General features: G+C 37.2%; 106 protein-coding genes and 8 pseudogenes (2 of these 114 only partly in view). 22 read left to right on the top strand and 92 right to left on the bottom strand.

The annotated features are described in order from the left end of the window. The 9 genes from QFZ28_RS29595 to QFZ28_RS29555 all read right to left on the bottom strand — a co-directional run. Positions 1–112: the 5' portion of a zinc-binding dehydrogenase gene (locus QFZ28_RS29595; protein ID WP_307198156.1), read on the bottom strand. The gene continues 992 nt to the left of window position 1, outside the view; the window shows 112 of its 1,104 coding nt (coding positions 1–112); it begins with the start codon at positions 110–112; the stop codon falls past the left edge of the window. Between the two features lie 36 nt (positions 113–148). After that, positions 149–1,510 (bottom strand): amidase, encoded by a 1,362-nt coding sequence (locus tag QFZ28_RS29590; protein ID WP_307198155.1) that lies wholly within the window; start codon positions 1,508–1,510, stop codon positions 149–151. 15 nt (positions 1,511–1,525) lie between these two features. Next, positions 1,526–2,977, bottom strand: a complete 1,452-nt coding sequence (locus QFZ28_RS29585; protein WP_307198154.1) for a sodium:solute symporter family protein — start codon at positions 2,975–2,977, stop codon at positions 1,526–1,528. Positions 2,978–3,156: 179 nt separating this feature from the next. Continuing rightward, entirely contained in the window at positions 3,157–4,401 is a 1,245-nt protein-coding gene (locus tag QFZ28_RS29580) for a M20 family metallopeptidase (RefSeq protein ID WP_307198153.1), read from the bottom strand. Positions 4,402–4,613: 212 nt separating this feature from the next. Further along, positions 4,614–6,041: a sodium:solute symporter family protein gene (locus tag QFZ28_RS29575; RefSeq protein ID WP_307198152.1), complete on the bottom strand. Its 1,428-nt coding sequence runs from the start codon at positions 6,039–6,041 to the stop codon at positions 4,614–4,616. A gap of 108 nt (positions 6,042–6,149) precedes the next feature. Next, on the bottom strand, positions 6,150–6,833 hold the full coding sequence (locus QFZ28_RS29570) for a hypothetical protein (RefSeq protein ID WP_307198151.1): 684 nt from the start codon (positions 6,831–6,833) through the stop codon (positions 6,150–6,152). A gap of 113 nt (positions 6,834–6,946) precedes the next feature. Further along, positions 6,947–8,146, bottom strand: a complete 1,200-nt coding sequence (locus tag QFZ28_RS29565) for an MFS transporter (protein WP_307198150.1) — start codon at positions 8,144–8,146, stop codon at positions 6,947–6,949. A 1-nt stretch (position 8,147) separates the two neighbouring features. Continuing rightward, positions 8,148–9,236, bottom strand: coding sequence for a mandelate racemase/muconate lactonizing enzyme family protein (locus QFZ28_RS29560; protein ID WP_307198149.1), 1,089 nt, complete (start codon positions 9,234–9,236; stop codon positions 8,148–8,150). A 128-nt stretch (positions 9,237–9,364) separates the two neighbouring features. After that, positions 9,365–10,147: an aspartate/glutamate racemase family protein gene (locus tag QFZ28_RS29555; protein WP_307198148.1), complete on the bottom strand. Its 783-nt coding sequence runs from the start codon at positions 10,145–10,147 to the stop codon at positions 9,365–9,367. A 132-nt stretch (positions 10,148–10,279) separates the two neighbouring features. On the opposite strand from QFZ28_RS29555, the gene QFZ28_RS29550 reads away from it, so the two are divergent. Continuing rightward, positions 10,280–10,894, top strand: coding sequence for an MFS transporter (locus QFZ28_RS29550; protein ID WP_307198147.1), 615 nt, complete (start codon positions 10,280–10,282; stop codon positions 10,892–10,894). A 226-nt stretch (positions 10,895–11,120) separates the two neighbouring features. Beyond that, the gene (locus QFZ28_RS29545) at positions 11,121–11,495 is read left to right on the top strand and encodes a hypothetical protein (RefSeq protein WP_307198146.1); all 375 of its coding nucleotides are present in this window, start codon (positions 11,121–11,123) and stop codon (positions 11,493–11,495) included. 45 nt (positions 11,496–11,540) lie between these two features. Here the strand turns inward: QFZ28_RS29545 and QFZ28_RS29540 are convergent, their stop codons facing one another. From QFZ28_RS29540 to QFZ28_RS29530, 3 genes are read right to left on the bottom strand one after another with little or no spacing between them, the layout of a single operon-like run. Then, the gene (locus tag QFZ28_RS29540; RefSeq protein WP_307198145.1) at positions 11,541–13,286 is read right to left on the bottom strand and encodes a M28 family metallopeptidase; all 1,746 of its coding nucleotides are present in this window, start codon (positions 13,284–13,286) and stop codon (positions 11,541–11,543) included. A gap of 18 nt (positions 13,287–13,304) precedes the next feature. Next, a complete protein-coding gene (locus QFZ28_RS29535; RefSeq protein ID WP_307198144.1) occupies positions 13,305–14,447 on the bottom strand; it encodes a M20 family metallopeptidase in 1,143 nt (380 codons plus the stop codon). 21 nt (positions 14,448–14,468) lie between these two features. Continuing rightward, the gene (locus tag QFZ28_RS29530; RefSeq protein ID WP_307198143.1) at positions 14,469–14,930 is read right to left on the bottom strand and encodes an Lrp/AsnC family transcriptional regulator; all 462 of its coding nucleotides are present in this window, start codon (positions 14,928–14,930) and stop codon (positions 14,469–14,471) included. 720 nt (positions 14,931–15,650) lie between these two features. Between QFZ28_RS29530 and QFZ28_RS29525 the strand changes: the two genes are divergently transcribed. Next, positions 15,651–15,890, top strand: coding sequence for a hypothetical protein (locus tag QFZ28_RS29525; protein ID WP_307198142.1), 240 nt, complete (start codon positions 15,651–15,653; stop codon positions 15,888–15,890). A gap of 4 nt (positions 15,891–15,894) precedes the next feature. Here QFZ28_RS29525 and QFZ28_RS29520 read toward each other — a convergent pair whose 3' ends face one another. From QFZ28_RS29520 to QFZ28_RS29350, 36 genes and pseudogenes are all read right to left on the bottom strand, one after another. After that, on the bottom strand, positions 15,895–17,016 hold the full coding sequence (locus QFZ28_RS29520; protein ID WP_307198141.1) for a GerAB/ArcD/ProY family transporter: 1,122 nt from the start codon (positions 17,014–17,016) through the stop codon (positions 15,895–15,897). 36 nt (positions 17,017–17,052) lie between these two features. Then, positions 17,053–18,258: a Ger(x)C family spore germination protein gene (locus QFZ28_RS29515; protein WP_307198140.1), complete on the bottom strand. Its 1,206-nt coding sequence runs from the start codon at positions 18,256–18,258 to the stop codon at positions 17,053–17,055. Continuing rightward, on the bottom strand, positions 18,248–19,861 hold the full coding sequence (locus QFZ28_RS29510; protein ID WP_307198139.1) for a spore germination protein: 1,614 nt from the start codon (positions 19,859–19,861) through the stop codon (positions 18,248–18,250). The genes QFZ28_RS29515 and QFZ28_RS29510 overlap by 11 nt, the downstream gene beginning before the upstream one ends. Before the next feature lie 350 nt (positions 19,862–20,211). Next, positions 20,212–20,403, bottom strand: coding sequence for a hypothetical protein (locus QFZ28_RS29505; protein WP_307198138.1), 192 nt, complete (start codon positions 20,401–20,403; stop codon positions 20,212–20,214). Positions 20,404–20,442: 39 nt separating this feature from the next. Further along, entirely contained in the window at positions 20,443–21,429 is a 987-nt protein-coding gene (locus QFZ28_RS29500; RefSeq protein ID WP_307198180.1) for an ROK family glucokinase, read from the bottom strand. Positions 21,430–21,568: 139 nt separating this feature from the next. Further along, complete coding sequence (locus QFZ28_RS29495; RefSeq protein ID WP_307198137.1) at positions 21,569–22,756, bottom strand: Gfo/Idh/MocA family protein; 1,188 nt, start codon at positions 22,754–22,756, stop codon at positions 21,569–21,571. Positions 22,757–22,889: 133 nt separating this feature from the next. Next, positions 22,890–23,711 (bottom strand): sugar phosphate isomerase/epimerase family protein, encoded by an 822-nt coding sequence (locus tag QFZ28_RS29490; protein ID WP_307198136.1) that lies wholly within the window; start codon positions 23,709–23,711, stop codon positions 22,890–22,892. 457 nt (positions 23,712–24,168) lie between these two features. Beyond that, positions 24,169–24,399, bottom strand: coding sequence for an SDR family oxidoreductase (locus QFZ28_RS29485; protein WP_307198135.1), 231 nt, complete (start codon positions 24,397–24,399; stop codon positions 24,169–24,171). Beyond that, positions 24,396–24,494 (bottom strand): annotated as a pseudogene (locus QFZ28_RS29955) (short-chain dehydrogenase); the annotation flags it as partial. The gene QFZ28_RS29485 and the pseudogene QFZ28_RS29955, both read right to left, overlap by 4 nt. A 64-nt stretch (positions 24,495–24,558) precedes the next feature. Continuing rightward, positions 24,559–24,852, bottom strand: a complete 294-nt coding sequence (locus tag QFZ28_RS29480) for a putative quinol monooxygenase (protein WP_307198134.1) — start codon at positions 24,850–24,852, stop codon at positions 24,559–24,561. Between the two features lie 39 nt (positions 24,853–24,891). After that, a complete protein-coding gene (locus QFZ28_RS29475) occupies positions 24,892–26,172 on the bottom strand; it encodes an MFS transporter (RefSeq protein ID WP_307198133.1) in 1,281 nt (426 codons plus the stop codon). A gap of 82 nt (positions 26,173–26,254) precedes the next feature. Beyond that, complete coding sequence (locus tag QFZ28_RS29470) at positions 26,255–27,226, bottom strand: sugar phosphate isomerase/epimerase family protein (RefSeq protein ID WP_307198132.1); 972 nt, start codon at positions 27,224–27,226, stop codon at positions 26,255–26,257. Further along, positions 27,223–28,401 (bottom strand): Gfo/Idh/MocA family protein, encoded by a 1,179-nt coding sequence (locus QFZ28_RS29465; protein ID WP_307198131.1) that lies wholly within the window; start codon positions 28,399–28,401, stop codon positions 27,223–27,225. Before QFZ28_RS29465 ends, QFZ28_RS29470 begins: the two co-directional genes overlap by 4 nt. A 428-nt stretch (positions 28,402–28,829) precedes the next feature. After that, a pseudogene (locus tag QFZ28_RS29460) lies at positions 28,830–29,838 on the bottom strand (LacI family DNA-binding transcriptional regulator). 255 nt (positions 29,839–30,093) lie between these two features. Beyond that, on the bottom strand, positions 30,094–32,505 hold the full coding sequence (locus QFZ28_RS29455; protein WP_307198130.1) for a hypothetical protein: 2,412 nt from the start codon (positions 32,503–32,505) through the stop codon (positions 30,094–30,096). A 43-nt stretch (positions 32,506–32,548) separates the two neighbouring features. Next, positions 32,549–33,466, bottom strand: a complete 918-nt coding sequence (locus tag QFZ28_RS29450; protein ID WP_307198129.1) for a hypothetical protein — start codon at positions 33,464–33,466, stop codon at positions 32,549–32,551. A 96-nt stretch (positions 33,467–33,562) separates the two neighbouring features. Beyond that, positions 33,563–34,753 (bottom strand): substrate-binding domain-containing protein, encoded by a 1,191-nt coding sequence (locus QFZ28_RS29445; RefSeq protein ID WP_307198128.1) that lies wholly within the window; start codon positions 34,751–34,753, stop codon positions 33,563–33,565. A 116-nt stretch (positions 34,754–34,869) separates the two neighbouring features. Then, positions 34,870–35,688 (bottom strand): sugar phosphate isomerase/epimerase family protein, encoded by an 819-nt coding sequence (locus tag QFZ28_RS29440; protein ID WP_307198127.1) that lies wholly within the window; start codon positions 35,686–35,688, stop codon positions 34,870–34,872. Positions 35,689–35,738: 50 nt separating this feature from the next. Next, entirely contained in the window at positions 35,739–36,059 is a 321-nt protein-coding gene (locus QFZ28_RS29435) for a MocE family 2Fe-2S type ferredoxin (protein WP_307198126.1), read from the bottom strand. A gap of 93 nt (positions 36,060–36,152) precedes the next feature. Further along, positions 36,153–37,307 (bottom strand): fatty acid desaturase family protein, encoded by a 1,155-nt coding sequence (locus QFZ28_RS29430; protein ID WP_307198125.1) that lies wholly within the window; start codon positions 37,305–37,307, stop codon positions 36,153–36,155. A 290-nt stretch (positions 37,308–37,597) separates the two neighbouring features. Next, positions 37,598–38,407, bottom strand: a complete 810-nt coding sequence (locus tag QFZ28_RS29425) for a helix-turn-helix domain-containing protein (RefSeq protein ID WP_307198124.1) — start codon at positions 38,405–38,407, stop codon at positions 37,598–37,600. Between the two features lie 135 nt (positions 38,408–38,542). Further along, on the bottom strand, positions 38,543–39,343 hold the full coding sequence (locus QFZ28_RS29420) for an SDR family NAD(P)-dependent oxidoreductase (protein ID WP_307198123.1): 801 nt from the start codon (positions 39,341–39,343) through the stop codon (positions 38,543–38,545). Between the two features lie 279 nt (positions 39,344–39,622). Continuing rightward, entirely contained in the window at positions 39,623–39,922 is a 300-nt protein-coding gene (locus tag QFZ28_RS29415; protein ID WP_307198122.1) for a putative quinol monooxygenase, read from the bottom strand. A gap of 31 nt (positions 39,923–39,953) precedes the next feature. After that, positions 39,954–40,787: a sugar phosphate isomerase/epimerase family protein gene (locus QFZ28_RS29410; protein WP_307198121.1), complete on the bottom strand. Its 834-nt coding sequence runs from the start codon at positions 40,785–40,787 to the stop codon at positions 39,954–39,956. A 108-nt stretch (positions 40,788–40,895) separates the two neighbouring features. Continuing rightward, positions 40,896–41,978, bottom strand: coding sequence for a zinc-dependent alcohol dehydrogenase (locus tag QFZ28_RS29405; protein WP_307198120.1), 1,083 nt, complete (start codon positions 41,976–41,978; stop codon positions 40,896–40,898). A 1-nt stretch (position 41,979) separates the two neighbouring features. Beyond that, positions 41,980–42,804 (bottom strand): sugar phosphate isomerase/epimerase family protein, encoded by an 825-nt coding sequence (locus tag QFZ28_RS29400; RefSeq protein WP_307198119.1) that lies wholly within the window; start codon positions 42,802–42,804, stop codon positions 41,980–41,982. Between the two features lie 156 nt (positions 42,805–42,960). Further along, positions 42,961–44,130 (bottom strand): substrate-binding domain-containing protein, encoded by a 1,170-nt coding sequence (locus QFZ28_RS29395; protein ID WP_307198118.1) that lies wholly within the window; start codon positions 44,128–44,130, stop codon positions 42,961–42,963. A 185-nt stretch (positions 44,131–44,315) separates the two neighbouring features. Continuing rightward, positions 44,316–45,158, bottom strand: coding sequence for a sugar phosphate isomerase/epimerase family protein (locus tag QFZ28_RS29390; RefSeq protein ID WP_307198117.1), 843 nt, complete (start codon positions 45,156–45,158; stop codon positions 44,316–44,318). 57 nt (positions 45,159–45,215) lie between these two features. Beyond that, positions 45,216–46,250, bottom strand: coding sequence for a zinc-dependent alcohol dehydrogenase family protein (locus QFZ28_RS29385; RefSeq protein WP_307198116.1), 1,035 nt, complete (start codon positions 46,248–46,250; stop codon positions 45,216–45,218). Between the two features lie 37 nt (positions 46,251–46,287). Further along, a complete protein-coding gene (locus tag QFZ28_RS29380) occupies positions 46,288–47,259 on the bottom strand; it encodes a sugar phosphate isomerase/epimerase family protein (RefSeq protein ID WP_307198115.1) in 972 nt (323 codons plus the stop codon). Then, a complete protein-coding gene (locus QFZ28_RS29375; RefSeq protein WP_307198114.1) occupies positions 47,256–48,434 on the bottom strand; it encodes a Gfo/Idh/MocA family protein in 1,179 nt (392 codons plus the stop codon). The genes QFZ28_RS29380 and QFZ28_RS29375 overlap by 4 nt, the downstream gene beginning before the upstream one ends. A gap of 125 nt (positions 48,435–48,559) precedes the next feature. Next, positions 48,560–49,540, bottom strand: a complete 981-nt coding sequence (locus QFZ28_RS29370; protein WP_307198113.1) for an ABC transporter permease — start codon at positions 49,538–49,540, stop codon at positions 48,560–48,562. Then, positions 49,521–51,017 carry a sugar ABC transporter ATP-binding protein gene (locus QFZ28_RS29365; protein WP_307198112.1) on the bottom strand — a complete coding sequence of 499 codons (1,497 nt, stop codon included), beginning with the start codon at positions 51,015–51,017 and terminating at the stop codon, positions 49,521–49,523. Before QFZ28_RS29365 ends, QFZ28_RS29370 begins: the two co-directional genes overlap by 20 nt. A 58-nt stretch (positions 51,018–51,075) precedes the next feature. Beyond that, positions 51,076–52,248 carry a substrate-binding domain-containing protein gene (locus tag QFZ28_RS29360; protein WP_307198111.1) on the bottom strand — a complete coding sequence of 391 codons (1,173 nt, stop codon included), beginning with the start codon at positions 52,246–52,248 and terminating at the stop codon, positions 51,076–51,078. A gap of 208 nt (positions 52,249–52,456) precedes the next feature. After that, positions 52,457–53,453 (bottom strand): annotated as a pseudogene (locus QFZ28_RS29355) (LacI family DNA-binding transcriptional regulator). 200 nt (positions 53,454–53,653) lie between these two features. Next, positions 53,654–54,370, bottom strand: a complete 717-nt coding sequence (locus QFZ28_RS29350; RefSeq protein WP_307198110.1) for a LytR/AlgR family response regulator transcription factor — start codon at positions 54,368–54,370, stop codon at positions 53,654–53,656. A 190-nt stretch (positions 54,371–54,560) separates the two neighbouring features. Between QFZ28_RS29350 and QFZ28_RS29345 the strand changes: the two genes are divergently transcribed. Further along, entirely contained in the window at positions 54,561–57,125 is a 2,565-nt protein-coding gene (locus tag QFZ28_RS29345; protein ID WP_307198109.1) for a substrate-binding domain-containing protein, read from the top strand. Positions 57,126–57,434: 309 nt separating this feature from the next. Here the strand turns inward: QFZ28_RS29345 and tnpC are convergent. Further along, positions 57,435–58,588: pseudogene (tnpC, locus tag QFZ28_RS29335) on the bottom strand (IS66 family transposase); the annotation flags it as partial. Between the two features lie 312 nt (positions 58,589–58,900). Between tnpC and QFZ28_RS29330 the strand changes: the two are divergent. Continuing rightward, positions 58,901–59,131, top strand: a complete 231-nt coding sequence (locus QFZ28_RS29330; protein ID WP_307198178.1) for a recombinase family protein — start codon at positions 58,901–58,903, stop codon at positions 59,129–59,131. Between the two features lie 137 nt (positions 59,132–59,268). On the opposite strand, the gene QFZ28_RS29325 is transcribed toward QFZ28_RS29330, so the two are convergent. The 4 genes from QFZ28_RS29325 to QFZ28_RS29310 all read right to left on the bottom strand — a co-directional run bounded on the left by QFZ28_RS29325 (position 59,269) and on the right by QFZ28_RS29310 (position 62,944). After that, the gene (locus tag QFZ28_RS29325; RefSeq protein WP_307198108.1) at positions 59,269–61,896 is read right to left on the bottom strand and encodes a hypothetical protein; all 2,628 of its coding nucleotides are present in this window, start codon (positions 61,894–61,896) and stop codon (positions 59,269–59,271) included. Continuing rightward, complete coding sequence (locus QFZ28_RS29320; protein WP_307198107.1) at positions 61,896–62,135, bottom strand: hypothetical protein; 240 nt, start codon at positions 62,133–62,135, stop codon at positions 61,896–61,898. The genes QFZ28_RS29325 and QFZ28_RS29320 overlap by 1 nt, the downstream gene beginning before the upstream one ends. Positions 62,136–62,138: 3 nt before the next feature. Continuing rightward, positions 62,139–62,489, bottom strand: a complete 351-nt coding sequence (locus QFZ28_RS29315) for a hypothetical protein (RefSeq protein WP_307198106.1) — start codon at positions 62,487–62,489, stop codon at positions 62,139–62,141. 230 nt (positions 62,490–62,719) lie between these two features. Next, positions 62,720–62,944 (bottom strand): hypothetical protein, encoded by a 225-nt coding sequence (locus QFZ28_RS29310; RefSeq protein ID WP_307198105.1) that lies wholly within the window; start codon positions 62,942–62,944, stop codon positions 62,720–62,722. A 183-nt stretch (positions 62,945–63,127) separates the two neighbouring features. Between QFZ28_RS29310 and QFZ28_RS29305 the strand changes: the two genes are divergently transcribed. Together QFZ28_RS29305 and QFZ28_RS29300 are read left to right on the top strand one after the other, a co-directional pair. Beyond that, entirely contained in the window at positions 63,128–63,352 is a 225-nt protein-coding gene (locus QFZ28_RS29305) for a helix-turn-helix domain-containing protein (protein ID WP_307198104.1), read from the top strand. Between the two features lie 11 nt (positions 63,353–63,363). Continuing rightward, positions 63,364–63,516, top strand: a complete 153-nt coding sequence (locus tag QFZ28_RS29300) for a hypothetical protein (protein ID WP_307198103.1) — start codon at positions 63,364–63,366, stop codon at positions 63,514–63,516. A gap of 823 nt (positions 63,517–64,339) precedes the next feature. Here the strand turns inward: QFZ28_RS29300 and QFZ28_RS29295 are convergent. The 7 genes and pseudogenes from QFZ28_RS29295 to QFZ28_RS29265 form a co-directional block, all read right to left on the bottom strand. Next, on the bottom strand, positions 64,340–64,483 hold the full coding sequence (locus tag QFZ28_RS29295) for a hypothetical protein (protein ID WP_307198102.1): 144 nt from the start codon (positions 64,481–64,483) through the stop codon (positions 64,340–64,342). Further along, a complete protein-coding gene (locus QFZ28_RS29290) occupies positions 64,476–64,676 on the bottom strand; it encodes a hypothetical protein (protein WP_307198101.1) in 201 nt (66 codons plus the stop codon). Before QFZ28_RS29290 ends, QFZ28_RS29295 begins: the two co-directional genes overlap by 8 nt. Positions 64,677–64,911: 235 nt before the next feature. After that, positions 64,912–66,136, bottom strand: a pseudogene (locus QFZ28_RS29285) (IS110 family transposase). A 296-nt stretch (positions 66,137–66,432) separates the two neighbouring features. Further along, positions 66,433–66,570: a hypothetical protein gene (locus tag QFZ28_RS29280; RefSeq protein ID WP_307198100.1), complete on the bottom strand. Its 138-nt coding sequence runs from the start codon at positions 66,568–66,570 to the stop codon at positions 66,433–66,435. Between the two features lie 105 nt (positions 66,571–66,675). After that, positions 66,676–67,023, bottom strand: coding sequence for a hypothetical protein (locus QFZ28_RS29275; protein WP_307198099.1), 348 nt, complete (start codon positions 67,021–67,023; stop codon positions 66,676–66,678). A gap of 70 nt (positions 67,024–67,093) precedes the next feature. After that, positions 67,094–68,176: a hypothetical protein gene (locus QFZ28_RS29270; RefSeq protein WP_307198098.1), complete on the bottom strand. Its 1,083-nt coding sequence runs from the start codon at positions 68,174–68,176 to the stop codon at positions 67,094–67,096. Between the two features lie 60 nt (positions 68,177–68,236). Then, positions 68,237–68,776 carry a DUF1643 domain-containing protein gene (locus tag QFZ28_RS29265; protein WP_307198097.1) on the bottom strand — a complete coding sequence of 180 codons (540 nt, stop codon included), beginning with the start codon at positions 68,774–68,776 and terminating at the stop codon, positions 68,237–68,239. A gap of 164 nt (positions 68,777–68,940) precedes the next feature. On the opposite strand from QFZ28_RS29265, the gene QFZ28_RS29260 reads away from it, so the two are divergent. The 4 genes from QFZ28_RS29260 (at position 68,941) to QFZ28_RS29245 (ending at position 73,006) form a co-directional block, all read left to right on the top strand. Next, on the top strand, positions 68,941–71,151 hold the full coding sequence (locus tag QFZ28_RS29260; RefSeq protein WP_307198096.1) for an AAA family ATPase: 2,211 nt from the start codon (positions 68,941–68,943) through the stop codon (positions 71,149–71,151). 94 nt (positions 71,152–71,245) lie between these two features. Beyond that, the gene (locus tag QFZ28_RS29255; protein WP_307198095.1) at positions 71,246–71,776 is read left to right on the top strand and encodes a hypothetical protein; all 531 of its coding nucleotides are present in this window, start codon (positions 71,246–71,248) and stop codon (positions 71,774–71,776) included. A 16-nt stretch (positions 71,777–71,792) separates the two neighbouring features. Beyond that, the gene (locus QFZ28_RS29250) at positions 71,793–72,071 is read left to right on the top strand and encodes a hypothetical protein (protein WP_307198094.1); all 279 of its coding nucleotides are present in this window, start codon (positions 71,793–71,795) and stop codon (positions 72,069–72,071) included. 374 nt (positions 72,072–72,445) lie between these two features. Beyond that, a complete protein-coding gene (locus QFZ28_RS29245; RefSeq protein ID WP_307198093.1) occupies positions 72,446–73,006 on the top strand; it encodes an ATP-dependent DNA ligase in 561 nt (186 codons plus the stop codon). On the opposite strand, the gene istB (QFZ28_RS29240) is transcribed toward QFZ28_RS29245, so the two are convergent. Together istB (QFZ28_RS29240) and istA (QFZ28_RS29235) are read right to left on the bottom strand one after the other, a co-directional pair. After that, positions 73,007–73,777, bottom strand: coding sequence for an IS21-like element helper ATPase IstB (istB, locus tag QFZ28_RS29240; RefSeq protein WP_307198092.1), 771 nt, complete (start codon positions 73,775–73,777; stop codon positions 73,007–73,009). Continuing rightward, positions 73,777–75,315, bottom strand: a complete 1,539-nt coding sequence (istA, locus tag QFZ28_RS29235; RefSeq protein WP_307198177.1) for an IS21 family transposase — start codon at positions 75,313–75,315, stop codon at positions 73,777–73,779. The genes istB (QFZ28_RS29240) and istA (QFZ28_RS29235) overlap by 1 nt, the downstream gene beginning before the upstream one ends. A gap of 148 nt (positions 75,316–75,463) precedes the next feature. Between istA (QFZ28_RS29235) and QFZ28_RS29230 the strand changes: the two genes are divergently transcribed. Then, positions 75,464–75,742, top strand: coding sequence for a hypothetical protein (locus tag QFZ28_RS29230; RefSeq protein ID WP_307198091.1), 279 nt, complete (start codon positions 75,464–75,466; stop codon positions 75,740–75,742). 74 nt (positions 75,743–75,816) lie between these two features. Here the strand turns inward: QFZ28_RS29230 and QFZ28_RS29225 are convergent, their stop codons facing one another. The 3 genes from QFZ28_RS29225 to QFZ28_RS29215 are packed head-to-tail and all read right to left on the bottom strand — an operon-like array spanning position 75,817 to position 81,395. Beyond that, positions 75,817–77,028: a restriction endonuclease subunit S gene (locus tag QFZ28_RS29225; RefSeq protein ID WP_307198090.1), complete on the bottom strand. Its 1,212-nt coding sequence runs from the start codon at positions 77,026–77,028 to the stop codon at positions 75,817–75,819. Between the two features lie 3 nt (positions 77,029–77,031). Further along, on the bottom strand, positions 77,032–78,585 hold the full coding sequence (locus QFZ28_RS29220) for a type I restriction-modification system subunit M (RefSeq protein WP_307198089.1): 1,554 nt from the start codon (positions 78,583–78,585) through the stop codon (positions 77,032–77,034). Between the two features lie 59 nt (positions 78,586–78,644). Next, the gene (locus QFZ28_RS29215) at positions 78,645–81,395 is read right to left on the bottom strand and encodes a type I restriction endonuclease subunit R (RefSeq protein ID WP_307198088.1); all 2,751 of its coding nucleotides are present in this window, start codon (positions 81,393–81,395) and stop codon (positions 78,645–78,647) included. A gap of 165 nt (positions 81,396–81,560) precedes the next feature. On the opposite strand from QFZ28_RS29215, the gene QFZ28_RS29210 reads away from it, so the two are divergent. The 5 genes from QFZ28_RS29210 to QFZ28_RS29190 all read left to right on the top strand — a co-directional run bounded on the left by QFZ28_RS29210 (position 81,561) and on the right by QFZ28_RS29190 (position 84,333). Beyond that, positions 81,561–81,842, top strand: a complete 282-nt coding sequence (locus QFZ28_RS29210) for a hypothetical protein (RefSeq protein ID WP_307198087.1) — start codon at positions 81,561–81,563, stop codon at positions 81,840–81,842. Continuing rightward, the gene (locus QFZ28_RS29205) at positions 81,826–82,074 is read left to right on the top strand and encodes a hypothetical protein (RefSeq protein ID WP_307198086.1); all 249 of its coding nucleotides are present in this window, start codon (positions 81,826–81,828) and stop codon (positions 82,072–82,074) included. The genes QFZ28_RS29210 and QFZ28_RS29205 overlap by 17 nt, the downstream gene beginning before the upstream one ends. 16 nt (positions 82,075–82,090) lie before the next feature. Beyond that, positions 82,091–82,504: a DUF6236 family protein gene (locus QFZ28_RS29200; RefSeq protein WP_307198176.1), complete on the top strand. Its 414-nt coding sequence runs from the start codon at positions 82,091–82,093 to the stop codon at positions 82,502–82,504. Between the two features lie 23 nt (positions 82,505–82,527). Continuing rightward, positions 82,528–83,322 (top strand): DUF5677 domain-containing protein, encoded by a 795-nt coding sequence (locus QFZ28_RS29195; RefSeq protein ID WP_307198085.1) that lies wholly within the window; start codon positions 82,528–82,530, stop codon positions 83,320–83,322. 198 nt (positions 83,323–83,520) lie between these two features. Next, positions 83,521–84,333 carry a hypothetical protein gene (locus QFZ28_RS29190; RefSeq protein WP_307198084.1) on the top strand — a complete coding sequence of 271 codons (813 nt, stop codon included), beginning with the start codon at positions 83,521–83,523 and terminating at the stop codon, positions 84,331–84,333. Between the two features lie 684 nt (positions 84,334–85,017). Here QFZ28_RS29190 and istB (QFZ28_RS29185) read toward each other — a convergent pair. The 20 genes and pseudogenes from istB (QFZ28_RS29185) to QFZ28_RS29090 form a co-directional block, all read right to left on the bottom strand. Continuing rightward, positions 85,018–85,792 (bottom strand): annotated as a pseudogene (gene istB, locus QFZ28_RS29185) (IS21-like element helper ATPase IstB). Continuing rightward, the gene (gene istA, locus QFZ28_RS29175) at positions 85,789–87,393 is read right to left on the bottom strand and encodes an IS21 family transposase (protein ID WP_307198081.1); all 1,605 of its coding nucleotides are present in this window, start codon (positions 87,391–87,393) and stop codon (positions 85,789–85,791) included. Before istA (QFZ28_RS29175) ends, istB (QFZ28_RS29185) begins: the two are co-directional and overlap by 4 nt. A 75-nt stretch (positions 87,394–87,468) precedes the next feature. Continuing rightward, on the bottom strand, positions 87,469–87,693 hold the full coding sequence (locus QFZ28_RS29170; RefSeq protein ID WP_307198080.1) for a sigma 54-interacting transcriptional regulator: 225 nt from the start codon (positions 87,691–87,693) through the stop codon (positions 87,469–87,471). 685 nt (positions 87,694–88,378) lie between these two features. Then, a complete protein-coding gene (locus tag QFZ28_RS29165) occupies positions 88,379–88,717 on the bottom strand; it encodes an HPr family phosphocarrier protein (RefSeq protein ID WP_307198079.1) in 339 nt (112 codons plus the stop codon). A gap of 86 nt (positions 88,718–88,803) precedes the next feature. Beyond that, a pseudogene (locus tag QFZ28_RS29950) lies at positions 88,804–88,869 on the bottom strand (zinc-ribbon domain-containing protein); the annotation flags it as partial. A 406-nt stretch (positions 88,870–89,275) separates the two neighbouring features. Then, entirely contained in the window at positions 89,276–90,118 is an 843-nt protein-coding gene (locus tag QFZ28_RS29160; protein ID WP_307198078.1) for a conjugal transfer protein TrbL family protein, read from the bottom strand. A 14-nt stretch (positions 90,119–90,132) separates the two neighbouring features. Then, positions 90,133–90,621 (bottom strand): hypothetical protein, encoded by a 489-nt coding sequence (locus QFZ28_RS29155; RefSeq protein WP_307198077.1) that lies wholly within the window; start codon positions 90,619–90,621, stop codon positions 90,133–90,135. Positions 90,622–90,638: 17 nt separating this feature from the next. Further along, complete coding sequence (locus QFZ28_RS29150; RefSeq protein ID WP_307198076.1) at positions 90,639–92,213, bottom strand: VirD4-like conjugal transfer protein, CD1115 family; 1,575 nt, start codon at positions 92,211–92,213, stop codon at positions 90,639–90,641. A gap of 1 nt (position 92,214) precedes the next feature. After that, on the bottom strand, positions 92,215–92,649 hold the full coding sequence (locus QFZ28_RS29145; protein ID WP_307198075.1) for a hypothetical protein: 435 nt from the start codon (positions 92,647–92,649) through the stop codon (positions 92,215–92,217). Between the two features lie 41 nt (positions 92,650–92,690). After that, positions 92,691–93,287, bottom strand: coding sequence for a hypothetical protein (locus tag QFZ28_RS29140; protein ID WP_307198074.1), 597 nt, complete (start codon positions 93,285–93,287; stop codon positions 92,691–92,693). 12 nt (positions 93,288–93,299) lie between these two features. Continuing rightward, positions 93,300–94,355, bottom strand: a complete 1,056-nt coding sequence (locus QFZ28_RS29135) for a bifunctional lytic transglycosylase/C40 family peptidase (protein WP_307198073.1) — start codon at positions 94,353–94,355, stop codon at positions 93,300–93,302. 6 nt (positions 94,356–94,361) lie between these two features. After that, a complete protein-coding gene (locus QFZ28_RS29130) occupies positions 94,362–95,708 on the bottom strand; it encodes a type VII secretion protein EssB/YukC (protein ID WP_307198072.1) in 1,347 nt (448 codons plus the stop codon). A 15-nt stretch (positions 95,709–95,723) separates the two neighbouring features. After that, positions 95,724–97,697, bottom strand: coding sequence for a VirB4 family type IV secretion system protein (locus QFZ28_RS29125; RefSeq protein WP_307198071.1), 1,974 nt, complete (start codon positions 97,695–97,697; stop codon positions 95,724–95,726). A gap of 23 nt (positions 97,698–97,720) precedes the next feature. After that, positions 97,721–98,380: a TrsD/TraD family conjugative transfer protein gene (trsD, locus tag QFZ28_RS29120; protein WP_307198070.1), complete on the bottom strand. Its 660-nt coding sequence runs from the start codon at positions 98,378–98,380 to the stop codon at positions 97,721–97,723. Then, a complete protein-coding gene (locus tag QFZ28_RS29115) occupies positions 98,370–98,771 on the bottom strand; it encodes a hypothetical protein (RefSeq protein WP_307198069.1) in 402 nt (133 codons plus the stop codon). Before QFZ28_RS29115 ends, trsD begins: the two co-directional genes overlap by 11 nt. Before the next feature lie 14 nt (positions 98,772–98,785). Beyond that, positions 98,786–99,115, bottom strand: a complete 330-nt coding sequence (locus QFZ28_RS29110; RefSeq protein ID WP_307198068.1) for a CagC family type IV secretion system protein — start codon at positions 99,113–99,115, stop codon at positions 98,786–98,788. Positions 99,116–99,131: 16 nt separating this feature from the next. Continuing rightward, positions 99,132–100,235 carry a hypothetical protein gene (locus QFZ28_RS29105; RefSeq protein WP_307198067.1) on the bottom strand — a complete coding sequence of 368 codons (1,104 nt, stop codon included), beginning with the start codon at positions 100,233–100,235 and terminating at the stop codon, positions 99,132–99,134. Between the two features lie 43 nt (positions 100,236–100,278). Next, complete coding sequence (tnpA, locus tag QFZ28_RS29100; protein ID WP_307198066.1) at positions 100,279–100,662, bottom strand: IS200/IS605 family transposase; 384 nt, start codon at positions 100,660–100,662, stop codon at positions 100,279–100,281. A gap of 541 nt (positions 100,663–101,203) precedes the next feature. Next, the gene (locus QFZ28_RS29095; RefSeq protein ID WP_307198065.1) at positions 101,204–102,112 is read right to left on the bottom strand and encodes a hypothetical protein; all 909 of its coding nucleotides are present in this window, start codon (positions 102,110–102,112) and stop codon (positions 101,204–101,206) included. Positions 102,113–102,503: 391 nt separating this feature from the next. Beyond that, a complete protein-coding gene (locus QFZ28_RS29090; RefSeq protein WP_307198064.1) occupies positions 102,504–102,629 on the bottom strand; it encodes a hypothetical protein in 126 nt (41 codons plus the stop codon). Positions 102,630–104,406: 1,777 nt separating this feature from the next. On the opposite strand from QFZ28_RS29090, the pseudogene QFZ28_RS29085 reads away from it, so the two are divergent. Further along, positions 104,407–104,546 (top strand): annotated as a pseudogene (locus tag QFZ28_RS29085) (IS1595 family transposase); the annotation flags it as partial. 281 nt (positions 104,547–104,827) lie between these two features. Here QFZ28_RS29085 and QFZ28_RS29080 read toward each other — a convergent pair. Both QFZ28_RS29080 and QFZ28_RS29075 read right to left on the bottom strand, forming a co-directional pair. Then, positions 104,828–106,180 (bottom strand): cell division protein FtsZ, encoded by a 1,353-nt coding sequence (locus QFZ28_RS29080; protein WP_307198063.1) that lies wholly within the window; start codon positions 106,178–106,180, stop codon positions 104,828–104,830. Beyond that, the gene (locus tag QFZ28_RS29075; protein ID WP_307198062.1) at positions 106,180–106,524 is read right to left on the bottom strand and encodes a hypothetical protein; all 345 of its coding nucleotides are present in this window, start codon (positions 106,522–106,524) and stop codon (positions 106,180–106,182) included. The genes QFZ28_RS29080 and QFZ28_RS29075 overlap by 1 nt, the downstream gene beginning before the upstream one ends. 559 nt (positions 106,525–107,083) lie before the next feature. Here QFZ28_RS29075 and QFZ28_RS29070 point away from each other — a divergent pair. From QFZ28_RS29070 to QFZ28_RS29055, 4 genes are all read left to right on the top strand, one after another. After that, positions 107,084–107,236, top strand: coding sequence for a hypothetical protein (locus QFZ28_RS29070; RefSeq protein ID WP_307198061.1), 153 nt, complete (start codon positions 107,084–107,086; stop codon positions 107,234–107,236). A gap of 418 nt (positions 107,237–107,654) precedes the next feature. Continuing rightward, positions 107,655–107,846 (top strand): hypothetical protein, encoded by a 192-nt coding sequence (locus tag QFZ28_RS29065; RefSeq protein WP_307198060.1) that lies wholly within the window; start codon positions 107,655–107,657, stop codon positions 107,844–107,846. A gap of 899 nt (positions 107,847–108,745) precedes the next feature. After that, positions 108,746–109,219: a hypothetical protein gene (locus QFZ28_RS29060; protein ID WP_307198059.1), complete on the top strand. Its 474-nt coding sequence runs from the start codon at positions 108,746–108,748 to the stop codon at positions 109,217–109,219. After that, on the top strand, positions 109,200–109,829 hold the full coding sequence (locus QFZ28_RS29055; protein WP_307198058.1) for a hypothetical protein: 630 nt from the start codon (positions 109,200–109,202) through the stop codon (positions 109,827–109,829). Before QFZ28_RS29060 ends, QFZ28_RS29055 begins: the two co-directional genes overlap by 20 nt. A gap of 413 nt (positions 109,830–110,242) precedes the next feature. Here the strand turns inward: QFZ28_RS29055 and istB (QFZ28_RS29050) are convergent, their stop codons facing one another. The 5 genes from istB (QFZ28_RS29050) to QFZ28_RS29030 form a co-directional block, all read right to left on the bottom strand. Beyond that, on the bottom strand, positions 110,243–111,001 hold the full coding sequence (istB, locus tag QFZ28_RS29050; RefSeq protein WP_307198057.1) for an IS21-like element helper ATPase IstB: 759 nt from the start codon (positions 110,999–111,001) through the stop codon (positions 110,243–110,245). Beyond that, positions 110,998–112,518: an IS21 family transposase gene (gene istA / locus QFZ28_RS29045; RefSeq protein ID WP_307198056.1), complete on the bottom strand. Its 1,521-nt coding sequence runs from the start codon at positions 112,516–112,518 to the stop codon at positions 110,998–111,000. Before istA (QFZ28_RS29045) ends, istB (QFZ28_RS29050) begins: the two co-directional genes overlap by 4 nt. Before the next feature lie 288 nt (positions 112,519–112,806). Continuing rightward, entirely contained in the window at positions 112,807–114,462 is a 1,656-nt protein-coding gene (locus tag QFZ28_RS29040; RefSeq protein ID WP_307198055.1) for a helix-turn-helix domain-containing protein, read from the bottom strand. After that, positions 114,456–114,947, bottom strand: a complete 492-nt coding sequence (locus QFZ28_RS29035; RefSeq protein WP_307198054.1) for a hypothetical protein — start codon at positions 114,945–114,947, stop codon at positions 114,456–114,458. The genes QFZ28_RS29040 and QFZ28_RS29035 overlap by 7 nt, the downstream gene beginning before the upstream one ends. A 322-nt stretch (positions 114,948–115,269) precedes the next feature. Further along, positions 115,270–115,343, bottom strand: partial view of a hypothetical protein gene (locus QFZ28_RS29030; protein ID WP_307198053.1) — the end only. The gene runs 208 nt beyond the window's last position; the window shows 74 of its 282 coding nt (coding positions 209–282); the start codon falls outside the window, past its right edge; the stop codon is at positions 115,270–115,272.

Raw genomic sequence — 115,343 nt, 5'->3', positions numbered from 1 at the left:
TCGATTCAAAATTTAGTACTTCTGGTCCGCCATGTTCCCTGATGACAACAGCTTTCATGGTATCAGTGACCTGGTTCGGCTTTATGATATTAATTGAATCGTTTTTTAACATGCAAATCCCTCCTTCCGTCTTATCCATTTCTTTCATTTATAACGATGGCTGCTTGTAGCCGCCTGTAGATTGTTGGAAGGCATCCGCTACACGATAAATGGTTTCTTCATCATAGTACCGTCCAATGAGTTGCAGCCCTACTGGCAGATTTTCTGAACTTGTATTGCCTGCTGACAGTGTTATGGCCGGATGTCCACTCATATTAAAAGGGATCGTACGCTGAGAAATATCAATATTTCCATCCTCAAAGGAAGGGTCCTTTTCTGTAGCTGGATATGGGACAGTTGGACAAATCAGCACGTCCACCTGTTTTAATACTTGATCTACAGCTTCTGTGAACCGTTTTTTCTGCTCCAACGCTTCCAAATAGCTTACTGCTGTGACCCTATATCCTTCTCTTAGGTTGGCATAGGTGTTTGGAGCATAATCTTTTTCCCTCGGTTCAAACCATTTTTGATGATACGTTGAAGCTTCTGCTAGGACAATAGGCATTGCCGCTCTTTCGATTGATTCAATTCCTGAAATCTCGACATCGTAAAGCTGAGCCCCTAATTCCTTAAGCTGCTGAATAGCAGATACCATTAACGCAGTAACTTCCTGATTCTTAATGGAATCGGTTAGTGATCGAATAACGCCCACTTTAACCCCGCGAATTTCTCCCGTGAACAAGGAATCGAAATTAAAGCGGCGGGAAGAAATGTGCTCCAGAACAATAGCATTGTCTCGGACTGTCCTAGTTAGCGGTCCAATATGGTCCAGGGAATGAGATAAAGGGAACAAACCTTGTCGTGAAACCGTTTCGTAGGTTGGCTTAAGCCCAATAATACCGCAAAAGGAAGCTGGAACGCGGATGGAGCCTCCTGTATCGGTTCCGATTGAGGCATATCCAATCCCAGCAGCCACTGATGCTCCTGATCCAGTACTGGATCCACCAGCTGTACGGCTTACATTCCACGGATTATTGCATTGACCATAATCTTGGTGTACAGACCCGTAAGCAAATTCAAGCATATTATTTTTCCCAACAATGATTGCACCCGTATCCTGTAATGCCCTATAGACAAAAGCATCTTCATCTGGAACAAAGTCCTTCATAATTCGTGATCCAAGTGAGGTACGAATCCCTTTTGTCATAAAAATATCCTTTAGTGATACAGGTATCCCAAATAACTTACTAACATTTGCCCCATCTAGGAAAGCAGCTTCAGCTTTTCTTGCCTTCGCCAACGCTTGCTCACTTAAGACCGTAATAAATGCATTTAGCTTTGGCTCAAGTTCCTGTAAACGGTCTAATGTTGCTTCCGTAATTTCGAGAGGAGATACCTCTTTTTTTCTATATAACGTACCGATTTCTTCAATTGAATGGTAAAGCAATTGCTTCGTATCTGTTGAGGGCAATGGAATTTCCTCCTTTTATCCTGCTATTGTGTTTCCAGACTCTGTTGCTTGGACATCTTTAAAAAATGGCATTAATGCTTGTTTTGACACCGGCTTCGTTAGTAAGCTGACAAACACCATTCCTAATAGACTCACCGGTACACTGATATAAACAGGATCCAATCCAAATGGGTTGCCAAGTGATAGCCAAAGTATAGCGCTGCCTATCCCGCCAACCATGGAAGTAATAGCACCCGCTTTTGTTGCCCGTTTCCAGTACAACCCTAGCAAAATAGAGACCGCGAAGGATGAACCTATCAGGGCAGCCGCATTAATCCAAATTTGCTGTATTAATGGCAGCGGGTTTAACGCGAATGGTATTGGTAAAATCCCCATAATCAAAACTACGATTCTGGTAATCTTTAATTGTTGTTTGTCGCTTAACTTTTTCTTCATTACGACTTTCATAATATCATGAGAGATGGAGCTTCCCAGCATTAATAAAATGGCACTGACAGTCGACTGAATCGCAGCTAGAATGGCAGCTAAAAGCAGTCCACCCAATACTGGCGGCAATAAATCCATCGCAATTGTAGAGCTGGCTAAATCAGGAGAAGATAAATCAGGATATAGAACTTTTGCACTGACGCCAAGAATGGCGATAGAAACGGCTACTATTGCCTGAAAAATAAATGAAACACCTACAGCACGACGGATTGTTTTATTATCTTTTATTGAATAAAAACGAATAGCAATAATCGGATACCCGATCATCATGATAAAGAATGATAGAGCAACTCCCATTAAAACTGATGAAGGCATACCATTGGCAACAAGATTCGGATCAATCGAAGATAATGTTTCATTTAATTTACTAAAACCTCCTGCCTTTGATACTGCAAAAGGCACTGCAATGGCAAACCCTATAGCAAAGACAAGCATTTGAAGTACGTCTGTATAGGCAATGGCAAATAACCCACCCATTACCGTGTAAGCAATAAATATACATGCAATAATTAATACTCCCCATGTAATAGGAACATCGAAAACCACATTTAGTAGATATGATCCACCAACTAATTCAGCTACAACTGTCATCCCGTAACAAATTAATAGAATAATAACTGAAATCACTCGGATGGCATTACTTTCATAGCGGGTACCTAATAGGTCAGGAATCGTTAAAGCCTTATTTGAATTAAAGAATGCTTTCATTTTAGGGGCAATAAAGATGGCCATGATGACCCATGAAGCCCAAATCGCAAGCCAAATCCAAGCAAAATTATAGCCTACTTGATAGTGGAAGCCTACCGTTCCAATCGCTGTACCTGCACTCATCTGAGTGGCCGCAAGCGTCATACCTCCAACCCAGACCCCTAATTTCCCTCCAGCCGCTAAAAAATCCATTTCATTTTTAATACGGGATTTCATGTAATATCCAATCCCAATGACAGCAAGCATATAAATGATAAGAACAGCGATAGCCATTATTTTTTCTCCTCCTTTTTATTTATTGCTTCAGTGATCACAAAATAGGCGATAATGAAGACACCCATTGAAATCCAAATCATCCAATTTGAAGCAGATAATCCCAAAAATGTACCCATCCTTCTTCAGCCCCTTTTTATAATTATTTTTATATTTTGAATATTCGAGATAAAATTCTGCTAATCCGTGACCAATTGTTTCGTTCCACAGAAATTTTTACCAAGAACCGTTAAGATTTTTGTCGTCTGGATTAAATCCTCGATTTCCATGAACTCATCATATCCATGGAGATTATTGTTATTTGTGCCAGGACCAAAATTAATACCTGGGATTCCATTTTGGATAAACCAGCGTGTATCTGATTGACCTAACATTCCTACTACAGGAATTGTGGTTTCTCTTACCTCTCGAATGGCCGATTGTAATTCCTCAATTAGAGGTGAATTCGCTTCCGTTACGGTTGGATTGGTTTGAAAATCCGGGACTCGCTCTACTTGAATGTTCACCTCTGGATCTTCCATCTGAAGCCTTTCGATCATAGTAGATACCAGATTATAGATATCATCAAGGGATTGCTCAGGAATTACTCGAAAATCAACCTCAATCTCACATGTTCCAGGGACAACATTCACCTTGGTTCCCCCATTGATGACTCCAACATTGACGGTCGTATATTTCATTCCCTCAATCTCTGAAGGTTGATGTTTTAATTGTTCTTGTAGGTTAGTTAATTCTAGTATGACTTTTGCCATTTTTTCAACGGCATTTATTCCCTTCCATTTAAAGGCCGCATGTGCAGGACGGCCGGTTGATTTAATTCTTAACTGAAGAACTCCAGCCATAGCCCGAACGATATGATTGCTGTAGCCTTCCACAACCACCATATCACCAGAAACTAATCGTTGACCGGTGACATAGCCAGCTCCTAGCACACCGCCCGTCTCTTCATCACAGGTAGCTGCGATCACAATATCACCGTTAAAGGGAATTCCGGACTTCTTTAAAGCCACAGCAGCCATAATATAAGAAGTTAATCGCCCTTTGGAGTCTGTTGCTCCTCTTCCATATACCTTACCATTTGCAATCGTTCCTGAAAATGGCGGATAGGTCCATTGTTGCAAATCTCCTACGGGAACCGTATCGAGATGAGAGTTAAAAATTAAATTTTTTCCTCCCCCATTCCCCTTCATGACAGCAATAACATTTTTCCGTGGTGTTGGCAGATTTAATTTCCTCGTCTCTTCCTCCGGTACATCGACTACCTGTACCTCAAATCCTAATGAATTTAGCTCCTTCTCCAGAAAGTTACAAATTTGCTCATAGTTTCCGGGTGGATTTTCACTAGGAATTTGAATCATTTTTTGCAATAGAGATACGATTTCATTACTCATCGAATCTACTACTTTTTCAATTGCTACATTCATGGTGGCACCCCTTTCTATTTACATAAATATTAATGCAATTTTTATGCCAACCTATTTACAGGGGTTTTAATTACTATATTAATAGTTTCGATGTGAATTAGGTTCATTTAGGTGAGGATATGTGACCTAATTTTTATTTTTCAACCTAAACGAACATTCAATTGACCAATTCACAATGAAAAAAGGGAGGATTAACCCCTCCCTTTCTTCATTTACTTCACATCCTCAAAGAATGGTTGAAGCGCTTCTTTTGGCACCGGTTTTGTTACTAGACTGACAACAATAAATGAGACGAAGCTGACCATTACTCCAGGTATAACCTCATTAATCCCGAACGGATTACCGGCTAAATACCAGAACAATGCTGTGAAAAAGCCGCCGATCATCGAAACAATGGCACCCGCTGCCGTACCTCTTTTCCAGTTAAGGCCTAGAATCACAGTTGCAAAGAAAAAGCTCGCTGTTAAGGAGGCCTGGAGAACGACTATGAACTGAACAATGTCCAACTGCCTTAAGGCCAAGAAAATAGGGATAATTCCTAGTACCAGTACCGCAATTCGGTTAACCCTCATTTTTTCACTGTCACTGGCGTTTGGCTTGATCATTGTGGCATAAAAATCATGTGAAAACGCGGAAGCAGATACCATCATAATGCCGGAAACTGTACTCATTATCGCTGAGAGAATGGCTAAAATAATCAAAGCCCCCACAACTGGCGGAAGTATATTAATGGCCATGATTGTGGAAGCAATATCAGGTGTAGGCATATATGGGAAGAGTGCTCGAATGGCCATACCTGCTGCTGCAACAGAAATACCAATTACTCCTTGGAAAATAAATGAAAATCCGATTGCTAATTTAACGGTTTTCCGATCTCTTAATGTATACATTCTTGCTAATTCATATGGGGCTGCGGCCATCGCAAACCCAAAGGCTGCACCAAAACCAAGCAATTCCCTAAAACCGAAATGCCAACTTAACATATTTGGACTAAATTCTGATAAGAATTTCCCGACAAATTCTGTTCCCCCCGCTTGATTAAAGAGCAATGGCAGGGCAGCAAAAAAACAGCCGGCCATTATAATCGCCTGAACGAAATCACTATAGGCTGTAGCTCTCATTCCGCCAATCATCGTATAAAGTAAAGTGATCCCAACGGTTATGATCGCTCCCCATATGAACGGAATTCCGAATAGTGTCTGGAAAATATTTCCTCCCGCTTGGTATTGTGCAGTTAGGTAAACGGTATAGGCTACTAATATTAAAAGGGCTGATATTGCACGAGCCGCTTTACTATTAAATCTAGTACCTACATAGTCAGGTACTGTTAACCCTTTAAAAGCTTGGAACTTAGGTCCGACTAGGGTAGCAGCAATTAACCAACCGAACCAAAGACCCGCCCAAATCCAAAGGAAGCTCCCGCCAGTTAAGTAATGAACACCAAGTGTTCCAACGAATGTACCTGCACTCATTTGTGTTGCTGCAAATGCAGCACCACCTACTAAAGGTCCAATGGATCTTCCTGCTACCAAGAAATCCTCTGTTCCTTTGTTCTTGGTTCCCGACCATATTCCGATACCAAGAATGACGGCAAAATATAAAACCAACACCACATAAAACGTCGTACTTACTTCAAACATTCACGATCGCCTCCTTCTATTTATTTTTCACTTTTAATAGCCCATAGGAAATATCCAGCAATCCAAACAATGGTATAGAGGACGAAAAAGGTAAAGGGAGCACCAAGATTAAACATTTACTACTTCACCACCCTTACTTTTTCTTTCACTAATGATCCAAGCCAAAATAATTCCCAAGATGACAGCCAATCCAAAAAAAGTATATAGATTCGAAGTTGTAAATAACCCTGCAGGCGAAGAACCTGTTTCAAGATTTACGTAACTTGGAATGTTCATCATATCCTCTTTGACCATCCCCGAATCTCCAGAATCAATGATTGGGAATGATTCATGAAGATATTTCCCTTTTGGGAGATTGACATTTAATGAGACTACATTACCATTTCCAGCTGCATTAACAGCCGGGACGACAAATGGAATTTTCTCGTTACCCAAATCTGAATATTGATATGTTACCGTATAGGTAAATTCTCCTTTACTGCCGGCAGGAATAGATAATAGTACTCTATCAACAGAATTTCCTTCGTTTAATTCATAGGTAAGCTCCTGACCCTCTCCATTAATAACTAAATCTTCAAACTGTTCACCCCCGATTTTGGTTACTATATGTTCTAATGTTCCCTCAGGGATTGCTTCAGAGTTGGCAATCGTTATTTTTTCCGTTACTTTAATAACATCTTCATACGTTACTTCAAGGTTGGCGCTTTTTAAAAACGGCGTTGCTTCTTCTGCCGAAACGATATTAGCTGAAAGCAGCATCACGCCAAATAGCAACATGAATATTCTTTTCATTTTCACTCTTCCCCCTTTATTACGTTTTTTGATTGTTTCAAGAAATCCTTGTCTATTTTCTCAACACCAAATTCTGTCAGTTTAAAATAATCTGAAAACTAAGTCCAAAAAAATTAAATACTAATTTCTTTCTCTGAATCTATGACTTGATGATGTTCAAGCTCTCCGAAAGTGAATATAATTCGAATCAGACAAGCAATAAAACAGACGATCCAGATTATTTGGAAACTCCCGAACGTTTCATATAGCATACCAAATACATATCCAGATATGGCTGATCCTAATTGGCCAACCGTGTTCATGATACTAATAAGCGATCCCGCGCTACTAACATGAACCAATTCCGTGGCGAGAGTCAACATCGGGGCCAAAGACCATGAAATAGCCATGCCAATCACAAAAACTGTAAAGTATATCCCCGTGTCGTTTAGGAATATCAGCCATAAACAACATCCTGCTGCTAAGATAGAACCGATCATGAGAGTTGATTTTCTTTGCCCTACTAAATCAGAAAGCTTACCTGAAAGCGGGGCTCCAATAATTTGAGCGATCATCATAATGGCCATAATCAGACCGGTCTCTTGTTTTGTATATCCCATAGCCGCTTCCAAATAGGTAGGCATCCAGGCAAGAAAACCATAAAGTCCAAATAATCCAAAAAAGGAAATTCCCAAAAGACGGTGGATTTTTTTGTCTTTGAACAAATTCAAGAATACCCTTGGCTGGACTTCTTTCTTTCCCTCTTTTTCTGAAGTGTTTTCACCCTTTGGCACCTTTAGGAATAGCAGTAATGTTGGCAAAAGGAGAATGGATAAAAACAGAAATAATGTGTTCCATTCTACGTAGATTGAGAGAAGCGGAAAAACAGTTAACGTTAATAACGATCCAGCAGCTGCGGCACCTTCTAATATACCAATGCTTAATCCCCTTTTTTCTCTAGGGCTATGGATTGATATCAGCTTTATAGCTGGAGAAAATATCATTGCTGCTGAAGCCCCCATAATAAACCTTAAAAAAAGTGCCAGGTAAAGTGAGTGCGTCAGTGAAAAGATTATGGACGAAATCATCATCAGAGACAATCCAATCACAATTAAGGATATAGGTGAGTATCGGTCTGCAAGGGTTCCTGCAGGAATTTGGAAAACGGCATATCCAAGCAAAAAGGCGGATAAAAGCCCTCCTACTTCAGTAAAGCCTACATGATACATATCTTTTAGATCCACCAGGAAAGGAACTACTTCCATTCGATGAGAGAGAGCTAGAAAGTGAATAAAGCTGACGAAACACACCATGAACCATTGAAATCTATTCACATTACTGCTCCTCCACTATCTCATCGAAGATATCTTCCATCCCGAGTCCTATACCATTCGGTATTTCCATTACTCCTTTTATGTCCACCACTCCAAATGGGTCGTCCTTTAAATAATAAGGACCAACCATCTCATGCGAATAGTTTCCCGGTAAAATGGTGGAAAGATGGAGACTTGCAAAGGTTCCAAGCAGGGTGTCCCATGGACTGATTAACACACATTGAAGACCTATCGCTTCAGAAAATTGCGCGATTTGAATGGCTGGAGTGATACCACCACATTTGATTAGCTTAATACCAACAAGGTCGATGGCCTCCTTTTTGGCAAGCTCGTAAATATCCTTTAACGTGTGAGCACTTTCATCGGCCATGATAGGAATGGATGAAGCACTTCTAATTTGTCTTAATCCGTCGTAATTCCATCCAGGGACTGGTTGTTCAATGTAGTCAATTTTATATGGCTCGATTTCTTTAATCACCTGGATAGCCGTTTTCACATGATACCCCTGATTTGCATCAATTCTTAAATGAACGGCTGGACCAATCGCCTGTCGTATTTGAGAAATGGCCTCAATATCTTTTCGAAAATCGCTGCCAATTTTAATCTTAAGCGTATCGAAACCAGCATCCGCCCTTTCTTTTGCGGCTCGGGCCATTTCCTCCGGTGATTCATCCCCTAAGACGTAGGCAACTCTGACAGGCGGTTTCCTTTCACCCCCTAAAAGCTCGTATACTGGGGTTTTCAACCTTTTTCCTTGAACATCCCATAAAGCCATATCAATTGCTGACTTGGCACCCGTTGCATTCCCGAGAATTATTCCCATTGCATGATGTATATCTCTTAACGAATACACCAGTTTTCCAATAATGGCAGGGCCGAGTTTTTTTTCCACCAACACCTTCATTGTTTCAACTGTCTCTCCAGTGAAAAAAGGCAATTCTGATGCTTCTCCAAGACCTGTTAATCCTGTGTTGGTGGTGATTCGAACAATAAGATGGGATTGATACGGAGGCATTTCCCCATATGTCATTTTAAAAGGGACATTTAAGGGTGTTCGTACGATCTTTGCCTCTACCTTTGTAATGTACAAAAATCCCCCTCCTTCTTAAGTAATCGATCATGTAATTAATGTTCGTTATTTTGGTACATTAGGTTGTTTTAGGGTTGATTAGAATATAAAACACAACCTTGTATCATAGAGGCATTAAAGGTATACCGTTATTGAACGATTTTGTTTTTCTTTACAAGCAAGCCTTTAGAAGAGCTAACCTGTCCTGATGAAATCTTTGGCGGTGTAAGATAGGCAAGCTTGGAGTGTGAAATCCCTGCTCCCACCAATGCTTCTGCCATCTTTAATGAGGTTTTTCCAGGATTGATAACAGGAACACCAAGTTCCTTAGACATTTCTTCCGCAACATTAAGGAAGCCCATTGACATACAGCCTAATACCAGCGTATCTGCCCGATCTTCCAGAATGGCTTTTTTCCCTTCTTCGACTAGCTTTTGGATTGTTCTTTCACGATCATTGGCAAGTTCGAGAACAGGTGTATTAATGGCACGCACGGAAGCTAGCTTCTTGCCAACCCCTGCTTTTTCCACTAGATGATGTAGTGGATTGATAATGCTATTTGTAACGGTTATGATTGAAAATCGGTAACCACACATTGCTGCGGCCATTACACCAGCTTCACCAGGTCCTACTACCACCATTTTTTCCGTCACTTCTCTAACTGCATCCAAACCTGGGTCTCCATAACAACCTAAAATGGCAGCATCATACCCTTTTTTCTCCATCTCCAACATCAAATCTACAGTATTTGGTATACTTAGATATTCCTCATATAGGGATTCAATGGATGCAGGGCCTTCATCGACATCTACAATATCAACATGTGTACCAGGCGCTGCATAGGAGCGCAAGATTTCTAATCTTCTCTCCATTTCTTGACGTCCTTGTTCCGTCCGGCTTATCGGTCCCGGCAGTACATAAACTATTTTCATAGACATTCCTCCTTTAACGTTCTCGTTAATATTACTTGCAAGTTCTATGCCAGTTTTGGACATCCAGTCGGATTGGCATAAAAATTGCATTTTCATTTAGGAAACAGTAGAAATACGAAGGTTGTGGAATTCATGAAACAAGATCTCAATTTTTTTATAAAGGAAAAAACAAGCCAATTCTGGAAGGCCACTATTGCACTCAGTTTCGGGTCTTTCCTCGTATTTTCAAATTTACATTTCACACAGCCGTTACTTCCATTACTATCTAAAGAATTTGAGGTTTCTCCTGCAATGGCAAGTTTAACCATATCCCTTGTGACATTGTCATTGAGTTTGTTTTTATTATTAGCTGGTCCTATTTCTGACCACATCGGCCGAAAAAGCTTAATGTCTTTCGGACTCTTGTCCTCATCTTTATTTTCACTTGCGATATTTTTTGTTTCCGATTTCTGGTTCCTTCTTTTTTTACGAACGCTCCAAGGGATTACCCTAGCTTGTTTACCGGCTATTGCTTATGCCTATATTGCTGAGGAATTTGAAAAAAGAGCTATAGGGGTTGCAATCGGACTCTATATTAGCGGAAACACGATTGGGGGAATGGGCGGGAGAATCATCGGTGGATTCACCTCGGATTTATGGGGATGGAGATACGCCTATTTAACAATGGGTTTGATTGGTCTTTTCTGTTTTCTGTTCTTTGTTTTTTATTTACGCAAGACATTTTTCCCCCAACTCTTTGAAGCTTAAGGAGGTTTTAAGGCATTTTATTATCCATCTAAAAAATCGCGAACTAAGATCGGCGTATTTTATTGCTGGAATCATCTTTTTTATTTTCATGGGATTGTTTAATTATTTATCTTACCATCTGGACGGAGCACCGTATCATTTATCTCCTAGCATTATCGGTCTTTTATTTCTTTCCTACCTTGCTTAAACATTTAGCTCGACATTATCTGGGAAACTGGATGCCTTTATGAGTATTCCCAATCGGATGTGTGCAGGTCTCCTACTTATGTTAGTAGGTGTTTTGCTAACGCTTTTCACCCCGCTTTTAATGATTTTAATCGGCCTTACCATTGTCTGTTTTGGTTTTTTCTTTGTACACGCTGCTGCAACCAACTGGGTTAGTATCCTAGCGAAAGAGGCAAAAGGAAGTGCCTCCTCTCTCTACTTATTTTTCTATTATGCAGGAGGAAGCCTGGGGAGTTATGTCTTAGGGTTTGTTTGGGAGTATTTTGGGTGGTATGCGATTGTAACGGTAACCATCTTGTTACTATTGGTGGGTTTAAAAATAACCCTTGGAATGGTCGCCGTACAAAAGAATGAAAAGTTAAAAATGACTTTGTAAAAAGGGAGAAATGGATCGACCATTCTCCCTTTTTTATATCATTATTTACTTATTTATTTGCTCAACGGCGAGGTTAACGGTCCGGATTGCTTTTAATAGGGCATAGTTTACTTTATTGAGATTGCGTTTTAATTCGGTTAGAACTAAATGATATTGATGACTTCCTACCTCTAAGTCTGCTAATTTCTCACAATTCGCTAGTAACGGGATTGGAGGTTGCTTTAATGCTGTATCATGGTTGAATATGTCCCCTTTTACATAATTAAGGGGAACTAAAATATTGGAAAGTTGTTTTAATGTTTTGTTAGCATGAGTAACTTGTGGGTCTGTAAGTGTCGCTAGCAAACTGCCAAACTGTGTTAAGTTATTTTTCAATTCCTCGATGCGGTTATTTGTAATGCTAAAATTCAGGTGGCCATTTGTTTTGCTTTGATAGTCCTTTATGCATGTTTCCAATTCTTCGACCGCTGCCAATTGGTTAACAGGCAAAATCTCCGTAGTACATGCTTCATACACGATAGATAAATAAATTTTGCAATCACGGGCAAGATTTTCTGGAGAAATCTTGTCAAGTGTATCTTCTGTTGTATGCCACCACCAGCCAAATCCGCCGGCTTTTCCTGCTCCAAATAATTGAGAAAACGCTTCTGATGCTGGATTATTGGACTGAGGCTGTTCAGATAACCCCATAAAAAGTGACGGAACACCAGGGCCCCAGAAGGATTGATCCCCTGCTCTGCCAAATCGTGATCCTTCAAACTCATCTCCGGTTAGTTCCTTAATAGACCGTTTAGCAAGATCCCTAGTCTCAGCCATACAATTAGCCTCTGTTATTATCGTTGCTCCTTTGCCGCCAACTGAATCAATATTAATATGAAGAACACAATTTTCGTGAAGGTCTTCCCAATGTTCATCACAATACAAAGCAGAACCTGCATAACGGCCATGCGAGTGGCCTGACCAGAAGGCAAGCTTTAAGCTGCGACGAAGATTGTCTTTATTTAGGGCAAGTATTCGTGCAACTTCCAACATCGTTGCATTTGCTGTTCCATTATCCATTACCCCATAATGCCATGAATCAATATGGCCGCTAAATAATACAAAATGATCATTCTCGTCATTACCTGGAATCTCAGTAGTTAAAGTTGGAATTTTTCTCCATCCAGTATCAACCTTAGTTTTTAGCCATCCTTGACAATTGGTGTGATTTTTTACAGTGCTTTTCATCTTTTGTCCATCATGAAAATTGACCGATACAACCGGAATCTTTGGCAAATTGTCATAAGTATGAGATGTTGGGTTTCCCCATACTGGTGAAACGATCATTTCATGCGTATATTCAGCATTTATAAAGATAATTGCTTTTGCTCCTGCTTGCTGAGCCTGAAGTACCGCTCCTGGAATAGCGAGACCATCTAGCAGGACTATTTTTCCGCTAACTGGATTTTTTTGATAGTCTACACTTACTGACTTACCTGAATACACAATTTCCCCTTCTAACCATGTTTCATCCGTAGAAACGGCCATTGAATGAGTAATGGCAGGAAAGCTTTGACCGTTAACCTTTAGCTCCGTTTTTCCTGGAAGACTAATGTAAGCATCATTAAATGTTAACTCTGTTGTTAAGCCAAATTCTTCAAGCTTTGATTTTGCATAATAAAAGGCACGGAGCTCTTCCTCCGTTCCTGATAGACGAATTTCTGAAGCAACGTTTTGAGTATATTCCATTAATAGATCCTGATTTACTTCCTCAAGCATTTGGCTTTTAATAGATTCTAAATTGACCTTCATCAAAAATCCCCCTATTGGTTAATTTGCTAACTCCTTAATCATCAAAGCTAATAATGCACTTCTTTTCGGCATTTGAGAAATAATGATATGTTCATTAAGAGCATGTGCCCCGTCACCAACTGCACCTAAACCATCCAGGGTTGGAGCAAACGGTGCAGTAAAGTTCCCGTCACTTCCTCCACCTGTTTCTTTCTCTTCCAATTTAAAACCCAGATTTTCCTGGGCCACTTTCTTTGCCATGTTAAAAAGTGAAATAACTTGATCTGTTCGTTCAAATGGAGGTCGATTAATACCGCCGGCTACTCTAACTTTAACACCAGCCATACTTGGCTTCAGATTTTTGATGATTGGTATGATCCGATCAAATTCTGCTTTCGTTTTTACACGTAAATCGATATCTGCTTCCGCTTCTGCTGCAATCACATTTACGGTTGTTCCACCTGTGATTTTTCCTACATTTACGGTTGTTCCTTTGCTATAATCCGTTAATTCATGTAAATAAGTTACTTGTTTACTTAATTCAAGAATGGCGCTTATTCCTTTTTCAGGCTCTACTCCGGCATGTGCCGCTCTTCCTTTAATATTTAGTTTGAATATTCCTACACCTTTTCTGGCAGTCTTTAAGGCGCCCTGCTTCGATATAGCTGGTTCTAACACCAGCACATATTTACTTTTTTTTGCTTCTTCCTCTATTAGTTTTTGAGAGGATGGGCTTCCCAGCTCTTCATCCGATGTACATAAAAAAACGACCTTTTTGTTTAATGGTGCATTTGTTTCTTTTAGTGCTTGCAGTGCATACAACCCCTGGACAATACCGCCTTTCATATCAAAGACTCCTGGTCCATAGGCGATATCTCCTTGAATTTTAAAAGGAATTTTTTCATTTATGTCCCCTTTTTGCCAAACGGTATCATAGTGTGCCAGGAGGAGAATTTGTTCTTCACCATCTCCAAATTCCCCTCTGACATGATTACCAAAGATCTCATTTTGAATGATGGAAGCTTCCCCGGAAGTTAATTTTTCAAATAATCCTGCAATGTAAGTAGCTAGTTCATCTGCTAATTCTTTATCACGGGTAGGCGATTCTTTTTCTACTATTTGTTTTAATGTCTCAAGCATCACCGCTTGATTTTCCTTTAGATTTTCGACGAGATTGTGCATGGTTGCCCTCTTTTCTGATTCTTATTGTTGAGAAGTTTGGGAACCAACTTCCCAATCATAGCTCTGCTTAAAGATTTCCAAAAGCAATGATGATTCCATCGATTCAATTCCATCGATTTGGCTAATGTCATTTTTCATAACCCGATAAAGTTCCTCATTCGATGACGTAATCACTTCAACATATAAGTCATATACACCCGTTGACGCCGCTACAAAACGGACCTCTGGGATTGCAACTAGTTTTTTTATGACATTGTCTAATTTTTGAAGACGAACCTTCAATCCAAAGATGGTCACACTAGGACTTCCCGTCTTAAACGGATTGACAACACCTACAATTTTAAGAATTTGGTTTTCTATCAATCTTTGAACTCTGTTTCTCACAGTACCCACAGTAATACCTAGATCTTCCGAAATGTCAGTATACGAGGTTCTACCATCTGTTTGTAACCGTTTAATAATTTCGAAATCTAGATCATCCAAATTCAGTGGGGCTTCCTCAACCTTTTTAATGGAACTCAGCCTCCTTTAAAAATTCAAAATTTTCATTTAATTACATAATAAATTATAAATTTTTCAATATCAATTATTATTTTTTTATTATTTTCAGAAAAAAATCAGCTCCAAAAACTAGAGCTGATTTATTATTTTCATATGTTTAGTCGATTCTTACCCGAAGCTTCCTTTCAGTTCCATTATATCAATTTCTAATTTAATAATTTCTATGTGCTATATCAAATTCCACTCCTAATTGTATGCATTCATTCAAATGTTTTATTTTTGCATCAACGTTATTAAAAACGATGATAATTTTACCAGATGCTCTCAAAACAGGATAATGCCTCTGTTTAATATTAAGTCCTAATCCGACCATTTAAAGTTTCTTGTATTGCTTAAAGCATAACTTTTCCAAATTGGAAGGGTTATGCTTTAATTTTGTTTGGAGGATTTATACTTTAGTGATGTTTATTAGTGCGAGAGATTCAGTGTATTGAAGTAAATTCCAGTTCAGTTAGTGAGTAGAAAAAGGAAAACGCAGTATCCTATAGACTAAGGTCTGATTTAGATCACCAGAACAGCCTTGTTATCCGACCGCGTATTGCCGATATTTTTATACAAATAATAAAATAACAAGTTTTAACGCCGTTTATCGTGAAAAGTGATTAATTGAAATGGCGACGATAGATGGGAGGTGAAAATGACATGAAAATATCGATGATCTTTTTTTTGTCCTTTTTATTAGCTGTAGCTATTGCTATCATGATGGATTTGATGATAGGAATGAGTCTTTTTATGTCTATAACAAATTTGAAAAACCCATTTTGGGTTATGACACTTCCTGAATACGTTATCTTGTTTATGATGCTAGCCATAATGTTCACGCCAACAATGAGTTCTTTCTTTAAACAAAGGAAACAAACACAAACAAGTAAAAAACCTTAGCTGATTATTTATGGTCCCCAGATATATTGGAACCGTAGAGGCCCAATCGTTTGCGAATCAGATGGACCACTAAAAGAAGCAAGGGAATGACAACAGAAAAAAGAGGCAAGAGAAACGTGAGCACAAGTTTCGCCTCTTCAAATTGTTCCAACAAATTACTAGCTATCATCATCGAGAGGAATAGAACAATCATTCCAAAAGGTACGACCAACTTTTTTTTTGTCTGTACCTTGAATAAATCCGATGCCACGATTACGGCGGCATAACAATAGATGGATATCTTAAAAAAATCACCAATAATCAAAGTGAGAATGGCAATCACGTCTACTCGCTGCAGGAAATCTGCGATGTTTACAAAGCTAATCGTTGCAAACAAAGGAAATGTAGTCCGGCTGTAGATATCCACCCCCAGTACAGAGATTTCTACTGCATGCGTTATACTCAATATGATGGCGCTAAACAGTAAGGCCTTTACACCTGTCTTCCTTCCCGCTTGGAGTTTATTTAGATAGGGAAAAATTACAGTAAAACAAATCATTTCACCAAATGGAAACATGAATATATATGGGTATGCATCCCTTAAAACGGGCTTCCACCCTTTGCCTAACACAGGAAGCAGATTATTAACATCAATTATGCCAGAAAATAGCACCAAGACATGTCCTAAAACACCTAAAACAATTAGAATTATCAGGTAGATTTCCGCCATTCTAGCCAACACTTCTATACCCTTATTCAGGACATATACAATCGAAATGGTCATTAAAGCAACGACCGCAAACAATGGGGTACGGTCATACGCAGCGGTTACCAGTAGATCACCGGCTTCCCGTAAATCTCTGGCTGCGATATAAAGGAAAAAAGGAACGTATAAAAAACTCAATGGCCATCCGATATATTTGCCAAGAATTTTCCGGGCATACCCACTTAACGGCAAATCCGGATATTGACGAAAAAAATAATCGTAAACGAGAAATAACAAAATGCCTCCAATCGAAGCAAGCAATATCGACAGCCAGACACTTTTCTCTCCTGTGAATCCTACTGGAACAACAAGTGCAGTACCCATTTCAAACAACACGATCAAGGCAAACAATTGACCTGGACTAATTCTTTCTTTTTCCATGTTTACCCGATCCACCCCTCTCTGTGACCCTTAGTACTACTTTTCTTCTACCGGATTCGTCCGCTTGCCTGGAAGCCGGATGAATGCATCCACCTTGACATCTACCTTGCTTTCGGCAAAAGTATTGTTCCATTCTTTCTTCATCTTTTTCCACGCTTTCGGGTTAGCCCGATTCACAACTTCACCGAAGCCAAAGATATCGCTTTTCTCACTCTGAGCGGCTTTCACAGCCTCCATGACTTGTTTCTCTGTCTCTCTTTCCCATTCTTTTTCCAATTTCGTGATTTCCTCTTTCTTAGTCAAATCAATGGGGCATGTCACCTCACCTACATACCCTTCTTGCCGTATATTGATATGGATAATGGGTTTTTCGGCTAGTACTTCCGCGGTAACACCCGTTTTAGCTCGAACAATTTCAATGCTAATGGCCTCTTTTTCATCTTTACAATCAGTAGTAATAATGCTGCTCTCTATTTTATTCTGAATCCACAAGACCCCTCGTACCTTATCTCCATCCAGCCAGCGCCTTAACTTTCCCTCCTTGAAAAGGGCGACCCCTTTGATCTCTGCCAAGGCCACCGGGTCTGTCTGTTCCAAATTCGATTTCTTGTTTCCTTCTTCTAGTTTTCCGACAATTTTTACCCCGCTGATCACCGGCTCTTTTCCCTCGCCTTCCAACCCTTTTATCACATCAACCATTACGATATTAACGTTCTCTGCCCATACTTTTTCTGTTAACTCCATTTGTTGTGCGATACCATTTGCCGAAATTTTTTCTACTGGAGTAAGGATTTTCAACATGGACTCTGCTTCCACGTCTCTCGTTACTAGTACCTTTGTAGTCAGACGGGTTTCTGGATTCCTTTCGAAGAAATCAAATAACTCCTGGATTCCTTCCTTTGCGATTGTTTCTCCAATGATTAACAGCTGCATATGTGAAAAAAAAAGCTGCCGCGGCACTTTTTGCGATGTTTTTCGAACCGCATTGAATAGGGTTTTTTCTGTACCGGTAAAGACAGTTATTTGTGTACCATTACCTCCTCCCCCTGTTGTTCCTGTCGCGACGGCTCCCGGATTAACAACTTGGAAAGTTACCCGATATTCACCTGTCTCTTCGACTTTATCTACCCCCATTGCCATGACGATGGCCATCTCGTTTAGTTCTCTTCTGTTCCAGCAGCCTGTCAACAGTAACACCATCCACAAAAGTAAGAAGGTTTGAATAATCCATTTAGCTTTCATCTGTATTCCCTTTCTTTTGCTTAGGAGGAGAAGGCTGTTGATCATGCTCCATTCGAGTTATTTTCTTTTGGCTAACCAATCGTGGGCGAGTCATAAGTGACCAAAAGGGAAAACGAATTAAGGTATCCTTCTGATCTCCGGGAATAAACGGGGCAAGAGGAGCCATATAAGGAATTCCAAAAGAACGCAAGCTGCACAAGTGAGCGATAATCATCATGTTGATGATTGCAATCCCATAAAAGCCGTACGTCGCCGCGGTAATCATGAGTAAAAATCGGAGCAAACGTACTGAGATTGCCATATTGAAAGTGGGAGTGGCAAAACTGGAAATCCCCGTAATAGCAACCACGATCACCATTGCTGAAGATACGATACCTGCTTGCACCGCTGCCTGCCCCAAAACAAGTGCCCCAACGATGGAAACAGCTTGACCGATCGCCCGTGGCATACGAACACCGGCCTCGCGCAAAATCTCAAAACTGACCTCCATTAATAAAGCTTCGACAAATGCAGGGAAAGGCACACCCTCCCGTTGCGCAGACAAACTGATTAATAGAGGAGTAGGAATCATTTCGTGGTGGAACGTAATGGCCGCGACATAAACGGAAGGTCCAAATAATGCAATAAAAAAAGCAAAAAACCTTAGTAAGCGAACCACTGTTCCAATATCATATCTTTGATAATAGTCTTCTGAAGACTGGAAGAACATAAAAAAAGTAGTCGGTGCAATGAGGACAAATGGTGTTCCGTCTACCAAAATGGCGATTCGGCCTTCCAATAAATTTGCAGCAACACTATCTGGCCGCTCCGTATTGTAAACAGTTGGAAATGGGCTAAATGTTTGGTCCTGAATGAACTCTTCAAGATAACCCGATTCCAATACGCCATCAATTTCAATATCATTTAGCCTTTGTTTTACCTCTTGCACAAGTTTATCGTTTGCAATCCCTTTGATATACATGATTGCTACGTCTGTTTGTGTAACATTGCCGATTTTCATCGGCTCCAGCCATAGGTTGGGACTTTTAATACGACGGCGAACGAGGGATACGTTAGTCCCTATAGACTCACTAAAACCGTCTTTCGGACCACGAATAACCACTTGTGAAGACGGTTCCTCAATCCCTCGCGATTCCCCCCCTCTCGTGCTGCCACTGATCGCTTTCACCCAGCCGTTAATCAAGATGACCGTATCTCCGGACAAAATGGACAAAATTAATCCGTTCCAATCATTGATGACTTTTACTTCTCCGACAGCCAAAGCATTATTCTTAATAAAATCAAAAATATTTTTATCCGATTCCATATTTTTATATATCTTTTCAGCGCTATCGATCATCAATGAACGCATCACAAAATCACCGACCATCATCTTGTCGGCTAAACCGCTGTTATAAACTACGGCAATTTCAACTTCCGAACTTCCAAGCTCAAATTCACGGATAATCACATCAGGACTGTTTCCAAGCTCCTGTCTAATTTGGTGAAGGTTGTCTTTTAATATAGGATGAAGGGAAAATTCTCCTGTATTCCCTGACGTTTCTTGTTTATCACTTCGTTTTTCCCTGCTCGTTATTTTACGGTATTGGTTCCGATACCTCATGTTTATACCTCCTACACATAATTCCTTTATTTACGGATTAATTTGTTTTTATACATTTGGGTAGCGATTATGTAAAAATTCACCAAGATGCTTTTGACTTAGCGTTTATGACTGGAAATATTAACCCTATTTAGGAACTAAAGAAAGGTTCAGGGGAAAGCGATTCTATTATTAGGAGTGTTTAGTCGGTGGGCAAAATATAGGGAACTTGCTTATTTGCTTCAAGGACTTTTTCTTTTCGATACAGCAGCAAAAACTCATTTATATAAAGAGGCTATATAGATGGAGCATAGCTTAGACATTAACATATAAGAAAAACGATACCTCGTAATTGAAGTATCGTTTTACAGTCAGCATAATAATATTGCAATTCCATCCAGTTTTTCCACAACCTCAGGCCAACTTAATTTTAACCTACGGCATATGGTTGTACTATAAACTTGCCCTTTCTTCTTCAACAAATCATAATCTCTCTGGTTAGTTGAATCGATCCGAAGCAATTCTCTTTTTAAATCATTAAGGGTTTCTTCATTTGATTTCAATAAAACTACCCCCTATTTATTCCGACTAATCCTTGCACATTATTGGAGTATAGACTTATTAATTAGTTTTTCTTTCGCCAACCATGCTCCTCCAATCACCCCTGCATTATTGCCTAGTGTGGCAATAACAATCTCTACACCTTGTGCCACTCTCGGAAAAGCAAATAAAACAAATTCCTCTTTTAAAGGTCCCAACAATGTGTCACCCGCTTTCGAAACACCGCCTCCAATGACAATTTTTTCAGGATTTAAGCCATTAGCTAAATTCGCCAGAGCCAATCCTAAATGGTGGGCAACCTGATGAATGACTCGCTGGGCGAGTTCATTCGCTTCGTTTGCAGCATCAAAAACTTGTTTGGCAGTTATTGTTTGATGCTTCTCATAATAGTCTCCTAATTGACTTATATAATCGCCAGAAGCTAATTCCTCTATTGCTAAGCGGACAATACCTGTTGCGGATGCTACAGTTTCCAAACATCCCGATTTCCCGCAATTACACGGTGAACCGTTTTTAGGAACAGATGTCATATGACCAATTTCACCACCGGCTCCATTTACACCATGCACAACCTCTCCATTAACGATAATTCCGCCTCCAACACCCGTTCCTAATGTTACACAGATTAAGTTTTTAGCCCCTTTGCCAGCACCTTTCCACATTTCACCTATTGCTGCAATATTAGCATCATTGTCAACAACTACCGGCAACGATGTTTCCCGCTCGAGAATAGCTTGTAAAGGGAAGTGCTCCCAGCCCAAGTTAACAGCCACTTCAATCGAACCGTCCTCCGCATTAACAGGACCCGGGGCTCCAATTCCGATACCGATTAGTCGGTTTTTGGTTTGATTTAATTCTGTTAACTTTTGATCTATCGATCTTGTAATAGAAGTGGGGATATGTCGGCCGCTATCTCTTTTGTCCGTATCGATTTCCCAGCTATAAAGGATATCGCCATTAAGACTGATAAATGCCATTTTAATTGTCGTACCACCTATATCAACACCAACTAACCATTTTTCTTCCATAACCATTCACTCTCTTCCCCATTATATTTGTGATTTTCTTACCCTAAAAAGCACCTAAAATCTACTTAGGATTTATTAAGATTCTTTATTTATTTCTACAAAAGAGGCTCCTCAATTGAGAAGCCTCTTTTCATATATTTTATTTTGCAGCTACTGCTGTTTTTTCAATATTTACCCATTGACCTTTTTCAGCTGATTCAAGGATTGCATCTGCAATTAATTCAATTTGGTAGCCATCATTGAAGTTTGGTGAAAACTCTGTATCTTCAGCAATTGCTTTAAACAAATCATATGTTTCAATGATTTTTGTTTCGCCGTAACCAATACCTAGAGCAGGGATTGGCCATAATCCTTCACCATAAGGAGTGGCAGGTCCTGTATAAACCGTTCTGAAGCCTTTTGCATCGCTTGGATCATCGGCGAAGCAAACTTGAAGCTCGTCACGGCGCTCATAGTTAAAGTATAGAGAACCTTTTTCACCGTGAATTTCAAAGGTTAGGAAGTTGTTACGTCCCCATGCATTACGTGTTGCTTCAATCGTTCCAATAGCACCATTATCAAACTTAACCATGGTAATCACTTCATCGTCTACATCTACTGCCGCTTTTGGAACATCATTGCTGCCGCTTTTCACTGTACCTAGCTTGTCAATACCGCCAGTTTGGATAGGTCTTTCTGGAATCCATGTTCTTGTCATCGCATTTACATCTGTAATTTCACCAACTAAATAACGTGCAAAATCCACCACGTGTGTTCCGATATCACCTAGAGCACCAGAACCAGCGATTTTCTTTTGGAAGCGCCAAGATAACGGTGAATTTGGATCAGCTGACCAGTCTTGTAAATACGTTCCGCGGAAGCTTAGAACTTTTCCAATTCTTCCATCCTCAATATATTTTTTCGCAAGAGCAACGGCCGGTGTTCTTCTGTAGTTGAAGGCAACCGCATGTTTTACCCCTGCTGCTTTTACTGCTTCTAGCATTTCCTTTGCTTGTTCAGCACCTAATGCCAATGGTTTTTCGCAGATAATATGTTTACCAGCTTTTGCTGCGGCAATCGCAATTTCAGCATGCGTATTATTTGGAGTAACAATATCTATAACATCAATTTCCGGATCGTTAACTACCGCTCTCCAATCTGTCGAATAATTGTCAAATCCTAATCTTGCTGCTGCATCTTTAGCCAATTGTTCGTTCACATCTACTACTGTATGACGATGAGGGATTGCTGGTGCAGGCCAGAAAAACATTGGCATTCCTGCATAAGCAAGTGAATGCGCTTTACCCATAAAACCTCCGCCAATCATACCTACGTTTAATTTTTTCATTTTAAATTCCTCCCTAGATTAATAAAATTTTTATAATAGTGCTGCAGAAATCGTATGTTCCTGCGACCAATTTTCTTTAAGTTTTAGTTTGCTGTTTTATCATTCTGGAACTACGACATATTAATCATTAATGTTAAGCTTGATTTACTTTTTCAAATTGAGTTAAATAGCTGCGGCTGATTTTAGCCCCTTGTTTTGGATCTGGATAGCTGTCCAACTCTACTGTAATCCAGCCATCATAGTTTGCTTCTTCTAATACATTAATCATCTCAGCAAATTTCTGATGACCTTCCCCTAACGGTAAAAACTCTCCATTTTTATAATCTTTAAAATGAACATATTTAATACGATCTATATATTTTTTGATAACCGCAACAGGATCTCCACCACCTGCTTCAATATGCGCTGTATCTGGGCAAAGATTAATCTTTGTTAAAGGCATTAATTTATCTAATTGCTCAGGCGCCTGAACGTTGGTTCCCAAATGAGGATGATAACTTGCAATAAGATTATATTTTTCAGCAATTTCTACTACTTTATTAAGAGCATTACCAAGAGCTGTATAATCGCTTTCAAGGATTCCGTTTGTACGCACAGCTCCGCCGCCGACAACAAGATGCTCAGCACCGACTTCTGATGCGAATGCCGCTACACTTTCAATTTTCAATAATTCTTCTTCTAAAATATCCGGGAAAATAAAATTACCGCCTGTATATACGCCTACCAAAGTTAATGAATGATCACTCATTAATTTTAAAAACTCTTCCTTTTTATCTTTGTATTGCACTAAGTTTCCATCAAAGATTTCAAAGCCAGTATAGCCAGCTTCCGCAATATCCTTTAATGCTTCTTCTGTTGATCCATTGGCAAGGTAGTAAAGATCTTTAACAGAAGTAACACCTGCTGGGTGACCAACTACGCCGCCCCATGTATTTGTTTGATATCCTAATTTCATGCGATTACCTCCATATATGTTGGAATTTAGTATGCCATATTTCATAGTTGATAAATCGAAGCAAGTACACCTCTGAGAATAGTAATCGATTACATTGTTTGATAAAAAATGTATTTTCTTTTTTTCTAACAATTATAACACCAGGCTATTTTTTTGCATTTAATACAAAACTATTAAACACCTAATAATGTAATCCATTACACTTTTCTTTACAGATAGCAACTGCCTTCTAAAGGGAACAATGAATTATTCTCGCTTTATTTAAAGCAAACAATCACCTAACAAGAACAAAGATTTTTGTATCCCTTACATGAATTAGTGTAATCGATTACAGTTAAAAATGCAACCCATATTTCGATTGTCACACAATATTCACCAAACATTTTTTGGGCTACTTTATCCACCACAATTGTCGTTCCTCTTCCTTCTTCGGCAGGGTCTAAAGAAACTTTTTATCTTAGAGGCTTGCAACTGATCCACCATCAACTCGAAGGTTTACCCCATTAATAAAAGAAGCCTTGTTTGATGCAAGGTAAACAACAGCAGATGCAACTTCCTCAACTGTTCCTGGGCGTTTCACTTCAACATGCGGACGATTTTTCTTTAGAAATTGTTGAATAGCTTCATCGTAGCTTATATTCAGCTTTTCCGCGTTACCTTTTAACAAGTTCTCCAGCATAGGTGTCATAATAAAGCCGGCGATACCGTATTAACGAGAATTACATCTGCAGCATACGCCTTTGATAAACTTTTCGTAAAATTATTAAGTGCCGCTTTGGAAGCATTATAATGTGGTGATTAACTCGAACCGATACTCGGCTGAGTTAATCCTTTACTTGTCTACTATTTATTTTTTTACTGATGCCTCAAAAAATTCTACATGGATTGGTTCAGAAATTAATGTTTCAATTTCCTTTACAAATTTCTTAAAGTGAGACGTTTCCTCATGCTGTTGAATCGCTTGTTCATCCTTCCATTTTTCAACAAAAATAAAGCTATTTGCCTCTTCCGAATCCTCATAGTAATGATAACTAATATTCCCAGACTCAGCTTTAGAAGATTTTGTTACAAGTCTAGCCTCTTCAAGAAATGCTTCGCGATACTGCGATTTTACTTTAATGTTTGCATGAATGATAATCATGGTTCATCCCCCTTAACTTGTTCCTTTATTCAAAATGATTTAACCTGCCTGTTTCTCTAATAGAATTCCTTTTTCATTTTGTTTCTCTTCAGAAGGAAGCTTCATAAATTTCATTAAATAGGCACCAAGAAAATACGTGCCTGCGAAAATCCAGATAACCCCTTCTGCACCGATAAGTCCGATAAATGCTCCAACGATTGCCGGTGCAATAAAGTAGGACATTCCAGCACCAAAGCTTACAATCGCCATCGCAGACCCTTTTTTCTCAGGTGCCAGCGATGCTACCAAAGCTGAAAGTGGGACGAAACCACAGAGAACAATTCCCATGATAATACCAACAATATTCAAGGCCAAGAAACTGCTGCCAAAAACTTGCGGCGTGTAAAGCATAACCAGTAACATGACACCCATACCAAAGCTGCCAAGCCATTGAATCGTTTTGCGCCATCCTAACCATTTATCACTAATGTAAGGAATGATTAGGTTAAATATGATATTTGCAAACCACATGGTTCCCCACATTTGCAGAAACTGTTCAGTGGTGAATCCATATTTATCAGACAAATACATCGGGAAAAAGATAGGCAGTGCACCGATACCTGTCGAATTGATAATCCGAACCACTCCACCTATGGCAACTTTCGGTTTTTCTTTACAAATCGTAAATCCACTCATTAAGCTTTTTAATTTTTCTTTTGGATCTCTTGCTTGTTTTTTTATTCCTTCGTCTTTTACCACGATAATGCCAATAATACCACCAACTAATACCCAAGCTATTGCACTCCACATCAACCCGATATATCCGATCTTTGGAAGCATGTAGGCTGGGAAATAACTGCCCACTACATAGAGACCGCCGCTCCAAGCTGCCCAAAACAGACCAACAGCTGTAGCCAAAATGCGATCCGGACTGCGATAAGTAACCCACACTAAGAAAGAGTAGCAAAATAAAGGATAACCCAAGCCGCGAATACCATAAGTTGGTAACATAATAGCGTAACTGTTTAGCTTTAAACCGTATTCAATAAATAGAACTTGACCAATTAACCAAGTGACCAATCCGATAATCATAACTTTCCTTGGTCCCCACATTTCGGTGAGTACACCAGAAAAGTAAGATGCAATCGCCAACACGGCTCCATACACTGCAAAAATAGTGGCAATTTGTTGAACAGTCAAACCCTTTTCGATAAGATATGGTGACAACCACGCGTGTTCAAGACCGTCACCAGCCATAAAAATTAATATTGCAACAAATCCCCAAACCACTCCCATAGGAAGGCCGCCGAGAGTACGTTCCCCACCTACAACCGCTTTCATTTTTAACACCTCTATTTTTATTTTTTTATTTTTTTATTATTGGGCGATTAGGAGAAGCCCCCTCCTAATCATGTTTTCTAAATTAAGCCCACCAAATTTCCGTTAATTGCTCTTTAAACAAGGTTCCCTTCAACAGCGTGATCGCTTTCATTAAGCCTTCATCGATAGATGCAAGCATATCTTCGTGTTCAATGGAGAGAACATAATCGTATCCCACAGCACGCAGAGCGCTTACAATATCCTTCCAAACTTTTTCATTATGACCATACCCAACCGAGCGGAATGACCAAGATCGATCCAAAACTTTACTGTAATGTTTTGTATCTAATACTCCGTTCACCTTGATATTCGATGAATCTAAGTAGGTATCTTTGGCATGGAAATGGAAGATGGCATTTTCCCGGCCAAGTTTTTTAATGGCTTCAACCGGATCAATTCCTTGCCATACAAGGTGACTTGGATCGAAATTGGCGCCGATGCTTGATCCTACATTCTCTCTTAGTTTTAGTAATGTTTCCGGGTTATAAACAACAAAGCCCGGATGCATTTCAAATGCAATTTGATTGATTCCATGAAGCTCTGCGAATTTAGCCTCTTCTTTCCAATACGGAATCACAACTTCATTCCACTGCCAATCAAGGACTTCCGCATATTCAGGCGGCCAGGAACAGGTCACCCAGTTTGGATGCTTAGCACTTAGATGATCTCCTGGACAGCCGGAAAATCCATTAATTACTGGTACCTCCAACTGCTCGGCCAGCATCACCGTTTTTCTCCAAACGGTATGGGCCTCTCTGGCAATCTTTACATCAGGATGAAGGGGGTTCCCATGACAGCTTAGAGCACTAATGGTTAATCCCCTGCTTTCAATGGCCCGTTGGAACGATTTGATTTTTTCAGGGTTATCTAGTAGATCGTCCGGATTACAATGGCTGTTCCCAGGAAAATTACCTGTCCCTAACTCGACGGCTTCAACTCCCATTTCTGACAATTTATCGAGCATAGCCTCGAAAGGAAGGTTTTGATAGAGAACAGTAAATACACCTAGCTTCATACTAATACCTCCTGATTCGCCTGAACTTTCACCCATTTTTGCTGCTCATGACTTTCTAGAATAGCGTCCGTAATGGCCATTGAAATATGTCCGTCTTCAAATGTTGCAAAATTGGCTTTATCCTTCAAAGGATCTTTGCCTTCACGAATGAACGTATAATAATTGAACATCATATTTTTCAACGCATCCGGCCAACCTTCATTATGTCCACCTGGATGATGAATCGCATGTTTTGCTTCCGGTGAAAACAGGGCTGGATCAGCAAGAAGCATTTCATTTGGCTTATCCCTGTGTCCCATCCATAATTTTTCAGGCTCTTCTTGATTCCAGAAAGCAGAGCTTTTGCTTCCATTAATTTCAAAACTTAGTCGATTTTTTCGTCCGGCACTTACTTGTGAAACGGTAAATACTCCTCGTGAGCCGTCCTCAAATCGAACAAGAACGGATGCATAGTCTTCTGTATTGATCGGCACATCCTCATACTCTGTTACTTCAGTGCTTTGAGCACCAAAGGTAGCCACATTTGCTTTTGGTTTCTTTCTTACCGGAATAACAGTTGCTAAATCGGCAAATACTTCAACAATCTTTTTGCCAGTAACAAATTGAACGGTGTCACACCAATGGGAACCGATATCAGCTACAGCACGTGATTTTCCGCCCACTTCCGGTGCTAAACGCCAGTTATAATCGGTCTCATACAATAACCAATCCTGCAAGTAGCTTCCGTGTACCAAGTTCACTTTCCCAAAATCACCGTTAGCGATTTTCGCTCTTAGATTTTGTACACTTGCATGCTGTCTGTAATTAAAGTTCACACCATGTACGACACCCTGTTTTTGAGCTAAAGCCAATAATTCATCTGATTCCATGCTGTTCATCGCCAGTGGTTTTTCAGATACAACATGCTTACCTGCTAAAATGATCTCTTTATTAATCGTAAAATGAAGATGGTTTGGTGTGCAATTGTGAATAACCTGTATTTCAGGATTCTGAAGCATTTCGCGGTAGTTGCCGTAGGCTTTGGGAATTCCAAGTTCAGCAGCCTTTCTATCGGCTTGTTCTTGGCTAGTCTCTGCTAAGCCAACGACTTCCACGAATCCAAGTCTTCTGATTGCTTCAATATGTGTCGGGCCAATAAAACCTGTCCCTATGATTCCTACATTTATTTTTTTCATTTTATTTCATCCTCCAAAATCGAATATATTTAAAAGCCGCGCGAACACTGTAATCGATTACACTCTTGAGTAAAAAAATTAGGATTTTTATTATTAAAACTATTAAATAACTGAAACGTTTATTAGTTTATATATAAATTAAATGTAATCCATTACATTTAAGTCGAAAAAAATTCCTCTTGTTTATTGTTTAGATATGGATGTTTAACTCTTTTTTCGACATCCTTATTGTAATCGATTACAGAATAGATATCAATATTTTTTTTAAAACTTCCTTGATTCTTTTTTGAAAGAATCTATTTTGGAATGATTTAAATTTGTTTCCCACACTATAATAACGATGAAAAAGGAGTGATTCCTGTTCAAGAATTACTCCTCTTTTGCTTTTCATTAAATTTTATTTATGGCTTCTAACAAAAATCAAAGAACTACCCATCTATGGTAAGTTCTTTGCATGAGTCACGAACAATTAGTTTATCAGGAAGAATAAATTGATCTTTTTCTAATTCTTCATTATTAATTAATCTTAGCAGTAGATGCATCGCTTTTTGGCCCATATCGAATGTTGGCTGTGCAATCGTTGTAAGGGCAGGTTCAAAAATCGATGCAAATTTAATATCATCAAAGCCAACAACAGATAAATCTTCTGGAACTCTAAAACCTTTAGTTTTAGCAGCTTTTACTGCCCCCATTGCCATTTCATCATTTCCAGCAAAAATGGCTGTTGGGGGTTCTTCTAGTGACAAAAATTTCATCATTAAATTAAATCCACTTTCAAAAGAGAATTCGCCTTCCTGTACCAAACTTGGATCAACGGATAGGCCGTGTTTTGCCATCGCTTGATGAAATCCTTTACATCGGTCCCGGCCAACGACAACATTTAAGGGTCCAGAAATATGTCCTATTCTCTTGTGTTTTAAGCTAATTAAATATTCTGTTGCCTTTCTTGAACTGCTAACATTATCAATTGAAACTGTAGGAAGCTGGGTGCCCTCATAGTATTCACATGCCAATACCACAGGGTACTCCTGGGCTAATTCTTCTAATATCTTTTGCTCTGTCCTTGCTGTTAATAAAATTAAACCATCTGCTTTTTTCTGCCCTAAAATAGTCAAATAACTGGCTTCACTTTCTCACAATGTTTTGTGTATCTCCAAGAAGCACCTGATATCCGTTTTCTATGGCAACCGATTCAATTCCCCGCAGCACCGCAGAAAAAAAAGTATTGGTTATGTCAGGAACAACAACAAGAATAGTTTTTGTTTCGGATCTTCTCAATTGTCTTGCCAGCATATTGGGTTGGTAATTTAGTTTCTTAATTGCTTCTAAGACCTTTTCAGCTGTTTCTTTTTTTACAGTCCCTGCATTACTTATCACCCGGGATACTGTGGCTGTTGAAACATTTGCCATTCTTGCAACATCCGCAATTCTTACCATGCATTTCTTTCCCTTTCAGTGTTTCTTTTACATTCATTGTAATCGATTACATGAAGAAATACAATAATTTTGTGTAAATCCACAAAAAATGGTTCTACGGAGGCTGTATGATCCTAAAATAAGGATTTATGGGAATAATTTAAGGAATGATAATTACCAATAGAAAAGCTTGGCAATAAGCAATAAGCCTTAATATACAAGTTTGTACTTGTATATTAAGGCTTATTTTTAGTATTAAATTGTTGAACCCTACAATTATAAGACCGAAACATCTAGTTCATAAAATCTTTCTCCATTAAAAGCTATAACCGGAATCAAATCACCATCCGGAGCTTTGAATGAGATGTTGTGTTCTTTAAAGTGATATTCTTTTGGGTAGGCCGCAAAGCTTTTAATCAAGTAATAGTCATCCACTTTTTCTATTTCTCCATTCATGCACTTCAATTGACCATCTTCTACATAAAGGAAAGTCTTTGTTCCAAAACCATGAAGATATGCAACTAATTCCTGCCCCATATCCCAATCATCACCTGATGCATTTTGGAATAATCCACTAAACAACTCATTATTACTGTTATCATTGATGAAAACAGATTGTCCGAAGCGGTTTCTCGATAACTCCACATAGTTATAGTTAGGATTAGCAACACAATAGGTAGAGGCTGCTTCTCCTTTTTGTAAGATTTTGTTTGTGGATTGAATATTCCAGTCATAGCATAAGAAGACCGGCATCATCGAACGATAAGCTGCATTTAAATACTCCGGATTCCCCAGTTGCTCATATGCAACCAAAGTGGAACTTGCAACCAGTCCACCCCATAAGGAATGCACCATATAGGCCAGTGCTTCCCACCAGCGGTCAGGATTTTGAGCGCGGTAATCGTTGCTAAATCCAATATTCGCTAAAAGCAATTCACCATATTTTGCTGCTTCCTCTTTATAGCCAAATAGAGCAAGGGTTTCACAAGATGGCCCAAAACCTGCATTGTCATAGTAATGTTCGGTGATCGCACCGGCTAAATTGCTGCTCTTTGCCTTTAACTGTTCCCCAAAAGAGTCCCATAGTTCGTACAGCTTTTCAGCATTTTCAACGTCTCGCACTTTCGTTTCCAGTAGAAGGTCTTTGATATACGGACTAAAAACTCCGCAAAGTTTCGTTTCATTTTTTTCACGCTCATCTACATGCATGGACTCATCGAATCTCATAATCATAATCTCTGTGGCCCATTTTAGATACGTTTCCGAAGAATGATACTTTAAATCCTCATCGTTAAATTTTGATAAAAGGAAATAGACGTGGGCAATGTAATCAAAATCAAAAATCCTATAAAAACCGCCGTATAGTTTACGAGGCAAGGTGAAATCTCCATCAATAAACCATTTATTTTTTACATAAAAGACTGCACTTTCCTCTACCTTTTCGATTTCAGCTAGAGATTTTTCTCCTATTAAATTCTTCATCAAGATTAGACTCAACTTACCTATTGATTCACCTTGATTCGAAATCGGTTTGAATGCAGCATAGTTCTCATCTTGTTGATCACTAATAAAGGAGTTTTCACATAGATAGCGGATTCGTTCTTCTATGATGTCTTTTATCAGCTCTAACATATTAAATACTACGAAGTCAATTGTTCCATCTTCAAATTGTACAAGGAGCTTCTTCTCTCCTGGTGTTTTGAATAGATAGTTGATTGTAATAAGGTCAGCCAGATCTGCTTGGGAGGTAATATCGGTTTGCTTAATTTCATGTCCGACATATTCTTCAAAGCAAATCTTTTGAATTTTATGATTAGCAGGAATTCGAACATCACAGTTAAATCTGTGATTCTTTGTGATGACTGGAGTGTAATGGATAACTGGATGTTTTAACTCTAAACTATTTTCATAAAAATCTTGTTTCGTCTTGAAGGGCTTGAAAGTAAATTCCCATACTCTCGTCTCATTCGGTGCTAAAACCTTGTCTTGATCACTCGCATAGTTATAGATCCAATCATTCTTGGTTACTTTGTCCCTTTCGCTGCTGGTGATTAACTCAAGCGAATGGAAGATACAGCCATCGAGTGATGGAGATACTTGTTCAAAAAATAAATTTTGGTAACGGCAGAATGATCCAACGGAAACAAGAGCACCTTTGGAATGATAAATTCCAAGATGCAGTCCTTTGTTATTCCGCCTTACACAAGCAATTTTGCTATAATCATTGGATAAATGCGGGAAAACCGCACATGATTCATTGATATTTTTCATTACGTTTTTATCCCGAAACATAATATAGGCTATCGATGCCCAAACATGAAAGGAATCAATGACAGTCGAATCACTACTGTGATTTGATAGTTTTATGTACCAAGCCATTTCATCCGCTTTCGTTAAATCATACGTATACGAAACCGAAAGGGAATCGAGTGTATACACTATTTCTGTTTTCTTAGAGTCGATTACGTTCATTACTGGTTTAACATCCACACTGTTGTAGGATGAATTTTTGGTAGTTAGGATACACTGCCCAAACAGTTTATCCTTATCCTCATATCCATATTGGTTTAAGTACTCTTCCGTTATTACCCAATTCATACCAAATGGATCTTTTCGGAGCAGAAGTTTATCCATGACTCCATGATTGTTAAATCCTAATGAAAATGTTTCATTCTCTATCTGATTCATAGGGCTCCTCTCCAGCTTTTTCATATTGTATAGAATTATAAAGCTAGTTCTGTATTAAACTCTTATTTTTGATTTCATTAAAATCAGCTGATCCGAAATGATCAATTAATTTCCAGTAGCAAGAAACGGCAACAGCAGGAATCCACGGGAAGCATGTTTTGTTTCCTTCACCTTTCCAGCGTTTTCCAAAACCAGTGTTCCCAAACATTGGATCATCATTTGCCCACCAGCTGATGAGGTAACCTTCCTCTTGAAGACCTGTATATGCATAACCCCAATCTTTTTCAGGAGTCGCAACTGTTTGGTTGCATCCATGCCATAAAAGTTCTGCGACGGTCATTAATTCTCGATCATTTGTTAATTCTGCGATTTCGGCTGTTTCCGCCACTCCAGAAAGTTCAAATGGATGAACATATCCTGCCCCAGGGGTATCACATGCACCTATACCAGTACTTCTAAAATTAAACTTAGCAAGCGTACTTTCTTCTGGCATTGGAACATCCCACAAAACTGTCCAGGAAGCGTTAATTCTCGCCGCATCATGAGCGCCTTTTAGGAAATACTCTTCTTTTGTTGCTTTATATAAAGCCAATAGAGCAATCATTTGAAAATAAATACTTTCATTATCAATTAACTGACCTTTTGCATAGATACTATCGTGGATACCGCCATTGAAGCGGACACGGTTCACAATGATTTCACGGACAAATCTGCCCGCATTTTCTGCAGCTTTTAAGTATTTCTTATCACCAGTGATTTCATAGAGTTTCACTAGGAAAGGAATAGATGTCGCTGTAGACGATTTTTGCTCGTAAATGGTTGTCCCAAACCAAAATGCTGGTTCTGTTATCGGATTTCCTTCTAAATCGTATGCTCGGTACCAAGATCCATCTGCTTCCTGTGTTCTTAATAGAAACTCACCGTAATCAGCCTCAAACTGTATTAAGGACAGGTTAAACACAGCAAAAGAGGCTTCCCAATGAGAAGCCTCTTTTCATTTTTTTACTGCCTCAGTAATTTTTTTAAGATTTTACGCTTAACGTATCGTTACACTAAACTACTTAGCAGAATCTTGAATAATTTGAGGTGCATCAGTTTGATAAACAGTTTTCCAAGAATCCAAAATATTGTCTTTCGTAACTTTTAGAGCAGGTACTGCAACATAAGCAGGAGTTCCTTTTCCAAGAAGTGAATAGCCAGCAAGTATGGCTTCGGCAACACCTTGGTCGTATGGTAATTGCGCACCTAGTCCCTTGATCAAGCCATCCTTCGCTATTTCAAGGCCGACATTTGTTCCCAAATCGATGGTGGTAATAACGAGATCCTCTCTACCTGCCGTACGTGCAGCTGCCATCGCACCTTCTGCAGGAGCATCCCATACTACAAAGAGTGCTTTCAATTTAGGATTTTTGGTCAGCATGGCCGAAGCAACTTTCTCACCATCGTTCGGTCCCATGATACCTCCTCGTGCAGGAATATTAATGTCCGGATACTCTTCTTTTATCGTTTTTTCAAATGCCTCTGTTCTTTGTTTGGTCACAAAGAAGTCCGCATCATGGTATATTACGCCAATTTCACCTTTTTTACCAACCTCTTCAGCCAAAATATGAGCAGCTTCAACACCATTTCCATAATTGTCAGCAGAAACAACACTTACATAGGCTTTTCCATGCTCAAAACCATCCGGTTTATTGTCCATAAAGACCAGTTTCGCACCATTTTCGGCTGCCTTTTTGAAAGCTGGTGCGGTTGAAACTGGATCTACAGGGATACTAACAATAATATCTGGTTTTTTAGCCATAATCGTTTCAATATCGGCAACCTGTTTTTCCGATTTGAAATTTGCATCAGTTTTAGCTACAATTTCAATACCCATCTTAGCAAAGGTATCCTGAAGGCCTTTGACTTGTGCTGTTGACCAATCGTTCCCTCCATAATGCAAGGAAACAGCAGCTTTGTAGTTTCCTTTTTTGATTTTTTCCAATTCTTCCGCAGTAAGCTGCAGGGTTTTAGCGGATACTGCACTTTCTCCATTAGGACCTTTACTCAAAATCTCTTTATCTGGTAGATTCAGATTAATGGTTAATGGTCCGTTGACAGAAGTGTTCTCCGATTTATTGTTATCCGACGAAGTATTATCTTCTGTAGCAGCAGGCGTACTTCCGTTTGTTTTATCGCTATTTCCACATCCAGCCAATATAATTCCAAAAATTAAGAACATTAAAAATAATCCAGATAATTTTTTCATTTTTGATAACCCCCCTCTGTTAATTGGAACTGTAGTTACTATTAAAATTTAAATGCTCATATTCTAAAAATCTTCATTCTATAGTACGTACTTTAAAACCTGGATGACAAAACGTGTTAATTCACAATTTGTCCAAACCGTTCCTTCATCCATAGGCAAACTTGCCACAAATCGGCAACCGGCTCGTTCGTGAAAGGCATCCTTGGCATATAAGGCGGCGGACCAAACTCTGGTGTGAAAGTAAGATGGGTACCTGCAAGCACGTGTGCCCTGGCGATTTGTTTCCACCAATGTTCATGTGAACTCAGCTCAAGCGAGTATTCCTGAGCACCTGGATGTGGAACTTGCGGGCCTTGCGCATATCCGACCCGTGCATGGATATGAATCGTGCGTTTGAACGCCAATTCCAAATGATCAATCTGATCCTCCAAAAGCGACTCACATACGCATATCCAGTGGCTGAAATCCGCAGTAAGCTTGAGCTCGGGAAATTCCCTGAGTAGCGCCCCTGTGGTCCAGGGCGTAAACATGGCTCGTCCCCTATGGGTTTCGTGGCCAACTGGAATTCGCACCTTCTGCTCGATGGGTAGCGCACTTTCGAAAAATTCAGCCTGTTCAACAAAAGTCATGTTATCCCTGGCACTATGCGAATTAATCATGATGGGGTCCAATTCAGCTGCACGTTCAACTTGCTCTCGAAATGATTCGGCATGGTTGTCACCGCCTGTAAATACCATTGCTATATAACCGAGTTTATATTGGTCCAGCAGGTTTCTGAATTGCTTCTCCTCTACAGGAATCCCTCCAATGATGGCCAGATCAGTTGGCAGCGGGCTTTCAATACCATCGTAACCCGCATTGGCAATCCTTTCGAACTGGCTCTCTAACGGGCCGTCCATCCCCCAGAGCGACTTAATGCTTTTTAATTTAACCAACTTTCAACCCCCTAAAAAGTTATAACTTACAATCGTTCCGATTCTCCCCCTCAGTCAATCTTAATAAAGATATTACCCGCTTCAATCTTAACAGGATAGGTCTTTATTTTTTTACAAATCGGTGCGCGCTTTGGTTCACCAGTTTTGAAATCGAGCCGGCCATTATGTTTCGGACATTCAATTTGAGTACCCGTCACGAGTCCATCCGCCAAATGAATCCTTCCGTGTGTACAATATCCATCGGTCGCGTAATACTCGTTTTTGTCTGTACGATAAATGGCAAATGTCCGATCTTCATAATCAAACCGGATTACATCCTCCTCATCGATATCATCGACAGAACACGTTTCAATCCAATCTTTAACTTTCATAAGATATGTCCCTCCATATACAAAGGTAAAATATAAGTCAAATTGTTAAATGATAATGCCTACCTGAAAAGTCTGAAGGTAAAAAAGAATGCTTTATTGGACAGGTATATCACGCCCTGGAGATTCCTGTCGTACTGATTTTGCTTCTTGTATAGGTGTCGAATCTTCAGCCACTGTTCCAAAAGGACTAGGGCCATATAGATAGGGAAGTGCGGTTTCGGGCAACTTTCGGACTATCGTATAGGTTGGATCATTGCGCTGTTTTGCAAGGGCTGAAAAGACCTCTTTTAGGGCCGCCCCAATACTAGGGCTTGCCGGCGGACAATCATGCTTCATCTCTTCATGAAGTGCCGGTAAAGCATGATACGGCACCATCGGAAACATGTGATGCTCGATGTGATAATTCATGTTGCAGTATAGGAATCGAATAAACGGATTCATATAGACAGTGCGAGTATTCAAACGGTGATCGAGAACATCTTCATTCAGACCTAAATGCTGTGTCCACGCAATAAGCATAACGGCGTAGAAACCGAAAAAGGTCGGGAGAACAATAAACATTGCTGGCAATATACTTCCGGTGTACACACAAGCTACTGCTACTGCCACAAAGATGAGTAACCACACACGCGCTTCCCAATAACATTTTTTGAACTCTGAAGGTGGAATATATTCCATCTCCTCTTTATCCATCTTACCGAAGGCATGCATGACAACTCTTTTCAAGTCTGTTAGTCCACCCATCACGTGGAACAACTCCACCATAAGTACTCGCCAGACCGGCGGCCTCGGGGCATGAATCTCGGGATCCCGACCAACTATATAGGTATCCGTGTGGTGACGAACATGACTCCATCTCCAAGGCGTTGCCGGAAATAAGTTCATAAAAGAGGCAATCTGATAAACCACTTCATTCTTCCAACTCGTTTTGAACATGGTTCCATGGCCAGCCTCATGCCACCTGGAATTACCAGTCAGCGCATAAACTCCGCCGTATGCTGCAAATGCAGGAACAGCCCACCATGTCCCCCAGCTATGATAGGCAATAATCCCTAGGATAATCAGCAAACCAAACCAAAGGATCGTATCACGAATCGCCGGACCGTCCTTTCGCTTCATCAGCTCCTTCATCCTTTTGCGAGGAATCGGGGAAGCGTACCATTCAGCTGAGGCAATTCCTTTTTCTTGCGCCAGTCTACTCTCTTTGCCTGATAGACTATAGTCCCTTCTATTAATCTTTGTAGACATGATTTTTTCCTCCTTCTGTCATTGCTTCGTGGTAAATGTAACCGATTACATTTTTTCTGTAAAAGTATCTTCTACCCTAGCATCAATCGGTATAACACTAGTAAATACTATTTACATATTAATAATACATTTAATAGAATTTATAAAAAATTAACAAAATTGCGAATTAAAATACACAATTTTGTTAATGCTTACATGCAAGCTGACTTAAAGTTTTTCAATAAAGGTATTGTTAAAATTTGCAATAAAAATACTCTAATCTTTCCTTATGTTTTAGAAAGATTAGAGTATTAGGTTTTCATTCTTCTAAATTTGCCTGGCGGGCTTCCTGTCATTTTTTTAAAGAGTAAATTAAAATAATTTGGATTTTCGTATCCGATAATGGATGCAATTTCTCTTACAGAAAGATTGGAATGTTTAAGTAATCGTTTTGCTTCTTCTATACGGCAATGAATCAAATATTGTATGGGAGGCAGTCCCACTTCATCTTTAAAAACATGAGATAAATGGTAGGGGCTAACATATACAATATTAGCTAAATCGTTTAATGTTAGCTCTTGTCTAAAATTTTCTTCTATATATTTTTTTACTTCAAGGCAGACTGGAGAAACGGAATGATGATTCGTATTTTTCAAAAGACGAGTAATTTTAATAATAACGGCTTGTAATATCGAGGAGATCACATATTGATATCCAGAATGCTTCAAGTCATATTCACGTAGTATAGCATGAAAGTAGTTATGAATCTCATTTTTTTCTTCAAGCAAATGAATAATCGGAAAATCAGTAGGATCTGTTAACCAGCCTTTATCGTTACCATTGATATGCAGATTTGAAAAACAGATAGAAATCCCTTTAAGAGGATCATCGATACAAGATTTTCCTTCGATAGGACTAAAAGGATGAAAAATAATAAGATCTCCTTCTTGTCCCATAAAAGGTTTTTCTTCAAAAATAAATTCTCCACACCCCTGTTGAATATATATTATCTCTGTATAATCATTATCGGAATGTTGTTTAAACCAATTAGGACTATTTTCATTTATTTCTCTTATAGTAAAAAACCGAGGAGTATTTAATAGAATAGAGGATTTCTCCACACTGCATGTCCCCTTATAGTAACTAGTTATAAAAATTAAAAGCTCAGCGGGCAAAATCATTTTTTGCTATACCAACAAATAGAAAAGCTAGTATCTTAGAATGAGCATATGCCCGCAAAGGTTATACGTTGTTAGTTATACACTTGCTACAGAGCCGCCATCCACTCGAAGATTTACCCCATTAATGAAAGAGGACTGACTTGATGCTAAATAAACGACAGCTGAGGCCACTTCTTCTACTCTTCCAGGTCTTTTTACTTCCACATGAGGGCGATTCTCCTTTAGAAATGCCTGCACGGCTTCATCAAAGCTGATATTCTGCTCCGCTGCGGAATCATTTAACAAGTTCTCTAATAATGGTGTCATGATAAATGCAGGGGAAACGGTATTGACTAAAATTCCATTCGCTGCATACGCTTTTGATAAGCTCTTTGAAAAATTGTTAAGTGCCGCTTTGGAAGCATTATAATGCGGTATAAACGCATCAGGCTGCTCTGCGCATTCAGAAGAAATATTGATGATTCTCCCATATTCCGCCTTTTTCATATAAGGGATAACAGCCTTTGTTACTCGTACGGCGCCAAAAATATTGACTTCAAAAAGCTTCTGCCAGTCCTCTATTTCCAAAGATTCAAAATCATCGAATCTATTAACAACACCGGCATTATTAACTAAAATATCAATGGTTTTAAAGCAGTAAACCGTTTCAGACACAAGGCGCTCTACATCTTCTTGGTTTGATAAATCTGCTTGTACGGCAATCACCTTTCCTCCAACTTGTTCGATCTCATTTCTTGCTTCAGATAATGCCTCTAATCCTCGGCCACAAATGACAACGTTAGCTCCTTCTGCTGCTAAAGCCTTTGCTATTGCTTTCCCTATTCCCTTACTGCCTCCTGTTACGATGGCCGTTTTATTTTTTAATTGTAAATTCATTTCTGATCATTCCCTTATTTAGTGAATTCTCCAAAAGATTCTATCGTTCGTAATGTACTAACTTAACCTGACGTAATGTTAAATTATTAATACTATAAGAAAAGGATTAACTCTTGCTCACACATAAGTAGAGAGTTAACCCTTGTCCTTTATTACCAAACTTTCAAATTAAGAAGTGACTCTTGAGTCTTAAACTCTGTTGGGGGGCAGATGCCCACTGAGGTTACGTTTCACCGTACTAGGGGTCAGACCCTCACTCAATTAACGCTTTACTTTGAGTTAGGCACCTTTTATTTCGGTCGCTTCAAATAGTTGTACTTGGATTGGTTCGCTTATTAGTCCTGGGACAGCATGGATAAAGTTTTGGAAATAAGCGGTTGCTTCATGAACGTCAATTGCCGCTTGATCCTTCCACACTTCTACAAACACAAAGGTATTGGCCTGTTCTGGATGTTCGTAATATTGATAGCTAATATTGCCTTCTTCCGCTTGAGATGGTTCCGTTACTAGTTTAGCTTCGTCCAGGAATGATTGGCGATGCCCTGGATCCACTTTAAAATACGCATGAATGATAATCATCTATAATTTCCACCTTTATACTTAATCTCTTTTATGATATTGCTCCAACAATTTCTTTCATATGTTCGATAGATTGCTTCGTGAAGTCATCAAAAATAGTAGATTCACCTTGAAGGCCTGATGCTACGTAAGGATTTGACACGGCAGGCAGGAACTCCATCGTAATATAGCCCTTATAACCCAGTTCTTTAAGTAGCGAAATGACTGGTCCAAAATCCGTTTGACCTAGCCCCGCTGCTTCCCTTGTGTTATCAGCGATGTGTACATGGGCAAGATAACGTGAAATTTTGTTTATCGATTCAGTCATACTACGTTCCTCTATGCTCATGTGGAACAGATCAGCCATAATCCCCAGACCTTCTACATTGATTTCCTCAACAAAACGTACGGCTAAAGTCAAATTATTAACTAAATAGGTCTCATAACGATTCAATGCTTCAATGGTAAGAGTAATTCCTTGTTCCTTCGCATATAGCGCTGCCTCTTTCACACTCAAAATCGCATTATTCCATTCCTCCTCAAGAGTCGTTTCTGGACTTAGTTTACCAACACATGTAGGGACGACAATAAGGGTTGAAGCATTTAAAGCTTTAGCTAACTCAACCGATTTTTTTACATATTCCACGGCATTTTTTCTAATTTCATCATTTGATGACGAAAGATCTCTTTCAGGAGTAAAAATCCCACAAATGGAGCTGCATTCCAATTCATATTTTTTTAAAAGTTCTTTGGTTTCCTCAACATCAATGGTATACGGCTCACCAGCTAGTTCGACACCCTGATAACCATATTTTTTCAGCCTTTTTAAGCTATCTTCTAAACTTTCATTTCCGAATATCCATTGTGTAGCACTATATTTGAACATTCTGATAATCGCTCCCTACAACTTAAAATTTTGACAATGCGGAATAAATGAAAGGGATAAAAACTTATTTATCCCTTTCATTCGCTAGAAATATTCTCAGTCCATTTATTATTCAATTTCAACCAAGATTTTAATCGTGTCTTTGTTTTTATCTGCCTCTACAATACCTTCTTCTAATTGATCTAATTTAATTGTCTTACTGAAGATGGCTTTTGGATTAAATCGCTTCGAAGAAAGTAATTGAATCGCTTTAACCCATGTTCCATAAGTACCTGCATAGGAGCCAACAATAGTCAGTTCCTTACTAAAGATTTCAAATGGCTTCACATCAAGTGTATGATCGGCAGGGGCCGCACCGAAGGCTACGATTGTCCCACCTTTTCTAACCATTTGGAATGCTTGTCTATAGGTTGGCATTGCTCCAACTACTTCAAATACAACATCCGCCCCTCTTCCTTCCGTCGCATGAAAGACTTCTTGAATAGGGTCCTTTTCTGATGCATCAATAACAACGTCTACTCCCAGTTCTCTTGCTTTCTGAAGACGCGCTTTGTTCATTTCCGAAATAATTACCTTGCTTGCTCCATTTAACTTTGCCATAACAGCATGCGCCAGACCCATTGGACCTGCACCAATAATCGCGACGATATCTCCCATGACTACATTTGCCCGCTCCTGCCCGCGAATAACACAAGCTAGCGGTTCAATGTAAGCACCTTCCTCCCAAGACATTCCTTCTGGTAACTTATAAGTATTATTTTCCGGCGCTTTTACAAATTCAGCAAATGCTCCGTTTGTATGAACACCAAGTTGTTTAATGTTCTCACAGAAAAGCTTTTGGCCTGTACGGCAATAATAACAATTTCCGCAGCTAATATTAATATCAGCAGTTACTCGATCACCAACTGCTACACTGGTAACGGCAGCTCCTATCTTGACAACTTCGCCAGCAAATTCATGACCTTGGATTAATGGCATAGGAGCAGGGAAATGACCGTTGTAAATATGTGGGTCTGTTCCACAAATTCCACAAGCTTTAACCTTGATGAGAACTTCGTTATCGTTAATTTCTGGAACAGGTACCGTTTCAATTTTTAAGTCATGTGCTGCATAAGTTACTGCGGCTTTCATTTCTTTTTGATCAAACCCTGAATCTGTACCTTGATTGTTAACTAATGTGTTCTGAGCCATTTTATTCTTCCTCCTTAAATAATTTTTTTAGGAAAACGATTGACTCTTCTGTATATTGATCATAAAACTCTTCACATCTTGTTCCATTAAATGGATCTGCAAACGGAGGCAATAGCTCCATCGTTAAATATCCGCTATAGTTAATATCGCGCAAAGCCTGAGCGATTGGCTTAAAATCGATATGTCCCCTGCCTGGTGCCGCTCTATTACTGTCAGCGATGTGAAGGTGATATAATTTATCTCCAACCATTCTGATGGTATCCGCAATATCGACTTCTTCAATATTCATATGATACGTATCACCCATAACTCCTACGCTTGGCAGATTAACACGATTAACCAGCTCAAGTGATTGCTCTAATCGATTGATTAAATAGTTTTCGTAGCGATTCCATGCTTCTACTGTCAACCTGACACCATGTTCTCCTGCATAAATACCAGCTTCGCGTATTCCTTCCTCAGCCCACTTTAGCTCAGTTTCTCGATCGGCCTCTTCATAAATTTTCATACAGGCAGTTGGAGTCAGCGAGATTCCTTTTGCTCCGATTTTGCTGGCAAAATCGACACAGCTTTTTAAATAATTGACTGCATTTTTTCTAATATTTTCATTACTTGAAACTAGATCTCTTTCAGCATTATAAATAGCACAAATTGTGGAAGCTTCAATATTATATTTATCAAGTAATTCTTTAATGCGGTCAGCATCCATTTGTTCTGGCTCGCCAACAAATTCCACACCGTCATAACCATATTTAGCAAGTCTAGCAATACTAGTTTCAATATCTTCTCCTGCATATACTAGCGTGTTGTAAGAGTACTTAATCATTCGAACATCTCCTAATCACCAATTTTAATAGTCTATGAACTTCCCCTAGATTTCACATTCTTTAAATAGAGACCGTATTTAAAAGCGGCCACTACCTGAGTTTTTAGTTCTTTTATATGAAGTTTGTAATCTACTTTCCTAGCTGCTAATTGATGTTTATTTTGCTGCGTTTTGAATAACTTCTGGGGCATCTTGACGATAAGCCATTTTCCAAACCTTTAAGACATTTTCTTGTGTTACTTTCATCGCTGGAACAACATAGAATGGATCTAATTGCTTACCAAGTAATGAATATCCAGCAACAAGGGCTTGGGCAGCTCCATTTTCATAAGGTAACTGTGCTCCAAGACCTTTTACATTTCCTCCAGAAGCAATTTGAAGCGCTACATTAGTTCCCAAATCAACTGTAGTAATGACTAAATCATTTTTCCCTGCTGTACGAGCTGCAGCAAGTGTTCCTTCCGCTGGTACATCCCAAATCGCAAAAATGCCATCTAAATCTGGGTTTCTTGCTAACATACCAGAAGCTACTTTTTCAGCATCATTAGGAGTTATAATTCCACCACTTACAGCAATTTTAATATTTGGATATTTTTCTTTAATGGTTGTTTCGAATGCTTCTTTACGCTGGTTATTTACAAAGAAGTCAACATCATGGAAGATAACACCAATCTTACCTTTTCCTTTTAGCGCTTCACCCATGACTTCGCCTGCATAGATACCGTTTCCATAGTTATCTGATGAGACAACGCTTACATAATCTTTTCCAGCTTGGAATCCTTTTGGCACACTATCCATAAATATTAATTTTACGCCTGCTTCTGCAGCCTTTTTAAAAGCGGGAGCAGTAGCAACTGGATCGACCGGCAAACTTACGATAACATCTGGTTTTTTAGCCATGATTGTTTCGATATCTGAGATTTGTTTTTCAGGCTTAAATTGTGCATCCGTAACGGCAACAACTTCTATGCCCATTTTTTCAAAAGTATCTTTCACACCATTGATGATGGCAGTTGAGAAATCATTTCCTGCATAGTGCATGGAAATAGCCGCTTTGTAGTTACCTTCTTTAATTTTCTTTACATCCTCTTCAGACAATTGCAAAGTTGCTGCAGGAGTGGCTGTTTCTCCATTTGGACCTGTACTTAAAATTTTCTGATCGCTTGGTATTTCCGGGTTAATGGTTAGAGGATAAGTAACTTTTTCTGTTGCTGCTTTTTCATTTTTTTGCTGCCCCGAAGTATTGGCACTTTGTTTTCCACAGCCCATAAGAGCCAAACTGCTAATTAATAGTATCGTAACGATTAATGAAGTAAGTTTTTTCATGATAGCCTCCAATAATTGATTAATTTAATAATGTTGAATTTTAGTATTGATTTGGAAATCAAATAATAGTATTTTAATGCCCTTGCAAGGTTAAAATTTCTTGTTCAAGCGGGCCAACCTTGTAGAATTTTAGTATCTAGGTCAGCCCTGTTATCAATTCATCTTAAAAATTTGAGGTTTAAAGCTTACTTACAGCCAATTTCTTTTAATTTTTCTTTCAAGTAGTCAATGGATGTTTTCGCATACCAATCAGGATCCGCTTTTCTGGTACCAAAACCAATTTCCATGGAGAGGTAGCCCTTGTAATCGATTTCCTTTAATGCTCTTAATACCGAATCCCAATTTACGGTTCCTTGTCCAGGCGGTAATCGATCGTCATCCGAAATATGAACATGATGCAACTTATCTTTCATTTTATATACATAATCACTCGGTACTTCACTACGGAATAGGGCATGGAAAGTATCAAACATCACTTTCACATTGGATTCACCTGATTCTTCTGCCAGCTGCAAAGCATCATCCGCGGATTCGATTAAATTACAATCAGCTGCCTGAGGTTCAACTACTAAGGTGATTCCTAGATCTTTCGCATATTTTGCGACATCTTGCAAACCCTCCAGGCTATATTTCCATGCCTCTTGTTTGTTCATTCCAAAACCGAACCAGCCGGCAAGCCACATAACAGTTGGACATTCCCAGTCATGTGCCAGGCGAATGACTTCTTTATAATGTTTTATCGTAAATTCACGCTCTTCTTTTAAAGCCGAGGATGGATTGACTCCAGGTCCTCCCCCAGGTGCAGGAAGCATAGCCGCAACATTAAGATTGTTCCGTTTTAAATGTTGAGCTATTTCTTTTCTTCTCTCATTGGAGAGATAATCCGGCCAAGCATGGGGACTCGCACAACCTATTTCAATTCCATCATAACCAAATGCAGCGATTCGATTAATCGTTTCTTCTAATGGATAAAATGGCAACATAGATGGAAAAGAATTATAAACCCAAGTATTAAATGCAAGCTTCATTCATTTATCCTCCTCAAAAATCAAGTTACAACTACTAGTTTTGTTAATCGTTGGTGATTATTCCCAAACAAATACTGCTTTTTCTGTTTTTCTTTCATCAAACATTTGGAATGCAGTTTCCGCTTCTTCCAATTTAAATTGGTGAGTAACTAATTTTTCAACAGGGAGATTTTTTCTGACAATAAACTCAGCAATCTCATCGAACTCTTGAATTGGGAAGTACCATGAACCCATCACCGAAATTTGTTTACGAATTAACTGCTGACTAGGCTTAATCGTTGTCTCTTTGCTTTCGCCGATAAAGGCCACACGTCCATGTGCTCTCACACAATCTAATGCATCATTTTCAGCATACGGGCTTCCGGAGCAATCGATCGCTGCGTCTGCACCGGCACCATTTGTAATACGGGCAATTTCTTCTTGAACATTCATCGTTTTCCCATTGATGGTGTAATCTGCACCTAATTCCTTCGCAAGCTCCAAGCGCTCATCCAGCATGTCAACCGCGATAACCGTTGCACCTAATCCTTTAGCAATCATCACACCGGCACCGCCCATAGGGCCCATTCCAAAAATGACAAGATAGTCTCTGCCGGAAATCCCTAATCTCTTTTGTGCGTGATACAGGGTCCCTACTGCATCTGTTGAAACGGCAGCTGTTACAAAGCTCATGCTATCCGGAAGTCTCATGCAGTTTTCAGCAGGAACTACCATATACTCAGCGTCGCCGCCATGAGAGTCAAAACCAATGCACTTAAATTCCTTACAGAACATTTTGTATCCGCTCTTACAATGAGCACATTCACCGCAGCCTAATGCTAAGTAAACAGCAACCCGGTCACCCGGCTTGAAATTAGATACACCATTACCTACTCCTGTAATAACACCAGCCGGCTCATGTCCAGGAACCGTGCATCCGCATTTTGTTCCTTCAAAAACAGATGTTCCATAGTACAAGCTCATATCACTGCGGCAAATAGCAGACGCCTTTAATTGAATGAGTACTTCTCCTTGTCCTGGTGTTGGGATTTCAACCTGACGAATTTCTACCTTTTTGTCTCCTGGAAAAAATACAGCTTGCATTGTTGTCATCGTACTGCCTCCAATAAGTTAGTTTGAATCACAAAAATTAAGCCCACCACATATCAGTTACTTGTTCCTTAAACATGGCGCCTTTTAATAGAGATATCGCTTTCTTTAATCCCTCGTCCGTTGAAGCCAGCATGTCTTCATGTTCAATGGAAATGACATAATCATAACCAACCGCTCTTAAGGCACTCACAATGTCTTTCCACATTTTTTCATCCGAGCCATATCCTACAGATCTAAATGTCCATGAACGGTCTAAAATTTCGCTGTAATGCTTTGTATCTAAAACACCATTCACACTAATATTGGTTTGATCTAAATAAGTATCTTTCGCATGAAAATGGAAAATCGCTTTTTCACGGCCAAGGTTTTTAATCGCCTCGACCGGGTTAATTCCTTGCCAGATTAGGTGGCTTGGATCAAAGTTGGCGCCAATATTTTCTCCGGCATGCTCCCTTAACTTCAGTAATGTTTCTGGATTATAGACCACGAATCCGGGATGCATTTCAAAAGCAATTTGATTAATGCCGTGCTGTTTTGCGAATTTCGCTTCCTCTTTCCAATAAGGAATCACGACTTCGTTCCATTGCCAGTTCAACACGTCTAAATATTCCGGCGGCCATGAACATGTAACCCAATTTGGATTCTTGCTGCTTAGATGATCACCCGGACAGCCGGAAAAACCATTGATAACAGGAACTTCTAAATGTTCTGCCAGTAATACTGTTTTTCGCCAAACGTCATGTGACTCTTTGGCTATTGTTACATTCGGATGCAGCGGATTCCCGTGGCAGCTTAAACCACTGATGGTTATTCCCCTTGTTTCAAGCGCTCGCAGGAATGCTCTGGTTTTTTCAGGTGAGGCAAGTAATTCATCCGGATTACAGTGATGGTTGCCGGGATAATTTCCTGTCCCCAATTCAACGGCCTCAACACCCATGCCTGCTAGTTTATCCAGCATTTCTTCAAATGGCAGATTCTGATACAGCGGGGTAAATACACCTAGTTTCATGAAAGTACCTTCTTTCCTGCAGAAACCTTTACCCATTTCTGCTGCTGGCTGCTTTCCAAGATGGCGTCTGTAATACACATCGAAACGTGTCCATCTTCAAATGTAGCAAATTTAGGCTTATCTGTTTTCAGGCTCTTGTTATCGCGAATAAAAGAGTAGAAATTCAACATCATATTTTTCAATGCATCCGGCCAGCCTTCATTGTGTCCGCCTGGGTGGTGAATCGCAGACCTTGCATCTGCCGTAAACAGGGAAGGATCCGCTAACAGAAGTTCATTTGCTCGATCACGATGACCAATCCATAGCTTTTCAGGTTCCTCTTGGTTCCAGAAAACAGAGCTATTGCTTCCATTAATTTCAAAGCTTAATCTATTTTTCCGTCCGGCACTTACTTGAGATACGGTAAAGACTCCTCTTGATCCATCTTCAAAACGAACAAGAACGGATGCATAATCTTCTGTATTAATTGGAACATCTTCATATTCCATATCTTCTATAGTCTGTGCCCCAAAAGTAGCTACGTTTCCTGTAGGCTTCTTTCTTACTGGAACAACAGTTGCTAAATCAGCAAATACTTCCACAATCTTTTTGCCTGTTACAAATTGGACTGTATCACACCAATGGGACCCAATATCCGCTACCGCCCGTGATTTTCCGCCTACTTCCGGCGCTAAACGCCAGTTATAATCTGTTTCATACAATAACCAATCCTGCAGGTAGCTTCCGTGTACCAAATTCACTTTTCCAAGGTCACTTTTTGCAATCATCGCTTGTAAGTTTTGGACACTGGCATGCTGTCTGTAATTGAAGTTCACCGCATGGACAACGCCGTGTTTTTCTGCTAACTCTAGCAATTCCGCTGATTCTTTACTATTCATTGCCAGCGGTTTCTCTGATACGACATGCTTTCCTGCTAAAATGATCTCTTTATTAATTGCAAAGTGAAGGTGATTTGGTGTGCAATTGTGCACGACCTTAAATTCGGGGTCCTGGAGCATTTCACGATAATCACCATACGCCTTTGGGATTCCAAGCTCCGCTGCCTTTTTTTCAGCTATTTCTTGACTAGTTTCCGCCAAACCAACTACTTCTACAAAGCCAAGTCTTCTGATGGCTTCAATATGTGTTGGCCCGATAAAACCGGTACCAATGATACCAACTTTAATCTTCTCCACTTCGTTTCCTCCTGTACATAAGTTTTCTCATGTTGCAGTATTGTACTTTTTAAGAGTGTTACCTCATGCCATTGATTCTTTTTTAAAACTAATTGAGCATGAGGTAACTCTAATTTTATAAAAACCTATCGCTTCATCGCTTTCTTACCAAATGCCACAGCCAAGATGATGATAATTCCTTTAATAATCATTTGCTGGCTGACATCCAGACCCATAATGATCAAACCGTTATTAATCGTACCAATCATCAAGGAACCTACAATCGTTCCGATGATCGTTCCTACACCGCCAAACAAGCTTGTTCCCCCAAGGATAACCGCAGCGATAACAGAAAGCTCATCCCCTTCACCGAAGGAAAAACGTCCTGCATTCATACGACCCGCGTAGAGAAGACCAGCTAAACCAGCCATTACACCCGTTCCAAGGAATACCATCAGCTTAATTTTCATTGTCTTCACACCTGAAAATCTTGCAGCGTTTTCATTTCCGCCTGTAGCAAGCACCTGACGGCCAAATGCTGTTTTACGAAGCAACACATGGGCGATAACCGTAAACACTAGAGTCCAAATAAGAAGAACCGGAATTGGACCAATGTCACCAGATCCAAAAATAAAGTTGAAATTTGCATCTACAATTGGAACTGGTGCTGTGTCTGTAATCCACATCGCAAAACCTTTAACCGCTCCCATTGTTCCCAATGTTACAAGGAAGGAAGGAATGGCTACCTTTGTAACAAGCAAACCATTGATTAAACCAACCACAAGTCCTGTACTTACACCGCCAATGAGTCCTCCCACAATGCCATAACCGGCTTGGATTGCCAATGCACCCACCAAGGAAGAAAGAGCGGCAATGGAGCCAACAGAAAGGTCAATTTCACCTGTACTGATTACAAATGTCATTGCCAACGCCATTAAGGAAATGGTAGCTGTTTGTCTAACAATATTTAACAAGTTTCCTGATGTTAAAAACCCTTCATCACTTAAGCTGATAGAAAAATAGATTAATACTCCTACGAAAGCGAAATAAACAATATAATTGCGCCATTCGAAGCCTTTCAATGCCGGAGCTGCCGGCTTTTGTATATTAGAAACCTTGGATTGCATATTGTAATTCCTCCTCTGTTTTAATCTCTTTGCGTGTCATCTCCTTCTTTATTTTCCCATCATGCATGACGACCACACGGTCACTCAAGGCAAGCAGTTCTGGGAGTTCAGAGGAGACCACAAGGATTGCCTTGCCAGTTTCGGCCATTTCTCGAATAATTTCAACGATTTCTGTTTTTGCACCAATATCCACACCAATGGTTGGTTCATCCAGCATGAGTACGGTAGGATCATTGGCCAGCCATTTGGCGAGAACGATTTTTTGCTGATTACCGCCTGATAACAATCTGGCTTGTTTAAAAATATTATCCGTTTTAATATTTAGCTTCCTTACAAAATCCTTACTAATTTCATTTGATTTTTTATTATCAATAAAAGTTCCTTTTTTAACCTTCGAAAGAATTGGAAGAATCATATTATCCTTGACACTATGTTCAAGGACCAATCCTTGCATCCGGCGATCCTCTGGAATCAAAGCTAGACCCGCATCGATTGCATTTCTGGCATTTTTAATGGATTGCTTCTGACCATTAACATAGATGTCTCCACTGTCAATTGGATCAATCCCAAAGAGACTTCGAAGCAATTCAGTCCTGCCGCTTCCCATCAACCCAGCAATTCCGACAATTTCGCCCGGTTGAATTCTAAGATTGATATCTTGAATCTTCCCCGCATTTAAGTTTTTCACTTCAAAAACTGGCTCTGCCTCACGGGAGTAATAACGTTCCTTCCATTCAAAGGCCTGGTCGAACTCCATGCCAACGATATGTTGAATGACCGTGTCAAGATTGGTTTCACTGCATGTTTCAGTTGTGATATACCGGCCATCACGTAATATTGTAATTCGGTCACATATTTCAAAGATCTCATCCATCCGGTGAGAAATATAGATGATGGAATATCCTTTTGCTTTCAATTTGTTAATAAAGCTAAATAATATTTCTGTTTCATTTTTGGTTAACGAAGAGGTTGGCTCGTCCATGATAAGTATTTTCGCTTCTTGGGAAAGTGCTTTGGCAATTTCCGTCATCTGCCAATATCCTACTCCTAGGTTTTGTACAATATCAGTTGGTTTAATATCTACGCCTAATTCTTCTAGCAATTTTTCCGTTTTCTTCTCACAATCCTTGTCATCGAGCAGCCCTAATGATGTCTTCTTCTCACGTGTAAGATAGATGTTTTGGGCAACAGTAAGGGTTGGAATTAAACTAAACTCTTGGAAAATCATCGATATATTGTTTTTTTGTGCTTCTTCATAACTCTTAATGGTTACAGGTTTTCCTTCAATCTGAATGTCACCGCTATCTGCTGTATACACACCTGTTAGAATTTTCATTAACGTGGATTTCCCGGCACCATTTCCCCCCATCAAGGCGTGAACTTCACCTTTTTTTACGGAGAAATTAACATCTTTTAATACGGGAATCCCGTTAAATGTTTTACAAATATTTTTCATTTTAAGAATAGGTTGTTCCATCCAAGTTCACCTTCTTTTCATGGTAGAGGCTGCTTTTCAAGCAACCCCTATCCTATTTTTATTTCATTGCATCTTGAACTGTTTTTGGTGCTTCTGTACCGTAGATAAGCTTCCAAGAATCTAATACATTATCTTTTGTTACTTTAATCGATGGCGAAGCAACATAAGCTGGTGCTTCCTTACCTAATAGTGCATAGCCGGAAAGAATCCCTTGTGCAACACCTTGGTCATATGGCAGCTGAGCTCCAAGCCCTTTTACGATTCCATCCTGTGCAATTGAAATTGCAACGTTTGTTCCCAAGTCAACAGTTGTTACAACAAGATCATTTTTGCCTGCAGTGCGGGCAGCTGCCATAACACCTTCAGCAGGTACATCCCATGGAGCAAAGATTCCATCAATGTCTTTATTTCTTGTAAGCATCGCAGAAGCTACTTTTTCAGCATCATTTGGACCCGTAATACCGCCTTTGTCTACAATTTCAATATTTGGATATTTTTCTTTGATTCTTGCTTCGAATGCATCAGAGCGGTTTTTTGTTACGAAGAAGTTTACATCGTGATACACAATACCAACTTTACCTTTTCCACCAAGTTTTTCAGCCAGAATGTCCGCTGCTGTTGCTCCGTTACCCGCGTTGTCACCAGATACAATACTGATGTAATCTTTTCCAGGGACAAGGCCTTCTGCAGCTCCATCCATAAATACTAATTTAACCCCTTGTGCAACTGCTTTTTTATAAGCCGGTGCTGTAGAAACGGCATCAACTGGAACTGAAATCATGATGTCAGGTTTTTTTGCTAAAACCGTTTCAATATCATTTACTTGCTTTTCTGCTTTAAACTGTGCATCTGTTACAGCAACTACTTTGATACCCATTTTCTTAAACGTATCCTGCATCGCACCAACTGCGGCATTCATATAGTCAGTACCAGAATAATGCATAACAATGGCTGCTTTATATTTTCCATCTTTAATCTTTTTTAGCTCTTCTTCCGTAAGCTGTAATGTCTTTGCTGAAACAGCTTGTTCACCGTTTGGACCTTTATCTTTAACTTCTAAGTCCGGAATTGCTGGATTGATCGTTAATGGACCTGAAGCTGTTTCTGAATAGTTTTCATTCTTTTTTGTCGTTTCTTGATCACCTGAAGTAGATTTATTGCCGCCGCATCCCGCCAGCACGATACTTAAAATCAATAACAATAATACCGAAAGTGAAAAACTCTTTTTCATTTGGTTAACCCCCACTATTTTAGTTATTTAGTTGAAGCTCGTTATTTTGTTGGCACCACCCTTACAATCTAAAGTGTGGCACCACCCCCTTTTCATAAATTGAAAGTTTAGTAAATTTTATCTAGTAATCGTTTACATTTAAGAGATAGAATAGGAATCTCATGGACTTCCAAAAAATGCAAAGGATTACATTTCTTATTAAAAATTTTTAAATAGTTCTGACAGACTCCCTTACAACCAACTGGTCAGCTAAGATAATTTGCTCGCGTTTGACTTCCTCTTTGTTGATGAGCTTCATCAGTAATTCCATCGCGTTCTCACCAATTTCGAATGCTGGCTGTGCAATCGTTGTAAGACCCGGTTCAAATATGGAGGAAAATTTTAGATTATCAAAACCTAGAACCGAAATATCCTCAGGAACCTTAAGACCCTTTGATTTAATCGCCTTAATCACTCCCATTGCCATATCATCGCTTGCAGCAAATATCGCTGTTGGGAGTTGGCCAAGAGCGAAAAACTTCATCATGAGATTAAAACCGCTATCAAATGAGAAGTCACCCTCCTGGACTAACACGGGGTCAACGATAAGGTTTTTCCTTGCCATCGCCTGATAAAATCCTTTGAGGCGGTCTCGGCTCAATACGATATCGAGAGGTCCAGTGATGCAGCCAATTCTTTCGTGTCCCAAATCGATTAAATATTCCGTTGCCTTTCTGGCACCGCTGATGTTATCAATCGAAACAGTTGGGATCGTGGAGCCTTCAATATATTCACATGCCAGCACCACCCGGAAAACTTCGGGCCACCTCTTCAACGGCTGCTGCATCCATTCTGGCGGTTAATAAAACCATTCCATCTGCTTTTTTTTGCTGCAGGATGTTTAAATACCCCTTTTCTCGTTCCACATCATTGCCTGTATCACCGAGTAAAACCTGATATCCTTTTGCGACAGCGACAGCTTCAATCCCCCTTAACACCTTTGAAAAAAAGGGATTTGTAATGTCAGGTACAACAACTAGGATCGTATTCGTTTCGAGCCTTCTTAGCTGGCGCGCTAAGAGATTAGGCTGATAATTCAATGCTTCAATCGCCTTTAACACTTTTTCCGTCGTTGTTTCCCTTACTGTTTCAGGCTTTGTTAAGACTCGAGATACTGTTGCAGTAGAAACATTAGCCTTTTTTGCTACATCGACAATCCCAACCATCATTGTTTTTTCCTTTCCTGTTTCTATACTTGGATTGTAATCGTTTACAAATTTTTCGTCTAATCGCCTTTAGACATGCTTTTTGTCCATTTGGCTGCTAGTTACTTTCATTCAGAAAGCCCTTTCATTCATTCGAACAAAAAAAGCATTTTTTTAAAAAAAATAAGACCCAGTAATTTTTCATTACTGAGCCTTACTTTTTACAACGATTTACATTTTTGTAATTCAACTAGCTTATGCTTAGAGACCCTTGCTGTTTCTTCGTAATTTTTAAAATGAGCTATATACGTTTGGCCAGCCACTTCAATTCTTGTTAAATACTGCAAATTGATAATAAAAGAACGATGAGAAACAACAAATCGAGAATCAAGGAGCTCATCGAGATTGGTTAAAGCCTCATATATTTCAATTTTTTTATCAATCGTATGAATGACGGACTTTCGGTCTGCTTTTTCAATAAAAATAATCTCGTCTAACGGAATAAAGGAATATTGATTTTGTTGCTTAATCATTAAATCCTTTTTGACAGGAACAGATGGCGTAACCGTGCCGGTTTTCTTCGAAAAGACTGCTGCCCGCTCTAAAGCGGAATAAAGCCTGTCTCGCTCAATCGGTTTCACAATGTAATCGATCGCATTCACCCCAAAGGCTTCCAGCGCGTATTCATCATGGCCTGTGATAAAAATAACCTGCAAGGTTGGCAGAATTTTTTTACACGATTTAACAGCTTCCATTCCGTTCATTAAAGGCATGTTAATATCAACTAACACGATGTCGGGCTTTTCCATCATTACCTTATTGATTAAATCCTCACCATTTACTGCTTCTCCGACAATTTGATAGTTCGGAACAGATTTAATCAGATGCTTTAACAATTTTCTAGATGGTGCATTGTCCTCTGCAATCAAAACTTTCATAAATCATCCCTCATGTAATTAAGTTTGGTTTAAACTATATCACATAACGTATTAACTAGATAATATGTGAAAAAATGAAATAAATGGCTTCTTATTTTTTAGTTAGTAGGCAATCTAACTGTTTACAGTATAAGACAGTACATCCGGCTTAGGTAGTTTTTTCGAATCGAAAGGGAATGGTGGAGAAAAAATGGAAATCTTTTATAAAGATAATTTATATAAGGAAGTTCTTCGGACCATGTCCGAATGTGTAATGATTCTTGAAAAGTCGGGGAAAATGGTTGCCCTAAATGAAAATGTAGAAAAAATACTGGGGATTAAATCAGAGTTCTTAACTGAATCCAGCTTGATGCAACTAGAATATGTAAATGAAGACGGATCACCGTTACCCTATTCTCAGTTACCAGGAATAATAACACTTAAGGATGGTATTCCTTTCCATGATTTCATATTAGGTATTAACGACGGGAATAAGGAACCTAAATGGATCTCAGTCAATTCAACGCCTCTTAAAATTTGTGAAAATGAAGAACAGGCTGCCCTTGTTACCATTTCTGATATCACCGAACGAAAAAACATGGAAAATGCCTTAGTTCAAGCTAAAGAAGAGGCAGAAAAAGCAAATATGGCTAAATCCGACTTTCTGTCTAAAATGAGTCATGAACTCCGTACACCATTGAATGGAATCCTTGGTTTTGCACAGCTATTAGAAATTGAAGAAACCTTAAATGATGATCAGCGTGATTTTGTCCAAGAGATTTTAAGTGGAGGGAGACATTTATTAAGTTTAATTAATGATATTTTAGATTTATCAAGAATAGAAACGGGCCAGATAAAAGTGTCGATCGAAGAGATTGATCTTCTGACGATTATCAATGAATGTATCAATATAGTGCAGCCGCAGGCCAACATGAAGAGAATCAGTATACATAACCAATTGGATCAATGGCAAAACATATTTGTTCTTGCCGATCCCATTCGTCTTAAACAAATCTTTCTTAATCTTCTCGATAATGCGATCAAATATAATCGGGAAGGCGGCAAAGTTATGATCTTCTCTTATTTGAAAGGAAACGAGCAGATCATTCATGTTGCGGATACAGGGATCGGACTTTCAGTTGAAGAATATCAAAAGGTATTTGTTCCCTTTTACCGAATTGAAGGGACACAAGAAGAAGGTACAGGTATTGGATTGTCTTTAGTAAAACAGCTCGTCCAGCTAATGGGGGGCAAAATTAGTGTAACGAGCCAAAAAGGAATAGGTAGTGATTTTTTCTTTAGTCTGCCGCTTCCAAATGAATTAAAGGCGGTCATGAGATGGGGTGAAGAGGTTGGACTTACTGAGAAAAATATCCGTAAGGAAGATGACTACCGTTTGTTATATATTGAAGATAACGAGTCGAACTTGAACTTAGTAAGGAAAATCATGAAATCCCAGCCTTCTTATACACTTTTATCAGCCCGTACTGGAAAAGAAGGATTAGAAATGGCTGCGAATGAAAAAGTGGACTTGGTTCTGCTTGATCTAAACCTTCCCGATATCCACGGCTACGAAATATTTGATAGGTTAAAAACAATAAAACAAACTAAAGATATTGCAGTAATTGCTGTAAGTGCCAATGCGCTTCCGCAGGATATTCAATATACATTAGACAAGGGGTTTGATAATTATGTAACAAAACCCTTTAATGTTAGAGAGTTTTTGACCATCATAATAGAAACGCTGAATAGTACGATTAACCAAAATATTCCCATTGATGAAATTTTAAGCACAGGGCCGCATGGAGAGGAAGCTGTTTCAGCCAAAACACTCCAGTTATCTTTAAAAGACCTGAAAAAGCTTAAGGAAAAGAATTATAAGGCAGCTATTGCGATGCATTATACAGAAAATGACTTTTCAACTGCGATCATCCGTGGTTTGAAAGATACTTTTGAAAAAATGGGTATTGAAGTTGTGGCTGTTACGGATGCACAATTTAAGCCTGAAAAACAAATTTCAGATATCGAAATTATCATGGCTAAAAAACCAGATGTTATCGTTAGTTTACCGGTTGATCCAGTGGCAACTGCTCCCGCTTTTAAAAAGGCTGCAGAAGCAGGAATCAAACTAATTTTTATGGATAGCATGCCTGAAGGATTAGAATTTGGTAAAGATTATGTAAGCGTTGTTTCATCTGATAACTATGGAAATGGTATATTTGCCGCCGAGATCATGGGTAAAGAACTTATAGGGAAAGGTAAGATTGGTGTTATTTTCCACAATGTTGATTTCTTTGTAAATAATCAGCGTGTAGAAGCATTCGAAACTACGATTAAAGAAAAATATCCCAATATTAAAATTGTTGCACGTTCTGGAATAACCACCCCATACGATGCGGAAAAAGCAGCCTCTGGTATGTTAGCAAAAAATCCAGATTTAGATGGTATTTTTGCCATTTGGGATGAACCCGCGGAAAGAGCACTAGCTGCAGCACGTAAAGCAGGGAAAACTGATATAGTCATTTCTACAGTTGATTTGGGAAGTAATGCGGCATATCAAATTGCTTCTGGAGGAAATGTAAAAGGTCTTGGAGCCCAATTACCTTATGAAAATGGAGTTGCTCAAGCAATTATTGCGGGATATTCATTACTTGGTAAGGAAGTAGCTCCTTTCTATGTTGTACCAGCGATGAAAGTAACAAAAGAAAATGTCTTAAAGGTTTGGAAACTGGCTTATCGTCAAGATGCTCCATATGCCATTCAAAAGTACTTTTAATTAGCTTGATTATACCGGTAACAAGAGTATCAACCCCAATATTACCGTATAAAAAGGAGAGGCCGGATTCATGTTGAAGCCGGCCTCTTTTTAGTCGAATAGACCTCTTATTTACGACCTCTTTTTCTCTCAGATTTCAGGCTTCATGAACAACTCATAAAAACTGTTTTCACTAAAAACCTAAAAACCTTCTACAAAATCCGGGGGGGACGTAAGCCCGAATTATAAAAAATAAGCGCACCTTTCCGGTACACATTACAAATAGCCGTACATCCTGATTTTTTTAATCGAATATACGGCTTATATCATTTATTTGCTACATTCTGCTTGAATCATTTTTGACCAGGGCATGTATTGATCTAATATTTCAGGGGTTTGATGGATGCCGAGATTCGGTAGATCCGTCAAAAGTTTCTTTATGTATTCATAGAAATCAACGTCGTTACTTTTGGCTGTTTCTGCGATACTCAAACAGATGGCGTTCGCTTTTGCACCAGCCTCACTGACCGAAAAAAGCCAGTTTTTTCTACCCAAAACGTTGGGACGAATGGCATTTTCGGCTGGATTATTGTCAATTTCAATGCGCCCATCATTCAAGAATGCTTTGAGTCCATTTGCCCTGTTCAATGTATATTCAGCGGCCTTCGCGAGGGCATTTTTTCCGTAGAATGGTGACGTTTCAACCCATTCAAGGAATTTTTCTACAATTGGCTTCGAGTATTTTTGGCGTTTTTTTCTTCGCTTACTCGGAGATAAATGTTTAAATTTCCTTTCGAGTTGGTATAAATCGTCACAATAGCTCACACCAATTCGACCATTTTTGCTGTCCGCTTTCAGCCAATAACGACGAACATGCGCCCAACAATTTGCGAAGGTAACGCTTTCCAACTTATTATAGGCAGAATAACCATCACAAATAATCGTTCCAGAATAGCCTTCAATGAAACTTTCAAGGACAGATCGAGCCCGCTTTGAAACAGAGTAATTGTTGGCCCTTGGCTTGGCACACTTCGATACACCCAATTATAGGCATTGGTTTGACCAGATTTCCCATCGGATCGGTTGATAATTTGTCCATATGTTTCATCGACATGTAAAATCGATTTATCCATCATCAAATGCTTCATTCGTAGGTAAATAGGCAATAGCCAATCGTGTGATGCACGAATGACCCAATTCGAAAGGTTCTTATCATTGGTATTAAGGCCATAACGATCCCATTCCTTTACCTGACGGTAAAGTGGTAAGTATTGTGAAAATTTATCATACATTACTTTGGCAAGTACGCTAGGACTTGCCATGCTACGTTGAATAGGAGGCTGTGGTGCTTTACCACGTTTAATTTGCGCCTTTTGAAAGGTATCGCCTTTGCAAATTTTACATTTATAAGCGTGTTCAATATGTTGAACTTTCTTCATTTTTGCAGGAATAAATTCTGCTTCTTCACGTACGATTGTACTGCCATACCAATCTGTATGGTTTACCGGGAAAATTATTATTAGTATGGAAAAACAACCGAAATTTATACTTCACTAATAACAACTATAAGTAGAGCTAATATGACACTAACTCAAACAAATTTAAGAACTGAAATTTTGGTTAATACTAGTCCTATAAGCCCACCAACATCTCAATACAGTTTTACTAATGGTGGTGAACGTGTAATGAGATGTGCTATTTATGCTCGTGTATCGACAGAATATGATTCGCAAAAAACGTCCATTGATAATCAAATAGATATGTTTCGAAATTATGCAATCTAACGAGATTGGGAAATCGTTAAGGTGTATACTGATAAAAAATCGCAAACTAAGGGTAATCACCCTGGTTTAAAAGCTTTAATTGAAGATGGTAAGGCTGGATTACACGATGTTATCTTAGCGAAAGAGTTATCAAGATTTGCTCGTAATGGACGATTATCCTATGAGTTCACCAAACAAAAGGGGTTATCGATCGTCCTTGAAAATAAAAAAACACCACACTGGATGAATGGCGTTCCGATGTAGTTCAGAAATAGTTCCGAACATTATCCTAAAATTAAAACCCCTCGACTTTGTTTGGTCGAAGGGTATAATATTCCCACATCGCTGTTGGGCTGATGCCTACAATCAGCATATGCAGGCCCCCCCTATATATGCAGGTCCTATGATGCTTTTTCATTATTTTTTTTCTCTTTTTCACCTTCGGTCGTTAATTTAAGGTATTGCTCCATTATTTCTTTTTCAACTTCTTGATAAGGTCTACCGAAATGCAGCAAACATTCCTCCGAAAGTTTTGAATTGTCCTTGTATCCATATCGTTTAGTTGGTTGGTCTAATCCTTTTGCTACAAATGGTTGTTGTTTCTTTCCTTCTGCGTGAATGACATGTAAGAAATAGTGTTTTTGTATCTTTAAACATTCCTCAACTACTGTAGCCGGATCTCCTGTGTATTCCTTCAGTTCTTCTTTTAATGAATTAAATGTTTTCTTTCCTCCAGAACCAATATGCAAGTGTGTTCCAGCTCCTAAAAGAATATCTCTTAAATCATTCGGCACCTGTGCCCAATCGTGGAAGAAATACCACGGGATTAAACCATATTTACGGATTTCTCCACTCATATCTTCTAATGTCTCTACACTTTCGCCAATAAACTGGTGAGGTTCGTTCATCATGACATTAACTGTTCCTTCACTACCCATCACCATTTTAGCAAGCCATATCTTTGTAATAAGGTATTTGAATATCCGTTCTGTGCCAGTTTTAGTGAATTTGTTTTTAGGGAACTTGAATACAATGATTTTCCCTTCACGGATCCATTCAATTAAGTTTACGGCTGGTTTCCCGTCAATCATTTTAGGACGTTGACAGAAAATATTCCTCAAAAAGTCGTCTCCAATCAGTTTGTGTAATCGAGTAAGGACATTACCAGCTATTTGTGCTTGTTTTTTATCACCCATTGAATCGAAATGCTTCCAGGTTTGCAATAAGAAAAACTGTTTCTTTGCTTCTAAATCCTGAATTATCTGTTTCCGGTATTCTTTCGATGTAAGCAGCTGTGCAATATCAAGAATATTATCTCCTACAGCCTTTGCTCCGTCTTTTAAATACATATCTGTATCAACCATTTCATGAGTGCCAAGAAAGCGAGAGAGCTCATTTGAAAGCTTTACGAATGCTTCACGGTCATTACTTCCCAACCCTTCGGACCAATCAAGATAAATAGGATAATCAGTACGGCCAAGGTTTATTTCAATGTAATCTTTTAATTCTCCCTCTAATAAAGAGTCTCTTACCTGGTCGCTCATTCCATCGCCTTCCTGATCTACAACATCAATAAGAATCGAAGCAATTTTACTCTTATGATTTTCCTTGCCAAACGGCACCTCTCTTTTCCGATAGGATTCTACGACTATATTTGATGCTAAGGTATCTTTGCCGCCTCCTTGTTCACAAATCACAATATGTGATAAGGCATGTTCATTGCGATTGGACAAAGGCAAATGTACTGGAACCTTATTCCCTTTTTCTTCTGCAACCCCTATCGGTAATCCATTTTTATCTTTCACACAAGCAGGTAAAGCCACTTCCCTGATTTGTTTGGTTGTAAGGTAATCTCCAAAATCCTTTTGTAATAAGGCAGTTGGCATTTGATAAAGCTTTCCTAATTCGTAATTTGATAGGATATTAGAATCTATATCACTTTTGCTGTAAACCGTTAATTTGAAGCTATTAATCTCCTTTAAACTCTGTTTCTGTTCTTTTGGAGATAATTCCGAAGGTTTCATTTCGTTGTTTTCAGAAAGCTGATCAAAGGCAGTAACCATAGAATTTAAAGTCATGGTCCGTCTTACCTCATTAACCGAATGGGAAGCTAATCGAATATAAGTTTTAAACACTGGTGCAGTTTTCTTTTTGTCCGTTTCACTGGATAGTTTTCCGTCAATCATAACCTTTTTCTTTTCCATATCTGCCTTTTGTTTTATCCGTTGCTTATCGTGGTAAAGGCTGCGTTTCTCCTTACTTCCAATGCTGTCGATTACATCAATCACTTCTGAAACCAAGTAGTTTACCCATTCATAAACCTTATCCAATACACCTAAAATCATAAGAAATGTGTTTTTACCGTTTAATCTTACCCTCTTAGGTGTCTTACCCTTCTTGAACCGTTCATGAGCAGATTCGGCTATACTGTTCCATTTCAAACGGTTATAAGGTTCAACACACATGGATATTTTCGCTTGATCATTCCCTCTTAAATCATGGATTACATTTAAAATTGAGGATAATGGAGTAGTTTGCTCTGTATAATCACACTTTAATGAAAAAATATCGTGTTTAGTTAACTTTAAATCGCATACCGTTGTATTATCATTGGGTATTTCTGAAGTCTTTATATCTATTTGTTCCAGGGTGACACCTGGACTATTTTTTTGCATGTAATGGTGTTCTAATTGGTGTTTGATATGCTCGCCATAACGAGATGGGCAAGCCAAGTAAAATTCGACCTGCTTTTTATAGGTTGGATTGCCCTCTTCATCGCATCCTTCTTCCTTTGAACGAAGCGTTACATCAATCCATATACGTTCCTTTATTCGATAATGAAGTTTTACCCCTTCTCTTCTTAATCGTTCGAAATTACCGCTATATATACCGTGTAAAGCCCTCCATAGTTTATGGCTTTGATTATTTAGGACAGAAGCATGAGGTATGATTCGAAATGCTGTCATTGTCTCCTCTTCAAGCTTAAAAAAGGTGTTCCAATTGATTGTTTGTATCTTCTTTTTAATCATCAGAGCAACACCACCAATGTAGTGCCTAAAACAACCACCATACACGATCTACTAAGCCACTTTCTTAAGTCACCAAACATCATGATTAATCCGCAAACCAATAACGCCAATCCTGTTAGTTCGGGAAGTATATCAACCAGTAAATCTATTTTTGTTTCGAAAAAGAACTTAATACCTTCATAGATTTTATCAGCTAAAGTATTAGCAGTTTGAGATATAATCCCATCGTCTTTTACCATTGGTTATACCCCCTTTAAAAATATGACAAAATCCCATGCCTTACGGATAATTAAATACCCTGCTGTTACCCCTATTCCACGTTCGATTGCAACCGTTCTGTTGTTAAACATCCAAGAAGCACCTGCAAAGATGAAACCACCCCACGCTATATAATCCGCTACACCTAATAATTCGAACATCAAACGAGCTAAACCGGTAGAATCCGCACCAGGAACCGCCGCTAATACTACAGTCGCTTTGCTTATCATAAAAGTACCACTTATCAGTGAGGGTATTAATGGACGTCGCTTTTCCTTTGTGACAATATCACCATTCATAAAACTTCCCCACTCTAAATCAATCGTTTTTTTCAAGATTTCCACCTCTTCCAAAGTATTTTAAACTCGACGCAAACCCCATAAACGACCAAGGACATCCCGATTATTACTCCTGAATACCAAATCCAAATAATTTTGACCACCTCCAGTTATGAACCTTAAGAATTAATGGAATACTAACCTAAAAGGAGTTGAAAACATGCCGTATATATGGATAGGAATAGCGTTAATTCAAGTGTCTAAGTTCATGATTGAAAGAATGTGATTTATAATCGATGCTTGATTACTCCATTTTTAGAACGAATTACAATACGCTCTTCTTTGATTTTGTTCTTATGGGCTTGGTATGCACGATCTAATAACGTTCGAAGAAAAGCACTACTGTTTCTCTTTTGGCCATTTGGCAGGTTATTAACGAAACGATATAATTCTCTTTGCTCTGGGTCATTGATGTTTAAGACGAGAGAAATTTTTTTTATTCCCTGCTGCATTCCTTTTCCCCCTTTCGGAATTATGTCAGAAGTAGTTCCCATATCCGAATCTCATCAGAAGTAGTTCCCACCCTGTTTTAAAGCCTATGACTTATCGCTTGTCCAACTTTCCTCATTTTTCAGGAATTTATGGTTTATTTTTCAGGATTCTTGGACATTACTGGAGCTAGGGAGTGATGGAAAATGTTTGGGCTAGGAAAGCGACGCACCAAATTAGGAAAATGGATTGATAAAAGAGGAATAAGCCAATCGTGGATTAGGGAAAAAACAGGTTTAAATAAGAATACTGTTGGGGATTTAGTTAATGATACAGACCGGTCTCCTACTCAATCGACGATGAAAAAAATCCTCAACGCTTTAAGAGAAATAGACCCTAATGTGAAAAGTGATGACTTTTGGGATATGTAGGAGGGTGAAAAGTGGAGAGTAGAAATAGAAAGCTAAGCTATATCTTTAATCATCTTATTGTTGTTAAAACGAATTATTTGGAGGAATGTAACAGGGAACTTGATAACGACAATCATAACAGCATTGTTAGAAAGGCGTTATTGACCTATAAAACGAGCTGTTAGTATGTTTAGAACTGTATGACCACTATTTGATGAATAAGGAGTATGCAGGGGGTTAGAAAGGTGAAGAATGTGACCGGAGCTTGATAACTGGGATTAATCCTTCACAGTGAAAACTGCACTAATGCATTATAAATTAGAGCTGCAGAAGACTTAGAACGTTATAAGGAAAAGTTAATAAAAGCTTTAATGGAATCAAAAGGAATTTCCTAAAAAAAACAGTTCTATACTAATACATTACTATAATTAGGGATAGACCTTAACGTATTCTACGTGGGATTTAACCCTTATTGTTTACTTAAAGACAATAAAACGCTATGAAAAAGTAATGTAAACAAAGTATTAAACGAACGTGATTTTAACTTTGTTAATAAGGAGGACATAGTAGCCAATTTATTAAAATACATCAAGATAAGTCAGTTAACCCTTCCAATAATTTTTTAGGAGTAAGTATAGAGCAAATACACAGGCTACACTATACATGAGAGCCTTACTACCCTTCATCGATAATTTAAAGTGCCCTACTTTGAATTATCGATGAAGGGTTCAACAAGCGAAGCGCGTTAGAGTATAAACGGATTAATCACTAATATTATTAAAAAGTAGCTCCTACGTTGTAACTGACATGACGTAGGAGCTATTTAGCTTACTTTATTTTTATTTCCTTAGTCTTAATTTTTGAGTATTGACATCACTTGATATTGGTTCTTAAATTAACGTAAGAATCAGCGTTAGTGCGGTGTCATTTTATATCCTTTATAAAATGTGTGACATTAATTAAGGCACAAGCAAATCAATGCTTTGTGCCTTATTTCTCTATTTAATGTTACATAGTAGGCAAAAGATTTTCTTTTTCTCTTTCCTTCTTTGCATCATGTTTAGACTTTAAATGCGAACCTAACTTTAATACACCATATCCACTAAGACCAATAACACCAACAGCACTTACACCAATAACACTATTACGCAAAATGAATGCGAAATTTTTTTTCATCAGGGTTTCCGTATCTGCGATTATCGTATTCATTTACTCGTTCTAATGACACCATTTTACCATATCTTAAAACTTTCTTTTTAGGGTCATAGTCAGGACCATAATACCAATCTATTTTATTAAAGTCATCCCTTAATTTAGCATAAATTTTATCCTTTATTTTCCGCATAACCTCTCACTCCTTTAAGTAAATATTTCTAAAACCGACATACCTTATCTATACTCCAAATTATACTACAAAAAATATTAAGGAGCATAGGGAAGTAATTCTTATTGAACTACCATGAAAATAAACTTCTGTAACTCAGAGAAAAAGGCAATACTAAAGAGGACGCAGCTCATTCATTTTTTAAAAAAGGGGAGAGCGCCAGATTCATGGATCTATGGTTTATAAAGTGACTGGATTAAGATGCTTTAGGTTCTTCTAACGTAACGGTGTATCCTAAACTTTCGAGTCGTCTTAGTGAATGCCGAACGATAGATTGTTGTCTCTGCTTATCAAAGTAGTCTTCGCCTAAGTCTACATACATTTCTTTTCGGGTTAAGAGATAATAAGAGATACGTAACATTGCATGGGCGACCACAATACCAGCACGTTTCTTGCCTTTTCGTGATGCTGTACGCCTATACAGTGCTCCGAGATAGTTTTTGGATCCTCTTACTGAATGAGCTGCTTCCGTTAATGCCGATCTTAAATACTTATTTCCTTTTTTAGTCTTGGCTGATTTTCTTTTCCCCGCACTTTCGTTTTGCCCAGGAACCAAGCCTGCCCAAGAACACATATGAGCTGCAGTGGGAAATTGGTTCTTTACATCAGTCCCAATTTCGGATAGGATTTGCTCAGCCATTCTGGTCGCTATACCAGGAATGGAATCCAATCTTGCTACATCTTCTTGATGAGAGCTTACTCTGTCCGCAACTTCCTGATCTAGCATCTCGATTTGCTCAGTCAGAAAATCTATATGACCTAAAATCGTTTTTTAACATGAGGCGTTGATGTGAATTGATATAGCCTTTTAAGGCGAGTTCGAGTTCCTCTTTTTTCTTTTTCATAGTCCGTCGAGCGAAGTTTGCTAGTTTTTCGGGATCCTCTTCACCATCGGCAATGGCATCAAGCATATCTCGTGCTGACACACCTAACACATCTGAAACAACAGACCCTAACTTAATGTTCGCGCCTTCTAACACCTTTTGGATTCGATTATGTTGTCTGGCACGCTCTTCGATAATACTTCGACGATAGCGAACGAGTTCACGCAGTTCACGTTGATTTCGATCAGGGATATAACTAGCTTTAAGTAGTCCATGGCGAAGAAGTTTGGCAATCCATTCTGCATCCTTGACATCTGTCTTGCGCCCCGGAACTGCCTTCATATGTTGGGCATTCACCACTAAAAACTCAATATCCTCAGCTTCTAGTAAATTCACAATAGGCTTCCAATAAACACTCGTGCTCTCCATGGCGACATGGGTACAATTATGTTGTTTAATCCAGTCAACCAACTGTAGTAGAAATACAGTTTTAGTAGAAAACGTTTGAATCTCCTTTCCATCAGGTGTCATAATACAGGCAGTAATATTGTCCTTATGGACATCCATACCGCATGCTCTTTCAATGACTACATCCATTGAAAACATCCTTTCTACGGCGATCATTAATTTAGAGGCTGGTGCAACAACCAGAATAGGATTAATCTACCATGTGTACTTCCCGTAAGGGAGCGACAGTCAGTGGTGCACCGTGGTCGGTGGAGTCAGACTAACGGATGGGCTCTAACGCACCATAGTTAAGCGACCTTCCTCTCCCAGCCGTAGAATCAGTATTGACGGTTCGTGACCATTTTCATTCTCTGTGGTGAAGCGCTGATTTTTGCGCTTCATGTATGGCTAACAGGTGCGTTCAATAAGGAATGAACAAAAGGACTTCATAAGAAGTCCTTTTCTAATAACCAAAAAAAACAACATTGTGGTTTAACTGAGCCTTTTATATAAAAAATGACCGCTAAATGGTTCCCACCGTCGATACCTAAAATAAATTGTTGGCCTGACTGATATACCTTCATGAAATACCTCCCTTGGTCGTCTATTAAAGAATAACTGGTTTTGAAAGGGTTTTCTTTTGGTAATGTGACAAATTTCTAAAAATAATATAAGACTAAAAAAGTATATCAGTTGCACTGGGTTTCAACCCATGTAGGAACCGTTGGGTCCCATGTATATTCAGTAACACCTGTAATGCGGTGTAGAGAGCGGAGCTTTTCTTTTACATAATCGTCTGAAACAAAAAATTCAGCGTTACCACTAATGTATCCAGGTTTTATTCTACAATAGTCGAATTCAAGGAAGTGGACATGCTTATCGTCACATAAAAACTGTCTAAATTGCGTCGTTACTTTCCACTCTTCTCCTTCTAATATACTTTTATCTACAAATGTGGGAAATGACCATTTCTTCGTTGGAACTGGATGATTGGTTAGGATAATTGCTTCAGGTTCACTTCTTAATGAATAAAACATTATCGTAAAGTCCCTAAATAAAAAATGCTGTCATTTTGACAGCATTTTTTCCATGGCTTTATTAATACCTTTATATATCCCCAAATACCTCTTCAATCAATTTTCCCTTAAAGGCATCTAAAATCAAATCAGGGTCATTAAAAAAGTGCAAAATCATCCTTCCCCAATCTAAAATATCTACCTCACCTTCAACTAGCCATTGTTTGACGTGTAAGTTGGCATGAGCGTTTATTTGCTGATTTACTCTAACTTTATAGTTATCATAATCATAAAAATTAAATGATCCATCAACATGAACAAACTTATTTGTCTGAGGGTTATAGATTGAATGTAAATATCGTGTAATATAGGATTCTTGGACCTTTTTTTCGTCAATGTTCCAAAGTTCCTCAACTTCAATCCAGTGTTCTAAATCCCTTCTATGAGAAATTTTAAACTGTATTTTCTTCATAGTTTCAGGGTTATAAACACAGAAATATTCGTTTTTTCCAGGATGAAGTGGGAAATGAATATCATCAAGGTTAATTTCTCTTCCTTGGTATACTTCAGAAAAATCCCTCATAAATGGCTTATAATGATCTTTTGATAGACTAATTGTTTGATCAAGGCGTAATGAAACAGAGTTTTTTAATTTCATCTGTTCAGTTAGAAGTTGAATTAGGTTTGGCGGAGTTTTAGCATCTCTTGCTGCTCTATACAACGGGTTGTAATAATAAAATTTATCTTTATAAAAAACTCCCTGATGATTAGCGGAGCTTTTATCATCCAATAACACAATTCCGTATTTAGGATCTGCAGTATCAGGAAGAGACTCAAGTGGTATTGAGAATATTTCTTGTAAATCAAGTAGTTTTTTATTTAATAAACTTAAAATCACCAACTCAGTATATATTTGAGTTTCTTGCAGCAAATAAGCTAGATATGGTTCTATATCCTCCAGATATTTCATTAAATCTTCTCTTGCTATTCCTTTTTGGTGCATTGTCTGCCGCATTTCATCCAATGCAGGGTTAATATTATCCCTATAGCCGTTAGATTTAAGCAAGTCCACCTTATTAGGTACTTCATAATAAGCCATACCCATGGAACGCATGAAGTATATTGCTTTTTTCACTACAACCTTTTGTGATAAATTCTGGAGAAAATCGTACATTTCATTCATCCTTTTGTTCCAATTTAAGTGCATTAATAGAGTTTTAACTTGCTTTATAAATTAATTGAGAATATCATCGACTTTTATTTCAACCCATCTGTAATCATTTGATAACCAGCTGAAATGCGTAATATTACCATTCGCATCTTCTGGTCTATAAACTGTCTCTTTTTTTAATTTTTTTAGAATCTTAATTACTTGCTTTATACGTGTTACTCTGTTCTTGTTACTGCCCCAGGCAATGTAGGTATTCTCACTATTTTTAATAGCGTGCGAAATCCAAAAGTCAGTATTCTTATCGTATCTGTCATCATAACTTGTCTTTTCTAACAATAATCCTTCTCTTTTTGCAATATAAGAAAATAAATTAACTACATAAAAACCCCCATAATTTTGTTCAACAAAATCGTTCATTAACTTCATAAGTGTCTTATCCGAATATAATGCATCCGCATCAGTTGGGTTTAGCATTATTGCTGCTGCCATGGGAAGGTCTTTATTCCAAACACGTTGTAAAAAATACCTATGGTTACCATCTTCCGAAAACTGTGCTTCACCTTTTACAATACTGCTTTCATATTGCTTTCGGAGTTTTTTCATACCCCTGCCTCTTTTCTGTAACAATTATTTTCACTAACAAAATCTATAAATCTATAAAAAATTTACAAATAGAATAATTTTCCATAGAATTATTGTATCAGGAAGGTATTTTTATGTCGAATATTGAAATTTATTAGAATATAAATTTTTCTAGGGGGAAAGCAATGATAAAAAAGTTAATCCTAAACAATGTGGCTACATATTGCCCTAACGGTGCAGAGCTTGGGGATCTTGAAAAAATAAATTTCATTTACGGAAGCAACGGTTCAGGAAAAACAACTATTTCCGAGGTGATTCGAAATCCTCAATTATACGGTGATTGCGAAATAGTTTGGCAGGAAACTCCCTATAAAGCTCAAGTCTATAATAGAAACTTTATTAAAGAAAACTTCCGAGATGACAGTCGTATTAAAGGAATTTTCACACTGGGTAAGGAGTCCGCTGAATTACTTGAAGAAATTGAACAAAGAAGAATCGCTATACGCAAAATAGACGACGACATTAAGGGATTAAACAACCAATTAAAATTACAACAGGACAATCAAAGTGAAAATACAGATAAATTTAGAGAACATTGTTGGCGATTGAAAACCAAATATGATACTGAATTTAAAGAAGCCTTCGAAGGACTTCGAAATTCTAGAGAAAAATTCATGGAAAGATGCATCAATGAAGCAATGAGCAACAATTGTGAATTAGTCACAATTGAAGACTTGAGAAAGCGAAAAGAATCGATATTTGGCAAGCAATTGCAGTATCTTGATCCGTTGTCACCCATTGTGTTTGAAGACAATTTCCACGATGAAAAGATCCTTACAACGAAGATCATTGGAAAAGAAGATGTAGATATTGCATCTCTTATTACTCGTTTGAAAATCAGCGACTGGGTTCAACAGGGACATAAACATACAAAAGATACTGAAGGTTTATGTCCATTCTGCCAACAACAGTTACCAGTAGATTTTAATGAAAAGTTAAGTGAATACTTCAATGAGACATTCACTGAACAAATAAGAGAATTAGAAATGATTCCAAATCAGTACAAACAATCATTTGGACGGTTTTTTCAAGAAATAGATGCGATTAAATCAAACCAAAACCAATATTTTGATTTTAATAGAATTGCCCCGATTATGCAGGTTATAGAGTCACAATTCAATGAAAATAAAATTTTGATTGACCAAAAAATAAAAGAGCCTAGTCGTGGAATTTCCATTTCATCGGTCCAACATTATATTAATGAAATCAACGAGGAAATAACTAATTCAAACAAATTGATCCAAGAACACAATGAACTTTTAAAGAACCTTAAATTAGAGAAATCTAACCTTGTTCAAGATATTTGGAGATTTATAGCCGAAGAAAACAAAACAAACTTTGTTTCATTTAACCAAGAATCTACTAGGTTAGAAAAAGCTATAACTGGAATCAAAGGTGCCATAAAGAAGAAGAGTGGATTTAGGAAGTTAGAAGAAGATGCTAATATTGAAAACGAACAAAAAATAACAAGTATTACTCACTCAATAAACGAGATAAACCGTATACTCAGTTCATTTGGTTTTAAAAATTTCAAATTAGCTGATGGAGGAAAAGGAAATTACAAAATTATTAGAGAAGACGGTCAAGATGCAGAAGCAACACTTAGTGAGGGTGAAAAGACATTCATAACGTTTCTCTACTTTTATCAGCTCATAAAAGGCAATGATAGTAAGGAACAAATTACAGCAGATAAGATAGTTGTTATTGATGACCCTATTTCCAGTTTGGACAGTAACGTGTTATTCATTGTAAGTAGCCTAATACGAAAGATTATTGATGAAATACGTGAGAATCCACGTTCTAATTTTAAACAATTAATTATTTTAACTCACAATGTGTATTTCCATAAGGAAGTATCCTTTAATAAAGGCAAAGGGTCCAATAAGCTTAAAGAAGAGACTTTCTGGATTGTAAGAAAAATAAATAACGAGTCTCACATAACTCGATACTCTGAAAACCCAATAAAGACTTCTTACGAACTACTCTGGAAAGAATTGAATTATATTAAAGACGAAAATTTGATTACAGCACAAAATGTTATGCGGAGGATACTTGAAAATTATTTTAGATTCTTCGGCAACATAAATATAGAAGCGGAAATTGATAAATTCGCTGAAGAAGATAGGTTTGTTTGTCAGTCTCTGCTCTCTTGGGCTAATGATGGTTCCCATCATATAAATGAGGATTTATTTGTTGAGATTAGCCCTGAACAAACTGAGAGATTTTTAGAGGTATTCAAGAACATTTTCTATAATATGGGGCATGGTTCACATTACGAAATGATGATGGTAGGTTATGAAAAACAATCTTTAGCATCAGAAAAAGAGTTGGTTTAGGTTTAGGTTTAGGTATCTAGAGTTTAAGAACTATAAACGCTTTTAATCATTCTTCATTATACATTTTTATACGAATATTCAGGAGGGAATAATATTGCCAGCTACTAGAGGGAAAAATCTCCGCTCAGGTGACTTAGCAGAACAGTTGGGCTTATTTTTATTACAATCTGTTTCACTAACTGCTCCCGTACCAAGGACAGAGGACGTAGGAATAGATGTTATAGGAACATTAATTCGAGAATTTGATCAGTATCGATACATTGCGGCCAATTCATTTTATGTGCAAATTAAATCATCAAGTGTTGAAACTGTTACTTTTGACGAACATGAAGTACAGTGGCTTACTGACTTAGAATTGCCATTCTTTATTGCTTCTGTTGATAGAAAAACCTCCAACATAAAGCTGTTTTGTGCACATCGTTTGTCTGATGCTTTTGTATCAAATCCAAATAGGAATTCGCTCACCTTACACTTAGCAGAAGACACTGTAAGAGAAGATTGGGTAAAAGCAGATGACAATAATGTTTATATCGGACCACCAATAATAGAATGGTCTATTAATACATTAAATGTAGACTCTGAATTCCTATCAAAATTTTACGATATAAGTAAAGAATCACATTGATGTAGCCAAAAATAACATGCAAACCAGACTTTTTGGATTTATCAATAGGCTGAAGTGGGAAACCAATACTCCTTTAGAGAAAAAAGGTTGGAAAATGTTATGTATAGATGATAATCCAGTCAAAGCTGTAGCGGAACTTAATGAAAAAATGTCCCCCTATTTTACTGTGTGGCTAAGTCAGATTGGCCGTACAGGAGATACTAGTCTGTTTGATGGAGAGCTATCATTAATAGAAAAAACACGTAGGGAAATGGAGTGGCAAATTCGAAAAACAGAAATGGGCGATGATAAATAAATTATTAAATCATCGAAATTACGAGGAGAATACTGGGGCAAAGTCCCGCAGCGGGCAGCGGCTGATCTAAACTACAATAATCCACTAAACTACATTAAAAGCAGATATAAAAACAATGAGTTTTGTTATTAATGACAACACCAAGGGTTATTTATATTGGATTAAGTTTTTAACACTGTAAACCATATGGCAAATGAAACGGATAATAAAGTCTCCTTAAAGTAAAGTGAAAATACTCATGAACTTTTATTATTGAACTAATTATTTCAAGTAGTGACTGAAATTGTAGCTCTTTTTACATTTAATTACCACAAAGAAACAAAAAGTCCTCATGATACAATGAACATGAGGTGTTATAAATGTTTATATCTCCTATGTTACTTCATAAGAAAGAGAGTCCTTTTGACGACGATAAATTTTTAACAGAATTGAAGCTCGATGGTTTCAGGACCATCTGGTCTAAGTTTGATGATAAGGTGAGGATTTTCACACGTCACAATAATGAGATTACTAGCAAGTTCCCAGAGCTGGTTCACCTTCCACTTCCAAACGGAATCATCCTCGATGGTGAAATTGTAGTCACAGATGACAAGGGAAGGCCTGACTTCGAGGCAACTATGGAAAGGTTTATGTCAAATAAGTATGGCCATGACATTTCTTACAGTGTGTTTGACATTATCTATCATAATGGAGAGAAGATTACGGGTTTACCGTTATTGGACCGCAAAGAAATCTTGGAAACAGTTGTCAAGGAGGACTCTCCACTCTTAAACAAGGTCAAATGGATTGAGGGAAATGCGGAACAATACTTTGAATTAATTAAGCAGTACGACTTGGAGGGTATTGTCCAAAAACGAACGAGCTCAACCTATCAAATAAATAAACGGTCTCATGACTGGTGTAACCGTCAAGTTGTTTTGAACACTTTTTGCTAATTAAGTTTGAACACTTTCTTTCTCAAAAATGGTAAATCGGTGCTTTAATCTATAGCTGTCATTTTCATTTAATTGAATAACCTCTACTCGGTGAAGTAAACGATCCAATATTGCCGTTGTAATCCCTTGATCTCCCATTAATTCAACCCATTCTTCTGGTCCTTTATTAGAGGTCGAGATTATAGAACTTCGTTCATATAAATGGTTAATTAGATGAAAGAATAGGTTTGCTTCCCGTTGATCCATTGCCAAATACATTAGATCATCAATAATAACCAAATCTGATTCTTTTATTCTCTTTAACTGCATCTGTGATTTTCGAATATACTCTTCTGTTTTTAATAGATGAACAAGTTCGCCCATACTTGAAAAGGAGACTTTATAACCCTTTGAAATGGCTTCTATTCCTAGGCCAATTCCAATATGAGTTTTCCCCGCACCAGGCGGTCCTAATAGAATAATATTGTATTGCTGCTCAAGCCAATTGAGTTCTCTTAATTGGTTTATTTGACGTTTACTAAGAGATTCTTGTTCTTCAATATTAAATTCATCTAATGTCTTATGATAAGGGAATTTGGCCAACTTCAGCCTTTTTTCCACATTTTTCTCTTCTCGTCTTTTCATTTCAAACAAAAGTATTTCCTGCATAAACTCTTGATAAGTCCATGACATTGTTTCTGCATTACGAAGTAATACCGGCAGCTCATTAGCCGTTTCCGTCATCCGAAGATGACGGAGTTGCTCTTGAAGAATATGTACCGTTGTAGTCATTACGAAACACCCCCAATAATGTTGAAATAGACATTCATTTCCCTAGTTGCTACTGTAGCCTTTATAGCGGGGTTATTATTTTTAACTTTTTGTTTTGACGGAGGACTAGGAGTTTTTGTTTCTTTTAATCTAGTAATATGTTGTGCAATATCCCGTAGGTCGTTGGCACTCCATAACTGATCTTTTATACAAACAGATAAGGCTTCTTCTATCTCAGAACGGTAATGGGTAATTGCTTGTTGAATGACTTGAAGCTGATCTCGTACATATCTTGGATAACGGACTGCTACTTCATGAATAAATAACTCTGCCTTTTCTTGGTCACTAAACTGTCGAATAATTGTCTCCTTATAAGCTTGAATACCTTTTGAACGATCTCTTGTATGCTGACGATTCTTAATCAATTCACCTTTACCATGACACAACCGGTGTTTGGCTAATATTTCTCCTTGCGGAGCTACGCTAATAATAAGCTCTTCCTCTTGAATTTCAATAAAAACTGTATTATTACCTCTTGGACGGTATGTACCTAAGGGAACTGAATAACGATTGGATTTATATTTAATTACATTGTCCTTTTGAACTGTTCTTGTTATACTAGAACCAATGTTACTCTCGAAAGAGAGTAGGGATGAGACTGGCTTTAAGTGTTGCTTTTCCAGGGCGTGCACTTCTACCGGTCTCTTTTTAATTGTGTTATGTACATTGTAATTACCCGTTCTTTCTAACCACGATAGACACTTCTCGTTCCATGTATCAATATTTGAAAATACCCTATGTTTTGCAAAATTTCCTTTTACAAATTTAACAACATTTTCAACCTTTCCCTTTGTTGCTGGATCTGCTTTACGACATAAGTAAATTCGGAAACCTCGTTCTTGCTTGTATGCTTGAAATTCTCCTGTTAGTATAATATCTCCTGCATTTTCGCTTACTGTAATAAGATGGTCTTGATCATAAACTATTTCCTCAGGCATGCCACCAAAATATTGGAACGCTCTCTCGTGACAATGGATTGTATCTCTAGTAGTAAACGGTCGGGCTAACCATTCCACGTATTTATACCGTGAGTGAGCGAGGACAAAGGTAATAAAGTATAATTTAACTTCCTTGTTTAACGAATTCTTTACAGTAATTTCTCCCCAATCCACTTGTACTTGTTGTCCCATCGGCAATTCCTCTACTGACTCATGATGGCGAATATGAATTCCCTTAGGGATATGATAAATATCTCTTATTTCACTTACATATCCTCGAATAGTACTTCCTCCAATTTCAATTGTAGGATCTCTTTCTCTTAACCAATCTTCGATTTGAGCAGATGATAAATCTGGATGTTCTTTTAACCAATTAATAATACGAGCCCGATAGGGATCTAACTTCTTCCTTCTACTACCTAAAGAATTAACCCAATCTGACGCTTCCTCCAAATCCATATCTAAATATTTATAAACAGTATTCCTAGAAAGCTTTAACTTTTTGGCAATTGCTGCAACCTTAAATCCTTGTTCTTTTAATTGATGCACTTCTAAAAACATTAGTAATCTTTCCACCTATCTTATCCTCCAGCCAAACAAAGTTGTTAATAGTATCATAGCTTAGCTGGAATAAATATTGGTAAAAAAGTGTTCATTCTTATCTGGCGGAAACTGTTAATTATAGTCTAGCAGTTACAACTGGTTAAAAGTGATCAATTACAAATATCAAAATGTATATATATCTGGGTTGAGGAAAGACGAATTTGGTGTGCTCCTAAACTTTGAAAACGGAGATTACGCAGGCCTTATGGAGTTTATGGCTCCGCTAGGAAAAAAGGAACTCTACAAACAATACAATGACCTTATTGTGGAGGAAAATGATAAGTTCGTTTATCTAAATCCCAAGCTAAAAGCAAAGGTAAAGTATAGGAACCTCACAAAAAAAGGTTTGCTAAGAATACCGTCTTTTGTTGAATGGATAAGTTGAGGAAAGAGCGACTGATGAATAAAGTAACAGCACCATTCCTTATTTGTGGAAAGGTGCTGTTTATTTTTACTTGTTTAAATGAACATTTGTTGCATAAACCATGACCTCTGTTGTTTAAGTAATTCTAATTTTTGTTCTTCTAATCGAATTTTCAATTCTAATTTAGATAGAAATTCAGCTATTTTTTCTTGTTCTTCTAAACATGGTAAAGGAATTTTAATGTTTGAAAAATTCTCATAGAATAAGTATTCTCGAACACTGCCTTCAGTATTTCTTATAACATCTTGATTAAAATAAGGTGAATGCATATAGACTTTTAAAAATGCGTTTGATAAAGAGGGTAAGGTTTCAAAAATTACATATAGAGAGCTAACGATAGCTATATCTGCCACATTTTGAAAGCCGAAAGATCCGACATTTATACGAGATGGATTATAAGCAAATTCATTTTTATGAACCAACCTATAAGTTCTTATATCAACGTCTGCATTTGAATAATTTCTGTCGCCTTCTAATGTAAATCCTTTTTTATTACTAATAGCGGCCACAGGGTATTTGATGCCTTCTTTATTTTTATTACCTGTTTTTTTAGTAAGTTTACCTAATTTGACAAATTCCCATTTAGGATAGTCCTTACTGTTCCCATTTTTAATTCTCAAATCTTGGGTAAAGATTTTCTGCATATATCCTTTTTTCTGTTCTTTCAGCAAGTCGATTTTTTGTTGTTGAAAATGGATTTTCTTTATTAAGTTCCTAATAAAATCTGCATTTTTTAGTTGCTCTTCTTTAGATGGTACTTTAAATTCAAAATCTTTTAACGCTGGAATTCTAATGTTGCTCACTGTTGAACCACTTGATTTAATAGGCCTTATGTGTTCTTCGAAGGCTTTACTTTGCAAAAGTAGATAGATATATATAGGATTAGCTAGACTTAAGTTAGTTTTCAATTGTAAGCATCTTTGTCCTAAGAAAAATTTTTCTTTTGAATTTTTAGGTATGATAGCAACTTCCCCCATAGGAGCTTCACGAGTTAGTATAATATCATCCTCTTCAAGATACCCTCTGATAGACCATTTATGATACGTCTCTTCATCAACGGAGTCCATAGTAGGGATAATCAGTTGTCCATTTCTGACATTCCCCGTTCTAATCATCTTATATTCTGTTGGTTGTGAAGATACAGGAGCTGTATTATGTTGACAGTCTGTTACAGTGACTAAATCATTTAATTTATAAGTCCTAAAGGAATCTTTAAATTTTTTAAATCTTAATAGAGGTGCATTCATTGGTTACACCTCCAACTCTTTAAAGTACTTGTATAACTCACGATCTAATTCTGCAATTTCATTATCGATGTCTTTTAAACGTTGTGCCACATCTTGTAAATCAATTAATTCTTCTTCTTCAAATGTATCCACGTATCTAGGAATGTTTAAGTTATAATCATTTTCCTCGATGTCCTTTAATGTAGCCGCATACGAATATTTATCGATTGTTTCACGACTTAAGTAAGTAAAAACAATTTTTTTAACATGTTCATCTGATAATAAGTTCTGATTTTTTCCTTTTTCGAATTCATTTGAAGCATCAATAAAAAGAACTTTGTCATCATCCTTACGACATTTTTTAAATATTAAAATACATGTAGGAATGCTTGTCCCATAGAAGGCATTGGCTGGTAAACCAATGACTGCATCTAGATAGTTTTTTTCTTCAATTAAATATCTACGAATTGTTTCTTCTGCTGCTCCACGGAACAATACACCATGCGGTAATACAATAGCCATCGTACCGTTGTCATCTAACTGATGAATAAAGTGTTGAATGAATGCAAAATCAGCTTTGGATTTTGGTGCTAGTTTAGCATAGGCACTAAAGCGTTCATCATCTTTAAACTTGTCGTCAGCACTCCATTTCGCACTGTATGGAGGATTGACGACGATTGCTTCAAAGCGTTGGTTTAAATGTTGGGGTTCTTCAAGTGTATCTGTATTTTTAATATCAAAGCGTTGATAGGGAATGCCATGGAGTAACATGTTCATTCGAGCTAAGTTATATGTCGTAGATACTTTTTCTTGACCATAATATTTGTGTACTTTTGCTTCTTTACCTACACGTAATAGTAACGAGCCTGACCCACAAGCACCGTCATATACATCACGAATTTCTGTTTTCCCAGCTGTAACGATTTTTGCTAAGATTTTTGATACTTGTTGAGGCGTATAGAATTCGCCTGCTTTTTTTCCAGCATTTGCTGCAAATTGAGAAATCATATATTCGTAGGCATCACCTAAAATATCAATTTCTGCATCGTCTTGTGCAAATGGTATTTCAGCAATACTTACAATTACTTTTGCGATTAACTTTGAACGATCACTCACAGTACGACCTAATCGTGAAGATGTTAAATCCATATCGTCGAATAGGTTTTGAAAATCTTCTTGACTATCAGTACCTAGAGTAGATGCCTCGATTGCTTTTACACCATTTTGCAATAACTCAACGTCAAAGTGACCATTTGAGCCTTTTTCAATTTCAGCTAGAAAGTGAGAGAATAAATATTGTGGTTCAATTACATAACCTAGTTCATCGATTAAGTAAGATGCTAAGTCCTCACGATATTCTTCATTTTCCCATGCTTCTGCAAACGTAATGTTATCTTCTTTTAATAGGGTATTTGCACGGTCCTCTACTTTTTCAGATAAGTAACGGTAGAAAATTAATCCTAGAATGTAGTCTTTGAATTCACTCGCATCCATCTGACCACGTAAATCGTTTGCCATTGCCCACAGTTTCTTATGCAATTCAGCTTGTTGCTGACGTTGTAGTTCACTTGTTGTCATGTTTGCTTCTCCTATTGCTTTATATTTGGTTTAACAACTGTTTCTTGAGTTATTTACCATTAAGCACTGTATTTTTCAGTAAATTCACGAATAAATGACGTAATGGCCTTGATTGCTTTATTCTTGTTCAGGAATGTACCAGATAAAGCATCCATTATTGCCCTTTTTTCTATTAAGTTCGAGTATTCATATGTTGCGACTTGTTCACGTAACACGGTATCTTTAATTTCTACTTGCTTTGCAAACTCTGTTAACTCTTTTTCACTCATTTCTGCTTCATAGCGATTATAAGCGTCTATGATTGAATCGTTTGATTGTAGAGTTGGAGCTACTTTATCTAGGAAGTTTTTAATTAGTTCAACTTTCAAACGTAACTTTGGATCAGAAGCATGGTCTAACTCTTGTTTGATAAAGCGAATTTCATTATCACGAGACATTTTATCATCCATTGTTAGATTTGCAATCAGATTGATTATATAACTAACATTGATTCGGTCTGTATGCATCAGCTCTAATTCGAAATCGATGTCATGCAAAATAGATTCCTTTTCAACTTCACGTTTCACACGTTCAACGATTTTAAAGTACTTACTTTTGAAATCTTCATATGTCTGTTCAGAGATTTGTAATTGGCTTTCATCGAATTTAAAGTCCGAGAAGGATTGAAGCTTTTGTAAGAACTTCGTCATGTTCTTGAATGCTACTATGAATTCCTTTTGATCTTCCTCACGTTCTAAATTATCTACATCTTCAGGTTTCGCTGCAATCTCAAGCAATTGATTACGTGCAGTTAAAAAGGCAGCTAAATATTCCTCATAGCTGTGCATTAACACGTCATTCACCGAATTTGTTTGCGAGAACAGCTTAATGGCTTCATCTGTATTCTTTTTCAAGTTACGGTAGCACACTATATTTCCATATGGTTTCGTTGCTTTCTCTACACGGTTTGTACGACTGTATGCTTGGAGTAAGTCATGATAAACCATGTTTTTATCCACATATAACGTATTCAGCGGCTTACTATCAAAGCCTGTTAAGAACATTTTCACAACCAATAAAATATCGATTTGTGCATTCTTCACTTTTTTCGATACATCAGAGAAGTAACGATCCCATGTTTCTGTCGAGAAATCCGTATCGTACATTTTGTTATAGTCAGCAATCATACGGTCTAATGCTTCCCGAGAATGTTCTTCCGTGCCATCGCTTTCCTCATTCTGACCATATGAATAAATACCAGCAATCTTTAATTTCTGGTTCGTCTGTTTGAATACATCATAGTACTTGATAAGTGTTGTAATCGAATCCACAGCAAACATCGCACAGTAACCTTTACTTTTTGAACGTCTTACATGGTTAATTAAAATATGGTCGGCAACAAGGTTTAAGCGTCTTTCATCATGCCATACTTCATCTGTATTGATAGCTTTTACTTTTGTTTGGTCATTTTCATCAATTTTTGCATTGAAGGTCCGAATGTATTCTACTGAAAAGCCAAGGACATTTCCATCACGAATGGCATCTTTAATTAAGTAATGATGTAAGCATTTTTCAAATAAGTCGGCTGTAGTACGTCCATCTTGGCTTTTGTTTTTTACAAAACGTGGTGTTCCTGTGAAGCCGAAGTATTGAGCGTTTTGGAAATGATGATCAATCTCTTTTCGCATATCACCAAATTGGCTACGATGACATTCATCAATGATGAAGACAACATGTTCTTGTTTATAAGGCTCCATAATCTTTGCATATTTTGGGCTTTTAATGGCATTATTCATCTTCTGAATAGTTGTCACGATAAAACGTTTCATTGGATTTTTGACTTGTTCAATGAGTATTTCCGTTTTGTCTGTGCGGTCTACAGAGCCTTTTTGGAATTTATTAAATTCCGCAATCGTTTGGCTATCTAAATCTTGTCGGTCAACAAGGAAGAATACCTTTTTTATGCTTTCTTCATCTGCAAGGATTTGGCCAGCTTTAAAAGAGGTTAACGTTTTCCCTGAGCCTGTCGTATGCCAAACGAAGCCATTATTATTTGTTTCAGTTGCACGCTTTACCAATGCTTCGACAGCATATACCTGGTAAGGTCGCATCACCATTAACACTTTATCTGTATCATTAATAACCATATAACGACTAATCATTTTAGCTAAATGACAAGGTTTTAAGAATGAACTAGCGAAATCCTGTAGGTTCATAATGAGTTCATTTTTCTCATCTGTCCAAAAAAAAGTGAACCCAAATTGAATGTCATAATCAGAATTTGAAAAGTATTTTGTATCAACGCCATTACTTACTACAAAGATTTGTAGGAAATGATACAGACCAGGGAACGTATGACGACGATAGCGTTGGATTTGATTAAAAGCTTCTTTAAAATCTAGTCCTCGTCGTTTCAATTCGATTTGAACAAGTGGTAAACCGTTGATTAGAATCGTAACGTCATAACGATTGGTGTATTTCCCCGTCACCGTTGTTTGTGTTGTAACTTGGAAAAGATTTTTACACCATTCCTTTGTATTGAGTAACTCTACATATAATTGCGTTCCATCTTCACGTTCAATCAATAGTTTGTCACGTAAGATTTTTGCTGAATCGTAAATGCTTTTTCCTTCTATTAATGTAAGAATCCGATTAAACTCTTTATCTGTCAATGGTTGTCCATTCAATTTAGGTTCATTAAAAGTATTCAGTTGCTGCTTGAAGTTAGCTAATAAAGCATCATAGTCCGCAATTTTTACTGCTTTGTAACCTTGATTAACAAGCTGTGTATGTAAATCTTTTTCAAGTTCTGCTTCAGGTTGGTATGCCATGTTGGGGGACCTCCTTACTACATCATCTTCTTATTATACAAAAAAAGTAATGCATAAGGCTTATTTTTAATAGTAATTTCTTAACATTAAAGTAAAATAAATCTTTTGAATTGTGCTTTTTAAAGAATGTAATGTATAATAATGGCAAAAAGGGGAGGATTTTTTTTGGAGAGAGGAATAGTAATTTCTAATGTTATAGAAAATTTTGAAGAAAGATCTGAAACCAGAGTGCCGTTAACGAATCCATTATTAGATCCAATAAAACTTAGGCAGTATTTACTTTACTGGGATAAAATAGATTATCCAGAAGCTGTTTTACCAGACAAGGAAGAAACAGAAAAAAAGACATATGAAACCCCAGAAATGAATTATCTGAGAAATGCAAATGTTTTAAAGTATACAAAAATGACCGTTGAATATCCAATTTTCGGTGAATATCCAAATTAAGGATGCGGATAAAAATGATAAACATAAATATTTTCATGACCTTTTTACTGGGCTCGCAATAAATGTTTTAAAGGCCCAACATGATGTATTTCAATTAAATAATGAATCGGAAAAAGGATGTTGGTCATTAGCCCAACCAAATGTTAAATTGCTTTTACCAAAAGAAGATGCAGTTTTAACAAGAAACCTAGAAGTCGACTTATTTCAATGTTTACCCATTCCCATCAAATGAAGTTCCTTTAGAGGATATATTAGAATTTAAAGAACATAGAAAAGATGAATTGTTAGAGTTTAGAAGTTTAATGGACAATCTTTACTTGGAAATCATTGATTCTGGGGATCCTGATCGAATTAAGATCAAGAATATTGAACAGATACAACGTAAATTAATTGAAATAAATAAAGTAATGAGTGAATCTAGGATAAAAAATCTTTTAGGGAATTTAAAAATTGAATTCGATGTATCGCAAATGATCTTAAAAACAGCAGGGGCAATAGGAGCGGGTACCCTCTTTAATTTTCCTGTTGGAGTAAGTGCTGCTTTAGGATTTGCTTCGTCTTTTATAAATGTCAAGTCCGAGCTTGGGTTAAAACCAAAGAGTATTCCAGAAGAATTGAAAGACTATGCATATTTATATTATGCAAGTAAAGATCTTGTTTAGTTCTTAATGAGGAAGTGATTTATATGAAAACCTTAAAAAGGTTAATTAAAGAAGGAGATAAAGTATTTAATACCGTAATCAGGGATTATTTCCAGAATGGCAAAAATAATGTTGAATTCGGTTATACGGATGCCGTTGTTTTAGGTCTATTGGAAAATCTAATTAATCATTCAAAATCTATAGTCATTCTTCTCGAAAATAAACATCATTCATCTCTAGATTCAATATTAAGAACAGTATTCGAGAATTTTGTCTATTTAAAGTTTATATTTCAGAAAGATACAACAAGAAGAGCTCGTTCATATGATTATTCAAATAGGATCAAAATAATAGGTTTAGCGGAAAAACTAACGGAAGATAGCATGGACGGGGTTAAGATGCGAGAGTTCTTGGAAATGGGTAAAGATACCGTTTTAAAAGAAATTACCAAAGGTATCGATGATGAATTTAAAGCGAATACGATTAATGGTTATTTAAAAGAAATCGGCATGCAAAGAAAAGAGCAAAAATGGTACAACCTAGATGGAAAAACCAATAACTTAAAAGCTGTGTGTTCACAGCTGGATTTATTAGTCCAATATGATTTACTTTATCCTATTCTCTCCATAGAAACACATGGGAAGAATGCAATTCGTAATTTCAGTTTTTGGGAAAAACGGGTTGATCTACTCAATATAATGAAAAATGAGGAATTTTATATTTCGTTGAGCTCAATTTATGTCATGGAATCTATAAAATTAATCTATAGTCACTATAAATTAAAAAAAGCCTTAAAGAGTTTCGAAACCATATTTGCATTAAATGTCCAATTTAAGTAAGCAAATTAACGTTCCAGAGGCTATTCTGGGCGTTTTTTTAATTTAAGCTGTGTTAAACAAGTATGTTGATTTTCGGTTATAACGCTTGCTCGATTAGTTATAATTCCTTTTAGGGTTGTTGGTTCCCATAGGAGGAAATAATGAAAATGATGAATTCATATAACACCAAAAAGCATGAATCAAGAAAGGTTAAAATTTATGGATAAAAAGGAACAAGTAGCATTAGAAGTATGGAATGACAAAATATCTATAAACATTACTGGGATGAAGAAACTAGCATTTGTAGACTACACTCCTGAAATGTATGACCTAATCAGAAATGCAAGATTTAGAATTCCTGAATCCGAGGAAGCTAAAGAAAATTACAAATATCCGTATTCAAATGAATATAAGAAATCATTACATCAGATTTCATTTGATTATTATTTCGGGGAAGAAATGCGAAAAGCAGCATATAGTAAGGATTATATAATTGAGCACCTAGATAATGATGGATTTAATTGCTCAATATCAAACCTTTTTTTATTGAAGAAAATTAAAAATACTTATAAAGGCTGGAATTTTGACAAGGTAGTAGATAGTAGCAAGAATATTGCAGCATTGACCATATATCATGTTTTAGAAAACAGGACATTCCAAATAACTATTGCATTCAATGAGTTATACTGTAATGATTACACAGGAAAGTCACTTGAAAAAATTCGATTGCTCTACCCGTATAATTATGAAGTTGTACTACAGGACGCTGAACAAATAATTGAAGCTATATCCAATAGAGAAAATATCAACTTTGAAAGATGGAAAGAAATCTACAGGTTCAAAGATATTCGTATCGAGTATGCACCTGAATTACAATTAACGGAAGAAGAGAAGCAACAACCACCTGGTTCATTAGTGATCAGAGATGGTCATTACTATTTGCTTGTTGGGAAAACAGATACTTCCGTTGGACTCATCACCTCGATACCTTATGATGAAAATTGGAACATTGAATTAAATAATAGTGGTTAATGGTAAACTTTGTGATGGAATTACTTAAACTAAACAAGTGCGTTTCTTAAACAGGAACGCTTTTTCTTTTGATGGAATTTAAGGAGTTTCTAATGAAGGAATACGATTTTTGTGAAAGCTTTGCTGTTGATTACTATTGAAGAGAACTTTCCACGATCAAATAATCACTTCCGTCTTGCTGCTGAACGATTCATTGCGTTTAAATGTAAAATAACAAAAATATAAGTAGATGGGAAATTGCGGCCACTTTCCTGGTTAACAGGAGTGGTCTTTTAGTGTTCCACGATGATGTACTTCATAGGGTACGGTTAAGTAAAACGGATTATATATATAATAGAAGCTTTAGCAATTTATTTATTATGTTGTGGTAGTAAAGTTGTTGTAGTAACAGAGGTCTGTTAAAAGAGGTCTTAATAAGAGTCTTATTAATAATCTAATATAATATTTACTTTTGTATATTAAAAGACATATAAAATTGATTTTATCCACGTATTAATCTAATGGATAATATTTAATCCTTGATACATAAGCATCCATGTATATATACCCTTAATTATCTCCATACATTGTTATACAAGTACTTCATCCAAAAACAAGATTCCATTATTGGATTGTTCTATCAGATGTAACCGTCAAGTAGAAATCAACAGTTTTTAGTATATAAGATTAAACAGTTTTCATTAATTAAGATTCAACACTTTGATTATCAAATAATACTTTTCTGTATTTCATTCTGATACTGTCCTGTTCTTCGCTGAAAGTCAAAATTTCACTCCTATGAAGGAGACGATCCAATATTGCTGTCGTAAGTGTTGTATCCCCAAGGAACTTTCCCCATTCTCCAGGGCCTTTATTAGATGTAAGGATAAATGCAGCTTTGTCATACATCTCATAAATAAACTGGAAGAATAAGTGGGCATCCTGTGGTTCATACGCCATATACATGACATCATCGATTATAATCAGGTCAGATTTGATAATACGGTTGTACCTTGTTTTAGATTTACTGATATACTCTCTTGATTTCAATACATAAATCAAACGATCCATTGATATAAAAGAAACCTGGTATCCACGCTCAATAGCGTGAATACCCAAGGCAGTTGATAGATGAGTCTTGCCGACACCCGTTGGTCCCATCATAATTAAGGTAAAATACTCATCGACCCATGATAATTGTTTTAATATATTCAGTTGTTTTTCCCCCAATCGCGGTCTGTTCCTCAAGTCGAAAGTTCTCAAATGTTAAAGCTTCTGGAAACTCTGCCCACTTCATTAGTCTTTCACTGTTTTTTCTTTCCCTACAACGCATTTCATGACTAAGAAACTCATGGATGAATTCATGATATGTCCATCCCTTTGCTTCAGCTTCCCTTAGAATAGAAGGTAACTCCTTGGCTGTCTCAGCCAGACGTAAGGTACGACATTTATCCTGTAGTGATTCGTAAGGTTGGCTCATCGGTTTGATCCTCCCTGAAGGACACTTAAATAAATATCTTCTCTTCGTTCGGGGGCAACTAAAGTCTTATATTTCTCATTCAGGATTCCAGTTTCTTTATGTTTCTTTCGGCTCTGCATTTCTAATGAGATGGCAATATCCCGAAGATCATTTGCACTAGTCAACCGTAAACGTCTCATTTCATTAAGTGCCTCATCAATGAAAGCTGGATATTTCAGAATGACAGATTGTACAACTTTAAGTTGATCTATCATATGGCGTGGATATTGATTAAAGAGAATTTCAATTAGCCAATTTGCAGCTTCTTTATCGGTTATCATTTCTTTGATTTGCTGTATTAATAGATCACGTTTAGATTGTTCACGTTCCCGATGGGAAGGGTCTGAAATAACAGCACCACTTCCTTGTGCGATTTTGTGTTTAGCTAGTGGCTGCCCAGTTTGCCGCAGTCGTATGTATAGATACTCAGTATCCGTCTCGACATAAGCAATATTGGGAGCTCCTTTTCGGTAAGTACCACGAGGTACGCTGTACCGATTCCCATCAAACCGGATAACATTGTCTTTGTTAATCGTTCTTGTTATACTAGAATCGAAGATATCTTCAAAAATGTAAGTACCGGAGACCGGTTGTAGGTGTGGCTTTTCCAGGGCGAACACCTCGACAGGTCTCTTTTTCGTATTATGATGAACCTTATAATTTCCTGTTCTCTTTAACCAACTCAAGCAAGATTCCTGCCAATCTAGTAGATTATCGAATGTACGGTTCTTCGCGAAATTATTTTTTACATACTTTACTACCTGCTCAATTTTCCCTTTAGATTCTGGATCAGATTTTCTACATAGGTAGACCTTAAACTTTCTTGTCTGTTGATACTTAGTAAATTCTACTGTCATAATTAGGTCTCCGGCATTTTCACTGACAGCCAATAAACGATCTTGATCGTAGACGATTTCAATGGACATGCCCCCATAAAAACGGAAGGCATTTTCATGCATTCTAATAAGATCTGATGCTCGAAACGGCCGATCGAGCCATTCTACATATTTGTATCTGGAATGTGCCAGTACAAAACCAATAAAATAGAGCCGTTTGAATATCCCATTCGTTGTAGGAACTCTAATTTGACCAAAATCTACTTGTAACTGTTGACCCATTGGAAGATCAGGTACTGTACTATAATTTCTTTCTGTTATTATTTTCGGAATATGATAAGCCTCACGTATCTCATTTACATAATTCCTCACAGTTCCTTCTGTTACAGTACTGACGTTTAATTTTTCCCCCAACCAGTCCAATACTTGCGCTCCTGATAGGTCAGGATGGTCCTGTAGCCATCCTAGAATTTCCTCTCGAAAGGGATCTAGCTTTTTACTTCTGCTTTGTAATGAGATGGCAAACGTGTAAAACTCTTCTGGAGACATCTTTGCGTATTCTATCACTCTATTCCTAGAAATCTTTAATTTCCTAGCTATCGCGCTATTTGAAAATCCCTCACCGCGAAGCCTATGAACCTCGTTATAAATCATTAGCCTTTCCACTCCTGTTAATTCCTCACTTTCCATAAACTGCTTTAAGTATAAAGAAAGTGGGTTATTCAAGGTAAACTGTTGACTCTTATTTGTTGAAATCTGTTTATCCTTATTTGTGGAAAACTGTTGATTCTAGTTTATCGTTTACATCAGACCAACCTGATCCTTTAACGCACCTGTAAAAGCTCCCTTGGAATGACCAAATAAAAAACTTGATAATAATTCAGGATTATTTGCGTATTGAGCACAATTAAATACAAAATAAGGAGCATGATCAGCAATGATTTTTTTAGCTCGTGAATAATCATATATAAGTTTTGCTAAATAAGTTTTTCCTACTCCAGTGGGTCCCAGGAGTAATAAAGGCAAACCATTATCTGGGTAGTAGATGTTTTAACTTGTTCAATGCATTCTTTCAAACTTTTCTCATACCCAATTAACTGTTTAAAAATCTCTTTTTTTTGTGGTCGGAAATCAGTTCGTTTTCTACCGATTCTAAACTATCATATATAGTATTCTGCAAACTTCCATAATTTTTTTCTAACGTGGCTCTATGTAAAAAACAAACGGGCCGAGTATTAATTTTTATGATGGTGTCTTCTTTAACCAGTTCATTTAATAACCTACTTGCTCTTGAACGATCTAGCCCAAAATGACCTGCTACTGCCTCTGTTTAATACGATTCAAGGCGCATCCCTTTTTTAAATGAAAACTTACTAGTTACTTGTACCATATATTCAACAATCTCATTTCTCATTGATTTTCCTCCTTCCTGTTTCTTTTGCTTAACTCCATTATTCTGAATGTTCCAAAAAAACTTTTTTCTTATTATACCTTAAATTTAGTCTATTTTTGATAGTGATTCCATGTTTTTAATACCTTTATTATTTTCATAACCATAAATTAATGAAAATTCACAAATATAGCAAAAAGCTATGGAAAGATTTCATAGATAGCAAGAAAACAGCTGCAACTGCAACCGTTTTCTTTAATTCCTGTATCTTCTAGAAGTCCACCAAAAAGCAGTAATAAAAGGGCCTAACAGTTCACTATTTTAACCTGCCTGAGATTCAACTCCTATTCCTTCTAGATCAATGACTGTTTTTATCTTTTCTATGACATCCCTTTCATCTTCCCCAGCAGCCGTAATTTTTACGGCCTCTCCTGGTGTTATACCTATTGTCATAATCCCTATAATCAATTTTAAACTCACCTGTTTTTGTTTATAAACTAGAATGGTTTCAGAACTAAATTGATTAGCAGCCGAGCATAGGTTTGAGCGTTTTTGACATAACTGGCTGCCTTCTCGTTTTGTTGAGTTTCGTAGTGATAAATAGCCAATACACTCCCCGATCCCAAAAGTAACACTACAAACGGAAGCAAAAACGGCCAATAATATTTTTCCTTCTCCCTATGAAGGTGAGGCATATCAGACTTAATATTAGGGTCGGTGACCACCGATATCGATGGGTTTAACTGGGTTCCACAATGAGAACAAAATTGATCGGTTTCATGAAGTTCCCTACCACATTTCCGACAAAACAAGTATCTCCCCCCCTTTTTTTCATGTAATAATACTAGGTTATCTCCTATTATGAAGAGGATTTGTATAATTTTGAAGAGTTTTTCTTTGTTTTTTTATAAAATTCTCTAAATTGAAGAAACAACATAAATCAAGGGACTTTAAAAATAAAATAAGCCCCAGGTATGAATACCTGAGGGACTGTTTTTACACACGGCCACATCTATATTTATTCTTTTAAGACTAGTAGTGAACAGCACTCCACATGTGTTAAGTGTGGAAACAAATTCTCTAATTAAAAAATTTCAATTATTCCAATCAAAAAACTCACTATTTGAGAAATAGGGAAGGCAATACTATTAGAAATTTGAGAATTGCCTTTAAGCCTGGAATTAGTACTAAAAGGACAACAGTGAGGTCGACTTTTCTTTATCTTTTTAATAGAAATCTCCTAGCTACCAGTTTTGTGGTTCCACCCATAGCCCCCATCATTCCTCTTCCAGAACCTGATGAATACCACATATTTCTAAGTACTGATGGACTCTTAATAAGGAGAATACAACATCCCATGAGTAATAGAAAATTAAGAAACGTAATATTTTCATTGATTAATATACTTAGGGCTACAACGAATAAAAAGATTTTTGCCAGAATGGTAACAATCTGGCTTAACAATTCACGCCACCACACACCTAAATATTCATTATCATCAGCAATAACCGACACACATGCCAACGGACTCAATAAATATAAGAGCATAACGTCTGCATGGAATACAGCAACTGAAAATAAGAACGCTATAAACGCTACTGCAAATACGGCTAGTAAGATAAGAAGTGCAGCACCTTGAAAATGGAGAGTGGCAAAGTTATTTGGATCAAACATATCATTAATTTTTTCCTTACTTACCTTACTTCCTTCTCCAATCATCCAGTTTCCCATATTATAAGCAACTTTTTCTAACAAGATTTTCTGGATAAAAGGCATTGCGGGAATTAGTAAGGCACTTTTTAACGTATTTACTATTACAGGCCCGTAAGCAATCGCATCTCCTGCAGCATTCCTTGTAATAACCTCGATAATTTTATATAAAACGATTGTTATAGCTATTGTAGAAGTTAGAGCAAGTAAGAAATTATTGACTGATTCAAAGAATTGAATCTCAGGATTTTGTTTTAATAAAAGATCATTACATATTAGGAGTGCCCATTCAATAAAATCCTCTAACATTCCTTGGATAGCCTCAACAATTTTTTCCTTAAAATTAAACAAGATTTTACCACCTCTTATTCAGGATCTTCAACTTTCACAATTTTCCAAACATCTTCCTGCTTTTCTAAGGTAATCAATTTATGATCAATCTCGTAACGTTGCAAATCAAAAGTAAACTTTTTATCAGTTTCATTTAAACTGATATTTTTAATTTTTGCACTTTGATTAAATAGTAAGTTTGATTTTGTTTCCCCATTGGGTAAGTCTTCTGCTTTGTTGAAAGTTAATATATATAATAGATGTTTTTGCCCCTCTTCACTTAGATCCTTAGAAATTGCTTTAGCATTCTTTTCTTTAATTTTCTTCCATGCAATTCGATTTGCTTCATCACGTGTTTTTGCTTCAGCTAACTTTTCTTCATCCTCAAATGAAGTTAAAACGCTGTTAATTACTTTTGTAGCTTTTTCTTGCTCAACCTTTGAATCAAATTGATTACCACCACTACAAGCAGCCAGAAATGTACTCAACATTAATACGAGTATAAGCAAATTTGTTTTTTTCAACTTTAAGAGCCCCCTTCTTATGTTGGATTATTACTAGAATCTGAATTCATTTGAGAAAAAAAGCTCCTGGCAAGTTCTTCTTGCTTTTCAGCCTCTTTCTCAGCTTTCTTTACCTGTACTTCATGCCATTCAACCTCAGCTTTTTGTAAGATAACTTTACGATTAATCGAATGAATGTATTGTTCGTATTCCTCTTTTTTAACTTCAAACCAATCTAGTACCTTTGGTGATGGGCTATTTTGATATTCTAATTGACTAACATAAAATAAGCTTGTGATATTTGGAAATAGAAGATATTGATACGCTTTTTTCGCCTTTATTGGGTGTTTTCCGGTAATGATGATAATGCAATCATCTTTATGCATGGTTAGAATCTCGTCTTGATTCATTAGGTTACGTGCTACATAAGAGTAACTAGATGAAGAAGAGGTACTTGATGATTGCCCTTTTGATTCTGAGGATGAACCCGTATCCACTTTTGCGGTTGTTTTCCCCATTAACTGTGAAAAGTATTTGGCAGTAGTTTCGTTTACATTTCCTAAGCAGATTTTCGTTCCACAGTTACCTAAAATGGATTCAGCTTGTTCTCGGCCATACTTTTCTTGCAATTGAGTGATATTTTGAACAATCGTAAGAACTCCAATTCCGTACCCCCTACAGGTTGCTAAGAACTTTTCATAGTCTGGAAATTTTCCTAAGTTCGGGAATTCGTCTAAGATAAAGACAACGGGTTGAGGGAGCTTTGCCCTGTTTTTAGCACCCACTTTATACAACTCCTGAAACATCTGATTAAAAAATAAATTAATTAGGCCTTCCCATGTAGAATCCATTACTGGAATAATCACATATAAAGCCATTTTCCTTTTTCCTACATCCCCTAAAAAGAAGTCGGAAAAACTCGTAAACTGTGAAATAGAACTGGAAGTAAAATCTCCTATTGTTGTGAGTAAAGAAATAATAATGTTTGCGCGGGTTTTTTCTTGAGACTTTTTAAATCCTAATTCATAAGCTCTTCTTGCTGGATGCGACTTATCTAGCCTTAAAAACTGTTCATCTAACTCACTGGCTCCATCTACGCTAGCTTCTGGGTCAAATTCTTGCAAGAAATCCAATACACCCGTCATGTTTCGTTGATCAGGTGGTAACTCATGAACTGCATATAAAATTAACGCTTTTAACAAGCTAAATTGTGCATTGTACCAAAAATCTTTTCGTTTAGGATCATTTTTAGAAGCAATAATTGCATTTGCTACCGTTGACGCCTGGATTTCCTCCCTAACATAATCAAAAGGATTATACCGATCTGAGTACTCCATTTCTGAAAAATTCACCACATGAACTTCATAGCCTTGCCTCCGTTTGACCTCAGAAGTCATTTCATAGACCTCACCTTTTGGGTCTGTTATCACTAAAGAACATTCCTTTTCATGTAACACATTGGTTACGACATACCCCTGTGTTTTCGCTGAACCAGGACCGCCGGCTACAAAGTGGTTTCTGTTTGGAAGGTTTGAATCCGTTGGCTGCACGATAACAGAATGATTTAAAATACCTGCTATGATTCCATTATTTTTCATAAAATCTACAGCCATATCACTTCTCCCCTTTCGAAACTAGCATACTAGCTTCAAGATCTTTCATAAGTTGTTTTGCAGGAACACCAACCGTCTCTCCCTGCTTAAATATTTCATGCCTTTGAGCGAACCTGCTTGAACCATGGACCCCATATTTGTCTGCTAACTCATATTTGCCTTTGCCACCTTTCATAAAAAAAGTTGCATAAATGGTGAATAGGACAACTGCCCCACTACCAAGGAAAAAAAGAGGATTCTTCTCTTCTATCATGTGAGTAGAACTTTCAATCGGATGCTGTAGGTTATCCGTTATAAATTCCATATATGGAGCATCAGATATATTTGCCTTGTGAGATGCAATAAACGGAAGAATACCAGCTATGTTGATTACGAGTAGTTCAAGAAGGACAAGTAAAAAGACCGTTAACAATAGGCGCAGCCCAAACATTTTCATGAGTATATCTCCTTTTTGATTACTGTTAACCAACTGCTAATTTAGTTTTCTTCAAACGGTTCAAAAGATCCCATTAACTCTAATTTATCAACTAACCACTCATTCCCATTTTTAACAAGTGTCACCTCATACATTTGATTTCTTCTTGGAAATTGGCTACCACCTACTGAATATTGTGTTTCCATGTTTACAAGAGCTTTTGCTTGGTTCTTTTCAACCGCACTTAGATAGACATTTAAAGCCTTCACTTCATTTTTGAATTCAATTTGTGTACTTCCCATTTCTCCTGAAGATTTTAGTTTTGAAATGACAGACTCTGCTAATTTGTCGCGGATCTGATCAAAACGTGCAGCATAATTTTTGTTATCATAATTAAATAATTCTCTAAACGTTTCATCTACAAAACTTTTAATCTGTTCACTATGTTCAATTTCGTAAAAAGCTTCATTTTGTTGAAAGGTATTAAGTACTTGTTCCTTTTTACGCGATTCGCTTTTTAAATGATCCATCTGTTTTTTTGTTTCTTTGTTTTTTTCTTCTGCTTGGGTGACCATTGTTCTTTGACCAAAGTACATAAAACCCAAGATTACATTTGCTAGAATTGATATCCCTAGCAAGGCAGCCAATACTTTACTCAAGGTGTTCCCCTCCTAATGTGCCACTCTCCCAAAGCCAACCATATGGGATTTCCAGTAAGGTGAATTGATATCGTGAATTCCTATACCAGATCCGTTAGAATCGAACATCTTACCGTTTCCTAGATAGATTCCTACATGTGTGATGTATTTGTCGGTCTCGTACGTTCCAGTATAAAATACAAAATCACCTGGCCTAGCCTCTGCTGGAGATATTTTAGTAGAAACATCATATTGTTCTTGAGCGGTTCGTGGTAGTCTTATCCCAGCCTTAGCAAATGTCCATTGTGTAAAGCCTGAGCAATCAAATCCTGTATTAGGGTGTGCACCTCCCCATACATAAGGCCAGCCTACATATTTTTGTGCCTCTAAAATAATCGCATTAAATGCTTGTTCCCCCAATGGAGAAACATCTCCGCCACCTACAGCAATACCTGTAGGCATTAGGTTTTTCATGACTTTTTGTACATATGTATAATCACCATAACAGTACGGACCTCTCCAATCAGAACAGCTCCACCCTAGTTTGCCAGACTGACTCAATGAGAACGCTTGAGCTAATTCGACTGAATGTTTCCCGCCGTTCGAGGCAACAAAATTAAGGTAACCAGAACCAAAGTTGTAAGATTGAACGATTGCAGCAAAATCAACTCCAGCCTTTTGTCCTTGTTCTAACACCGATTTAAAATGTTGAACACCTAAATTTACAGACATAACTGGATCTTGAATGGCATTCGGTGGTAACCCGGCAGATTCTGAACTTTGCATAATATCTAACGTCTGGGAGCTTCCTAATTCTTGATACATGATTGCTAGGAGAAAATCTGTGTATTCTGGGATACCGTACTTGGTCGTATATTCGTGTACTAGCCCTTTCCATTGTGTGATATGAGGAGGAACATTAGCCATCCCAAACGGCGAGTCAATGGTCCCTAATCGCTCTTGTTCTGACGACTCAATACCAACCAGCAAACCGGCCATTACTATTAAAGAAAAGACGACTCCTATAGTAATTTGCTTCCAGTTTCGAACAACAAAAATGGTTCCCTTAACAGCAACAGTTGCTGTCACTTATTTTCACTCCATTTCTATATTGATTTTCTCAATTTCAGCTTTAATGTTTTCCAGCTCCTTGTTTTTAGGATCAAGCTCTTTCTGTTTGTCTTCTAGTTTTACATCTTCATTTTCGTTAATTTCTTTTATTTGTTGCTCTAATGTAGCAACTTGTTTTTCCAATTCATTTTTTCTTATAGCAGTCTCTAATTCTTTGTTTTTCAGCGATTGGTTTAAACTCTTAGCATCTGCAATATCTCCATGTTCAGCAAAAGCTTTGCCTATTCGAAGTTGTTGGTCTTTATCTTTTGTAAATGCTTGCATGGATAACAAAGCGGTATAATCATAACCTACTATTTTCTTTTCAATCTCCAAATAATTACTTTCAGCTTCCAAACCTAGTATTTCATCCTTTTTATTTACTTTATATAAAGCTTCTACAGTTGGTTTAATTAAATATGGATCAGTATCAATTGCCTTTTGATACTCACCTTTTTTAAGGTACACATACGCCATCTCTTTTTTAGAGCCACCATTTTTCCTCAGTAACGAAATGGCCTCATCATATTTTTCTTTACTTAGCAGTTGATAAAACCTTGATTCTTGTTCAACTTTTTCAAGTTCCGTCGCATAGACAGTTTGTACTTTATTTTCTGCTGATTGTTGAAAAAAAAGGGCTAAAACAAAAGCGGCTGCACAAATACCTATCGATAATCCTGCCAATATCCTCTTTTGCTTCTTCATTTTTTGTTTTTCCGTTTCCAGACCGAAGAAATGTTTGGTTTCCTCTTGCCGTAGTCTTTCGGAAATCAATCGTTTCAAACCTATAAGGGAATCAGCATTTTCAATTCGGAAAAGAAATTCATCTTTTTCCTTTTTTAAGAGATTATCTTTTTCCCTTTTATATTTTTCATAGGAGAAACGCGAGAACATGGAGATAATTAAAATTTTGTACTGTTCAAGCTTTTCTATTTGCTCATCATAGGGCAACCATTGATTGCTTCTGTAGAGAAACTTTAATGTTGTCATATCTTTAAAGAAAATATTTCTAGGATGGATTAATACTTTCTCTTTTATCGTATTTAATGGGTCAATCTCTAACAACTCATTTAATAAGGCGAGTCGTAATACACTTGAATATTCTTTTGCTATTATGATTGGTTGGTAATCGTCTCCCTTTTCATAGTCGAGAATAAATCGATCATTTTCTCTTTTTATATTATTTAGAGTAAAAAAATAAGGTGATTCTTCCAGAAGATCTTTTAAATCATCTAGTCGTTCTGCCAACACTTTATTTGCTGATATCTCCAAACGATAGTGCTTATTCTGGTGGATAAATAACGTGCCATGTTCGAGTAATTGGATTTTCACTTTTGTGCCCCTCCTTTACAGAACAAAATTTCTCACTTCCTCTTTTTCAATTGGAGTCATTTCGTTCCTAGCCTCATAGTCTGGGATTTCGTCAGGGTCTAACCCGTACTTTTCAAAATATCGCTTTTTATTCCATAGACGAAGTTCTTCTTGTGTAAGCTCTACCCTAATAAAAGCACGTTGTGATCCATATGTGATTAACGCTTCTCCTTGCCGTTTTGCCCTTAATAAGGAAATCTCTTCATCAGAAAATGATAGATTAATTTTTTTTACGACATCGTCTACTCCTTTGTTGTCTAGGCCGAAAAACACTTTTGTATGGCTGTTTTCAATCATGGCTGCACCTAGATTGTCAACGGTATCGAGAACATCGATAATTTGTTGTGTACCTGCAATGGCTCCAGCATTGTATTTTCTAAATCGTTTGTACGCTTGATAGAAAAACCTCATGGAGTCAGGATTTTTAGATAAGAAGTGAAATTCATCGATAAAAAGATAAATTAACTCATCTTTTGTTTTTGTTACTTCATCCCATAAGAAACCAAAAATGTTAAAGTAACAGGCAGCCTGTACGTCTACTTCATTTTGAAGCGATTTTAAATCAAAGGAGAACAACGAGTTATTGATATTCACGTTCGTGTGCCCGTTAAATAATGAGTTTGAGCCATTCACATAACTCTCTAATATAAAATAAAAATCTTGGATTTTTTCATATCGTTCGATATCCTTTTTCTTTAGTTCCCCTAACTCCTTGTAAAAGTCTTCAAGAATAGGATAGTCGGTAGCTTTCAGGCTTTTAAAATCTCTCTCTTCATTAATTGAAAAGCGATTATAAAGAGTGGTAAGAGACTTGTCTAAAATGCTAGATTCTACCTGTGTTAAGTCGGATTTTAACACTTTGAAAAAAGCCTTAAGGCGTTGAACCTTTTGTTTCACAAGGTCTCTTACGAATTCTGCCTCATTATTAAAGTCTTCAGTGTCAGTAATTTCTGTTGAGAATATCTCCAAAGGATTAATCTTTGTTGCACTATTACCGCTAAGGTGTACTACTTCTCCACCGAGAGTTTTCACGATATGGGAGTACTCATTTTCCGGATCAATGATATATACTTTGACTCCCATAGCAAAGCAGCGAAGAATCTTCTGAACCATAAAGGTTGATTTACCAACCCCCGATGTTCCGATTACGACCATGTTTTGGTTTAATGTACGCTGCGTATCTAAATAATCAATCGCTACTAATGAATTGGTTGTCTTATTAATCCCTTCTACTTGAGCTTTCGGTGATAAGTAACAAATTTCTGAATCATCAAATGGAAAAAAGGAAGAGGCGGTTTCACTGTTGCACATCTGATATGTATAATCCTTTAATTGATTATCCCCTAAAGGTAGAGCGGACCAGAAAGCCATAGGTGTAGCGTAATGAGGATTTAAAGCTTTCATTCGTAGTTTTGTCAGGATTCTCTGGACGTTATCCTCTAAAGTCTTTAGATCTTCTAGGGATGTAGCTTGAATAAAAATATACGTATACAGATACATAAAGTTGGAACGGTTTGTTAAAACCTGATTGAGTTGGTATCTGGCACTGTCAACTTCTGACCTTAACCTGATACGCGTAGCCGGGTCTCTTGTTTTTAATAGTTCTGCATCCTTATTTTTAATAGAGTCATTGTAATAACTAATCATTCCTTCAGAGTTAGCAGGCTCTAGATATTGGACAAAGGATATGCTTCCCTTTAACCGTTTCAAATCAGATAGCCAGTTCCCTTTCTGCTCTTTAGGATAGGAAACAACAGCCAGAACTTTAATAAAGTTGCCACCACTTTCTATAAAACTCTTATTTTCCTTCCAAACAAAAGGATAGATAGAATTAAGTTCTTCTGTCTCTAAAATCCCATGTAGGAAGTCTGGATGGCTTTGTCCCACCTGTTCATCTTGTTTATTTTCTCGTTTTCTTGATGGAAAAAGTGATGCTAAAGAAAAGGGCATAAGATTTTCTCCTTCCCGATTGGCTAACCATATAGTTTCGACATTTCAAAATCAAAGTGCCGGTACAGCAGAGTTAAAGTATCTTTCTCGGATAATTTTTTTATCGCTAAATCGTAGGTCTCAAAAGTGGACCGTAAAGAGTTTGATATTTCCTCTACCTTTTTTGTTAAAATGCTCTCCGCACGGTCTAATCCCTGAAAAGTACGTTTACTCATTTTCTCCCTAATGACAATAAAATGTTGTTTCGTAGACATTTCATCTTTTAGCCTGATACCTTGAAAGTGATCTATATACGAAGCGATTAATTTTCGCTTATATTCATTTCCAGCATTGTCTTTATTTTCAAGTTCTTGAAGATATCGTTTTTTCCAACCTAAGTTGTACGATCTTAGGTCAACGGGTACCGTCATGGAGACGGTTTGTAATTGATCTTGGACTTGGCTCATTAAAAATGACCCGTAGTCCTCAAATATACGATTCTGTTCATACTCAGCTAATAAATCCATATTGATTCCACTCACCTGTAAAATGGAAATTAAATATCCATTTTTCAACAGTACATAATCCTTATAAATACCTTCAATCACACTTAGATCCTGAATGGTTCTTTGCCCCTTTTTTAATAGGCTTTCAATTTCATAGTCAAATTCTGTTCTATCCATTTTCTTTTTTTTATTGGCCATTAAATTCATCCCTTTTATTCGGTTTCATAAAGAACAACTTCTGTCGACTATTATATTGAAAAACTCGTTTCAAATAGTTACTGTAAGTTATATTCGGTCGAGATGTAATAGGACGTAAAACAGCAAATGTAAAAGAGACTAACAGCAATAAGGCTACAAAAAACATTTTGACCATCGTAAACCCTAACGAGTAGGGTGGAATTAGTAGGATGACTGCTGCAATGACAACGGCCGGTAAAATAAATTTAAAAAAGTTTCCTATCGATAAACCTTTCACAATGTTATAGGATCGATCTACATTATCAGGGAAAACAAACGTTTTCCCCTTACGAATGCCTTCTTGTCCTAATAATTCTTTTAAAACTTCTTTCACATCTTCTTTAGTAGTCATACAAATCCCCTCTATTAAGCAAATAATCCATATACCCAAGGCACAATCCATACAAGAGCTGATGCTAATCCAACCCCTGCAAGAGCCATTCCTACACCTCTGAACATTTCATTTTTTGTATGTGGATCGTCTACTCCAGGTAATTTTTTAATGATTATCCAAACGCCTACACAGATACCAACTATGACCACAATACCTGTTAAAAATGCTTGAATTTGTTTTAGTCCTTCTTTCACCTTTGCCTCAATTTCACTAACAGCAAATACCTGTTCTGGCATGACGTATAAACTTAACATTATGATTGCAAACAAAAGCATAGGTTGTAATTTTTTGAGCGTTTTCACAATTCCTCTTCCTCCTTCAATATTTATCACTACTGTCTAATTCGATGCTTAGCTCTGCTCCCTTATCCTCGTATCTTTCTTTCTGTTTATGTAATTGAATATGATTATGCAAGCTTTTTAATTGTTTGTTGGCCTCCTCTTCAGAGAAGTATGGTGATAGTTTTTTTACCATACCAGTCCCACTAAACTTCCCAATGTATGAACCTTCTTCATTTGAGATCACCTCAAAATCATGCTGCCTCGTTTGAAGCTCATTATTTATCTCAAGACCATAAAAGGTTAGAAAACCTTCTCCAATAGAACGACTATTCATGATAAGTTCATCAAATGCTGCTGTCATTCTTGAATTGTCCCTTACTCTTTCCATCCACTTTTCATCAAAATCCGGTAACCTGATGTTTTGTTCTTTTTTATTCACCTCAAAAGAGACCCAAACCCCTTCATTATCTTTGGATATACTGTTTAACGTGACAGTCTTTCCTATAAGGTCCAAAGGAATAAAATGTTCCTCTAACGTTCTACGAAGGGCTTGTATTCTCAATTTGGGCTCCTTCCTTAGTTCGTTCTTTACAACTAAGGAACGTGCTTCTTTAATATTTTCATAGAATGCTAGGGTTTTGAAAGGTTTCACTAAATTCAGTCGAAATTGCTTATTATTCTGGAGAGAGAATACTTTTCCGTCGTTCGAAAGAAATAATGTATGCCCTCTGAATTTTTCGAATTCAGAGGTTCCGAATGTATACAGAAGTACTTCCTCTTTAGAATGAAAAAATTGAGTCACTATGTGAGCATCTTTGGCCCCCTGTTTATAAACACCATAAAATTCACCATTATTATGAAAAATTTGAAAAGTACTTTTGTCTTTATCAACTGGAAAGGATTCTACATAGTCTCCGTTTACTTCAAATAGGTCTGGGCGCCGTTCTTTTATTAAGCCGTAATAAAGTTCGTACTCGGCTTCTCCCCTTTCTTCATTCAATATAGAAAGCTTATCAGGAGTTGCGAGCCTGTTTCTATCTAATTCTTTCTGCTTTTTAGCCTGTTCAATCATTTGCAAAATGGAATCTGCGATAGTGAGCATGGTATCATTAACGGATCTTTCAATGGAATCGTTTCTCACAAGATATTCACCTCTCTACAACTATGAGCTAATCGGAACTATCCTAAGTGTCCTTATAATCTTGGACCAAATTATCTAGTTGCTGATTGTCAGTTGCTATATAATATTTTTGATCCCATAGACTACCACCATTTTTTACTTTAGTTTCCGGAAACTGCTTATACAAAAACCTTGCCGATCCACCTTTTAAAGCTTTCATAATATTAGGAATATAATGTGTCGTTTTGCAATTGATAACTAGTTTTACACTGAATCCTTGGATCTCCATTCCCACTATTTTAAATTCATGACGAGTGGATACGTTTTTAAAATAGGACTTTACAAAGTCTATTTCTTCCTTCTCCAGCAAAATATAATTATTTGTAAAAAACGTAATATGATATTGCAAGCAACTCACGTGGTATTTGTTTGAATGAATTTCATACATATGTATTTTTCCGTTCAACTCCCTTATATGATATTGCTATATATTGCGAATATTTGTTCTATTCATACTTTACCAAAATAATACCATTTTTGGTATGTTTAGATAGTACTATCTTAAAAATGAGACATTTGCATTGTATATGGTAAAAAAGCCCAACAATAGTTGTCGAGCTTTAACAGACTATAGTCATATTGTTTCGGGATTAATTTTTAACAATCTTTTTCTTACTTTCTTTTCTCTATTCCTTTTAACCGCCAGAATGTTTAGAAAATCGGTCATAAGGGCCATTATTTTTTTCCTCTTAAATGCCGTAATTTTGCATAAAAAAAACCCTTTTCCATCCTGGAAAAAGGTGTGTTTTATTATAGCCTGTCCATTTTAGCAAAAGCGATTATTTCAAGTAGCTAAATCGATAGTTTATACAACTGTATTAGAGAATATCTGTTCATTCTTTACTTCATCAATAAAGACAAAGCCATACCGTTCTTATTTACTAGATAGGCCTCTTCATAAAACATATGTTTTTAAAATTCTAATTTTATTATTTTTCTGCATTTAGTAGTCTTTTAGTATCATTGTTTGTTTCAAGCTGGAAATTAGAGAATGCTGTCTTCTCTTCTTGAAGTAGTGAACTCAACTTTACCTTTTCTTCTTCAAGCTTTTTAATTTCTTCAGTATGGGATTTTATTTTCCCCTCGACTTCATGTTCCATCTTTTGCTTAAGGTTAGTTTCTAACTCCTTTGCAATTTGGTCAATATCCACTTCTTCAGCCTTTTTGAATAAACCAAAGAAAGAAGGTTTTTGAATAGTTTTCCTAAGTGATGTTGTCAACAATTGAGATTGTTTTTGTTCTAAATATCGCATGTATGCTTCCGATTTTATTTGTTCAATAGAAGCTTCCTTGCTTTCTATTCTTCTTTCCAAATCTGATAAGTCTTTTTCGTATTTTAGGATATTGAGCATTAACCCCTGCAAACCTATGTTTTTTTCAAGAGTCGTTAATCTATCATTATAATCGTTAGTTTCATTCCATTCTTGCAATTCCCTACTTTCTGACCTCTGAACTCTTTTTAAATTCCCACCCATAGATACAGCCGGTTGCATACCTAGTTCAGCCAGTAAGTCGACAGTTGTTTTAGCTGCTTTCTCCATTAAGACGAAAATCATATGCAATCGAAACACACTTTTATAATTCAACCTGTAAAACTTTCCGAATTTCTCTGGTTGAATGTAATCAATTAAGTCTGAACGAAAATGATTTCTAATTGTTGAATCTGATCTTTCAATAATTCTACCAGTTTCTACTGTACTATATGTCATTTCTTTATGCATGGACAAAATTCCATCTGTAAATAGACTATCCTGAAATCCATTTAAAATAGCCATGCGATAAATCGGATCATTTTCAAATTCTTTTAAAAGTAATTCCCTTATATCCAAGTTTTCCATCTACTCACCCCTCTACTGTAGATTTCTACAGTCGCTCATAAAAATATTACACTTTAATACTCAATAAATCAACCAAAACCATTGGTATAACAAGCGTTATCCCTACCCGAACGATTCACAGCGCTTTTAATCAACCCCTAAAACGATACACAGCGTTACCGCTATCTAATATAATCCAATTGTTCGAATTCGTATGTGATTAATTCATCTACATCTTTATCACTCACTTTTGTAAATGAATTAATTCGAACGGTGACCACAAATATTTTACAACAGGCTTAAAAAAATCTTTATCCAAAGAATGAATAAACCGTTGTATAACAAGCGCTATTGCTTTTCTAACGATTCACAGCGCTATCGTTTAGCTTCACTGCGTTACGTAGCGTTACCGCTAGATAACATAATCCATCCATTCTGGTACGAACGTGATTAATTCACTTTCAATTGATTCGATCGTGTTCATGTTTGAATCTACCTGAACGTTAATGAATGACTTACTAACGCTTGCGCTACACATCGTTCGTGGATAATAACGCCTTTAATATCAAGTTTTCTACAACTATTCCACTTGATGAATTTGCGTGAATTTAAATGAACGTTTAAATCCTGTTTTTCTCCTAACGCAATCGTCCTTTGCCTTTTGAATTTTAATGATTTTAATTCATGAAGTATATAATTATGACTTTATTAAGAAATACTGATTGTAGAGTATAAGAGAACAAATAGAAGAAAATAGCTTGTTACCAAGAATATCAGGGAGGGACCTAACTAGTAAAAAGACTCATACTATTTTGGTTATATAAGAGTTCCCAATTTACATGAAATAGTCAGAGAATAAGGCCAGAAAGCGGAAATGAATGTATAGTGGACATTTATTTATATAAAAACAACACGGACTATGTAATTTGATAAATAAACCAACTGCATCTAGGTTGTAAATTATAATAGGTTATTCCGTAAAAATACTTCGCGATTAATTAATCATTACTACCTTAAAACATAAATGTATATCAATTGTGGACCTTAACAAAAATGCTGTAGTATCAACGGTTTTTAATAAAATAAACATTAAGGAACAATATTATGACCATAATCTACATCTATTTAAAGTTACAATCATAAGGAAGAGGATAGTAGCTACATAAAGTCAAAATGCAAGAAGAAGGCAAGAGAACGGTAATGAATGTTCAGTGGACGATGATTTTAATAATTCTGTGGGAAAAACAGCACTGGCTGTGAGTTTTGATAAATAAACCCAGGAAAATAAAAATGAAGAACCAGTTAAGCATGCCAAAAGATCGGATTGATTTAAAAAAGGGAATGTTAAAGGGTATTTACAATTAGTTCAGACGTGAATAACAATTATAAGGGCTTAGTTAAGTGCTCTAAGATTCCCATTGTAAACATTACACCGTTAAATACTTGAGCTTGAGAATCAATAGCTTTCTTCTTATAAACAATTTAAGATTAAAGTATCTAGGAAAATACTGAGGATTCCAAAAGGGAAATTTATAGATGAATAATGAACTTAATTTTAGCTAAATACACTCCTTAAAACATAGTGTACCTCAATTATGGACCTTAAAAAAACGCTGATATATTAACGTTTTTTGAAGAGTACTAACATTAAGGAACAATATTATGTACCACAATCTACATTTTTTAAAAGGAACAATCAAAAGAAGGATAATAGCTAATTTTTTTTACATATAAAGTCATAAAGGGCAAGAAGAAGGCAAGAAAACGGCGAATCTACAGTGAGTGAAATTTTTATAAATAAGTTATAACTATGGGGAAAACAGGAATTTGCTGCTTTGATAAATAAACCTATGAAATAAAAAATTAAGAACCAGTTAACATATCGATAGATTAGATTGATTTTAAAAAGGGGTATGTCATGGGGGAAATTAAATTGAATTTGGACCTGGATAAACAACTGTAAGGGCTTGGTTAAGTGTTCTAAAATTCCCACTATATCTATGATGTAAATTGGAATAAGTTTTTTCATTAAATACTTGGGTTTGAAAGATCAATACCTGACTTGCTAAAACCAATACAGGTTCAAAGGTCCAAGAGGGAAGATAGGGAAATTCATAAAAGAATAATATTCGATTATTTATCAAGGCAACCTAAATAATACTTCCTTGAAATATAAATGTACCTCAGATTGTGGATCAAAAAAACTGCCGATATATCAACCTATTTCCAAATTCAAATACTTTAAGGTGCAATATTATGTAACATACTCTATAAGGCACAATTTAAAGTTTCCTTTTAACCGAATTATTCAATGAATTGTAGAAAATGAGGTAACATTCTTCTTAGAAAGCGATAGGGGGGAAAAAATTCCTAATTGAATGCCTCGTAAGCGTGGTAGGATTGCTAAAAAACGTGGGGTTTTCAAAAAACAAATATGTATAGTTGATCTCACGATTGAAATGTTCGAATCCTTTCTCAAACACCGAGAAAAGGGAGTATTTCGTTATTGAGTTAATTGAGTAATAGAAATCTTATTCACACCTCTGTTTTCCTTAAAAGATACAGAACTTAAAACAAGCAATTTGTTGTAATAAAAAGGGTTATCTCTGTACGTTTCCTTGAACTAAATAAGGAATTTCCTTTTCAGGAAAGTGTTAACTGTTATTTTATTAACCGAGCCCTAATAAAAAAACGACTTAGGGGATTAACCTAAGTCGTTTACATCCGAGTGATTTTTTAGAAATCTATGTCGTCTAAATCTGCAACTTTCGCTTTTTTAGGTTTATCTGCAGAATCATCATCGTTTAGATCTTCGAATGTTAATTTCTTTCTCTTAACACCAGAGTTTCCTGAAGAGAAGAAGTCCTCAAATTCATCCAAACCAAGGCTTGAAGCAGCTTGTTTTTTTGCTTCCTCTTGTTCCTTTTCGATTTGTTCCCATTGATTCAATTCTTCTTTTAGTTGCTGAATCCTAATAGATGGAGTTGGATATACCGCTAACCCATATAAGGTTAAGTTGTCTAATTTGCTGTTTTTAGAAATCGCTAAGTTTACCTTAGTGTTAAGCAAATCAGAAGTATATCTGTACACATCGTCAGCAATCTTTGGTGAAACATTCTTTGATGATGGATAAAGAACAGCAACGGCACCAGCTACAGCATTTTGGACCTTATACGTTGCAAGCACTTCATTTTTGGTAAAAAGGTTCTTAATGACGGATTCAATGTTTTCATCACTCTTTAATTCCTTGTGTTTTGAAAGTGAAAGCCATCCTGGAGTAGACAAGGTAGTAAGTAATTCTGTTTTATCAAATACAGACCGGCCATCCAATAACGGTAAGGAGGAAATTTCAGCTAAAGCACTTGCTATAACCATGTTACTGTATGATTTAGCATCTATTTCAGTACCACCGTATGTTTTAAGTGGGCTATTAGCATAATAGTCTTTCATTTTCTCATTATCTATTACAATAGCTGTTCCCATCTTATTCTCGTTCATTAGTTGTTGAATGACACTTATTCCAGCCAATGCGTTCTTCCTGAAAGCTGAGCCTTTTTCATCAGAAGAAGGTAGGGAGCAAATAACACCTAGTGGGATTTTTCCACCTGGTAAAGTTCTGTGTTCTCTAACTTTCGAGAGATATGATAACGCTACTTTTAATGCACCATTCCCAGTACCTCCGCCTAAACTGACAGATACCCAAACAAATTCTGAATCTTGAATAGCATCATCCAAGGCTACTTTTTTGTAAAGATCAGCATTTTCTTTTGCTATTTGAAAACCGAGTTGAGCGTTTTTATCCGTTCCTTCTAACTCAGGGAAGTCCTTGCTTGATGTAACAATCCTCCGCGTTTCAGAAATCAAATTTTTGTGTTCTTCCATATCTGATTTAGAAGAATTCAACAAGAATGTTGGAAAACCGAAACGTGATAATTCAGCAGCAATTCTGCCTCCACCTTGTCCTAAACCAATTATAGCCTGGGATGGGAAACGGTTCATTTCTAATTTTAATTCATCTGATAGTAGGTGTGGGGATAATAAAGCTTTAATTGCACCTAATTTTTCATTTTCTAAGAATGGTTTAATCATTACTCAAGCTCCTTCCTCATCTTTTCTTCTGCCAATAATTGTCCTAATTGTCTTCCTCGAATTGTTACATAATAAGGAGTGGCCGTTCCATCTTCTTTTTTCTCGATAAATCCTTGAGATTCCAATATCAAGAAAGCAGCATCATACCTTTTTCTCATTCCGTGAAAGTTCTCCAGTCTAGTTTTCACCAAACCCTTATGGAGTTTATTCTCTTGGACTATTTTTCTGAAAATATTGATTGTAAAATCATCGAGTTTCTTTCTAAGAAAACGTAAAGTATCTTCATCATATCTTAATTGATCCAAGTCTTTATAACTCTCTTTTGGAGTTAAAAGCTCACCCATTTCCCCACCACCTTATGAACCTTAAAGACCCTTATTTATGTATCATTAAGGAACATTATAGAAAACAAACCAATTAAATGCAATATTAATATGAAAATTTAACCATATTAATCTATTTTGAAACTCAATTTTGATGGTATAAATTGGTTTATTGTACCGTAATTGTGTACCACAAAGGAAAACCTAGTATTATAGATTTTCTTTAATAAGTAGCTATAATCTGTATGATACTGTACCACAATTGTGTTCCTTAAATAATTTCTGAGAGCAATAGCTAAAGTTCGGGGAGATACTTTTTATAAGGAGCTTGTGTCCCAGCTAACCAAACAGTCCCTTCGAGTTGTATACCGGTAATGGAAAGATAACTGCTATTTATATTAAAATTAATGCAAGTTAAATACGCTATACATCGTCCTTATGAAATTCATCATATATTGATTGTAATCATGGGCAATCAAGTCAAACGGATTACGGATTGGGCCGTAATGGACGGATAGCAAACGCTCATGTTCATTCAAACCTTCGATTTAATGTAGCTCCTATAAATAGGGCAAACCTTTTGGCTTATAGCATCCTTACTGGAAAGTCTTCTTTATCCAATGAAGTACGTTCAAGTGAAATCGAGGCTAATCAGTCTCTATTGATTATGAAAGTAAGTTCAATTACGAAATTGAGCAACCGGACGATGTTGATTTTTATTTACCGGATGTAAAAAGCTTTCTTAATACGGATGGAATTATTAAAATGGGTAACAGCGAGAATACATAAGTCGTCTTGTTTAAACTGATAAAATAGGGCAGCTCTAAATGTTTTGGATGGGTTAGCTTAAACTAACACCTTACGGGTGGAAAAGCGATTCAAAAGAATAGTAAATAGAGTTACGCTTTTAGTCAATCAATCAGAATTCGAATATGATTCTCTAGGGAAGCTAGAGTATTTGGAAAAAATCGCTATAATTCAAGAGTAATAGAAATAAGAAAAACAAGGCTTTTTCACTTAAAATATATACTTTGAATAACATTTTCTTTATAAGTTTAATAAACAAATAGTATTTTCATAATTTTAAGTATTAAAGGTTACTAACTTGTGAAATATGTAGATACGGAAGGGTAAAAAAGGAGGTAAATATTATGAATTCGGAAAATAAACAGGTCATATCAGTATTTTTTCATAAAGATCGATTTAAACTTAATTCCTATCTTACATATTTATTTAATGAGTTTAAGAATTTCAAAAACCACCTGGAAGATGGAGATAATAAACAATGCAATAAAACATATAAGGGAAGGGTATGGGAAAATGATAAATACGGAAAAGTGTAAGCGGCTTTTTATTCCATGAGAATAAAAAGGGCGCTTATTTTTTTATTTTTAGGAATACCATTTTTCGGGGGAGAGTGAATTATCTTACGAAAATGATAGGTCAAAATGGACTAAAGAAGAAAAACAGGTCGACATATAATGAAGAACACTGCAAACAAGACAAACAGGTGTTTGATTATTAGTAAGAAGGATAAAGTAAATGTATCCCTTTTACAAGGGATGCTTTTGGGACATTTCCTCCTCCTCCAACTCTATATATCTTATAAAACATGGAAAAGTGGAAAAATGGCCATGAGATAAATCTAAAAAGGGGGGAAAAGAAGAAAAAGGGAGGGAGAGTTTTAGTGTTCAACCATTTATTTAAAAATAAAAAGATAAACAAATTAAAAAGTTTTTTACTTGCTCTGCCCATGAAGTTTCCTAGACCTCTTTTTAGCTTTAGCTCAGTTACTCTTCTATGTAAAGAGATCCATTTATATAGAGAGCAATGCTTAAATATTAATAATAATATAACATTCTAATTCTCATCTAATTCAATTAATATATAATCAACCACTATCTAAATAACCTCATTATATACAGCCACTTTTTATAGGCCGTTATCTGCGTTTCTAATTATTTTCTTACCGAATTTCCACCTTTACTAATTTTACACCCGCCTTTTTTGCATCCTGCACCGCTTTTTTCAACTGCTTTGTCACGTTCTTATTCTTCTTTTTATTCGACATGTTTCTGCTTCCTTTCTACAATATATTTGTAGTATCAATTATTCCCTTATTCTAAGAAAATATACAAAATGGTTCTAAATTCTCCCTTCTCTTTCTATATATCTAATAAAGCATGGAAAAGTGGAAAAGTGACCATGAGCTAGATTGAAAAAGTAAGAGGGGGAGAAGGAAATGGAGAGCATAAACCCGATGTTTCAAAATACTCGTTCAAAAAAAATGATTTCAAAAAAAGAGGCACCAGAAAATCATCGAACGAAAAAGCGACAAACACGGTCTGATAAATGCCACAATATAAAGTTCCCTGTGACACCCATCATGCAGATGAAACTGCGTACCTACTGTAAGCAAACGAGGAGATTTTATCAAAATAAAGATGGACAAGCCCTAAGCCAAACAGCATTCAATACGGCCCTATTGCAGTTCGGCTTACAACATATTGACATAGTGGACTGGGGGTTGGAATATGGAGACACCAAAACCTATATGCATACCATGTTAATAGAAAAACATTACCACATGATTGGCGGTCCGTATGGGCTAGCCATTCAAAAACAACTATCTGATCGTAAGGTTGTTTTCTTTATAATAGCTAGCGTCTTATACTGGATTGAAAAGGGTGGTTCAATTGAAGAAATCTTACAGTAGCTTAAATCTTCTACAACAAAAATTACAAGGGATCTCTTCTTCAAAAGGATTCTTTGAGTATATTTTTAGCAACCGAAAATACCTAACTATAGTCATTGGATACTATGATTATTTAAGAGGCAAAGTGTTTATTGAAGACATGTATGATATGTATGAGGATGTCCCCCATGGGTTTGATTTGGGGGTACTAATACATCTGCTTTATAAGGACTTTATGACCCAGATAAAAAAAGGGGATGTAAATAAGCAGGTGGCTGGATTCCTGCTATCAGGAAAGAAGCAATTTTTACAGGTAAACAAGGTAGAAAAACGTGTCATGAAGGCATTGAGTCAGAATTTGTTTACGTTTGAGTCCATTGAAGAGGATACCTTCGAAGAAGAAGTAGAAAAAGAAAAGAAAGCCTATCTCACGATTCGAATAAAAGAATCTGAAATATTAAGGGGAGAAGTCTTCTTACATGACCTCACCCCTTACCTTAAGAATCAGCATATAACAATTGAGGAGTTGCTGACCATCCTTTATTTAGACTTCATCCACCAGATCAAGGAACAAGGGAATTCAGTTAAAGTACAGAAAAACATCCTATATCACTTGAAATCTCACCTATAAAACAGAAATCATATGGGAATCTAAACAGTATGAACTTAATGTGTTTTTGGATAAAAATCTAATCTGTATGATTACGAATTTTTTTCCACGAAAGGGGGGCGTTATTCCAAACATCCCCAAATCGGATAAAATCATCATAGCTCTAATATATCTATTAATTCATCCTCTTCTCTTAATCACGCATACCTTATATTTGGGGAATTATAAATTGACTTACTTCTTTTATCCTGTATTTTTCGAGTTTTTGGGATAAAAATGATGTGCTTGTATTTGTCAATATTAATTTGAGCCAGAGCGATCACTTCAAAAGTGAGCCACTTCATTCAGAGTTATTTCCATATTTGGAGAAGGAGTGGGAGTTTAGGGTATCTTGCCCCGAGGGGCAAGATACCCTAAACTCGTCGTGCCCATGCCTACATGTCGCTATCTTCCTTCTGTTTCATACTTTGTCTAAATCGATAGGATTCTCCATTTAGGAGGAGGATATGAGCCCTATGGGTTAATCGGTCTAGAAGGGCTGCAGTCATCTTTTCATCTCCAAATATAGAGGTCCATTCTGTAAATTCTAGATTCGTAGTTATCATAACGCTTGCTCGTTCATAACGACCGGCAAAGAATTGGAATAAGAGCTCGGACCCAACTTTTGTGAACGGTACGTAGCCAAGCTCGTCAATAATGATCAAATCAAATTTGAGCCACCTTTTTTCTAATGCACCTATCTTATGTTCTTCATTAGCCAGGAGAAGTTCTTCCACTAATTCTGCAGCCGAAATAAACTTAACCTTATAGCCATTTTTAATCATTTCAATGCCGAGACCCGTTGCCAGATGCGACTTTCCAGTCCCACTGTTTCCTAAAAATATTATGTTTTCCTTCTTCTCCACAAAATCTCCCTTTGATAGAGTTAAAAAACGATTCCTATTAAGACTTGGCATTAAACTAAAATCATAGCTATCTAGTGTTTTATGAACAGGAAAAGCGGCTTGTTTAAGTCTTCTTTGCCTTTGGTTATCTTCTCTAGACTCTGATTCAGCTTCTAGTAAAGCCAATAGAAATTCCTCATAGCTTAAGTTACGATCCTCTGCCTCTCTTGCGAGGGAACGATATTGTGCTGCGATAGTCGGAATCCGTAATTGTTTAGTTAAGTGATCTAAAAGTAGTTCAGTTGTCATTTCCGAATGCCTCCTGTCAATTGACCGTACTGTTCAATGTTGGATTTGTTCACCTTGTAATCAAGAAGATTGATAGGTGTTTTTTCCGTTGGAAGAGTACTGATTGGTATGTGCTGGTTTGTAAGCCTTTGAATGATTTCATGGACTTTCTCATATCGGAAAACTTGCGTTTTTTCAGCTTCCAATAAGGCTGTCGTTAAACTATCCATACCAATGTCACGATGAAGGAGGAGAAGTCGTATAAACTTCCTATCACCTAGAGAACCTTCTTGCTCTCGCATTTTCAGATGGAATCGCCTGAATACTTCAGGGATATCATTTGATTGGAATGCATGTGCGTCACGAATTGCTCGTGGTTTTTTAAGCAATACTTCCAGATAATGATCAAGAATCGTAATCATCTGATTGCGTTCATAGGAACGAGTGTGTTCTGCGATCACATGGTTTTGAGCCACAACGATTACACGATCGACAAAAATTTTTGCCCATACAGCTTGACCCACATAGCTGCAGGGTACAGAATAACGATTGGTTTCCACTGTAATAAGGGAAGTTTTATTAACCTTGCATGATAAAAGCTTACAAGCTTCAAATCGATTCGTCGGTAGGGGATGAAGATATTCTTTTTCTTTCACCCACATTTCTAAGACAGTCTCTGATTTATTTGGGACGTGAGTCCTTCCGGCCTCTTTTAAACACCAATCCAAGAGATAGTCATTCAGTTCCTTTACTGATTGGACTTCCGGTAAAGGTACCAAGGCATTTCTTCTAACGTATCCTACTGTGCCTTCAACTCGCCCTTTTTCATTGCCACTAGCAGGATTACAGAATTCTGCTTTAAACACGTAATGTGCTTGGAGCCCAATGAAAGATTCCTGTTCTAGCCGATCTCTTCCTTGGAGTATTTTTTGTACGGCTGTTTTTAAATTATCAAGAAGGCCCTCTGTAGGGACACCTCCTAAGAATTCAAACGCATGGACAAAGCCATCCAGGAATGCTTCCTGTTTTTCATGAAGATACGCTCTGACAAACCTCATACGGCTTGCGGAGAGCTGAACACAGAAGAGGAAAATGCGTTGTTTTCGACCCTGTAGAATAATATCCGCCTCTCCCCAGTCGAATTGGAATTGGTGGCCGAGTTGAAAATCCAGAGGAATGAAGGCTTCCTGAATTTGTTGTCTGCGTTTGGCTACAATTTTACGAATGTTAGATGCAGAGCCTTTAAAATCATATTCATCTTGTAATCTCTTAAAGATTTTAATGGCAGTATGCTTTTGTTTTCTCCAGTTCTTTTGATCTTCTTCTAACCATTGGTCGATTATAGGAATAACCCGTTTTGTTTCTGGAGAATATTCCTTTGTTCCATAAATGTTTTTTCTTAACACTGTTGTCGGAGCTGAATTGTTTTTTAGGTATTTACTCACTGTATTACGGGATATTCCAAGTTTTGTCGCTATTTGTCTTTGCGATAAACCTTCAACCTCTTTTAAGAATTTGATATTATGAAATTGAGCCATATCGATCATCCTTTTCGTCCTCTCATATGAAGTAAGTTTGGTCACTTCCTATCATAAGAGAGGTTAATAGAATTGGAAATTATGTGGCTCATTTTTTATGCGATCAAATCGTATAAAAGTGGCTCAAATCTAAATTATCAAAAACAGTGCTTAATATTTATTCTTATTCTAAGCAGAGCAGATTGTAACAGTTGATAAATCCAAATCGAATACGAGTTGACTGCTATTACGTAAATTAATGTACATTTAGTTTCACGAATAAAAAAATAAGCACCAAATTTATGATGCTTATTTTGCATTAATCCAATCCTTCATTTTATCTATGTTCTCTGTATAAGGACGTTTAATCAGGTTCCTTTCATATCGGGATAAAGTACTATGGGAGATGCCCATTTCTTTAGCTGCATCTACTATGCTTAATCCACGGTTAATTCTTTCTTTGTTGATGGTTTCAGGGGTCACCAGCTTTTCTTCGACCCTCTCTATAGTTGCGGCAGTCTCCCTTTCCGTCATCCCCTGTAACATGGTTGAAAAGTTCATTGATTCATAATCATGATCCTCAATTAAAAATAAGTTTCTATCATCCCCAATTCCCGTGATTTCGATGGGAGGGATAATTTGGACACGAGCTTTCAACCATGTGTTTGCAAACCAATTTCGTTCTTGCTCAATCTGCTGCTCAATGTCTTTTTCTTTATAGCTCCACTCTTTAATGATTCCGTCCTGCTGCAGGGTATCTAATATTTCTTCAAATTGTTCCTTAATCCTTGAACCATATCTTGGGTTTACATCCAAATCCATGACTTTTAGTAGCCCTTTATCTCCACCAATATGATAGGCTCTGAGATAGTCTGCACTCTTTTGGCGAATCCTCCACTGCCAGGATAGGTACCGCGATAACCGTTTATGGTACTTTTGCTTTGTTGGATGGTATTCGAGCGTTTTCAAAGCCAACAACCCACTGCTCTTTTGGGAACCATACAGGAAGTTGGCAAGTAATTCCCCTGGACGAATGCTGCATTCATAAATACCAATCGGATTTTCTCCTCGATAGGCAACAGTTACGCTATCTACCAAAAACAAGGGATTGAATTGTACTTGCCCGATTTCCTCAAAGTTCCCCTGATCCTCATTGATAAACCTCAAATTTTCTCGTTCAATCCTGATCCAAATGGTCGTAAGTGCTGCCAACCTTTTCATGATATCATCTCGTTCTTTTTTCCGATAAGAGGTTTGAAAGCCGTCCGGATCTTCACTCCGTCCTTGCAACCTCCTTAGATTCAAAGCATCATCCGTATGGAAATGAATCATTTGGTCTTTATGAGTTGCTTGTTGCATCCACAAAATCGAAACGATATCGAAAATGTCTGCCGTTAAGTCATCCATCGAGGTGATGGCTTGAGAGGTGAGATTTTTCCATTGTTCAATTGCTGCATTGGATTTCATTTTTAGATAGGCATTTTCTGACCTTAACTGAGCAGTCGCTTCTAATGATTTTTCAGCAATCTTTGCAGTGGGAATCTCGGTAGCAATATCAAATTCATTTTTACTGATGGTCTCCCTTAATTTATGAAATAATAAAGCCGAACCGGATTCGGCAAAATTCTGATTCAACAAGGAATTGATTACTTGCCTATTGTTAGACTTTAGGGAATAAGGGGCATTCTCTTCCCCGACTATCCGTATGTAAGGAAGGACAAAATTTCTAATCTCATCTTTATAAGAATGGGCCCATTGTTCCATATTCTCAAATTTCAATTGATGTGCTTTCACTAAGCGATCTATGATCACAAAAAACGCCTTTAATGATTGGCAAGGCTGATAATCCTCTTGACTTGCCATAAGATGACGGATATCATCGTTCCACTCAACGAAGAGTTGGGGTTGATCGGGAAAAATCGTTTTCGTAACATTCAAAAATTTATTTTGCAAGGTGTTTAACATGATTCTTCATCCCGTCCTCTCTTAGTAAGCTCTATGTTTTCAAATGAGTATTGGTAGATGTAATCATGGAAAACATCCGTTTCCAAAATACCCAAATCATGCAGAAAACTAATGGATTCAAAAGAAAGGAACTGAGCAATCGGATTTTTTTCCAAGATGGCATTTTTTAGCTGTTTAATGTCCTTTTCCTGATATACGTTATAATTCCTTTTAGATTCCTTAATTTCTTCAGGTGAATAGCTGGTTTCTTTGATAGGATAGTTAGGTTTACATTCATATACTAGTTCACCCTCAATATAATAAGTCGTTACACAGGATTCTTTATCAGCCTTATAATATTCGATTTGTTTACGAAACCATATCGGACCGCTTGATAAGCTAACCACTGGTTTCGGCAGCACACCACGTAGATGATAGGTGGAGACCTTTCTCCGATCCCATCCAAGGATTTCCCCGACCTCTTTAACACCTACTAAAAATTCCATATTTAATCCCCTTATATTCTAGTATATAGTTATTATGAGTTAGGTTTGTTGCATTTGTCAACAGTTCCTGATTCTTATCATTCAAATAACTCAAATTACTGTATTTTTTTTACAATACATGTACCATTTGGCAGTGCAACTCTTTCTTGTGTTGACGTTTCCTATCACAATGTGCACATTCTATAATTCAACCACTTCTTTTAAAAACATTCAAACCGTTCCTCCATCCAGTCCTGCGCTATTCTGAACCCTATAGAGGGCAACTTGGACTCTAGGTTCTAGCTTTATCAGTTGTGAAACACTGTGGCAAAGGCCTGGCGTATCATTGTCCACGGTCGATAAACCTATCAATCTTGTAAGCCATAATGACCTCTGTGCTTTCATTTTTAATAAAAT

It is taken from the genome of Neobacillus niacini, assembly GCF_030817695.1.
GTDB lineage: Bacteria > Bacillota > Bacilli > Bacillales > Cytobacillaceae > Neobacillus > Neobacillus niacini_F.
The sequence above is the reverse complement of the archived record's forward strand: the minus strand, read 5'-3'. Positions and strand labels throughout refer to the sequence as shown.

Bases quoted from the DNA above. Each gene is read 5' to 3' on its own strand.
- QFZ28_RS29585 (WP_307198154.1), bottom strand. From the start codon at position 2,977: ATGGCTATCGCTGTTCTTATCATTTATATGCTTGCTGTCATTGGGATT.
- QFZ28_RS29580 (WP_307198153.1), bottom strand. From the start codon at position 4,401: ATGAATGTAGCAATTGAAAAAGTAGTAGATTCGATGAGTAATGAAATC.
- QFZ28_RS29575 (WP_307198152.1), bottom strand. From the start codon at position 6,041: ATGTTTGAAGTAAGTACGACGTTTTATGTGGTGTTGGTTTTATATTTT.
- QFZ28_RS29570 (WP_307198151.1), bottom strand. From the start codon at position 6,833: ATGAAAAGAATATTCATGTTGCTATTTGGCGTGATGCTGCTTTCAGCT.
- QFZ28_RS29555 (WP_307198148.1), bottom strand. From the start codon at position 10,147: ATGAAAATAGTTTATGTACTGCCGGGACCGATAAGCCGGACGGAACAA.
- QFZ28_RS29550 (WP_307198147.1), top strand. From the start codon at position 10,280: ATGAAACAAGATCTCAATTTTTTTATAAAGGAAAAAACAAGCCAATTC.
- QFZ28_RS29545 (WP_307198146.1), top strand. From the start codon at position 11,121: ATGAGTATTCCCAATCGGATGTGTGCAGGTCTCCTACTTATGTTAGTA.
- QFZ28_RS29540 (WP_307198145.1), bottom strand. From the start codon at position 13,286: ATGAAGGTCAATTTAGAATCTATTAAAAGCCAAATGCTTGAGGAAGTA.
- QFZ28_RS29535 (WP_307198144.1), bottom strand. From the start codon at position 14,447: ATGCACAATCTCGTCGAAAATCTAAAGGAAAATCAAGCGGTGATGCTT.
- QFZ28_RS29525 (WP_307198142.1), top strand. From the start codon at position 15,651: ATGAAAATATCGATGATCTTTTTTTTGTCCTTTTTATTAGCTGTAGCT.
- QFZ28_RS29520 (WP_307198141.1), bottom strand. From the start codon at position 17,016: ATGGAAAAAGAAAGAATTAGTCCAGGTCAATTGTTTGCCTTGATCGTG.
- QFZ28_RS29515 (WP_307198140.1), bottom strand. From the start codon at position 18,258: ATGAAAGCTAAATGGATTATTCAAACCTTCTTACTTTTGTGGATGGTG.
- QFZ28_RS29510 (WP_307198139.1), bottom strand. From the start codon at position 19,861: ATGAGGTATCGGAACCAATACCGTAAAATAACGAGCAGGGAAAAACGA.
- QFZ28_RS29500 (WP_307198180.1), bottom strand. From the start codon at position 21,429: ATGGAAGAAAAATGGTTAGTTGGTGTTGATATAGGTGGTACGACAATT.
- QFZ28_RS29495 (WP_307198137.1), bottom strand. From the start codon at position 22,756: ATGAAAAAATTAAACGTAGGTATGATTGGCGGAGGTTTTATGGGTAAA.
- QFZ28_RS29490 (WP_307198136.1), bottom strand. From the start codon at position 23,711: ATGAAATTAGGATATCAAACAAATACATGGGGCGGCGTAGTTGGTCAC.
- QFZ28_RS29485 (WP_307198135.1), bottom strand. From the start codon at position 24,399: ATGACACCTATGCTGGAGAACTTGTTAAAAGGTAACGCGGAAAAGCTG.
- QFZ28_RS29480 (WP_307198134.1), bottom strand. From the start codon at position 24,852: ATGATTATCATTCATGCAAACATTAAAGTAAAATCGCAGTATCGCGAA.
- QFZ28_RS29475 (WP_307198133.1), bottom strand. From the start codon at position 26,172: ATGAAAGCGGTTGTAGGTGGGGAACGTACTCTCGGCGGCCTTCCTATG.
- QFZ28_RS29470 (WP_307198132.1), bottom strand. From the start codon at position 27,226: ATGAAGCTAGGTGTATTTACTGTTCTCTATCAAAACCTTCCTTTCGAG.
- QFZ28_RS29465 (WP_307198131.1), bottom strand. From the start codon at position 28,401: ATGAAAAAAATAAATGTAGGAATCATAGGGACAGGTTTTATTGGCCCG.
- QFZ28_RS29455 (WP_307198130.1), bottom strand. From the start codon at position 32,505: ATGAATCAGATAGAGAATGAAACATTTTCATTAGGATTTAACAATCAT.
- QFZ28_RS29445 (WP_307198128.1), bottom strand. From the start codon at position 34,753: ATGAAAAAATTATCTGGATTATTTTTAATGTTCTTAATTTTTGGAATT.
- QFZ28_RS29435 (WP_307198126.1), bottom strand. From the start codon at position 36,059: ATGAAAGTTAAAGATTGGATTGAAACGTGTTCTGTCGATGATATCGAT.
- QFZ28_RS29430 (WP_307198125.1), bottom strand. From the start codon at position 37,307: ATGTCTACAAAGATTAATAGAAGGGACTATAGTCTATCAGGCAAAGAG.
- QFZ28_RS29420 (WP_307198123.1), bottom strand. From the start codon at position 39,343: ATGAATTTACAATTAAAAAATAAAACGGCCATCGTAACAGGAGGCAGT.
- QFZ28_RS29415 (WP_307198122.1), bottom strand. From the start codon at position 39,922: ATGATTATCATTCATGCGTATTTTAAAGTGGATCCAGGGCATCGCCAA.
- QFZ28_RS29410 (WP_307198121.1), bottom strand. From the start codon at position 40,787: ATGTTCAAATATAGTGCTACACAATGGATATTCGGAAATGAAAGTTTA.
- QFZ28_RS29405 (WP_307198120.1), bottom strand. From the start codon at position 41,978: ATGGCTCAGAACACATTAGTTAACAATCAAGGTACAGATTCAGGGTTT.
- QFZ28_RS29400 (WP_307198119.1), bottom strand. From the start codon at position 42,804: ATGATTAAGTACTCTTACAACACGCTAGTATATGCAGGAGAAGATATT.
- QFZ28_RS29395 (WP_307198118.1), bottom strand. From the start codon at position 44,130: ATGAAAAAACTTACTTCATTAATCGTTACGATACTATTAATTAGCAGT.
- QFZ28_RS29390 (WP_307198117.1), bottom strand. From the start codon at position 45,158: ATGAAGCTTGCATTTAATACTTGGGTTTATAATTCTTTTCCATCTATG.
- QFZ28_RS29385 (WP_307198116.1), bottom strand. From the start codon at position 46,250: ATGACAACAATGCAAGCTGTATTTTTTCCAGGAGACAAAAAGGTAGAA.
- QFZ28_RS29380 (WP_307198115.1), bottom strand. From the start codon at position 47,259: ATGAAACTAGGTGTATTTACCCCGCTGTATCAGAATCTGCCATTTGAA.
- QFZ28_RS29370 (WP_307198113.1), bottom strand. From the start codon at position 49,540: ATGCAATCCAAGGTTTCTAATATACAAAAGCCGGCAGCTCCGGCATTG.
- QFZ28_RS29365 (WP_307198112.1), bottom strand. From the start codon at position 51,017: ATGGAACAACCTATTCTTAAAATGAAAAATATTTGTAAAACATTTAAC.
- QFZ28_RS29360 (WP_307198111.1), bottom strand. From the start codon at position 52,248: ATGAAAAAGAGTTTTTCACTTTCGGTATTATTGTTATTGATTTTAAGT.
- QFZ28_RS29350 (WP_307198110.1), bottom strand. From the start codon at position 54,370: ATGAAAGTTTTGATTGCAGAGGACAATGCACCATCTAGAAAATTGTTA.
- QFZ28_RS29345 (WP_307198109.1), top strand. From the start codon at position 54,561: ATGGAAATCTTTTATAAAGATAATTTATATAAGGAAGTTCTTCGGACC.
- QFZ28_RS29325 (WP_307198108.1), bottom strand. From the start codon at position 61,896: ATGATTAAAAAGAAGATACAAACAATCAATTGGAACACCTTTTTTAAG.
- QFZ28_RS29320 (WP_307198107.1), bottom strand. From the start codon at position 62,135: ATGGTAAAAGACGATGGGATTATATCTCAAACTGCTAATACTTTAGCT.
- QFZ28_RS29310 (WP_307198105.1), bottom strand. From the start codon at position 62,944: ATGCAGCAGGGAATAAAAAAAATTTCTCTCGTCTTAAACATCAATGAC.
- QFZ28_RS29305 (WP_307198104.1), top strand. From the start codon at position 63,128: ATGTTTGGGCTAGGAAAGCGACGCACCAAATTAGGAAAATGGATTGAT.
- QFZ28_RS29290 (WP_307198101.1), bottom strand. From the start codon at position 64,676: ATGCGGAAAATAAAGGATAAAATTTATGCTAAATTAAGGGATGACTTT.
- QFZ28_RS29280 (WP_307198100.1), bottom strand. From the start codon at position 66,570: ATGAAGGTATATCAGTCAGGCCAACAATTTATTTTAGGTATCGACGGT.
- QFZ28_RS29275 (WP_307198099.1), bottom strand. From the start codon at position 67,023: ATGTTTTATTCATTAAGAAGTGAACCTGAAGCAATTATCCTAACCAAT.
- QFZ28_RS29270 (WP_307198098.1), bottom strand. From the start codon at position 68,176: ATGTACGATTTTCTCCAGAATTTATCACAAAAGGTTGTAGTGAAAAAA.
- QFZ28_RS29265 (WP_307198097.1), bottom strand. From the start codon at position 68,776: ATGAAAAAACTCCGAAAGCAATATGAAAGCAGTATTGTAAAAGGTGAA.
- QFZ28_RS29260 (WP_307198096.1), top strand. From the start codon at position 68,941: ATGATAAAAAAGTTAATCCTAAACAATGTGGCTACATATTGCCCTAAC.
- QFZ28_RS29250 (WP_307198094.1), top strand. From the start codon at position 71,793: ATGCAAACCAGACTTTTTGGATTTATCAATAGGCTGAAGTGGGAAACC.
- QFZ28_RS29245 (WP_307198093.1), top strand. From the start codon at position 72,446: ATGTTACTTCATAAGAAAGAGAGTCCTTTTGACGACGATAAATTTTTA.
- istB (WP_307198092.1), bottom strand. From the start codon at position 73,777: ATGACTACAACGGTACATATTCTTCAAGAGCAACTCCGTCATCTTCGG.
- istA (WP_307198177.1), bottom strand. From the start codon at position 75,315: ATGTTTTTAGAAGTGCATCAATTAAAAGAACAAGGATTTAAGGTTGCA.
- QFZ28_RS29225 (WP_307198090.1), bottom strand. From the start codon at position 77,028: ATGAATGCACCTCTATTAAGATTTAAAAAATTTAAAGATTCCTTTAGG.
- QFZ28_RS29220 (WP_307198089.1), bottom strand. From the start codon at position 78,585: ATGACAACAAGTGAACTACAACGTCAGCAACAAGCTGAATTGCATAAG.
- QFZ28_RS29215 (WP_307198088.1), bottom strand. From the start codon at position 81,395: ATGGCATACCAACCTGAAGCAGAACTTGAAAAAGATTTACATACACAG.
- QFZ28_RS29195 (WP_307198085.1), top strand. From the start codon at position 82,528: ATGAAAACCTTAAAAAGGTTAATTAAAGAAGGAGATAAAGTATTTAAT.
- QFZ28_RS29190 (WP_307198084.1), top strand. From the start codon at position 83,521: ATGGATAAAAAGGAACAAGTAGCATTAGAAGTATGGAATGACAAAATA.
- QFZ28_RS29150 (WP_307198076.1), bottom strand. From the start codon at position 92,213: ATGGCTGTAGATTTTATGAAAAATAATGGAATCATAGCAGGTATTTTA.
- QFZ28_RS29145 (WP_307198075.1), bottom strand. From the start codon at position 92,649: ATGAAAATGTTTGGGCTGCGCCTATTGTTAACGGTCTTTTTACTTGTC.
- QFZ28_RS29125 (WP_307198071.1), bottom strand. From the start codon at position 97,697: ATGCCCTTTTCTTTAGCATCACTTTTTCCATCAAGAAAACGAGAAAAT.
- trsD (WP_307198070.1), bottom strand. From the start codon at position 98,380: ATGGCCAATAAAAAAAAGAAAATGGATAGAACAGAATTTGACTATGAA.
- QFZ28_RS29115 (WP_307198069.1), bottom strand. From the start codon at position 98,771: ATGACTACTAAAGAAGATGTGAAAGAAGTTTTAAAAGAATTATTAGGA.
- tnpA (WP_307198066.1), bottom strand. From the start codon at position 100,662: ATGTATGAAATTCATTCAAACAAATACCACGTGAGTTGCTTGCAATAT.
- QFZ28_RS29095 (WP_307198065.1), bottom strand. From the start codon at position 102,112: ATGGAAAACTTGGATATAAGGGAATTACTTTTAAAAGAATTTGAAAAT.
- QFZ28_RS29090 (WP_307198064.1), bottom strand. From the start codon at position 102,629: ATGTGTAGCGCAAGCGTTAGTAAGTCATTCATTAACGTTCAGGTAGAT.
- QFZ28_RS29080 (WP_307198063.1), bottom strand. From the start codon at position 106,180: ATGATTAAACCATTCTTAGAAAATGAAAAATTAGGTGCAATTAAAGCT.
- QFZ28_RS29075 (WP_307198062.1), bottom strand. From the start codon at position 106,524: ATGGGTGAGCTTTTAACTCCAAAAGAGAGTTATAAAGACTTGGATCAA.
- QFZ28_RS29065 (WP_307198060.1), top strand. From the start codon at position 107,655: ATGAATTCGGAAAATAAACAGGTCATATCAGTATTTTTTCATAAAGAT.
- QFZ28_RS29060 (WP_307198059.1), top strand. From the start codon at position 108,746: ATGGAGAGCATAAACCCGATGTTTCAAAATACTCGTTCAAAAAAAATG.
- istB (WP_307198057.1), bottom strand. From the start codon at position 111,001: ATGACAACTGAACTACTTTTAGATCACTTAACTAAACAATTACGGATT.
- istA (WP_307198056.1), bottom strand. From the start codon at position 112,518: ATGGCTCAATTTCATAATATCAAATTCTTAAAAGAGGTTGAAGGTTTA.
- QFZ28_RS29040 (WP_307198055.1), bottom strand. From the start codon at position 114,462: ATGTTAAACACCTTGCAAAATAAATTTTTGAATGTTACGAAAACGATT.
- QFZ28_RS29035 (WP_307198054.1), bottom strand. From the start codon at position 114,947: ATGGAATTTTTAGTAGGTGTTAAAGAGGTCGGGGAAATCCTTGGATGG.